A 115,343-nucleotide genomic window follows, 5' to 3' on the forward strand; every position below is an offset into this window, starting at 1 on the left:
GATTTCACGGCACGCCGTGGTGCTCTGTCGCGACGCGGGTTTCTCGGCTTGGCGGGCGCGGCCGCGGGCGCGGCGGCGCTGACCGCGTGCGCCGGGTCCGGCGGCGGCACGCAGGGCGGTGACTCGAAGACCATCACCTTCTGGTCCAACCACCCCGGCACCTCCAAGGACCAGGAAACCGAGCTCATCAACCGGTTCCAGGCCAAGCACCCGGACCTGAAGGTCAATCTGGTCGACGCGGGCAAGAACTACGAGGAGGTCGCGACCAAGTTCAACGCGGCCCTGTCCGGCGGCGAACTGCCGGACGTGGTGATCCTGTCCGACGTGTGGTGGTTCAACTACGCGCTCAACGGCACCATCGAGCCGCTGGACAGCCACTTCTCGTCCGCGGGCGTGAACGTGTCCGACTACGTGGACACCTTCGTCGGCGACTACAAGTTCAACGGCAAGACCTGGGCGCTGCCGTACTCGCGCTCGACACAGATCTTCTACTACAACAAGGACGTCTGGGCCAAGGCCGGACTGCCCGACCGCACGCCGAACAGCTGGGACGAGTTCGACGAGTGGGGCCCGAAGATCCAGAGCGTGATGGGCGACGGCAAGTGGGCGCACGGCTGGGGCGACGCCAAGAACTACCTGGCCTGGACCTTCCAGGGTCCGTGCTGGACCTTCGGCGGCGCGTACTCGGACGAGTGGAAGCTGAAGTTCGACGACCCGGCCACCATCAAGGCCGGAAACTACCTGCGCGACTCCATCAATACCAAGAAGTACGCCAGCATCCGGCCCACCTACGCCGTGGACTTCGGCAACGGCATCATCGCCTCGGCCATCGGCTCCACCGGAGACCTGAAGAGCATCAACACCAATGCCGCGGGCAAGACGCAGTTCGGCACCGGTTTTCTACCGCACCCGAACGGGCTCGCGGGCTGCACCACCGGCGGCGCCGGCCTGGCGATTCCGTCGCGGATCAGCGACGCCCGCAAGGAGAACGCGCTCGAGTTCATCGAGTTCATCACCAATGCGGCCAACACCTCGTACTTCTCGCAGGCCACCGGCTATGTGCCGGTGCGCAAGTCGGCGCAGCAGGATCCGGGCATGCAGGACTTCCTGACCAAGAACCCGAACTTCAAGACCGCGCTCGACCAGCTGCCGCTGACCAAGCCGCAGAACTACGCGCGCGTGTTCGTGCCGGGCGGCGACCAGATCATCGGCACCGGGCTCGAGCAGATCGGCCTGCAGAACCGGGACACCGCGGCGGCTTTCGGCGACATCGCCAACCAGCTCCAGACGATCATCGACCGGCAGATCACGCCCAAGCTGCCCAAGTAAGTCAAAACGAGGAGAGACGCCGGCATGGCGACTGTGCAGTTCGAGGGTGTTTCCCTCACCTATCCGGGTGCGTCCGGCCCTGCGGTCGACGACCTGCACCTGGACATCGCCGACGGCGAATTCCTGGTGCTGGTCGGGCCTTCGGGCTGCGGCAAGTCCACCAGTCTGCGCATGCTGGCGGGTCTCGAAGCGGTGACCGCCGGGCGCATTCGCATCGGCGGACTCGACGTGACCGGCCTGCCGCCGCGTTCGCGCGACGTGGCCATGGTGTTCCAGAGCTACGCGCTCTACCCGAACATGACCGTGGCCGAGAACATGGGGTTCGCGCTGCGCAATGCGGGTATGAGCAAGGCCGACACCAGGGTTCGCGTCACCGAGGCGGCGGCCATGCTGGAGCTGGAGGACCTGCTCGACCGCAAGCCCGCGCGACTGTCGGGCGGCCAGCGCCAGCGCGTCGCCATGGGCCGGGCCATCGTGCGGCGGCCGCAGGTGTTCTGCATGGACGAGCCGCTGTCGAATCTCGATGCCAAGCTGCGTGTTTCGACCCGCTCGCAGATCGCGGCCCTGCAGAAACGGCTGGGCACCACCACCGTGTACGTGACCCACGATCAGGTCGAGGCCATGACCATGGGACACCGGGTCGCGGTGATGAAGGACGGGAAGCTGCAGCAGATCGCCGCTCCCCGTGAGCTTTACGACGATCCGGTCAATACCTTCGTCGCCGGGTTCATCGGCTCGCCCGGCATGAACCTGCTGACCGCTCCGGTCCGCGAGGGCGCGGCCGTGCTCAACGACCTGCGAATTCCCCTGCCGCACACTATCGACGACAAGAACGTGATCGTCGGCATCCGCCCCGAATCCTGGAAGGTCACCACCGACCCGGGCAACGCACTCGCGGTCGAGGTGGAACTGCTCGAGGAGCTCGGCTCGGAATCGTTCGTCTACTCGCACGGCGTGGCGGACGAATGGTCCAGCCGCTCCGGCCGGGTGGTGGCGCGGGTGGATCGGCGCTTCCGGGTCGCGCTGGGCGACCGGCTGCTTCTGACACCCAAGCAGGACGAACTCTTCTTCTTCGACGCGGAAACCGAAGAGCGCCTGCGATAGCCGACCGGGGCCCCCGCCACATCGGAGAGGGCCCGGTCGGGACTACCAGATCTTCACGCGCTCAGCGGGATCCAGGTAGAGCTCGTCACCCGGCCGCACATCGAAGGCCTGATGGAAGCCGTCGAGGTTGCGGACCACGCCATTGCAACGGAACTCCGGCGGCGAGTGCGGGTCCACGGCGAGTCGGCGGATGGCCTCCTCGGTGCGCGCCTTGGTGCGCCACACCTGCGCCCAGCCGAAGAACACCCGCTGCAGGCCGGTGAGTTCGTCGAGAACGGGGGAGTCCTGGCCCTCGATGGCGATCCGGTACGCCTCCAGGGCGATCGAGAGACCACCCAGGTCACCGATGTTCTCACCGATGGTGAACTCGCCATTGACTTTGTGGTCCGCCGACAGGTCCTTGGGGGAGAACTGGTTGTACTGAGCGATCAAAGCCTTGGTGCGCTTGCCGAATTCGGTGCGGTCCGACTCGGTCCACCAGTCGACCATATTGCCGTCGCCGTCGTACTTGGAGCCCTGATCGTCGAAGCCGTGGCCGATCTCGTGCCCGATGACCGCGCCGATACCGCCGTAGTTGGCGGCGTCGTCGGCGTTCATGTCGAAGAACGGGGGCTGCAGAATGGCCGCCGGGAAGACGATCTCGTTCATGCCCGGGTTGTAGTAGGCGTTCACCGTCTGCGGGGTCATGAACCATTCGCCGCGGTCCACCGGGCCGCCCAGCTTGTTCAGATCGCGGTCGTGCTCGGCGGCGTAGCCGCTGCGGTAGTTGCCCACCACGTCGGCCGGATCCACGGTGACCGCGGCGTAGTCGCGCCACTTGTCCGGGTAGCCGATCTTGGGGGTGAACTTCGCCAGCTTGGCCAGCGCGGCCTGCCGGGTGTCCGGGCCCATCCACTCCAGCTCGGAGATATTGCGGCGGTAGGCCTCCTGCAGGTTCGCCACCAGCTCGACCATGCGGGCCTTGGCCTCCGGCGGGAAGTGCCGGGCCACATAGAGTTTGCCCACGGCCTCGCCCAGCAGGTCCTGCACCAGCGAGACGCCGCGCTTCCAGCGCTCCCGATTCTCCTGCGCGCCGGTCAGGGTGCGGCCGTAGAAATCGAAGTTGGCCTCCACCAGCTCTGCGGTCAGGTACGGCGCACGGGCCTTCACCACCCGCCAGGCCGCCCAGGCCTTCCAGTCCTCCAGCGATTCCGAGGCCCACAGCTGGGCGAAGGTGCGCACGTAATCGGGCTGGCGCACTACGAGTTCCGCGAACAGCTCCACGCCGGAGCGATCCAGGCTCGCGGCCAGCGCGGAAGTCCAGGCGGTCCAGTCGAATTCCGGGTTCTCGGCGGCCAGCGCGTCGAAAGTGGTGAGGTTGTAGCTCAATTCGGCATCGCGGCGACGCACCACGTCCCAGTGGCCCGCGGCCAGCTTGGTCTCCAGCTCGAAGACCCGCTGGGCGTCGTGGTCCAACCCGGCCAGCTCGAACATGTGGCGGATGTGGGCGACGTACTTCTCGCGGATCTCCGCGTATTCGTCCTTGTGGTAGTACGACTCGTCGGGCAGGCCGATGCCGGACTGGGTGGCGTGCACCAGGTACCGGGTGGAGTTCTTGTCGTCGGTGTCGACATAGAAGGCCAGCGCGCCACCCACGCCGGTGCGCTGCAGGCGGCCGATGAGCGCGGCGAAGTCCGAGCGGTCGGCGACGCCGGCCACGGCGGCCAGCTCCTCGGCGATCGGGGTCAGGCCCGCCGCCTCGATGGCCTCGGCGGCCATGAAGCTGTTGTAGAGATCGCCGATCTTGCGCTCTTCGGTGCCGGGTGCGGCATCGGCCGCCGAGGCGTCCTGGATGATCTTCTGCACATCCAGTTCCGCCTGGTCGTAGAGCGTGCGGAAGGCACCGTCCACCGCCCGGTCGGCCGGTATCTCGTAGCTCTCCAGCCATTTGCCGTTGACGTGCGCGAACAGGTCGTCCTGCACCCGTACGTCCGCGTCACGGAAGGACAGGTCGATACCGGAGGGAGGCGTCAGCTGCGAAGTCACGATCCCCAGTATGCACAGTTCCGCCGCCCCGCGACTTCCGCGCACGGCTGAGAGCCGTTACCACTCGTGCACGCGTGCCGGCGGTCGAGTGCCGAACCGATTTTGGACGTACCCGAGGAGTTACACCCATCGGCACGAAGTCAGTTGTCGCGTTCGGAACGAGGGCAGCTCAAGCGGACACTGGTATCCGGTCGAACTCTCCGTCGCGAGCCCCGGCGACGAAGGCGCGCCATTCGCCGGGGGTGTAGACCAGGGTGGTGTCGTGGTGCCGGAGGGTGGTGTGGCCGTCCGCACCGGTCTCCGCGCTGAGCGCGGCGCGGAGGGAGTGGCGGCCCAGTACAGCGGCCAGGAATGTCATCCATTCGGTCGCGGCGACGGTGATGATGGGCTCGTCTTCAGGGCGATGTTCCGGATTGCGCCGGTACTTGCTGTCGCGGATGAGCACCGCATCACCGTCGAATCGAACCTCCACGCACTGATTTCCGTTATTGGTACGGGACGACGTGAACCAGCCGCGGGATACCGGCCGATAGTTCGCGGTGTTTAGCATGGGCAGCATTTTACCGTTGCGCATGCGTATCCTACCCTTGCGAATAGCGTCTGATGAGCTCCAAAGATTCTGCGCGACCGAGAGATTGGTCGAGCGCACGCACGAATGCGAACCGCAGATCGCGAATCTGCGCCGAATCCTCTACCGCCCCACCGAAAACCGCGCTCTCCACCCAGGTGAAGGTGGGAAGATTTTCGGGAGCGAAATCCAGCAGATGGAAACTCGACCCGCCCAGCAGTGCGCCCCGGGTCGCGGTGAACGGAATCACCCGCACCGAAACGGAATCCAGCTCGTCCAGCAGTGTTGCCAGATGTTCCAGTTGCCCGCGCAATACTTTCGGGCCGCCGATCTGCTGCAGCAGCGTGGCTTCGCCGATCACCGCGGTGAGTTCCACCCGGTCGTCGCCGCGCAGCCGTTCCTGCCGCTTCAGCCGCACCGCCACCAGCTGTTCCACCTGGACGGGACGGATCATGACGTCGGCGCTGATGAGCGCCCGCGCGTATTCCTCGGTCTGCAACAGGCCGGGCACCACCAGGCTGTCGTAGCTGCGGATGCTCTCCGCGCCCAGCTCCATGCCGTAATACCGTTGCAGCTCCGGCCCGATGAGCGCCGAGGACCTGGCCCACCAGCCGCGCTCCTTGCTCAGCGCCAGCAGTTCCAGCAGTTCCGCGCGCTCCTCGCCCTCCACCTCGAGCAGCTCCAGCACCGGGCCGATGGTGGTGGCCGTGAGGACGCGCCGACCCTTCTCCACGTGCGACCAGTTGGCGGGGGTGAAGCCGACGCGCTTGGCGAAGGTCGCCGAATCGAAGCCGCACTGCTCACGCAGTTCGCGCAGTCGCAGGACCAGCTCCCACCGAGCGACGGTGGGCGAGACGGGTGCCATGAGCAGCGATGCTACGCCGGGGAACTCACTGGCGTGTGACTATTGTCATACCGATTGCCCGGACCTATGGTCGGTAGCAGGAGGTTCGCCATGAGCGCGCTGGACCCGTCCTCGTATACCGCCACCCAGGAAGCGCTGGCTCGGTGCCGGCGCTATCGCAAGGAGCATGGCCTCTACGGCGTGGTGGACTCGGCACTGAGCCGAATCATGTTGGAGGTCGGGGCCGTCGGAGCCGTGACCATGCCCGCCGACCTGGGCCGCCGGGTCCGCGACCACCTGGTCGCCCGGCACCGCTGCGGGCCCGTCATCGCCCACCCGCGCTCGGGCCGCTGGACCTTCCTGACCGGCCCCACGGACGAGTCGTATCACGACACCGCTTTGTTCTCAGACCTTTTCCGCGATTGCGCGTCCGTAGCGCAGCCGGGCAGCACCATCGTGCTGCCGTCTCCCGCGGACGAGCACAGTGCCTACCGCACGTGGATTCACCCACCGGAAGGGGACTTTCGCCCCGAACTGGCCGAGGTGCTGGCCGCCACCCGCGAGTGCCATCCGGTCAGCGGGTAGGCGCGGGCGTCAGCGTGACGCTGAACTTGTTCTCGACGCGCTTGTTGAATTCCTCCTGGCACTGCTGAACCTTGGAGCTGTCGTTGCCGGCCTTGTTCAGACAGTCGATCAGATCGGTGCCACCGGTGTCCTTGAAGACGGCCCACACCAGCACGCCGATCAGGATGCCGCCGATCAGGCTGATGGCGCCCATGATCGCGCCCGCCAGCGCCATTCCGAACCCGCCGGATGTGCCGCGGCGCGCCTTCGTCGCGGCGATCACGCCGAGAATGATCGCGAGCGCGCCGCACAAGACGCCGATGATGGTGAGCAGCACCGTCCAGAAGGTGAGCAGGCCCAGGATGCCGAAGACCATCGCGGTGATCGCCATGCCCCTGCGCTGCGGCGATTCCTGCCAGTACTGCGGTCCGCCGGGCGGCGGATAGTTTCCGGGCGGAGGCGCGGGGTACTGGCCGTACTGCCCCGGCGGCGGGTACTGGTTCATCCGTCGATGCTATTGCCCGCCGAGTCGGGCATGCATTTCCCACACCAGAATCTCCGACGGCATGTTCGCGGTGACACGCTGGCCTCCGCTGCGCGTCAACCGCACCGCGTCGCCCTCGTACAGGGTGCCGGCCCCCTCCATCTCCACCTCGCCGCGCGCGACGAAAACGTGCAGGTAGGGGGCCTCCGGTAGGCGGATCTCGGCGCCCTCGCCGGGCATCCGGGCCACGTGCAGGGCGGAGTGGCTGCTGGCGATGGCGATGGCGGTGCGGTCGCGGTAGCGGGGCAGGCCCGAGGCCACTGTGATCAGGCCGCCGCCGGCCAGCTCGTCGTCGATCTCCAGCTGCTGATAGCCGGGGGTCAGCCCGGAATCGTCGGGCACCACCCACATCTGGACGAAATGCACCGGCTCCCGATGTTCGGGCGCATTGCTGATCCGCCAGGAATCGTTCTTCTCCGAATGCAGGATGCCGGTGCCGGCGCTCATACGCTGGGCCAGGCCGGGATAGATGACCCCGCTGTGTCCCAGCGAATCCTGATGCACCAGGCTGCCGCTCAGCACCCAGGTGACGATTTCCATGTCCCGGTGCGGGTGGGTCTCGAAACCCTCGCCGGGCAGGACGATGTCCTCGTTGTTGACCAGCAGCAGGCCATGATGGGTGTTGTCGGGATCGTAGTGCTCCCCGAACGAGAACGAATGCTTCGAATCCAGCCACGACACACGGGTTTTCATGCGGTCGCCGCCACGATGGATATCGATGTGTGGTGTCGTGAGGGTGGACACCGCCGTACTCCTCTCACCGGCGAGCACCGATCGGATTCCAGGGTAGGGGCCGATACGGCGGCCCAACCTGAATTCCGGGTTAAATTCTAGCGTGAGAGCAGCGCTGCCCCGCACGCCGCCGACCAGGTACTACGCTCTCGGCAACCGGTACGGGCAAATGCCCGGCGATTTTGCGTGGGCGGCGGTGACGCCCGCCCGCATGCCGTCGTACCCGCCAGCGGGTTTCGGTCGGCGACCGTATCATGATGTGCCGCAAGCGAAACGGGAGGGAGAGCAGGGGGATGCGACCCGAGGCACTCGCGGGCATCGAACGCGAGCTCCGACAACAGGCCCAGAGCGAGGGGATCGCTCATTTCGTGGTGGGCGTGGCCGTATTCCGGGACGGCAAACTGCTGGTCGTACGGCGTGTCGCCGAAGGCTCGCACGGGGGGATGTGGGAACTGCCCGGCGGCGGCGTGGAATCCGGGGAGTCCTTCGCCGACTGCGTGGCCCGCGAACTGTTCGAGGAGACCGGGCTGAGCGTCGTGCGGATCACCGACGTCCTGGGCGGATTCGACTACGCCACCCGCACCAAATCCCGGGTGCGCAAGTACAGCTTCGTGGTCGAGGCCGAGGCCGCTGAGATCCGGCTGGACCCCCTCGAACACGACCGCTTCCAGTGGATCGACGCCGACACCGTCGACAACCTGCCCATGGCCGACGATATGCGCGCGGCCGTCTTCGCGCTGGTGACCACGCACCCGTCCCGGTGACCGCGCCGCCGCCGGCCACCCTGCGCGCCCGGCTGGCCGCGGCCGCGACCGCGCTCCGCGAGAATCCCGGCACCCTGCGGCTGACGCTGGTCCGGTTGTGCGGGCAGTTCGGCGACGGCATGTTCCAGGCCGCGCTCTCGGGCGCGATTCTGTTCAACCCCGAACGCCAGACCGATCCGCTGGCCATCGCCGGCGGCTTCGCGGCCCTGCTGCTGCCGTACTCGATCGTCGGCCCGTACGCGGGCGCGCTGCTCGACCGCTGGGATCGCCGCCGGGTGCTGCTCTACGCGAACGTGCTGCGCGCGCTGCTCATCGTGGCGACCGCGGCGGGCCTGCTGGCCGGGGTGCACGCCACCCCGCTACTGCTGGGCGCGCTGTCCGTGGTCGGGGTCAGCCGGTTCGTGGGCGCCGGGGTGTCCGCGTCGCTACCCAAGGTGCTGGCCCAGCGCTGGCTGGTCCCGATGAATTCGGTGCTGGCGACGGTGGCCTCGGGCTGCGCGATTCTGGGCGCGGGCCTGGCCTTCTCGGTCATCGGGCTGATCGGGGCGGGCGACTTCGCCTCGGCGGTGGCCGCGGCCGGCAGCGCCTCCGGTTCGATCGCCGGCGGGCTGGTGGTGGCCGGATTCCGGCCCCACGCACTGGGACCCGACCGCGGCGAGCACGCCGCGGCGCGGGGTGGGTGGAGCACGGTGCGGGCCATCGCCGCCGGACTGCGCGAGGGCGCCACCGCGGCCTGGCGGTCCCGGGAGGTGACCACGACCTTCCTCGGGATCGGTGCGCACCGCATCGTCTTCGGCGCGGACACCCTGCTGATGGTGCTGGTGCTGCGCCGCGGTGACGAGGCAGCGGTGGGGAGACACCTCGCGAAATTCAGCGCGGCCATCACCGCGACCGGGGCGGGCATGCTCACGGCGGCCGTGGTCGCGCCGGTGCTGATTCCCCGGCTCGGCCGGCCGCGGACGGTGGTGACCGGCCTGGTGACCGCGATCGCGGTACAGCTGGGCCTGGTCACGCCGATCACCGTCGCCACCGGGCACGGCGAGCGGCGGGCGGAGCTGCTGTTGCTGGCGGCGGCCTACCTGCTCGGGCTGGTGGGCCAGGTCATCAAGCTGACCGGGGACGCCGCCATGCAGATCAATATCGACGACGCGCACCGCGGGCAGGTCTTCGCCCTGCAGGACACGGTCTTCAACGTCACCTTCGTGCTGGCGCTGGCGAGTACCGCGGCGCTGATTCCGGCGGACGGTCGCTCACCAGCGGTGGTGGTGGCCGCGGCGGCGGTCTACGCGGGCGGCGTCCTGGCCATCGCGGCCAATTCACGCCGACGGGTCGGTCCCTGGCCGATGTAGGTATCGGCTCCACGCCCCTCCGGCGACACGGCGGCACAGCTCCGCAGATACGGCTCGGGGACGGCTACGGTGGGGTGGATCCGATCACGGACGAGGAGACGCACCACGGATGACTGCGCGGCGCTCCGAAGCACCTGCGGCCCTTGCACTGTCGAGCCTGGCCATGGCCGGGATCATGCTGCTGCCCGCCACACCCGCCTCCGCCGGCCCCCTGGCCCCCTGGGCCCCGTCGCCGTTGAATGCCTGCGGCGAAACGGGATTCGATCCGCTGGCCCGCGAACCCAACCCGGATGTGCCGCTGCCGCAACCACCGCGGCCCGACAACACCATCCACATTCCGGTCCCGGTCCCGCAGTTCACGCCGGTCCCCGTTCCGGGTCCGAGGCAGGACAACACCCGCATCCATCCCGCGCCGTTGCCCGCGAACCCGTGCGTCAATCCGTGCCCGGACCTGCGCAACGACAAGAGTCCCAAGCCGGAAAACCTTGCGCCCGGGAGTGATCCGGCCGATCCTCCGGGCGACCCGGCCGACGCCTCCGGTGATCCCGGCACCGGCGACGACCCGCCCGCCTCGGAACCGACCCCGGAGCCCACCCCCGCACCGCAGGCCGACAGCGGCTCCGGCGGCATTCAACTGCCACACATCCAGATAGACCAGATTCCGGAGACCGTCCCGATCCCGGTGCCCGGCGGCGATCCCCAGCCACCGCAGCCCCAGCCCGAGCCCGCCGTGCAGCCCTCGGCTCCCGCGCCGGTCGCCGCACCCGTGGCCCCGGCCGAGCTCGACTCGCTGGCGCTGGTGAACCAGGTGACCGGGCACGGCTCCACCAATCGCACCGATATGCGCTGGTCGGTGGACGGCACCGACCTGGGCATCATGTGGGAGTCCAAGCCCGGGCAGATCGCCGTCGCCTTCGGCGACACCTTCGGCAAGGGCTGGGGGCCGGTCGGCGCGGGCACCGGGGAGCAGGACTGGCGCAGCAATTCCATCGCGTTCAGTAGCAATCGCGATCTCTCCCGCGGCCTGCGGCTGGACACCTTCGCCCAGGACAGCCGCTGTCACGCCGCGGAGATCCTGAGCAGCCGCAAGATCGACAACTTCGAGATCACCACCATCCCGACCTCCGGCTTCGCACTGAAAGGGCGGCAGTACCTGACGTACATGTCGGTGGCCCGGTGGAGTCGCCACAAGCCTGGCATGTGGTGGACCAATCTGGGCGGGCTGGCCTGGTCCGACGACAACGGCTCGACCTGGACCAAATCCGAGTGGGCGCGCTGGGACAACTTCTTCGGGCAGGGACGGTTCCAGGTCATGGACATGGCGCCGCACAAGGGGTACGTGTACATGTTCGGCACGCCCAATGGCCGGTTCGGCACCATCGGGCTGGCCCGGGTGCCCACCGACCAGGTGCTCAACAAGTCTGCCTACCAGTACTGGATCGCCGATACCTGGGTGCCGGCGCTGGGGTCCGACGAACAGCTGGCCACGCCGATCCTGTCCGGGACCGCCGGTGAGGTGTCGGTGCGCTACGACAAGTCGACCAGGCAGTGGCAGATGATCTACCTCGATCTGGACCGCCACGCCATCGTGCTGCGCACCGCCGCGGAACCGCAGGGCGCCTGGACCGATCCGGTTACCCTGGTCGACACCGACGACTATCCGACGACCTACGGCGGGTACATCCATCCGTGGTCGAGCGGGAAGAACCTGTACTTCACCATGTCGGCGTGGAACAGCTACAACGTGTACCTCATGCACGCCGCCTTGAAGTAGTGAGCACCCGGCGTCCCGTCGGCGGTTCGGTATCGTGCGCACTGTGATCGACCTGAACACGCCCACCCGGAACGACCCGTCGCGATGACGGCCGCGACGACAGCCGGTCCGGACGGTACGGCACCCCGCTGGCAGTTCTGGATCGACCGCGGCGGCACGTTCACCGACGTGGTGGCCCGACGGCCCGACGGAGCGATCATCACACACAAGCTGCTGTCGGAGAATCCCGGCCGCTACCGCGATTCCGCGGTGGCCGGAATCCGCGAAATCCTGCGGGCCGAAGGGATTTCCGACCCGGCCGACCGGATCGACGCGGTACGGATGGGCACCACGGTCGCCACCAACGCGCTGCTGGAACGCAAGGGTGAACCCACCGCGCTGGTGATCACACGTGGATTTCGCGACGCCCTGCGCATCGCCTATCAGAATCGGCCCGCGATCTTCGCCCGCGAGATCGTGCTGCCGGAACTGTTGTACGAGCGGGTCGTCGAGGTGGACGAACGCGTCACCGCAGCCGGGAACGTCCTCGTACCACCGGACCTCGACAGCCTCGCCGATGCGCTGAAACAGGTGTACGACAACGGTATTCGCGCGCTCGCGGTGGTGTGCATGCACAGCCACCTGTATCCGGCACACGAACAGGCCATCGGCCGGGTAGCGGAGGCGATCGGCTTCCCGCAGGTCTCGCTGTCCAGCGAAGTCAGCCCGCTGATGAAACTGGTGCCCCGCGGCGACACCACCGTGGTGGACGCCTACCTGTCGCCGGTGCTGCAACGCTACGTGCGGCGGGTAGCCGACGAGCTCACCGGCGTGCGGCTGATGTTCATGCAGTCGAACGGTGGCCTCACCGAGGCCGGGCAGTTCCGGGGCAAGGACGCCATCCTGTCCGGGCCGGCCGGCGGCATCGTCGGCATGGTGCGCATGTCCCAGCTCGCCGGATACGACCGGGTCATCGGCTTCGACATGGGCGGAACATCCACCGACGTCTCGCATTTCGCGGGCGAATACGAGCGGGTTTTCAATACCCGGATCGCGGGCGTGCGACTGCGCGCGCCCATGCTCGACATCCACACCGTCGCCGCCGGGGGCGGTTCCATCCTGCACTTCGACGGCAGTCGGTACCGGGTGGGTCCCGATTCGGCGGGCGCGATGCCCGGACCGGCGTCTTATCGCGCGGGTGGGCCACTGACCATCACCGACGCCAATCTCATACTGGGACGCATCCAACCCGATTACTTCCCACACGTTTTCGGACCGGAGGGCGACCAGCCGCTCGACGCCGCGCTGGTGCGCGACCGCTTCGCCGAGCTGGCCGCCGAAATCCGTTCGCGCACCGGAGACGACCGCACGCCGGAACAGGTCGCCGAGGGCTATCTCCGGATCGCGGTCGCCAATATCGCGGCTGCGGTGAAACACATCTCCGTGCAGAAGGGGCACGACGTCACCCGGTACGCGCTGACCACCTTCGGCGGCGCGGGCGGCCAGCTGGCCTGCGCGGTCGCGGACTCGCTCGGCATTCGCACGGTGCTCGTACCGCCGCTGGCGGGCGTGCTGTCGGCGCTGGGCATCGGGCTCGCCGACACCACCGCCATGCGCGAGCAATCGGTGGAGCTGCCCCTGGAACCCGAGTCCATGCCCCGCGCCGAGGCCACCGCAACCGCATTGGAAGCCGACGCGCGCGCCGAGCTGCGCGCCGAGGACGTACCGGAACACCGCATCCGCGTGGTGCGCCGGGCGCAGCTGCGCTACGACGGCACCGACACCACTCTCACCGTGGAACTCTCCGATCCCGCGTGGATGACAACGGAATTCGTCGAACGCCACCGCGCCACCTACTCGTTCGTGCTGGACCGGCCGATCGTCATCGAGGCCCTCTCCGTCGAGGCGACCGGGCTCACCGAACCACCCGATCTGTCCGGACTGAACCGGACGGCGGCCGAGGCACCGAACCGGACGGCGGCAGGGGCCGCGACGACCACGCCGGTCCGCATGCACACCGGCGGTACCTGGCGCGACGTGTTCCTCTACCGCCGTGCGGAGCTGGGACCGGGCGTCACGGTGACCGGACCGGCCGTCATCACCGAGGACAACTCCACCACGGTTGTCGACGAGGGTTGGCGGGCCACCGTCGACGACATCGGGCATCTGATCATGGCCCAGGTCGCGACAGCGACCGGGCCGCGGGCGGGTACCGACGTGGATCCGGTACTGCTGGAGGTCTTCAACAATCTGTTCATGTCCATTGCCGAGCAGATGGGCGCACGGCTGGAGTCGACCTCGCAATCGGTCAATATCAAGGAGCGCCTGGACTTCTCGTGCGCGCTGTTCGATCCCGAGGGCAATCTGGTCGCCAACGCCCCGCACATTCCCGTGCACCTGGGCTCCATGGGAACCAGTGTCAAGGAGATCATCCGGCGGCGGCCCGACATGCGCCCCGGAGACACCTACGCGGTCAACGATCCCTACCACGGCGGCACCCACCTGCCCGATGTCACCGTCATCACCCCGGTCTTCGACATCACCGGCGAACACATCCTGTTCTATGTCGCGTCGCGCGGACACCACGCCGAAATCGGCGGCATCACACCGGGTTCCATGCCAGCGAACAGCCGCCGCATCGACGAGGAGGGCGTCGTCTTCGACAACTGGCTGCTGGTCGAGAACGGGCGCTTCCGGGAAGCCGAAACCCACCGGCTGCTGACCGAAGCTGCCTACCCGTCCCGCAATCCGGCCACCAACCTCGCCGACCTGCGCGCCCAGATCGCCGCCAATGCGAAGGGCGCGGAGGAGGTCGGCAAGATGATCGACCACTTCGGGCTCGATGTCGTGCAGGCGTACATGCGCCACGTTCAGGACAATGCCGAGGAGGCCGTGCGGCGCGTCATCGACACGCTCGAGGACGGCGACTACGCCTACGAGACCGACCTGGGCGCCACCATTCGAGTCCGTATTCACGTGGATCGCGAGAACCGTGGCGCCACCATCGATTTCGCCGGCACGTCGGCACAACTGGCGGGCAACTACAACGCGCCCTACGCGGTGGTCAACGCGGCAGTGCTGTACGTGTTCCGCACGCTGGTCGCCGACGACATCCCACTCAACGACGGCTGTCTGCGCCCGCTCACGATCAGCGTGCCGATCGGATCCATGCTGTCACCACGGCCTCCGGCGGCCGTCGTCGCGGGTAATGTCGAGACTTCGCAGGCGATCACCGGCGCTCTGTACGCCGCGCTGGGGGTGCAGGCCGAAGGGTCGGGCACCATGAACAATGTCACCTTCGGCAACAACCGCTGCCAGTACTACGAGACCATCGGTTCCGGTTCCGGTGCGGGCCAGGGCTTCGACGGCGCACCGGTCGTCCAGACCCATATGACCAACTCACGGCTCACCGATCCGGAAGTCCTGGAGTGGCGATTGCCGGCGCTGGTCGAGGAGTTCTCGATCCGCACCGGCAGCGGTGGCCACGGGCGCTGGCGCGGCGGCGACGGAGCCGTGCGGCGACTGCGCTTCACCGATGCGGTGACCGTCTCCACGCTGTCGAGCCACCGCCGCATCCCCCCGTACGGCATGGCGGGCGGCGCACCGGGAGCCCTGGGCGCCAATCGGATCGAGCGCGCCGACGGCACGACCACGCAACTGCGCGGCGCGGACTCGGCGCACCTCGAACCCGGTGATGTCCTGGTCGTGCACACGCCGGGCGGCGGCGGGTACGGCGAACCGGAGGAGTGAGACCGAAGCCGGCCGGGGCCCGGCGATGGCCGATCAATAGGGATAGACCTCGACCTCGGTCGCCTTCACCGCGAAGTACACCTCCATCCCGGGGACCACGCCGAGCTGGGCCACCGCGGCCGGAGTCAGATCCGCGGCCAGGCCCGCGGCCGCCCCCGGACCGTCCACCGCGCGCACCCGCACCAGACCGCCGCGATCCTCCAGCTCCGCCACCCGCACCCGGAACACATTGCGGGGACTTCCCTCCGGATGCTCCAGATGCACCGCCACGGCCACCGGCGAGAACACCGCCGCCGCCCGGCCGCCTTCCGTCCACTCGCCCTCGGACCTGCCGAAGACCTCGACCGTCCCGTCCGTGACGGCACCCAGCCCGGCGCTGCCGCCGCTCACCGCCGAACCCATGATCAAGTTGACTCCGGCGATCCGGGCGGCGAACCGGCTGCGGGGCCGCGCCAATACCGCAGCCACGGAACCGGACTCGATCACCCGCCCGGCCTCGATGACCGCGACCCGATCGGCCAGGGTCACCGCGTCGATGATGTCGTGTGTCACCAGAATCGTGGCGCTGGGCCGGGCATCCGGCAGCGTCACAGGATGCGCGGCGATGTCCCGTGCAGTGGCGATCAACTCGCCGTTTCCGTCGTCCGTGCCACCGGGCGCAGGTTCCCGCAGGACTCGGCGCAGCAGCGCCCGCATGACGGGCGCCGCGGTCACATCCAGCGCGGCCATCGGCTCGTCCAGCAGCAATACCCGCGGGTGCACGGCCAACGCGCGCGCCAGGGCCACGCGCTGCGCCTGACCGCCGGACAGTGACCCGGGCGACCGGTCCGCGAATTCCTCGGCGTCGACGGCCCGAAGCCATTCCCGTGCGAGAGCGGTGGCGGCCCGGCCGCGCACACCCCGGCTGCGCGGCCCGAAGGCCACATTCGCGGCCACCGACAGATGTGGGAAGAGCAAGGCGTCCTGCGCCAGCAGCGAGACGGCCCGCCGATGCGGCGCCACCGCAATGCCTTTCGCGACGTCCGTCAGCACGCGCTCGCCCAGCCGGACCTGCCCCTCGTCCGGAATCAACAGTCCGGCAACCACATCCAGCAGTGTGGACTTTCCCGCGCCGTTGGGGCCCAGCACGGCCAGCACTTCCCCGGCCGGAATGTCCAGCCGCACCTCGAAATCCCGGTCCGCCAGGCGCGCGGATACCGCCAGCCCGCTGGTCATCGAATCAGCTCCCGTCGATCCCGAGCAGCGTGCGCAGATGGCGCGGGGCGGGGGAGCCGTGGGACAGCATGGCGTCGTGCCAGTCGCGCAGCAGAGTGGCGGCCGGGCGCGCCGCGGCCACGGCGGCGACCTCGGTGTAACCGACGAAATAGGTCGAGAGCTGGGTCGAGCTGAGCAGGGTGCGGCGCCACTTGCCGGCGGCCTCGCCCTCTTCCTGGAGGCCGCGGTCCCGCATCAGCCACATGGCCTCGGCTTCGGTCATGCCGTCGCAGTGCACCGACTGGTCGAGGATGGCGTTGATGGTCATGCGCAGGTGGGACTTCAGCTGCTGCAACCGCACCGGCAGACCGCCGAAACCGTTGTCGGCCATGAGTTTCTCGGTGTAGACCGCCCAGCCCTCGATGAAGGTGCCGCTCCAGCACAGCGCACGCACGGGGGTGGAGCCGCGGAAGCGGCGCGACCGGGCGAGTTGCAGGTAGTGACCGGGCATGGCCTCGTGCACGGTCAGATTGCGCATCATGTGGTTGTTGTATTCGCGATAGAACGAGGTCACCCGCTCGGGCGACCAGGCCGCCGGGGTCGGTGCAATGGCGAAAAAGGTGGGCAGCTCGGCGGTTTCGAGTGGGCCGACGGGATCGCAGTACGCGACCGCCACCCCGCGCGCGAACTCCGGCATCTCCTGGATGACCAGCGGATCCTCGACCAGGGTGGCCAGGTCGTGGTCGCGGACGAAGGCTGTGGCCTCCGCCAGCGCCGCGGCCGCCACCGCGACCACCGTGTCATCGGCCGGGCGGTCCGCCGACAGCTGCGCCAGCGCCCGGCGAACGGTCTCCGCATCCGGATTCGGGACACCGAGCAGTTCGCCTGCCGCGGAGCGGATCTCGCCGGTCAGGTGGTCCAGGTGCCGGTACGCGCGGTCCAGGATCTCCCGCGCGCCCAGCTCGGTGTCCAGGGTGTGCCAGAGCTTGGCCTCCCACAGCCGGCGGCCCAGACGCGGATCGCGGTCCGCGCCCTCGACCCGGCCGGTCAGCCACGAGGTGAAGTCGGTCAGCGCCGACATCGCCGCGGTGGCAGCGGGTTCGATCTGGAAGCCGGGTACCTCGGCTGCCAGCGCGGGCACCTGGTCGCGCACCAGCGCGGTCACGCCGCCGAACTGCCCGATGGCGGTCTCGACGTGCACGCGCGGCATCTCGCCGAGCAGCACGCGGGCGGTGGCCAGCGCGTCGGGCAGCGCCGTCAGCCGATCGCGCAGCGCCGCCAGCCGTACCTCGGCGGGCGCGAACGGACGCGCCAGCAGGTGGTGGAGCAGCGGTCCGGGATTGTGCACCAGCGGATTCCACTCGTGCTCCCGGATTTCGGTGAACTCGAACAGCAGGCCGTCGACCCGCTGCTGCAGGAGCGCGAGATCGACGCCGTCCTCGGGGGCCAGGTCGTCCGGATCGACCTCGGCCAGGGTGTGCGAGGCCTCGCGTAGCAGTTCGCAGTGCCCCCGCACCGCCTCCGCCGACCAGTCGGGGAGCCGATGGTCGGCGCGGTGATCGCCGACCGAGGCGGCCAGCTGCGGGACGGCGGTCAGCAGCGCTTCGACGATGCGCTCGGCACGGGAGACGAATATCGGCGACATGGCAGCCACGCTAGCGCGCCTCCGGCCGCCGGTAGGCCACCAGCACGATCACCGCGGCGACCAGCACCAGCAGCAGCGAAAGCGCCACGGCGGCATCCGGATCGGACTCGCGCTGGAGATAGATCTCCAGCGGCAGCGTGCGGGTCTTCCCCTGCAGGCTGCCCGCGAAGGTGAGCGTCGCGCCGAACTCGCCCAGGGCGCGGGCGAAGGCCAGGATCGTGCCCGACACCAGTGCGGGGCGCAGCAGCGGCAGTGTCACCCGCCACCACACCAGCGACGGCCGCGCACCCAGGGTGGCCGCGATCCGTTCGTAGCGGTCGCCCGCGGTGCGCATCGCACCCTCCAGCGTGATCACCAGGAACGGCAGCGCCACGAAGGTCTGTGCCAGCACCACCGCGGTCGTGCTGAAGGCGATGCGGATGCCGAGCGACTCCAGCTGGTGGCCCACCAGCCCGTTCCGCCCGAACAGGTACAGCAGTGCCAAACCACCCACCACCGGTGGTAATACCAAGGGCAGCAACACCAGTGCGCGCAGCACCGGCAGCGCCCGCCAGTGCGAGCGGGCCAGCACCGCGGCCATCGGCACACCCAGCAGCACACACAGCAGCGCGGCCGCCACGGAGGTGCGCAGGCTCAGCAGCAGCGCCACCCGCGAGGACTCCGAGGTGATCAGAGCCAGGAAATGCGACCAGTCCACCGCCCCGGTCAGCGCCACCACCGGACCGGCCACCAGCACGAAGCCGATGGCCGCCGGCAGCAGCAGCCAGACCGGGGGCTTGATCACGGCCGCCCGAAACCGGCCTGCTGCAGCGTCTTCTGGCCATCGGGCCCGGTGACCAGCGTGACGAAGTCCTTGGCGGCCGCGGCATTCTTCGAATCCGCCACGGTGGCAATCGGATAGGTGTTCACGGCGGTCGCGGACTCGGGGAAGCTCACCGTCGTCACCTTGGTACCCGCGCCCGCCGCGTCGGTGACGTAGACCAGGCCCGCGTCGGCCTGCCCCGAGGTCACCTTGGCCAGCACGTCGGTCACCGAGGACTCCTCGCTGACCGGCGAAATCGACACGCCCGCACCGGAGGTCACCTTCTTGGTGGCCGAACCGCACGGCACCTGCGGCGCACACACCACCAGGCGCAGCCCGGACTTGGACAGATCCGCCAGCGAACCGATGTGCGCCGGATTGCCCGGCGGCGTCACGATGGTGAGGACATTGGTGGCGAAAGTCTGCGGCTTGTCGGTGATCCGGCCGCCCTTCACCGCCTTGTCCATGTTCGCCTGATCGGCGGAGGCGAAGACGTCGGCGGGCGCGCCCTGATTCAACTGCGCCACCAGATCCGAAGAACCGGCGAAGGAGAAGGTCACCTTCGTGCCGGGGTGCGCGCTCTCGTACCGGGTACCCAGCTGGGTGAACACCTGCTGGAGCGAGGCTGCCGCGAAGACCGTGATCGTCTTGGTGTCACTGTTGTCCGAGGAGGAACCGCAGCCCGACAGCAGACCCGCGCCCAGCACCGCGGTCGCGGCCAGAGCGGCTCCGGACCTGGAACCTAGGCCGCGCCACCGGTTTCCGTGGCGGTCTCCACCACCACCGTGGTGGCCTTCACACTCGCCCACGCCACGCTGCCCGGTTGCAGCCCCAGCTCGCGCACCGACTCGCTGCTCATCAACGACACGACTGTGAACGGTCCGCATTGCATCTCCACCTGTGCCATCACGGTATCGGCCACCACCCTGGTGACCAGTCCCGGAAAACGATTGCGTGCCGAACTGGCACTAGCCATCCGGGTCTGCGGAGTGCGAGCCTGCTCGACGGCCAGTTCCGCGAGCTCGCTGCCATCCACCACCAGGCGACCGGATTCGTCCTTGCGCGCCGACAGCACGCCACCGTCTATCCAGCGGCGCACGGTGTCGTCGCTGACACCCAGCAGCCGGGCGGCGTCACGAATCCGAATTTCGGGCATGACAAGCAGGATAGATCCGCAAATACGGAAGTACCAATCGAATCGATCCGTAGATGCGGATCACGTCGGTCCGTAAGGTGTTCCAGTTCACTTTTGCGCCGCTGGCGCCGTCACCGGCGGCCAGTACGCTCGAAGCAATCATGGCCACGTATTTCGATCCGAAGGCCTGGTCACCCCTGCGCGCGGTGGACCTGGGCATGGACCTCGGAAGACGCTTGTTCGACCAGAGCTGGCTGGACCAGTGGACCAGTTTCACCACCGCCTGGCTCGAACCAGCCGCCGACTTCGGGGCCGGGACAGTCACCGCGCTCATGCCAGATGTCCTCATGACGCTGCTGTCGGAGGGCATCCTCAGCCAGTTCGGCGGGCAGGAGGTCAGCGCCACCCTGCTCGGCCACGACCTGCGAGCCACCCTCCACACGCTCAAGGTGCGCCGGCGCGGGGCGCACTTCCAGACCAAAACCGTGCTCACCGGGCTGCTCTGGAACGCACACCCCATCGAGGAACTCACCGTCATCGCCCACGGCGTGCGACTGATACCCGGCGTCCCCACCAAACTGCGGACCTCACAGCTCGACCTCAACGGCGTGATAACCCTTGCGGCACTGCTGGAGTGGATCAACACCTGGCAGCCCGACTGGGAACTGGAGCCCGGCGACGAGGGGCTCATCCGGGCCCGCCACCGGCGCCGTCACATCCGGGCGCTGGCCGCGGCCGAGATCGCCGACAACGTCCTGTCCATCACCGTGCACCGCGCCCACTGGCGAAAGGTGCGCGCGCCCAGGCGATTCACGACACTCAACCCGATTCCGCTGTCGGGGCTGCCCAGCGAGGCGCGCATCAGCCGGGCCGAACACGTCGGGGAGCACGTGTTCTTCAGCGTCGACCTGCCCGCGATCACCGGCTCGTTCGATCTCGCGCAGATCCGCTCGGCCATCGTCGCGGGGACGACGCTGATCATCTTCTAGCCGGGGAACCGCCACTCCGGGCTATCGAACCTGCTGCGTCGGCCACCATTCGAGCAGGGCCGCCTCGGCCTCTTCACGGGTCATCGGACCACGGTCCAGGCGCAGTTCCTTCAGGAAACGCCACGCCTTGCCGACATCCGGTCCCGGCTTCAGGTCCAGCAACTCCATGATCGAATTGCCATCCAGATCCGGGCGCACCCGCTCCAGATCCTCCTGCTCCCGCAGGCGTTCGATCCGGGTCTCCAGCTCGTCGTAGGTCGAACGCAGGGCGGCGGCGCGGCGCTTGTTGCGGGTGGTGCAGTCGGCGCGGACCAGCTTGTGCAGACGGGAGAGCAGCTCCCCGCCGTCGGTCACGTAGCGGCGCACCGCCGAATCGGTCCACTGCCCCTTGCCGTAGCCGTGGAAACGCAGATGCAGGTACACCAGCCGCGCCACGTCCTCGGTGAACTGCTTCGGATACTTCAAGGCGCGCATGCGCTTTCGCACCATCTTCGCGCCCACCACCTCGTGATGGTGGAAGCTGACCCCGCCGCCGGGCTCATTGCGCTTGGTCGGCGGCTTGCCGATGTCATGCAGCAGGGCGGCCCAGCGCAACACCAGATCCGGATCGCCCTGCTCCTGGTCGATGGCCTGGCGCAGCACGGTCAGCGAGTGCTGGTAGACGTCCTTGTGCTGATGGTGCTCGTCGATCTCCAGCTGCATGGCCGGAACCTCCGGTAGCACCCGTTCGGCCAGGCCGGTCTCGACCATGATGTCGATGCCCTCGGTCGGGTATTCGCCGCCGATCAGCTTGTCCAGCTCCGCCCGTACCCGTTCGGCTGTGATGCGATCGATCTCCGGGGCCATCTCGACGATCGCCTCCCGAACCCGCGGCGCCAGCCGGAAACCCAGCTGCGAGACGAAGCGCGCGGCGCGCAGCATGCGCAGCGGGTCGTCCTGGAACGAATCATGCGGCAGCGCAGGCGTATCCAGCACCCCGGCCAGCAGCGCCTCGACGCCGTGCAGCGGATCCACGAACTCCAGCTCGCCCAGCGCGCCGATGCGCACCGCCATGGCGTTGACCGTGAAATCGCGGCGCACCAGATCACCCTCGAGGGTGTCGCCGAAGGTGACCTCCGGATTGCGAGATACGCGGTCGTAGGCGTCGCTGCGGAAGGTGGTGATCTCCAACTGCTGCCCGGACTTGGACGCGCTCACCGTGCCGAAGGCCAGACCGCCGGTGTCCCACAGGTGATCGGCCCAGCCGCGCATCAGCTCCTGCACCACCTCGGGGCGGGCGTCGGTGGTGAAGTCCAGATCGGTGCCCAGCCGGCCGAGCACCGCGTCACGCACACTGCCGCCGACCAGATACAGCTGATGACCGTGCGCGGCGAACAGTTCACCCAGCGGAGTCAGGACATCCGAGAGCCGTCCCAGCGTTATCGCGGCCGCCGCCAGCAGGCGAGTACGGCGATCCTCCACGGCTGCTTCCTCGGACTTCGGCGAAACCACGAAAAGGGAGCCTACCCAACTCTCGATAGCTCTCAGGGGCTCCGCCCCCCGAACCCCCGGGAAGCAGACCTCGGCGGCTTCGCCCCCGACCCCCCGGACGGGGCCGGCGTGCCGCCCGGCGAGCGGTATCTACCTGCTATGAGAGCTCTGTATATATAGGAGCTACCGCGCTGGGGCGGGTGCGGCCGCCTTCACCTATAGACTGACGCGGTGTCCCCGGCCGATCGCGCGAACAGTCGACGCCGCCAGCCCCGGCGGCGTGGTTCGGCCGGTAATGCGGCGAAATCCACCGGTGCGGCCAAGCCCCGCATGCGCACGGTCCGCGAAACCTCCGCGGGCGGACTGGTGGTGGACGGCCTCGACGGCCCCAGCGAGAAACGCTGCGCCGCCCTCATCGGACGCACCGACCGGCGCGGACGACTGCTCTGGTCGTTGCCCAAGGGCCACATCGAAGAGGGCGAGACCGCCGAGCAGACGGCCATTCGCGAGGTGCAGGAGGAGACCGGCATCCACGGCACCGTGGTCGCCGAACTCGGCAGCATCGATTACTGGTTCGTCACCGAGGGCCGGCGGGTACACAAGACCGTGCACCACTATCTGATGCGCTCACTCGGTGGTGAGCTCTCCGACGCCGACGTCGAGGTCACCAAGGTGGCCTGGGTTCCCTTGAGCGAACTGGACTCCCGGCTCGCCTACGCTGACGAACGCAGGCTGGCCGAGGTCGCCAACCGGCTGATCGACCGGATGGAGAACGGCAGACAATGACGCGTGCGGGATCGCAGCGCACGCTGCTTTCACTCGCCGCGGTAATGCTGGCGGTGCTCACGACGCTGGGAATCGGACCCGGAATCGGCACACCCATTGCCGCCGCCGAACCCACCGGCAGCGGCAGCGGACAGCCGAGCGGACCGAAATTCCTGAAGCTGTCCCTGGATTCGGTGACGCCCACCGCCATCACCGCCGCCAGCGACCCCTACTTCGTGGTGTCGGGCACCGTCACCAATATCGGCGACCGGCCGGTGGACGACGTCAGCATCCGCATCCAGCGCGGCGCGGCCGTCACCAACCCCAGCGGGCTGCGCTCCACCCTGCGCCTGGACCAGGTCAACTACGACATCAACGGCGAATTCCAGGACGTCTCGGACCAATTGACCCCGGGGCAGCGCAAACAGTTCAGCCTCACCGTCGCGCTGCACGCGGGAACCGATCTGCCCAGCGGCATCTCATCGCTCGACATCGCCGCGCCCGGCGTCTATCCGCTGCTGCTCAATGTGAACGGCCAGCCCGCGTACGGCGGGCAGGCCCGCCTCGACGACGCCCGCTTCCTGCTGCCAGTACTCGGCGTCCCCGGCACCGACCCCAAACGCGCGCTCGCACCGGCCGCTCCGCCCGCCGTCGACGCCCCACCGGTGGCCGCCACCATGCTGTGGCCGCTGGCCGACCGGCCCCGCCTGGTCGCCGGACGGCCCGGCACCCCCGACGGGCAGGCGCTGCTCACCGACGACGACCTGGCCGCCTCACTCGCGCAGGGCGGACGCCTCGACCAGTTGCTGTCGGCCCTGGAGAGCGTGGTCAAACCCGACAGCGGGCGCGACCGCAACCTCGTCAACGCGCTCTGCCTGGCCGTGGACCCGGACCTGCTCATCACCGTGTCCGACATGACGAGGGACTACCGGGTGCTCGCCAGCCCCTCGGATCCGGACGGGCCCACCCGCTCCGGCACCGGCAGCCACGCCGCCAAGGCGTGGCTGGAACGGCTGCGCGCCCTCGCACCCGGAATGTGTGTGGTGGCACTGCCGTTCGCGCAGGTCGACCCGAGCGCGCTGGCCGCCGCCGGCGATGTCACGCTGGCCGATCGCGCGCTCAACGCGCCCGCCGACCTGATCGACTCCCTGCTCGCGGTGAAATCGGTGCGCGGCGTGGCCATTCCGGACGCCGGGACCGTCGACACCGACGGCGCCACCCTGTTCGCGCACCACGGCTTCACCACCACCGTGCTCGCCGACAATGCCGTGACCACCGGCGACAACCGCGCCAACTTCACCGCCGCCAAGACCCCGCCGGGCGGCGCCGCCCCCGAACCCGGGACCCCCGACGTGGTGAACCTCGCCGACGTCGCCCTGCCGCCTGCCGCCGGCGCGACCCCGCCGCCCGTGCCCGCCACACTGCACGCCGCCACCTTCGACATCTGGGCCGCGACCGCCCTCGCCGCCATCGGATCCAATCCACCCACACCGCCTTTCACCCCCGACAAGGTCCGCTACGACGTCACCAACGACTCCCGCGCCGCCCGACTGCAGGACGCGCTCGGGGCCATGACCTGGACCGCGCTCAACCCGGAACCCGGCCGCCCGCGCTCGGCGCTGCTGATGCCGCCGCAGCAGTGGGGCGCCAACCGGGACGAGGCCTCCACCGTGCTGGGGCAACTGGACCTGCTGGTCAAGAACGGCCTGGCCACACCGCGGCCGTTCACCGATCTGGTTGCGCAGCAGCCGGATCCGCAGGGTTACGAGCTCGACTACCCGAGCGGGGCCACCGACGACGCGGTACCCGCACACTTCGCCGAACCGGTGCACCAGCAGGCCCAGCGCATCACCGAGCTGATGAGCGCGCTGGTGGACGTGCCGCAGCAGGAGCTCAGCCCGCGCGCCTTCCTCACCCCGCTGCGCGACGACCTGATCCGGGTGCTCTCGCTGTCCGACCGGCGGGCCGGGGCCGCCGCGGCGGACACCAACGCCCAGCGCCGGCTCGACCAGACCACCAAAACCATGGACAATCTCTACGGTTCGGTGACGGTGCTGCCGCCCGGCGGTGTCTACACCCTGGCCTCCGAGCAGAGTCCGCTGCTGCTGGTGGCCCGCAATGACCTGCCGGTGGCCATCCGGGTGCGCTTCAAGATCGACGCGCCGGCCGAGACGAACATCACTGATATCGGCGAACAGCAGCTGCCCGCCAAGGGGAATCGATCCTTCCAGATCCCCACCGAGGTGTCCGACAGCCGAAACCTGGTCATTCCCATCGCGCTTACCACATCCGACGGGGTGCCGCTCGGCAATGCCGTATCGGTATCGGTGCGGTCCAACGCCTACGGTCAGGTGTTGGCAATAATTACAGCGTGCGCCTGTGCGCTGCTGCTCCTGCTGGTCGGCCGCCGGCTCTGGCACCGCTTCCGCGGACAGTCCGACCCGGCCGACGAAGGGTTCGAACCCGAACCCAGAGGCGGGGACAACAGTGCGGGGCACGTGGGTAAGCGGGACAAGAAACGACAGGAGGCACGGTGAGCGAGTACGGCGGGCCGCGCTCATCCGGCCGACCAGAGGGACCCGACGGGCCGCCGCCGCGGCGCACACCATCGGCGCCGTGGGAACGCGGCGCTCCCCGCCCCGGCCCGCGCGGGCCGCAGGGCCCAGCCTCCGGACAGCAGCGGGCGGTTCCCGGTAATCCGCAGGGATATCCTGGCCAGCCGTATCCGGGACAGCCGTCCGGTCCACAGCGGCAGGTGCCGCGGCCCGGCGAATCCGGGCCCATCATGCACCGCCCCCGCCCCCAGCAGGGACGACCCGATCCCATGGCGGGCGGGCGCGTCCCGGCCGAAGAGCGCTACCACTGGGGACACCCCGGCGGCGAAGGCAACCGCCCGCAGGGCCCCGGCCCACAGCGATACCCGACACCGCCGATCTCGAACCCGCGCCCGAGTCCGTCGACCGGTCCACAGCGGCAGGCTCCGTCGACCGGTCCACAACGCCAGGCGATGCCGCGCACCGGGACCGTCGCACAGGTGGAGGAGAAGCCGGACAACTCGAACGCCAAACTGGTCCGGGACACCGGGTCCCTGGCCATCGCGACCCTGATCAGCCGCATCACCGGTTTCGCCAAGCAGGCACTACTGCTGACCGTGCTCGGCCCCGCCATCGCCAGTGCCTTCACCATCGCCAGCTCCATCCCGAACATGATCTCGGAGCTGCTACTCGGCGCGGTGCTGACCGCGATCGTGGTTCCCACCCTGGTCCGGGCCGAGCGCGAGGATGCGGATGGCGGAGCGGCCTTCGTGCGCCGCCTGTTCACCACGGCGCTCGCCGTCCTCGGCACCGGCACGGTACTCGCGCTGATCCTCACACCGGTCCTGACCAAGCACGTCTTCCTCGCCTCCGACAGCAAGGTCAATTCCGGGCTCACCACCGCGCTGACCTTCATGCTGGTCCCCGCGGTGCTGCTGTACGGAATGTCCGCACTGCTCATGGCGATCTTGAACACCCATCAGGTGTTCAAGCCCGGCGCCTGGGCGCCCGTCCTCAACAACTGCGTCGCTCTGGTGGTTCTGGGCCTGTATGCACTGACCCCGGGTGAGATCACTCTGGATCCGGTTCGAATGGGCGAACCGAAGCTGCTGCTACTCGGTATCGGCACCACGCTCGGCGTGGCGGTCCAGGTGGCGACGCTGCTGCCCGCGATCCGCAGGCAGGGCATCGATCTACGGCCGCTGTGGGGGATGGATGCGCGCCTCAAGCAGTTCGGCGGCATGGCCGCGGCCATCGTCCTCTATGTCCTGATCAGCCAGATCGGTTTCAGTTTCACGCTGCGCATCTCGTCGCACGCCGATGTCGCAGGTCCGACCATCTACCAGAACGCCTGGCTGCTACTGCAATTGCCATGGGGTGTGCTCGGCGTGACCCTACTGACCGCGATCATGCCGCGGCTGAGCCGCAACGCGGCCGCCGACGACACACCGGCGGTGGTGGACGATCTCGGCGCGGCAACCCGGCTGACCATGATCGCGCTGGTCCCCATCGTCACCTTCCTCACCTTCGCCGGACCCCAGATCGGCGAGGCGATCTATGGTTACGGTCGCTTCGGCGGCGACGCCGCGCGACTCGGCGAGGCGGTGTCCTGGTCGGCGTTCAACCTGATCCCGTACGCGCTGGTGCTGATTCACCTGCGCGTCTTCTATGCGCGTGAACAGGCGTGGACACCCACCTGGATCATTCTCGGCATCACCAGCGTGCAGATCACCCTGTCCGCGCTCGCACCGGTTCTCGTCTCACCGGACAATGTGGTCATCGCCCTCGGCGTGGCCCGCGGCCTCGGCTTCGTCACCGGCGCGGTCATCGGTGGCTGGCTGCTGCACCGCAGCCTCGGCGATCTGCGCATGGCGAATGTCGGCCAGACCATCACCCGCGTGGTGCTGGCTTCGCTGGCTGGTGGTGCGGTCCTGCTCATCGTGGACAAGGTGTTGGGCCTGCACCGGCTTTCGGACAGCTTCGGCGGATTCGGCTCGCTGGTGCGGGTCGGCCTCACCGCCATCGTCATGTTCGGCGTGGCATTCGGCCTGATGCGCCTGCTCGGCATTCCCGAGATCGTGGCCATCACCGTCGCGGTCTCACGCCGGCTCGGCATCACCCCGCCCGCACCGGATCTCGACCTCGACGGCACCCCGCTCGAGGACATCCACGAGACCACGCTGCTGCCCAAACCGGACCTGCGTAACGCACCGTACTACTACCGCTTCGATCCGTACCTCGACGCGCAGACCATGGTGCTGCCCGTCATCCGGCCCGATGCGGTTGAACTCACCGAAAAGACCGAGTTCCCGTACCCTGTTCGGCAGGCAAGCGCAACTGCCCAGACCAGCATGTCCGCGGACAGCCCCCGCGGCACGCCGGACAGTGCACGGACACCGGACGGCGGCTTCCGCACGACTTCGGATGCCGGCGCAGCGGTTCCGGCTCCGATACATCGGTCTTCGACATACCAGGGCGAAGGAGGAACGAGGGTGAGCGACGATGCGGCGGGCGGTGTCCCGGCCGCCGAATCCGCAACGGCCGCGGGCGGCGGGCTCTCCACGGACACCCCTCCCTCCGGCGCGGCCGGCGGAAAGCCCGGTGGCCGAGCCGAATCCGCGGCACGCTCCGGCGGACCCGGCGACCACGAGGAACCCGAGCACCTACCGGAGAAGGAGGACCACGCCGGTCCCGAAACCGGTGTGTACGAGGCCATCTCGCCGCAGATGCCGCCCATGCGGGTGGAATCGCCGAGCAAGCGCATCCAGCGCGGCCCCAAGCTGACGCCCGGCGCGTCCGTGGCGGGCGGCCGGTACCGGCTGCTGGCCAGCCACGGCGGCGCGCGCGGGCTGAAGTTCTGGCAGGCCCTCGATGTGAAACTGGACCGCGAGGTCGCGCTCACCTTCGTCGACGCCGATCAGCAGGCCACCGACAACTCCGGACACGATGGGCCGCAGGCCATCCTGTCGCGCACGCTGCGCCTGGGCCGGATCAACTCGCCCGGTCTGGCCCGCGTACTGGACGTGGTGCGCGGTTCGTCCGGCGGCATCGTGGTAGCCGAGTGGACCCCCGGCCGCTCGCTCAAGGAGATGGCCGAGACCGTGCCGTCGCCGATCGGCGCCGCGCGCGCCGTCCGGGCGCTGGCGGCCGCGGCCGAAATGGCGCACCGTGGTGGCGGTTCACTGTCCATCGACCATCCGGACCGGGTACGCATCAGCGCCGCCGGTGATGCCGTGCTGGCCTTCCCCGGCACGCTGTCCGATTCGGACGCCCAGTCCGACGTGCGGGGCCTGGGTGCCATGCTCTACGCGCTCATGACCGCGCACTGGCCGATCCGGGTCGGCGGCATCTCCGGCAGCGCGGCCACCGTCGGCGGCCTGCCGCTGGCCGACTTCGGCCCGGACGGAACGCCGGTGGAGCCCAGGACCATTCGGCCCGAGGTGCCCTTCGAGATCTCCGCGGTCGCGGTGCGGTCGCTGGAGTCCAACAAGGGCGTGCGCACCGCCGCCACCGTCCAGCACGTGCTGGAGCAGGCGTCGGTGGTGGACCAGAAGACCGACTTCATCCCGGTGCTGCGCCTGGGCCAGAAGCCGCCCAGCGCACCCGACGAGACCCTCGCCGATCCGGAACTGCTCGCCGCGGAGAAGGAACGTTCGCAGCGGATGATGTGGATCCTGGTCGGTCTGGGCGTGCTGGCCGCGCTGGTGGTCGGCGTCATCATCTGGTGGCTGCTGAGCGTCTTCGCGCCCGGCTCCTCCAACGCACCGCTCAACGAACAGCGCAATATCGGCCTCACCACCTCGGTGACGACGCCGCCCGGCCCCGGCGCGTCCCAGGCCCCGGCCAGTGCGCCCGCCACCGGCGGGGTGCCGGTGCCGGTCACGGGCGCCACGGTGTTCTCCCCGGAGGGCACCCCGGACAATGTCGGCAGCGTCGCGGCGGTGCTGGACAACAACCCGGCCACCACCTGGCGCACCGACGCCTACTTCCAGCAGTTCCCGGCCCTGAAGAAGGGCGTGGGCGTGCTGACCACCCTGGGCAGCCCCAGCAAGCTGACCAAGGTGGTCATCGAATCGCCCTCGCCCGGAACGCAGGTCGAGATCCGCACCTCGCCGACCGCCGCGCCGACCCTGGATCAGACCCAGCTGATCGGGTCGGCGGTGCTCGGCGACGGCACCACCGAGATTCCGGTGCGGGCCGATCAGCCGGCCCGCTACGTGCTGGTGTGGATCACCCAACTGGCCAACAACGGGGGCCAGTTCCAGTCTTCGATCGCCGAGATCCGGTTCGAAGCCACACCGTAGTCCGGGGGTTCGCGTTCCACTGCCGGTGACGACACCCGGCAGAGCTTCTGCTTCGATTCGTCACATTCCGACGGTCATCATCCGTCCGATTCGCCCGAACAGCCCGCCTACCAGGGCTTTTTTCGCGCAATCCACTGCTACCGAATCGTTATCTTGGATATGATCTTGCGTACTCTCGGCAAGGGGAGCTCCCGGGCGCCGGCTTCTACGGTCCCGGATGACAGCCGCACATCTCGGTGACGCCCGGCCCGTGAACAGGCCGCGCCCGCCGGTCTGAGGGGAAGCATTGTCGTCAGCGCACGAACTCGTGGAAGCACGGCAGGTCAGCGATCGCGACCTGCTCACCGCCCACGCCGGTGGGGCCCCCTACGCCTTCGCCGAACTGCTCCGCCGCCACCGCGACCATCTCTGGCAGACCGCACTACGCGCCTCCTACGGCCCCGAGGACGCCGCCGACTCGCTCCAGGACGCCCTGCTGTCCGTGCACAAGGCCGCGGGCGCCTTCCGGGGCGACTCCGAGGTGCGCAGCTGGCTGCATCGCATCGTGGTCAATGCCTGCCTGGACCGCATCCGCCGCAACAAGCTGCGCCGGACCGAACCCCTGTCCGAGGATACGGCCGACGAACCACGCTGCCCGCGAGACGATTTCGCGGCCCTGGAGGCCACCCTGATGGTCGACGCGGCGCTGTTCACCCTGCCCGCCGATCAGCGCACCGCCCTCGTCGCCGTCGAGCTCGAGGGCTACTCCATCGCGGATGCCGCTGCGCTGCTGGGCATTCCGGAAGGCACCGTCAAGAGCCGGTGCGCGCGCGGGCGGCGGCGACTCGCGGCGCACTTTCACGAAGCCGAAACCGGACATGCGATGAACACCTGAATTCCACTCGAACATCACGATATTGGGGGAACCTTGAACGGTTCCGCTGCGTCGGATACAAAGACAGGTCTGCGTTTCCTACTCGAGGCCCTGGAGGGGCAATGGAGGACACCGGAGGAGCAATGGCGGGTACCGCGGTACCTACGCCGCCCTTCTCCACCGAACTGCTCGCCGATCTACACGGCGGCAGTCTGCCGCCGGAAGAATCCGAGCGGCTCTGGCCCGCGGTCCGGCGTGACCCGGAGGCCATGCGCTATCTGCACTCACTCGACCGCGTCGACGATCGCCTGCACGACCTCGGCCGCGACGACCACATCGCCCACCCCATGCCCGCCGAGGTGGCCGCCCGTCTGGAACGCATGATCGAAGACCTCGCCACCGGCGACGAGGACCCGGCCCCGGCCACCGTGACCCGGCTGCCCGTCGCGCCGCCACTCGTCACCCGATCCACCCATTCGACCCCGCCGTCCACCACCCCCATGCCGGTGCTCGACGGCTCCATCTTCGACACCGGCCGGCTCGATCCCCGGGAGCTCGAGGATCCCGAACCCCGGGCCGCGCCCGAGGACGACACGGATCCCGGCGAGCCCATCCCGCTCGAGACCCCCTCCCGCCGCCTGCGCTGGCTCACCGTCGCCGCGGCCGCCGCGGCGGTGGTCGCGGGCGCCGTGGTGGCCGTGGACGCCGTCAGCACCCACACCGTGGCCCCGGCCGCCCAACCGGCCGCCGACGCCAACCTGGACCCGGGCATGGCGCCGACAGCCGTTCTCACCGCCATGGGCCGCCACGACATCACCGGCCCGCTGGCGGCCGGCAACGCGCTCGCCGCGTGCCTGCAGGCGGCCGGGCTGGACCGCCAGGTACTCGGCTCCCGCAGTGTCGTGTTCTCCGGCGCACCCGGAGTCCTGGTCCTCCTAGCCGGACCGAAACCCCCGCAAATCACCGCCGCCGTACTCGGAACAGGCTGCGGCCCAGGCAATCCCCAGGTCCTCGGACGAGCCGACATCGGCTAGAGGCAAACGATCCGCAAGAGCCGAGCCATCGTAGAGATCTACACAGGGCTCGCGGCCCGGCTCGATTCTGGACTGCACTTCGCCTCCCCGCGCTTGGAGCGGGGAGCGAAGCGGAGGAGCGGAGGAAGGAAGAATCGAGCCGGGCCGCGAACCGCGCGGAGCGAAGTGGAGGGCAATCAGACACGGGAACAACAGCGTTTAGGCTGTTGTTGACCGACACGCTCACGCTCGAGCGATCGAGATTCTGCACAACAGCTTCGGAGGGCCACCTTGAGCACGCCTGTTCGCGACCTGATCATCGTCGGTTCCGGTCCGGCCGGCTACACCGCCGCGGTGTATGCCGCCCGAGCGGAACTGGAACCGCTGCTCTTCGAGGGCACCCAGTTCGGCGGCGCGCTCATGACCACCACCGAGGTCGAGAACTTCCCGGGCTTTCGCGAGGGCATCATGGGCCCCGACCTCATGGAGGAGATGCGGGAGCAGGCCAAGCGCTTCGGTACCGACATCCGCACCGAGGACGTCGACGCCCTCGACCTGACCGGTCCCATCAAGAAGGTGACCGTCGGCGGCGAGGTCCACGAGGCCTACGCTGTGATCCTCGCCATGGGCTCCGCGGCGCGCTACCTGAACGTCCCGGGCGAGCAGGAGCTGCTCGGCCGCGGCGTCAGCGCCTGCGCCACCTGTGACGGCTTCTTCTTCAAGGGCCAGGACATCGTGGTGGTCGGCGGCGGCGACTCGGCCATGGAGGAGGCGACCTTCCTCACCAAGTTCGCCAGCTCGGTGACCATCATCCACCGCCGCGAGGAGTTCCGCGCCTCCCGCATCATGCTGGAGCGGGCCAAGAACAACGACAAGATCCGCTTCGTCCTGAACTCGGAAGTCGTTGCGGTGCACGGGGATACCGCGGTCACCAGCCTGACCCTGCGTGACACCCGCACCGGCGAGACCTCCGAGCTGGCCGCCACCGGCATGTTCGTCGCCATCGGCCACGACCCGCGCAGCGAACTGGTGCGCGGTCAGGTCGATCTGGACGGCGAGGGCTACGTGCTGGTCCAGGGCCAGAGCACCTACACCTCGCTGCCGGGCGTCTTCGCCGCCGGCGACCTGGTCGACCACACCTACCGGCAGGCCATCACCGCCGCCGGTACCGGCTGCCGCGCGGCCATCGACGCCGAGCGCTGGCTCGCCGAGCAGGGTGACATCACCACCAACACCCTCGATCACGCCGGTCAGCCGGTGGAAGTGAACAACTGAAGGAGCAGTACATGTCCGACGCCAAGACCAGTGCCACCAAGACGGTGACCGACGCCACCTTCGCCGACGAGGTATTGCTCAGCGAGAAGCCCGTGCTGGTGGACTTCTGGGCGGCCTGGTGCGGCCCGTGCAAGATGGTTGCTCCCGTGCTGGAGGAGATCGCCGCCGCCAACACGGACAAGATCACCATCGCCAAGGTGGACGCCGACAACAACCCCGAGACCGCGGCCCACTACGGCGTCATGTCGTTGCCTACCATGGTCCTGTTCCAAGGGGGCAAGGAAACCAAGCGGATCGTCGGCGCGAAGGGCAAAGCTGCCCTCTTGCGCGAACTGGAAGAAGTTCTTTAACGACGCTGGCTAGAATTTCGGCGCCAGCGGGTGCGTGGTTACGCAAGCTGCCTCCTTCGGCCCCTGACGCAGGCGCCAGGGTTAGGATGCCTGCACTCGACAGTTGCCGAAATTCGGTCCGGGTCTGAAACAATCGTTCGACGCTCCGGTCGTGCGTAGGTGTGAACCGCCGCATGAATGGGTACCCGGGTTGGCGGAAGGAAAGGGCTCTCACGCATGCACCGACTTCGTCACGGCGATACAGGACCAGCCGTAGCAGAGGTTCGGAGCACCCTGGCAAGCCTCGGATTCCTGCATTCCCACCCCAACAGCGACCCCTCGGGTCCGATCGGGGAGTACTGGAAGGACGCCGACGCGACCTTCGGCCATGATCTGGACTCCGCGGTGCGTGCCTTCCAGCAGCACCGCGGACTCCTGGTCGACGGCGTGGTCGGTCCGGCGACCTACCGCGCGCTGAAAGAGGCGTCCTACCGCCTCGGCGCGCGGACCCTCATCTACCAGCTGTCCGCACCGCTGTACGGCGACGATGTCGCCACCCTCCAGCGGCGACTGCAGGATCTGGGCTTCTATGTGCACCGGGTGGACGGCTACTTCGGCCCGCACACCCACGACGCGCTCACCTCGTTCCAGCGCGAGATCGGGCTGTCCTCGGACGGCATCTGCGGTCCGGACACGCTGCGCTCGCTGGATCTGCTGGGTGCCCGCGTCACCGGCGGCAATCCGCACCGCATCGCCGAGGAAGAGGTGGTGCACCGGGCCGGGCCGCAGCTCACCGGTAAGCGCATCGTCATCGATCCGGGTCTCGGTGGACCAGACAAGGGCTCGCCGGTGCCGACCGAATTCGGTGATGTCTACGAATCGGAGATCCTCTGGGATCTGGCCAGCCGGCTCGAAGGACGCATGGCCGCAACCGGTATGGAGACGTTCCTGTCCCGGCCGTGGGGGGCCAACCCCTCCGATGCCGAGCGGGCCGAGACCTCCAACACCTTCGACGCCGACCTGATGATCTCGCTGCGTTGCGCCAGCAATGACAGCGGTGCCGCCAGCGGCGTGGCCAGCTTCCACTTCGGCAACTCGCACGGCTCCACGTCCATGATCGGACAGGTGCTGGCCGGGTTCATCCAACGCGAGATCGTGGCGCGAACCTCGTTGCAGGACTGCCGGACCCACGCCCGCACCTGGGATCTGCTGCGGCTCACCAAGATGCCGACCGTCCAGGTCGACATCGGCTACCTGACCAGTGATTACGACTCCTCGGTGCTGACCAACCCGCGCATGCGCGATGTGATCGCCGAGGCCATCCTGATCTCCGTCAAGCGGCTGTACCTGCTGGGCCAGGACGACCAGCCCACGGGGACATACACATTCGCCGAACTGCTCGCCGAGGAACTGGCGGCCGCAGACCGGCTCTGATGTTTCACATGAAACAAACCCCTCCAGCCCGAATGGGCTGGAGGGGTTTTTCGTTGGGGGGTGGCAAACCCGCGCGGTCCATCGCGCCGCGATGCGGGTGGGCTACCGCGTGGCGATGCGGGTGGGCATGGTCAGCGCGGCCGCCGCGAGGAGCTGATCGAGCGCATGCTCGACGTCTTCCTTCCACAGGTGCTCGTGATCCAATTCCAGGCGCAGACGCGGGAATCGGTGATGCGAAGCGACCACCTTGAAACCGACGTCCTCCAGGAAGTCGGCCTCGATCATGCACTGCTCCGGCGAACACCCGGACGGGGCAGGCGCGGGGGAGCGGACCGGCGTGCCGATCCGCTCGCGCAGTGTCATGGAACCGATGGCCGGCATCGCGGTCGTCGGCGGATCCTTCCGAATGCCGAACGCCTCGATGGCCCGCACACCACGCCGCACCAGATCGCCCACCACGGCCTGAATCAGCTGAAGGGCTATGTCGGTGTCGCGGTAGGGCATTTCGGCGCTCAGCGTGGTCAGCAGCACCGCATCCGGGCTCACCGGGGACGTTGGGAATAAGCCAGCGCGCGGCACCGCGCTGGGCGGCGCATAGAGCGCGCAGCCCGCCGACCGGTCATCCACCACTGCGACCTGTCCGCACGACCCCCACTGCAACATGACGGTGGAGAGCCAGGCCTCCTTCTCGAAGGTCGGGTCGCTGAAGCTACGGGAATCCGCTGCCACGGCCGGATCGATCTCCCAGAACACGCACCGCCGCGCATGTGCCGGAAGTTTGTCGAGTCCGCCGAGGGTAAGTGCGGTCACGCTGGTCGACACCGCTCTGCTCAGCCTCCAGCTGTCTGATTCATCCACGCTCACGCCGCATCACACAGTGCTCGCCAGCAAGAATAAGCGATCAACGCTTTACGCCTCTCCAGGGCCATAAACCCGAACGTCACAGTGACGTTTCCACTGTGACCCTCGGGGTGGACCCACTCTAGGGCTTCGACTGCTCCATGAGACTGACAATTCGCTCGAGATCATCGATGGAGCCGAACTCGACCGTGATCTTGCCCTTGCGCTTGCCCAGACTGACCGTCACGCGGGTGTCGAAGGACTCCGACAACCGCTCCGCCACGTCCTGAAGACCCGGCATCTGAAGCGGCTTGCGTTTGGGCGCCGGGGGAGTGGCCGCATCCGGATTCCGGTTCGCCAGGGTGACGGCTTCCTCGGTGGCCCGGACCGACATGCCCTCCGCCACAATCCGCGCGGCCAGGGCCTCCTGCGCGTCGGACCCCGCCTCCAAGGCCAGTACGGCACGGGCATGCCCGGCCGACAGCACGCCGGCCGCCACCCGGCGCTGCACCGGAATCGGAAGCTTCAGCAGGCGAATCATATTGGTGACGACCGGACGCGAGCGGCCGATGCGCGAGGCCAGTTCCTCGTGGGTGACGCCGAACTCCTCCAGCAGCTGCTGATAGGCGGCCGCCTCTTCGAGCGGGTTCAGCTGCACCCGATGGATGTTCTCCAGCAACGCGTCCCGCAGCATGGAGTCGTCCGCGGTCTCACGCACGATGGCCGGGATGGCGGGCAGACCCGCCTCCTGGCTGGCCCGCCACCGCCGCTCGCCCATGATGAGCTGATAGCGGGGGACCGGTGCGGACTCGACCTGACGCACCACGATGGGCTGCATCAGACCGAATTCCTTGATGGAGTGCACCAGTTCGGCCAGCGCCTCATCTTCGAAGACGGTGCGCGGCTGCTTGGGATTCGGCTCGATCTGCTCCGGCGGGATCTCCCGGTAGACCGCACCCGCGTCCGTGGCGTCGACGACAGTCTCGACCGGATCGGGAACCCGATGCAGGTATGCCGACGCCGGCTGCGGACCGACCGGATCGAGACCGATGACAACATTGGCGGCGGCACTGCCGAGCCCACCGGGCGTGGTCGCCGGGCCGGTCGGGATCAGTGCCGCGAGGCCGCGCCCTAGTCCACCCTTCTTCGCCTGACTCATCGGCCTACCGACCCCTTCCGTTGTTCACCGTTCACCACCACCGAGATCTACCTACACACCGGATTGTGCGTCCGAAACGGGCGCCGCCGCAGTCTGCCGCGCCGAGTTGCGTGACGCGATCTCACGCCCGGCATCGAGGTAGCTCATCGCGCCCCGCGAGCCCGGATCGTAATCGAGGACGGTCATGCCGTAGCCGGGAGCCTCCGACACCTTCACGCTGCGGGGGATGACCGCGCGCAGCACCGCGTCGCCGAAGTGCGAGCGCACCTCCTCGGCCACCTGATCGGCGAGCTTGGTGCGACCGTCGTACATGGTGAGAACGACAGTGGAGACGTGCAATCCGGGATTCAGGTGTGCCTGCACCAGACCGATATTGCGGAGCAGCTGACCCACGCCCTCCAGTGCGTAGTACTCGCACTGGATGGGGATCAGTACCTCCTTGGCGGCGACCATCGCGTTGACGGTGAGCAGACCCAGCGACGGCGGGCAGTCGATCATGACGTAGTCGATGTCGTACCCGGCGAGGTTGGCCTCCTGGATGGCGGCCTTGAGCCGGCCCTCGCGGGCAACCATGGAGACGAGCTCGATCTCCGCGCCGGCCAGGTCGATGGTGGCCGGGATGCACAGCAGCCGTTCATTGTGCGGGCTCTGCTGGATGGCATCGCTGATCGAGCACTCGCCGATGAGGAGTTCGTAGCTGGAGGGGATACCCGAGTGGTGCGCGATGCCGAGAGCGGTGCTGGCATTGCCCTGCGGGTCGAGGTCGATGACCAGCACCCGCATGCCCTGAATGGCGAGTGCGGCAGCCAGATTCACGGCCGTGGTGGTCTTGCCCACGCCGCCCTTCTGGTTAGCGATGGTGATGACGCGCTGTTCTCTGGGACGCGGGATCTGGGCATTCGTGCCCGACAGCACCTGGCTCGCGCGTTGCGCCTCGGCGGCAATCGGGGTATCAGCGGAGATGTTCCCGAACGGGGTACGGCTGAACTCGTCGGTATCGAAGGGACCGCTATCGAGCATGCCGGGAACCCGGGACGTTGTTTCCCGTGAAACATTCGCCGGACCGTTGGACATACAGGCTCCTAACCCGAAGAACTCAAAGACACATGGCCGAGCAGAATTTCGCGCACCTGGCAGCAACGGCCGCGACGCTGCGTTGTCACCGAGGGCTGGCTCGAATCGGCTGGAAGTCGTTCACGCTCGACGTTCATTAGCTTGCCAGTAGTGGACACAATACGGAAGTTGAACGGACAGCTTCGCACCGCGACACACCTCGAGTCCGGGAAACTCACCCGTGAAACCACTCAAAGATCGCAACCGGCTTCATGTTTCACATGAAACATCGCGACCCCGGAGTCGCCCGAGCTTCGTCAGTGACGCTTCGGGCGACCGGTCCCGCGACCTCCGCCCTTGCGCTCCGCGCGGCGCTCGGCACGCGCCAAGCGCTCGGCACTGATGACATAGGTCGGCGTCTCGAGCACTCCCGCACCACATTCCAGAACCTCGGCGTGCCCCGCGCCCGCCTTGGTCAGGTCGTCGCGATCGCGCTCGAGTTCCTCCGCGGCGCTGATTCCCTTGAGCGCCAGCATCCGTCCGTGTTCGTGGACCAACGGCATGGACCACCCCGCAAGCTTCGCCAGGGGAGCGACCGCGCGGGAGGTGACGATATCCGCGCCGCCCGCCTCCTTCTTCACGCCGGCCTGCTCGGCCCGGCCGCGCACAATGAGGACATTGTCGAGTCCGGCCTCGGCCACGAACTCGGCCAGGAAGACGGTCCGGCGAAGCAGCGGCTCCACCAAGGTGATTCGGAGATCGGGCCGGGCAATGGCGAGCGGGATGCCGGGCAGGCCCGCCCCGCTGCCGATGTCGACCACCCGCACGCCGTGGGGGATCAGATCACCGATCACCGCGCAGTTGAGAATGTGACGATCCCACAGCCGGGGAACCTCACGCGGGCCGATCAGTCCGCGCTCCACGCCCGCGGTGGCGAGGGCGGTGTAGTAGAGCCGGGCCTTGTCGAGACGATCGCCGAAAACGACCGCGGCAGCGGCCGGGGGATCGACCGGACCCGGAGCGGTCATCTCGGTGTCAGGTTCCACGTGAAACATCCTTCCGAACGAACTTGCCCAACCCTGCGGGACTCTCGGGGATCGCGCCCCCGAACCCCCTCGCACGGTGGCGAATTGCGACGGGGGGACGACTTCAGATAAGCGTAGGGCCCCCGGGTCTCTGCAACCCGGGGGCCCTGCCGTACGTGTCCGCGTGTCAGGCGGGGAGCACCACCACGCGACGGTTCGGCTCCACGCCTTCACTCTCGCTCACCACACCGTCGAGAGCGGCCACGGCATCGTGGACGATCTTTCGCTCGAACGGGGTCATGGGGGCGAGGACTTCACGCTCACCGGTTTCCAGCACGCGCTTGGCGGCCTCGGTGCCGAGCGCGCTCAGCTCCGAACGACGATTGGCGCGCCAGCCCGCCACATCCAGCATGAGCCGGCTGCGCACGCCGGTCGCCTGCTGCACTGCCAGCCGGGTCAGCTCCTGGAGCGCATCCAGCACCTCACCCCGGCGACCTACCAGCTTCGCCAGATCCTTACCGCCGTCGATGCTCACGACGGCGCGGTCGCCCTCGACATCGAGGTCGATATCGCCGTCGAAGTCGAGCACGTCCAGCAGCTGCTCGAGGTAATCGCCGGCGATCTCACCCTCTTCGATGAGCGCTTCCTCGGCGTCGGTCGCGGCGTCCGGTGCCGCAGTCGCAGCCGTCACAGTGGGGTCCCCTCCGTCGGTTTCAACAGTCATGGTTGTTTCCTTCATCTGGAGTTGCAAGTCTCAGCGACGCCGCTTCTGGTTGGCGCGGCCACGATTACCGGAGCGCTTCTTGCCGGTGCTCGGCCGCGTGCCCGGCGCGGGCTTGGCACCGTTCTGGGACGCCTGCGGCGCGTCGGAGACAGCGTCCTCGACGGCACCCGCGGGGGCGTCCTCGACCTTGGCGGCCGCCTGCTTCTTGCGGACGTCGACCGGCTTGGCGCCCGGCTTCGGGGCGTTCTGCGCGCGACGTTCCAGGGCGGCCTGCTTCTTCGCTTTTTCTTCCTTGTCGATACCACCGAAGACGAGGTGCTGCTGCCCGTAGGTCCAGATGTTGTTGGAGACCCAGTAGATCAGGATGGCGACGGGGAGGAACGGACCACCGACGAGCACACCGAGCGGGAACACGTACAGCGCCAGCTTGTTCATCATGGCGGCCTGCGGGTTCTCCGCCGCCGCCTCCGACTGGCGGGCCACCGAGGCGCGGGCGTTCATGTGGGTCGCGATACCGGCGATCACCATGAGCGGAATGGAGACCGCCGCGATGGCCACCTTGCTCGGCACGCCGCCGTAGTCGGCGAAGGACTGCAGCACGGTGGCGGGCTCGGTGATGTAGGCCGACAGGGGAGCGCCGAAGAGCCGGGCGCTCAGGAAGGACTGGACGTCGCCCACACCGAAGATGTAGTTCGGGGTGTGCGCATTGTCGTAGGGCGACATACCCAGCTGCCCGATCCCATGACCGGTACGGTTGAACGACCGCAGCACGTGGAACAGACCCAGGAACACCGGAACCTGCAGCAGCACCGGCAGACAGCCCATGAGCGGGTTGAAGCCGTGTTCCTTCTGCAGCTTCTGCATCTGGACCGTCATCTCCTGACGGTCGTTCTTGTACTTCTTCTGCAGCTCCTTGATCTGGGGCTGCAACTCCTGCATCTGCCGGGTGGTGCGCACCTGCTTCACGAACGGCTTGTAGAGCACGAGCCGCAAAGTGAACACCAGGAACACCACGGCCAGTGCCCAGGCGAATCCGCTGTTCTTGCCCAGCACATACCCGAATGCCTGGTGCCAGAACCACAGAATGGCCGACACCGGGTAATAGATGAAGTCGAGCACGGCGCTATGCACTCCCGTCGTTCGTATCGCCGGTCACCGCGGGCGATGATCCTTCGTAAGCTGATGCCGCGTGCCGGTGCTTGCGCTCCGGTACGGGGTCCCACCCACCAGGGTGCCAGGGCGCACATTTCGCCAATCGGACGGCCGTCAGTACGAGCCCGACGAACAGTCCGCGGGTGCGCAGCGCTGTCACCGCGTACTCACTGCACGAAGGAGTGAATCGGCACACCGGCATGCGGGTGGGGGAGATATAGGTCCGATACAGCTCGATGAGGAATATCAGAGCTTTGGCCGGTATCCGGGCAGCGGCGCGCAGGGTGTTCATGAGAGAGCGCCGAGCTTGCGCAAACCGCTGTGCAACTGACGCAGCAGTTCGTCGGAGGGCGTGCCGGCGGCACCCGGCAGGGCGCGAATGACAATGTCTGCGCCGCCGGGCAATTCGGCCGTCAAGCTTGCGCAGATATGACGCAGGCGGCGGGCCACCCGGTGGCGTACCACCGCCGGACCCACCGCCTTGCTGACGATCAAGCCGAAACGCGGACCGCCCACCCGGATGACCGGGGTAGATCCGCTCGACTGATCGTCGTGTAGCAGTACGTGCACAACTAGGTCCCGTCTCCCGATCCGCCGGCCCTGGCGCACCGTCCGGGAAAAGTCGATGCGCCGGTGCAGCCGGTAGGGCTCAGGCAGCACCTGAGCATCCAGCGGAGTGCGGGCGGATGGGGGACCGGAGACCGGACGGCGAGTCGCACATACGACGCCGCATCCGGGGGTTACCGAATCAGGCCGTGAGCTTGGCGCGGCCCTTGCCACGGCGCGCCGAGACGATGGCACGACCCGCACGGGTCCGCATCCGAAGACGGAATCCGTGGACGCGCGCCCGACGACGGTTGTTCGGCTGGAACGTCCGCTTGCCCTTGGCCACGGTCAACACTCCTCTAGGTGGTGGGCATCCGGTGACGCCCGAAGCTTTGTCGGTGAAACAGTGCTCTCGAGGGACCTGGGTCTCTCGGTGCAATACCCTTGTAGGCACGGGCAGCAGACAGCCGCCACCGCACCATAGGGTGACTGTAGAAGGGTACTTACCCCCCGGACGAGGGTCAAACTCGGGGGTAGAGGCCCGATTTCCGCACTGGATCGATCGTTCCGCGTGGCGTTTGCTGGGGGTTCGTGTCGCGGCGTGGGCATCGTGTACGGTCCTTTCCAGTCCTTCGCTGCGACTGCGGTTGACTTTGCCAGCCGATTGCTGTGAACCCGCAGGTACGCCCCCGATTCGGGGAATCAGACACGCGGCTGCGTGTATCCCCAGGTTGTCCACATCTGTGGATAATTGTGTGGAAAGACCCCTGGAGTGGCATATTCGTAGGGCCGACGGTGACTCGCCGACGCCCGGTGACTGGGGGAGCCGAGCAGCGCAGACCGTCTGCTCCTATCGACCTACATCCGGGGAGGACTACGTTCGTGGACGACGAGCAGAATGTGCTGACGGCTGTCTGGCCCGAGGTGATCGCCGAGTTGGCGAGTGGTTCCGCGGATGGGGAGATCCAGCCGGTCAGCAAGGCTCATAAGGCGTGGCTCAACACTATCGAACCGATCACCTTCGCGCAGGGGTTCGCCCTGCTCTCGGTGCCGGGCACGATGGCGCAGGTGACGGTCGAGCGTGACCTGCGGGAGCTCATTCTGCGATCCCTGGCCCGTCGCGGTCTCCAGGTCGAGGGCCTGGGCGTGCGCATTCGCGCGCAGCAGCATCCGCCCGCCGGTCGCTCGGGGAGTGCTCCGCGGCACGCGCGCATGACCACCCGGCCCGAACGCCCGCGCGAACCCGAGCCGGCTCCTCCCGCGTATCCGGCCGAGCCGTCGATGGGCGAGCGTCCACAGCCCATGTATCAGAGTCCACAGGAGTACGCGGCGCCGCGCTACCTGCCTCCCCAGGACTACCCGGCCGAGTACGACGAGCACGATGCTTATCCACCTGTGGAATTCGGGCAGCCGCCGATGGCCGAAGAGTTGCCGATGTCGGCGCCGGACCGTCCGATGCCGGTCGGAGAGCCGCCCGTGCCGCCCCGGCGCCGCGACAACCATCGCAGCGTGCCCATGTCGCCCGGCCAGGAGTCGCTGTTCTCGCCGGACCCCGACGACGAACCCGTCCGTTCCACCTCGCAGCGGTATTCCGACGAACCTCAGCGCTATGCCGACGAACCCGCCCCGCAGCGGTACTCGGACGAGCCCGCGCCCCAGCGTTATTCGGACGAGCCCGCGCCGCGCTACTCGGAGGAACCGGCCGCACGCCGGCCGGTGGACGAGGCGCACGACGACGAGCCTGTGGTCAATGTCCGCAATTCGTGGCCGACCTACTTCAACCGGACGCCCGAACGCGAGCCCGCGCCCACGTCCTCGGCCAGCCTGAACGCGAAGTACACCTTCGATACCTTCGTGATCGGCGCCTCGAACCGCTTCGCGCACGCCGCGGCGGTGGCCATCGCGGAGGCGCCGGCGCGCGCCTACAATCCGCTGTTCGTCTGGGGCGCTTCGGGTTTGGGCAAGACGCACCTGCTACACGCGGCCGGCCACTACGCGCAGCGGCTGTTCCCGGGCATGCGGGTGAAGTACGTGTCCACCGAGGAATTCACCAACGACTTCATCAACTCGCTGCGTGACGACCGGAAGGTGGCGTTCAAGCGCCGCTACCGGGAGACCGACATCCTGCTGGTCGACGACATCCAGTTCATCGAGGGTAAGGAAGGCATCCAGGAGGAGTTCTTCCACACCTTCAACACCCTGCACAACGCCAACAAGCAGATCGTGGTGTCCTCCGACCGGCCGCCCAAGCAGCTGGCGACGCTGGAGGAGCGGCTACGCACTCGGTTCGAGTGGGGGCTCATCACCGATGTGCAGCCGCCGGAGCTCGAAACCCGCATCGCGATCCTGCGCAAGAAGGCCCGCATGGACCGCCTGGACGTGCCGCACGATGTGCTCGAACTGATCGCCAGCCGGGTGGAGCGCAATATTCGTGAGCTGGAGGGCGCGCTGATCCGCGTCACCGCGTTCGCGTCGCTGAACGGCCAGCCACTGGATCTGTCGCTGGCCGAGGTGGTGCTGCGGGATCTGATGCCGGACACCGCGACGCTGGAGATCACGGCGGCCACGATCATGGCCGTGACCGCGGAGTACTTCAACACCACGCTGGAGGAGCTGACCGGTCCCGGCAAGGCGCGGCCGCTGGCCCAGGCCCGGCAGATCGCCATGTATCTGTGCCGCGAGCTCACCGACCTGTCCCTGCCCAAGATCGGCCAGGCCTTCGGCCGCGACCACACCACGGTCATGTACGCGGAGAAGAAAGTACGCAAGGAGATGACCGAGCGGCGCCGCGTGTACGACCAGGTTCAAGAACTCACAGCCCGAATCAAACAGCGTTCGCGCTGATCCACAGTCCACAGGACCCCACGTCGTCTGACGTGGGGTTCTTTGTTTTCCGGGGTTGTGGATTCCTCGAGGATTCCTCGAGGAAGGTGTGTGGATTCCTCGAGGAATCCCACTGTTGTCCACCGGGTTGCCCCCAGGCCCTCATGCACAGGGGTGCACAACTTTTCGTGCACAGTTCCCACAGGTTGATTCATCCTCGAGGGCTGACCTGCCCGGATGCGCTCAGCGGCTTGTGGATTCCTCGAGGAATCCATGTCAGGTCCTCGAGGAATCCTCGAGTTGTCCCCGGTTTCGCTCAGATGTGCGCAGCATGGCCCGAAACGTGGGATCAACTCGAGGATGGCTCGAGGAGAACTGTGGAGTAGCGGGTCAACTCCACAGCCACGCGTTGTTCATCCTCGAGCCACCCCGACGACATCCACATGCCGCTGGATGCTCCGACCTGGGTGAATGGCCGAAGTCCACAGAACTAACAGGACCTACTACTACTTCGGTTCTTCTTCTAGGAGAGGTTCTTCTAAAACAGGGTGTGTGGAATCTCGGGTGGGGAGGGCACGGTCCGATGGGCAGTCCCTCCCCACCCGATCGGGCAGCAAGGAGAAGGCGGAGCAAGGGATCGGCGCCGAAAGGGGGTCAGGGGCAACGCCGTGAGAGTCCACGAGACTTCCGGTGGTGAGCCGGAGGGTCGGCGTAGGCACGTCGGTCTCGCGCAGGTACGGTTTGGTGTCGGCCCCGTGTGCGAGACTGCCGATTACTGATCCGAAGATCCGAACGACCGACAGTGGAGAGGACAGACCGGGCGATGGAGCTTGCAAGCATGAAGTTTCGGGTCGCCCGCGAGGACTTCGCCGAATCCGTAGCCTGGGTGGCCCGCAGCCTGCCGTCGCGGCCTCCGGTGCCTGTGCTCGGTGGCGTGCTTCTCGTGGCTGACGAGGACGGCCTGACGGTCTCCGGTTTCGATTACGAGGTCTCCGCGCAGATGCGGGTGGCCGCGGAGGTCGCCGGTCCGGGTCAGGTGCTGGTGTCGGGCCGCCTGCTGGCCGATATCACCAAGGCGCTCTCCAACAAGCCGGTGGACGTGTCGGTGGACGGCACCCGCGTGCTGATCGCCTGTGGCAGCGCCAAGTTCTCCCTGCCGACCATGCCCGTCGAGGACTATCCCCAGCTTCCCGAGCTGCCTCCGCAGACCGGTGAGCTCGCGGTGGACCTGTTCTCCGAGGCGGTCTCCCAGGTGGCCGTGGCCGCCGGCCGCGACGACACCCTCCCCATGCTCACCGGTATCCGCGTCGAGATCGAGGGCCCCAAGGTGGTCCTGGCCGCGACCGACCGCTTCCGTCTCGCCGTGCGCGAGCTGGAATGGCAGCCGGGTCGCGCCGATGTGGAGACCGCGGTGCTGGTCCCGGCCCGCACCCTGTCCGAGTCCGCGAAGACGCTCGGTGCGTCCGATCAGCCGGTGCAGCTGGCGTTCGGTACCGGCACCGACGGCCTGCTGGGCATCGTGAACGGCGGCCGCCGTACCACCACGCGCCTGCTCGACGCGGAATTCCCCAAGTTCCGGCAATTGCTCCCCAAGGAGCACACCTCCATCGCCACCCTCGCGGTGAACGCGCTGACCGAGGCCATCAAGCGTGTGGCCCTGGTGGCCGAGCGCGGCGCCCAGGTGCGGCTGGAGTTCTCCGAGGAGGGCCTGCTGCTCTCCGCCGGTGGCGACGACGCCGGCCGCGCCGAGGAGTGGCTGGAGGCCGAGTTCCACGGTGAGCCGCTGACCATCGCCTTCAACCCCGGCTACCTGCTCGACGGTCTCTCCGCCTCGCATTCGGACCGGGTGACCTTCGGCTTCACCACTCCCAGCCGCCCGGCCGTGTTCCTGCCGGCGCCGGAGGAGGAGCCCGCCCGGCTGGAGTCGGGCGCGTTCTCGGCCCTCAGCGGCAGCTACATCTACCTGCTGATGCCGGTGCGGTTGCCGGGCTGAGCCCGTTTGGCGATCCATCGACTCGGCGCGGACGACACACCTGTGCACAGTGTTGACAAACCTGTGAAAACTCGGCGTGCGTGGCGGATTCGCTGCGCACGTTCGAGTATCCCCAGCCGGGGCCGGACCCGGACCCGATCTCGGACATGGTGAACTAGCCGGATGCACGTGCGTGCGCTGTCACTACGCGATTTCCGCTCCTGGGAGGCCGTCGAACTCGAACTCGCGCCCGGTGGAACGGTCTTCCTGGGCTCCAACGGGAACGGCAAGACCAACCTGATCGAGGCTATCGGCTATCTGTCCACACTCGGCTCACACCGGGTGGCGGCCGACGCTCCGCTCATCCGCATCGGCGCGCAGAAGGCCCGGATCGGTGCGACGGTGGTCAATACCGGCCGCGAACTGCGGGTCGATATGGAGCTGAACCAGGGCACCGCCAATCGCGGCCAGATCAATCGCTCACCGGTGCGGCGGCCGCGGGAGATCCTGGGGATTCTGCAAACCGTGCTGTTCGCGCCCGAGGATCTGTCGCTGGTGCGCGGGGATCCGGGGGAGCGGCGGCGCTTCCTCGACGAACTGGCCACCGCGCGACTGCCGCGGCTGGCCGGGGTGCGCGCGGATTACGACAAGGTGCTGCGGCAGCGGTCGGCGCTGTTGAAAACGGCTGGGCGCAATGCCCGTTCGGGCGCGCGTTGCGCGGAGATGAGCACCCTCGATGTGTGGGACGGCCATCTGGCGGCGCACGGGGCGGTGCTGCTGGCGCAGCGGCTGCGGCTGGTGCACGACCTTTATCCACATCTTGCACAGGCTTATTCAGATATCGCGCCCGAATCCCGGCCCGCCGCAATCGGTTACCGCAGTGCGAGCCTGCCGCCGGAATTCCTGGATCCCGTCCGTGCGCCACAGACCGAGGACGAGGAGACACTGGAGGCGATCCTGCTGCGGGAGCTGGCCGCCGCGCGTCCCAAGGAGCTGGAGCGCGGGGTGTGCCTGGTCGGCCCACACCGTGACGATCTGGATCTGATGCTGGGTTCCGCGCCCGCGAAGGGTTTCGCGAGTCACGGCGAGTCCTGGTCCTTCGCCCTGGCGCTGCGGCTCGGGGCCTTCGAGCTGCTGCGTTCCGCCGGAACCGATCCGGTGCTGATCCTCGACGACGTGTTCGCCGAACTGGATCGCCGGCGCCGTACCGCCCTGGCCGCGGTCGCTGCCGGCGCCGAGCAGGTGCTGATCACCGCCGCGGTGCCCGAGGACGTGCCGCCGGAACTGGATGCCGCGCCGCTGCAGGTGGAGACCACGGGCGAGGCCGATCACCGGACGTCCCGGATAGCCGAGTCGGCGTCCATGTGACCTTGCGGCGGAATGGCGCGTTGTGCCGGTGATTCCGTCGGTGCGATGCGGCAGAATCACGTGACGAACCGCCGATGATCATCGGGATTCCCAGGTGTGGAAGGAGCTGTGGATGGTTGAGTCGACCGACGCCGACGACCGCACCTCGACCGGAGGCAACGACCGCACCCCGCCCGAGGCGAATCCCGTTGCTCCCCGCCAATCCAGCGACGCGACCGGTCCGGAACCGGAGTTGCGCGGCGTCGACCTGGCTCGGCGCGCTCTCGAAGAAGCACGTGCCGCGGCACGTGCGGCCGGTAAGTCGGTAGGTCAGGGCCGGGCCTCGCCGCGCAAAGGTGGCGTCCGTGCCCTGCGGCGGCGCAGCGGCTGGTCGGGCGCGCATCCGGACGAGCGCGATCCGCAGACCCTCTCCTCGCTGGCCATGCAGCTGGCCAAGGGGCGCGGCTGGTCGGCCAAGGTCGCCGAGGGCACGGTTTTCGGTCGCTGGGCCAGCGTGGTGGGGGAGGACATCGCGTCCCACGCCCAGCCCATCTCGCTGGAGAACGGCGTGCTGAGTATTCAGGCCGAGTCCACGGCCTGGGCGACTCAGTTGCGCATGTTCCAGTCCCAGATCCTCGCCAAGATCGCGGCCGCGGTCGGCAACGGCGTCGTCAAACAGCTCCGGATCAACGGTCCGACCGCGCCGAGTTGGCGCAAGGGCGAGCGGCACATCAAGGGCCGGGGCCCGCGCGACACCTACGGGTAGGTCGCGAATTCTCGCTCCGGCGCGTTTGTTTCACGTGGAACGAGAAGAGATCGTCACTCGGAGCGTCCGGAGATCACGGAGAACCCTCGCGCAAACCGCTCTGAGCCCGTGCTCACATCGCCCGCTGAGGCTTCCGGAACCCCCCGCACCCATAACGGGTCATGTCGCTGGTCGATTTCATGACCCTACGGCCCACCCAGGGGTGTCATAGGTGGGTTCTCTGTCGGTCGTACCAGTAGGATGGGGGAGTAACTAGCGGCGATACCTCCCGGCGCGTTCCGCAGCGCCCGCGCGTGAGCCCCCGTAATTCTCGAGCAGACAGTGTCTGGGTACTCGAGCAGACAGCGTCTGAGGGCTCCACGCGTGCCACGCATTGTGCCGGGGGGATCAGCAAGTAAGGAGAGCTACCCACCAGTGGCTGCCATGGACTCCAACGCAGAAGGCTCGACCAAGCAGGGCAATCAGTCGTACAGTGCGACCTCGATCACGGTGCTCGAGGGGCTGGAGGCGGTACGCAAGCGCCCCGGCATGTACATCGGCTCCACCGGTGAGCGCGGCCTGCACCACCTGATCTGGGAGGTCGTCGACAACTCGGTCGATGAGGCGATGGCCGGGTATGCCACGCGTGTCGATGTCACCCTGCTGGCCGACGGCGGTGTCGAGGTCGTCGACGACGGTCGTGGTATCCCCACCGATATGCACGCGCAGGGGGTGCCGACCATCGAGGTGGTCATGACCCAGCTGCACGCCGGCGGCAAGTTCGACGGAGAGTCCTATGCGGTGTCGGGTGGTCTGCACGGTGTCGGCATCTCCGTGGTGAACGCGCTGTCCACCCGCCTCGAGGCCGAGGTGGACTACGGCGGCTACCACTGGACCCAGGAGTACAAGGACGCCAAGCCGGGCAAGCTGATCCAGGGCGAGTCGACCAAGAAGACCGGCACCACCATCCGGTTCTTCCCGGACCCGGACATCTTCGAGACCACCACCTTCAGCTTCGAGACGGTCGCCCGCCGCCTGCAGGAGATGGCGTTCCTGAACAAGGGCCTCACCATCACGCTGACCGATCAGCGGATCCACGAGGGCGACATCACCGACGAGGTGGTGAGCGAAACCGCCGAGGCGCCCAAGCATCTGGACGAGAACGCGCCCGCCGCCGAGCCGAAGATGAAGACCCGCACCTATCACTACCCGGGCGGTCTCGAGGACTACGTCCGCCACATCAACCGGACCAAGACGCCGATTCACAACTCGATCGTCGGCTTCACCGGCAAGGGCACCGGCCACGAGGTCGAGGTCGCGATGCAGTGGAACTCGGGCTACTCCGAGTCCGTCCACACCTTCGCCAACACCATCAACACCCACGAGGGCGGCACCCACGAGGAGGGCTTCCGCGCGGCGCTCACCACGGTGGTGAACAAGTACGCGAAGGACAAGAAGCTTCTCAAGGAGAAGGAAGGCAACCTCACCGGTGACGACATCCGTGAGGGTCTTGCCGCCATCGTGAGCGTGAAGATCGCCGACCCGCAGTTCGAGGGCCAGACCAAGACCAAGCTCGGCAATACCGAGGTGAAGTCCTTCGTCCAGCGCACCTGCAACGAGCACATCTCGCACTGGTTCGAGGCGAACCCGGCCGATGCGAAGACGATTGTGCAGAAGGCGGTTTCGTCGGCGCAGGCGCGGGTGGCGGCCCGCAAGGCGCGCGAGTTGGTGCGCCGCAAGTCCGCCACCGATATCGGCGGCCTGCCGGGCAAGCTGGCCGACTGCCGCTCGAAGGATCCGAGCAAGTCCGAGATCTACATCGTGGAGGGTGACTCCGCCGGTGGTTCGGCCAAGTCCGGCCGCGATTCGATGTACCAGGCGATCCTGCCGCTGCGCGGCAAGATCATCAATGTGGAGAAGGCGCGCATCGACCGCGTGCTGAAGAACACCGAGGTGCAGTCGATCATCACGGCGTTCGGCACCGGTATCCACGACGAGTTCGACATCAACAAACTGCGCTATCACAAGATCGTGCTGATGGCCGACGCCGATGTGGACGGCCAGCACATCTCGACGCTGCTGCTCACCCTGCTGTTCCGCTTCATGCGCCCGCTGGTCGAGCACGGTCACGTCTTCCTGGCCATGCCGCCGCTGTACAAGCTGAAGTGGCAGCGGTCCGAGCCGGAGTTCGCCTACTCCGACCGGGAGCGGGACGGTCTGCTGGAGCGCGGTCTGGCGGCCGGCAAGAAGATCAACAAGGACGACGGCATCCAGCGCTACAAGGGTCTCGGTGAGATGAACCCGAAGGAGCTGTGGGAGACCACCATGGATCCGAGCGTGCGCGTGCTGCGTCTGGTCACTCTCGACGACGCGGCCGCTGCCGACGAGCTGTTCTCCATCCTCATGGGTGAGGACGTGGAGGCTCGCCGCAGCTTCATCACTCGGAACGCCAAGGACGTGCGGTTCCTGGACGTGTAGCGAAGTGGGGCCAGAGGAATCGAACCTCCGGCCCCTGCGTGCTTGCACTCGGACCCGCCCAAATGACTTCCTACGGAGATTAATTCATGACTGAGACTTCGCTTCCGCCTTCGGGTGGCGACCGCATCGAGCCGGTCGACATCCAGCAGGAGATGCAGAACTCCTACATCGACTACGCCATGAGCGTGATCGTGGGCCGCGCGCTGCCGGAGGTGCGCGACGGCATGAAGCCGGTGCACCGCCGCATCCTGTACGCGATGTACGACAACGGGTATCGGCCCGACCGCGGCTATGTGAAGTCCGCGCGCCCGGTTGCCGACACCATGGGTAACTACCACCCGCACGGTGACTCGGCCATCTACGACACCCTGGTGCGCATGGCGCAGCCGTGGGCGATGCGCTATCCGCTGGTCGACGGCCAGGGCAACTTCGGTTCCCGCGGCAATGACGGCGCGGCCGCCATGCGGTACACGGAGTGCCGCCTGACGCCGCTGGCGATGGAGATGCTGCGCGAAATCGACCACGAGACGGTCGATTTCATCCCGAACTACGACGGCAAGACCCAGGAACCGGTCGTGCTGCCGAGCCGGGTGCCGGCGCTGCTGATGAACGGCTCCAACGGCATCGCGGTCGGTATGGCCACGAATATCCCGCCGCACAACCTGACCGAGTTGGCCGAGGCCATCTACTGGGCGCTGGACAACCATGAGGCCGATGAGGAGGCCACCCTCGCGGCGTGCATGGAGCGGGTGAAGGGTCCGGACTTCCCGACCTCGGGCTTGATCGTGGGTACCCAGGGCATCCACGACGCCTATACGACCGGGCGCGGCTCGGTCCGCATGCGCGGTGTGGTGGAGATCGAGGAGGACAACCGGGGTCGCACCACGATCGTCATCACCGAGCTGCCGTACCAGGTCAATACGGACAACTTCATCAACGCGATCGCCGAGCAGGTGAAGGACGGCAAGATCGCGGGTGTCTCCGACATCCACGACGAGTCCTCGGATCGCGCGGGTCTGCGCATCGTGGTCACGGTGAAGCGGGACGCCATCGCCAAGGTGGTGCTGAACAACCTCTACAAGCACACCCAGCTGCAGACCTCGTTCGGCTGCAACATGCTCTCGATCGTCGACGGGGTGCCGCGCACGCTGCGCCTGGATCAGATGATCCGGCTGTATGTGAACCACCAGTTGGACGTGATCATCCGGCGCACCCGGTACCTGCTGCGCAAGGCGGAGGAGCGGGCCCACATTCTGCGCGGTCTGGTGAAGGCGCTGGATCAGCTGGACGCGGTGATCGCGTTGATCCGCCGTTCGGCCGATACCGAGACCGCGCGCAGCGGCCTGATGCAGTTGCTGGAGATCGACGAGATCCAGGCGACCGCCATCCTCGATATGCAGCTGCGCCGCCTGTCGGCTCTGGAACGCCAGAAGATCCTGGACGAGTTGGCCAGGATCGAGGCCGAGATCGCGGATCTGAACGACATCCTGGCCAAGCCGGAGCGACAGCGCGCCATCGTCCGTGACGAATTGGCGGAGATCGTCGACAAGTACGGCGACGACCGCCGCACCAAGATCATCGCGGCCGACGGCGATGTGCAGGACGAGGACCTGATCGCCCGCGAGGACGTGGTCGTGACGATCACCGAGACCGGCTACGCCAAGCGCACCAAGACCGACCTCTACCGTTCGCAGAAGCGCGGCGGCAAGGGCGTGCAGGGCGCGGGTCTCAAGCAGGACGACATCGTCAAGCACTTCTTCATCACCTCCACCCACGACTGGCTGCTGTTCTTCACCAACAAGGGCCGGGTGTACCGGGCCAAGGCGTACGAGCTGCCCGAGGCCAACCGCACCGCGCGCGGCCAGCACGTGGCGAACCTGCTCGCCTTCCAGCCGGACGAGAAGATCGCCCAGGTCATTCAGATCAAGTCCTACGAGGACGCGCCCTACCTGGTGCTGGCCACCCGCAAGGGTCTGGTCAAGAAGTCCAAGCTGACGGACTTCGATTCCAACCGGACCGGCGGCATCGTGGCGGTGAATCTGCGCGATGAGGACGAATTGGTCGGTGCGGCACTGTGTTCGGCGGACGACGATCTGCTGCTGGTGTCGGCGCACGGGCAGTCCATCCGCTTCAATGCCAATGACGAGGTGCTGCGCCCGATGGGCCGGGCTACCTCCGGCGTGCAGGGCATGCGCTTCAATGCCGACGATGAACTGTTGTCGCTCAACGTGGTTCGCGACGCGGAGGGCATCTATCTGCTTGTCGCGACGGCGGGCGGGTACTCCAAGCGCACGGCCATCGACGAGTACACGGCGCAGGGTCGCGGCGGCAAGGGTGTGCTGACGATCCAGTACGACCAGAAGCGTGGCAATCTGGTCGGTGCGCTCATCGTCAATGATGATGATGAGCTGTATGCGATCACCTCCGGTGGCGGTGTCATTCGCACCACGGCGAGGCAGGTTCGCAAGGCCGGTCGCCAAACCAAGGGCGTGCGGTTGATGAACCTGGGCGAGGGCGATATTTTGCTCGCGATCGCTCGGAACGCGGATGAGCCCGACCAGGTTGCCGAAGATGACACCAGCGGTTCGGCGAAGCAGTAGTTTCTCCACAGCAGCGGCGGCACAAACGGATCGAAGGATTCACCATTGACCACGAATCAGCCGAATGACCAGCGGGGTCACGCCAATGGCGTGACCGAGAGAATCGCCCCGTCCCCGATTCCGCCGCGGCCTATTCCGCGGACCGGCGGGAACGACGGCGGTGCGCCGCAATCACCCGAATTGTCGGACCAGTCCGGCGATTTCGGGCCGGAAGGTAACAATTCGGCAGAGGCCGCGGCACCGGAGGCCGCGGACGCCCAGGGCGGCTCGCCCTTCCAGGAAGGCTGGTCGCAGCTGCCGCAGCGAGAGCCGCAGTCCAACCTGTACCGCCCGGGCCAGGCCCCGACGCCGGGCAGCACCGCCAGCCTCAAGGGCGGCGGTCTGCAAGGCAGCGGTCTGCAGGGCGGCGGCCTCAACGCCGGCGTCTCCAATGCCCGCACCACCGCCGACCTGGCCGCCAAGGCGGCGCGCAAGGAGGCGGCCATGGTGAAGTCCGTCGGCATCGACGGACCGACCCGCAGCATCGCCCGCCCGGAACTGGTCAAGGATCTGCCGGATCTGTCCGAGCTGCGGCACCCGCTGCCGCCGCCGGAGCCGATCGCGCCGGCCGGTCCGGTCTCGCCGTCCGCCCCCGCGGCGATGGCGCAGGCCGCGGCCACCGGTGAACCGTTGCGAGCCACCGTGCAGCTGCGCCACATCGATCCGTGGTCCACGCTGAAGGTCTCGCTGGTGATCAGCGTGGCGATGTTCTTCGTGTGGATGCTGGCCGTCGGCCTGCTGTACCTGGTGCTCGAGGGCATGGGCGTCTGGGAGCGCCTGAACTCCACCGTCTCCACCTTCACCGACTCCAGTTCGGACAGCTCCTCGGCGCTCATCGACGCGGGTACGGTCTTCGGCTACGCCGGCGTCATCGGCCTCATCAATGTGGTTTTGCTGACGGCGCTGTCCACGGTGGGCGTGTTCGTCTACAACCAGTGCACCGATCTGGTCGGTGGCATCCAGGTCACCCTGGCCGATCCCGACTAGGAAACCGCTGTTTTCGATCCGCCGCTACGGCCGGTCCGGACTGCTCCCCGCAGGCCGCTGACCGGCCGTTTTGGTTATCGACGGTTGGGTGCGGTAATCTTCTGCCTCGTTCGAGTTGCACACTTCGAACACCCACTAAGGGCCTATAGCTCAGGCGGTTAGAGCGCTTCGCTGATAACGAAGAGGTCGGAGGTTCAAGTCCTCCTAGGCCCACTCAAAGGATCGAAAACGCCTTCCGGGAATCCCGGGAGGCTTTTTTCATTTCATGAATAGGCCACTGCCGCATCCGGATACGACGCGCACGGAATACGAAAAAGCCGCAGGCTGCGAGGCAACCTGCGGATTTCGTTTGTGGAGCCTAGGGGAATCGAACCCCTAACCCCTGCCTTGCAAAGGCAGTGCTCTGCCAATTGAGCTAAGGCCCCAGACCTGCACGAAGGTACATGTCGGAGTTGGCCCAGGTCAAACCCCGTGCTCAGTCGGCTGCCGGTTGGTGCTCGGGGCAGTTGACACGGAGGTCACACGGGGGGAGCGGCTGCTGGAGCAGCTCGCAGCGGGGCGTGCCCGCATCGCCCGGGCGGTAGAAGCGGCAGGTGGTGCAGGTGCGGGCCACCTGCACCACCCCGGCCCGGAGCAGCCCGGCTATCAGGTCGAGCAGGGTACGCAGGGTCTGATCCTGTTGTGCGCCGGGCAGATCCGCGACGCAGGCGCGCAGCACGTCGTCCGCGGCGCGGATCTCGGCAGCCAGTTCGGTGCCGTCGGGGGTGAGGACGATGGCGCTGCGCCGACGGTCGCCCGGGGCGGGCTGCCGGGCCACATGACCCTTGCGTTCCAGGGCCAGCAGCGAATCCGACACCGTGGGCTGGCTGACCCCGAGTTCGGCGGCCAGCAGCCCGGTGAGGGGCTCCGGTGGTGGGCCCTCGGCGAGGGTGCGCAGTAATTCGAGTTGCAGGGGCGTCAGGCCGGTGCGGGAGGCGATGGCCTGACGGTGAGCGCGGACGCCGCGGGCTATCCGGTCCAATGCCGCGACCACCTTGTCCGCGACCTCCGCTCCGACTCGGTCGACGCCGTTGTTGTCTCCCGCATTCACCACAGGTCAGGACTGTACGGCCTGGCCCACAGCACCGCCGACAGGGTGATCGCCTTGAACCAGGCGTGATACATGACATCGACGTCGGCGGCGGACGCGCCGGTCGCGCCGAGGAAGTCGTGGACCGTCACGGTGATCGGCACGATGAGCGCGAGCAGATGCCGCAGGGGAATGTGGGTGGCGGGCGAGTCCACCCCATCGGTGCGGTTCTTGCCGGAGGTGTGGTGCCGGCGCGCGATCTCTTCCTGGTAGGCCAGCCAGTTCGCGTCGTACTCGCGGGTGCACACATCGGCGATCCACTGCCCGAATCGGGCGCGTACGGCGGCCAGGTAGGCCGGATCGGGTTGCCCGTCGGCGCCGGCGAAGGTGGCGACCAGATGGCTGTTCGCGCCGACGAATCCGTACCAGACGTCGAGGATTCGATCGGTCTGCGGCACCAGGATTTCCCCGGCGCGCCGCAGGGCTGCGGCATCCTCGGCGCTCCACAGCAGCGATCGCTGGAGTTCGGCGAGCTCGTCCAGCGAGATCGGGGAGGCCGTGAGATTCGAGCTGTCGTAGGTGTATCCGGCGGGGGCTGGGATCGTCATGCCGAGAACAATAGGAGTCCTATGTTTGTTCGTCAAGACTCCGCCAAGTAGGGTGGGAGACATGAAATTCGTCCTCACCCTCGTTGTGATCGCCGCCGTTGTCTTCGGAATCAGCAAGCTGCGTCAGCGCAATGACGCCGACCTCTGGCACGAGGTCACCGCCCGCTGAAAACCGCTGACGGTGTGCCGATTTCGTGAACCCGATGCCGAATCGGCGCGCCGTTCGCCGGATGCGTCGCGCCGCCCACCGCCCACTACGGTGAGTCCGCGAGTGTCCGGCTGACCCTGCTTTCGAGTGTTTCGTTGCGCGACAGGAGATCACCGGGCCGCGCGTGCGGACGCGGCAGCGCTGGAGATCCACGCGGCGGCGGCCGAAAGACGATCCCGCGCAGGCGATCTGGCGCCAGCGATGACCAGCGGCAGCGTCATCGACGAGGAAGACGTCGTCGAGATCGGGTGTGTGGATGGATAATTCGGCCGCGTGCAGGCCGGTGGCGGGGAGCCGCCGCGGCGTCGAGGGTGCGCGGATCGGTGAAACGCAGGTTCACGTGACTGCCCGGCACCAGCCGCTCGAGTTCTTCCGGAGTACCCTCGGCGACCACCTCGCCGCCGTTCGGCAGGCGGCGGTATCACCGCGGTTTCACGCGGTGGCGGTGATGGAACCGATCGGGAAGTTCGGGGCTGTGACACGAAACAAGCGGGGGTTTTCCCGTCGATTCACGCCGTAAGGTCGAAGTATGGCGTCCACTGAGATCTCCGAACTGGTGCAGTCCGTGGTGGAGCCTTATCTGCTGAGCGGACCACGCAAGTACAACCGCAACCAGGTGGCGGACCTGACCGGGCTGCCCAACAGCGTCACCCGCCGGCTGTGGGTGGCCCTCGGTTTCCCGGCCGACCCGGACGACAAGGCCGAGGAGTACGGCGACTCCGATGTCGAGGCCGCCCGGACGTTCGCCAAACTGCACGTGCTGGCCTCCGCGGACGTGCACCGGCAGACCACCGCGGCGCGCACGCTGGGCCGGTCCATGGCCCGGCTCGCCGAGTGGCAGGTCGATCTGGTGACCGAGGAGATCCTGGATCGCATCGCCACCATCACCCGTGAGCGGCCGGACACCGATCCGACCGAGGCCGCCCGCATCGCCACCGACGAGGTGGTCACCGAGTTCGAGACGTTGCAGCGCTACGCCTTCCGCCGGCACCTGGACGCCGCGCTGGCGCGGTCGCTGGACGGGGGAGCGGTGGCCGGGGACACGGTGCGCGAGCTGGCCGTCGGTTTCGCCGACATGGTGGGTTACACCCGCCTGACCCGTCACCTGGAGGCCGATGAGCTGTCGGCGCTGCTGGAGGCCTTCGAGACGGCCACCAGCAATGCGATCGTGGCCAACGGCGGCTGGGTGATCAAGAACGTCGGTGACGAAGTCATGTTCGCGGCCAATACCGCCGCCGGGGGCGCGCGCATCGCACTGGCTGTGCAGGAGGCCGCCATCGCCTCGCACGGCGTCACCCAGGAACTCCGGGTGGGTCTGGCCTACGGCGAGGTCCTGCAACGCTTCGGCGACCTCTACGGCTCGGTGGTGAATACCGCCGCGCGGCTCACCGGTGTGGCCCGGCCGGGCACGGTGCTGGTCGACGACGGCGCTGCGGAGGCGATCGAGAACGACCCGGAATTCATGCTGCGGCATCTGGCCACGGTGCGGGTGAAGGGAATCAACCGGTTGTACGGGCATGTGCTGCGCCGCAATGTGATTCGGCCGTTGGTCTGAGCGATTCCGTTGCCGGACGAGGATTCCGCCGCCGGGCGAACCTGGTCCGGGAATAGGGGCGGGCCTCGGCGAAGGGGGGGAGTTAGCCGAGGCCCGCGTAAGGTCGGCCCGGGGGGGAGGGGCCGACGGGAACGATCCTACGCGACGAATTCGGATTGTGTGGCTATCGGGGGCCCGCGTTCCAAGATTTTTTCGCGGAAAAGAATGTCGTACCCGGGTGAGACCATGCCACTGTGACCGAAATACGCCCTTCGCCGAAATCGATTCGAGTAGTGCACTACTCGCGATCGTGGCCGGTGTGCGGGCGGATCATCGAATCGGCCGCATCCCGTACCGGCAACCCCGAGCACCGCCGGACCCCCAACGGGATGCGGCCTCTTTGGTGTAATGGCAGTTCAGAGCCGTTGCGGCAGACCAACCACGAAACACCAGGAGAATCATGCCCGACGCGATAGTCGCCGAGGGTCTGGTCAAGAGGTACGGCCCGTTGGTCGCCCTCGACGGCTTGGACCTGTCCGTCCCCGAAGGCACCGTGACCGCCTTGCTCGGCCCCAACGGCGCGGGCAAGACCACCGCCGTGCGGGTGCTCACCACCCTGCTGATCCCGGACGCGGGCCGCGCCACCGTCGCCGGCGTGGACGTGCTGAAGGATCCGCAACTGCTGCGTTCCCGCATCGGCACCTCCGGCCAGTACGCCGCCGTCGACGAATACCTCACCGGCTTCGAGAATTTGGAGATGGTCGGGCGGCTGTACCACATGGGCGTGCAGCGCAGTAAGGCGCGCGCCCGTGAGCTGCTGGATCGCTTCCGGCTCACCGATGCGGCCGACCGGCCGGTGAAGGGCTACTCCGGCGGCATGCGGCGGCGGCTCGACCTGGCCGGCGCGCTGGTGGCGAATCCGCCGGTGCTGTTCCTGGACGAACCCACCACGGGCCTGGATCCCCGTGCGCGCCTGGATCTCTGGGATGTCATCGAGGAGCTGGTGGCGGGCGGCACCACGCTGTTGCTGACCACCCAGTACCTGGAGGAGGCCGACCGGCTCGCCGATTCCATCGCCGTCATCGACCACGGCCGGGTCATCGCCGAGGGCACCTCCGACGAGCTCAAGGCCATGGTGGGCGGCGACCGCATCGAGCTCGTCGTCGACCATGCCGACAATCTGACCATCGCGCAGCAGGCGCTGAAAGGCCTGGCGCACGGGGAGATTCGCCTCGAACCCGGCCTGCGGCGCATCATCGTGCCGGTCGAGGACGGTTCGCAGGCTCTGGTGGACGCCATCGGGCAACTCACGAAACATGAAGTGCGCATTCATGATGTGGGTCTGCGCCGCCCCTCGCTCGATGACGTGTTCCTGTCGCTGACCGGGCACGAGGCGGAGGAGCTGGTCAACGGAAACCGTTCCGCCGACGAGAATGTGGCGGGTGGTGCCCGATGAGCGCCCTTCTCGCCGTCGCCGAGAAGCCTTCGCTCCCACAGCGACTCGCCGTGGTCGTCAGCGACAGCCTGACCATCACCAAGCGCAATGTCATCAAGATTCGACGCGTACCCGACGTGCTGGTCTTCTCGACCCTGTCGCCGATCATGTTCGTGCTGTTGTTCGCCTACGTCTTCGGCTCGGCCATCACCGTGCAGGGCACGTCCTACCGGGAATTCCTGATCGCCGGCATCTTCGCCCAGACCGTGGTGTTCGGATCCACCTATACCGGTCTGAGCCTGGCCGAGGACATGCAGAAGGGCATTATCGACCGCTTCCGCTCGCTGCCCATGGCGCCGTCCGCGGTGCTGATCGGCCGCACGGTGGCGGACATGGTGATGAATGTGGTGAGCCTGGTCGTCATGTCGCTGACCGGTCTGGTGGTGGGGTGGCGGATCCGCGGTTCGTTCCTCGACGCCGTGCTCGCCTATGTCCTGCTGCTGTTGTTCGCCTACGCGGTGTCGTGGATCCTGGCCTTGATCGGCCTGATCGTGCGGGCGCCGGAGGTCTACAACAATGCCAACTTCATGGTGATCTTCCCGCTCACCTTCATCGCCAACACCTTCGTGCCCACCGCCAACCTGCCCACGGTGCTCCGCATTGTGGCGGACTGGAATCCGGTGTCGGCGGTGACGCAGGCGACCCGCGACCTGTTCGGCAATACCAGCCCGATGGGGCCGAGCGCGGACGTCTGGCCCATGCGGCACCCGGTCGCGACCACCCTGATGTGGATCGTGGTGATTCTCGCGGTCTTCGTGCCACTGGCGCTGAATCAGTACAAACGGTCGGTGAGCCGCTGACCCGTCGGCCGATGTCGCCGACCCGTCAGTGGATCGGCGACAGGTCCGGAGTCGGCGCGGAGCCGTTGCGCGAATAGCCCAGGCGCGGCGGCTCCGCGGCCGGCGCCTGCGGCTGCGGGCGCTTGCTCACGAAGAACGCGATGACGCCGCCCGCAATCGCGACGAGGGCGGCCACAATGACCTTGTTACGAACGCTCCCCAGCTCCATCCGACCATGCTGGCACAGCAATGGAATTCGTGCACGAACGGGGGAGCGAACGCGGTTACTCGACGGTAACGCTCTTGGCCAGATTGCGGGGCTTGTCCACGTCCCGGCCCAGCGCCATGGCCGTGTGATAGGCCAGCAGCTGCAGCGGGATGGTCAGGATGATCGGGTCCAGTTCCGGGCACACCGCCGGGACCCGAATGACCGAGTCCGCCAAGCCATCCGGCAGATCGGTGTTGGTGACCGCGATGACCGGCCCGCCGCGCGCCTTGATCTGCTCGATGGTGGTGATGTTCTTGGCCAGCAGCTCGTCGCCGGGGACCAGCACGATGCTCGGCATCTCCGGGTCGATCAGCGCCAGCGGGCCGTGCTTGAGCTCGGAGCCCTGGTACGCCTCGGCGTGAATGTAGGAGATCTCCTTGAGCTTCTGCGCGCCCTCGCGCGCCACCGGCCAGGCGCGCACCCGGCCGATGAAGAACATGCTGCGCGCCTTGGCGAATCGGGACGCGATATCGGCGATCTCCTCGTCGGCGGCCAGCACCGTGTCGATCGCGTCGGGCAGCGCGCGCAGTCCGCTGACGATGCGCTCACCGCCGGCCGCGGACAGATCCCGCACCCGGCCCAGCAGCAGCGCCAGCATGGCGAACGACACCGTCATATTGGTGAGCGCCTTGGTGGAGGCCACCGACACCTCCGGGCCCGCGTGCAGGAACACGCCCGCACCGCACTCCCGGGCGATGGCGCTGCCGACCACGTTCACCGCGCCGATGACCCGGCCGCCCTTGCGCTGCAATTCCTGAACGGCCGCAAGGGTATCCAGGGTCTCGCCGGACTGGCTGATGGCCACGTACAGGGCGTCCGGGTCCACCACCGGATTGCGATAGCGGAACTCCGAGGCGGGCTCGGCGGTGGCCGGAATCCGGGCCAGCTCCTCGACCAGCTGCGCGCCCAGCTGGCCCGCGTAGTAGGCCGAGCCGCAGCCCAGGAACACCACCTTGCTGATGCCGCGCAGCTCGCGCGCGTCCATATTGAGGCCACCCAGGTGCGCGGTGGCGAATCGTTCGTCCAGGCGGCCGCGGAGCGCGCGGCGCACGGCGTGGGGCTGTTCGGCCATTTCCTTGCGCATGAAGTCGGGGTACCCGCCCAGCGCGTAGTCCTCGGCCGCCATATCGATGGTGGTGGGGATCTTGTCGGTGCGACGCGCCTCGAGACCCAGTGTGCTGGTGCGGAATTCGTCCGCGCGCACGGTGGCCAGCTCGCCGTCGTCGAGGAACACCACGCGCTGGGTGTGGTGCACCAGGGCGGCCACGTCGGAGGCCACGAACATCTCGCCGTCGCCGACGCCGAGCACGATGGGGGAGCCGTTGCGGGCCACCACCAGTTCGTCGGGGCGGCGGGCGTCGAGCACCAGCAGGCCATAGGTGCCCTCGACCCGGTGCAGTGCGGTGCGGACCGCGTCCTCGAGCGTCTCGGCCCCGTCCAGGGCGGCGGCCACCAGGTGCGCGATGGCCTCGGTGTCGGTGTCGGAGACGAATTCCACCCCGTCGGCGGTCAGCGCGGCACGCAGTTCCTCGGCGTTCTCCACAATGCCGTTGTGCACGACCGCGATCCGCCCGGAGTCGTCGGTGTGCGGGTGCGCGTTCGCGTCGGAGGGCTCGCCGTGGGTGGCCCAGCGGGTGTGCGCGATGCCCACATTGCCGCGCAGCCGGGCGCCCTCGGCGTCGGCCCGGTCGCGCAGGTCCTGGACCCGGCCTTGGGTCTTGGTGACCCGCAGCCGGCCGCGGTGCGGCACGGCCAGTCCCGCGGAGTCGTAGCCCCGGTACTCGAGCCGGTGCAGGCCCTCCAGCAGGACCGGGACGGCCTCACGGTGCCCGATGTAACCGACGATTCCACACATTGCGCGACGGACTCCTCACCCGTAGACGATGCGACGCAGTTGTCGCTCGGTGAAGTCGGGGGCGGCCACCGGGCGCTGCGCGAGCTCCGCCGCCAGGCGCTGCCAGATCTCGGCATTGCGGACCTGACGCCCCTGCAGTTCGGCATGTCTGCGGCGCACGAACTGCTCGGCGGTCTCGTCGAAGTATCCGACGATGTCGGCGACCACGCGGGCCGCGACGGCGGGCGGCAGGCCGGTGGAGGCCGCTACATGGCGCACCAGATCGACCGGAACCCCGTCATTCACCCGACAGAACTTGCCATGCCGACGCTGTTTTTGCCACTTTTGTGCCCGAAAACGGGCAGATTTGACCGTGACGACGGATTTCGCAAGTTTCGGGGGGGAACTCGCCGGGTATCCGCGGAATTGTTTCGGCGCCCAACCGCCGGCACGGGTGCGCTACGCCGACGGCTCTCAGCCGTTCGCTCGAGTCCCGGGGAGGCGGGGGAGTGTCCCGATTCCTGGTCCGTTCCGGCATTGCGCCTAGGCTGGCGGGCGTGACCTCACCGAATCAGACCGCCGTGGCGACGCTGCACACCAGCCACGGTGACATCAAGATCTCGCTCTTCGGTAACCACGCCCCCGCGACCGTCCGCAACTTCCTCGGCCTGGCCGACGGTTCCGCGCCGTACACCACGAAGAACGCGTCCGGCACCGACTCGGGACCGTTCTACGACGGCGCGATCTTCCACCGCGTGATCGATGGCTTCATGATTCAGGGCGGCGATCCCACCGGCACCGGCCGCGGCGGGCCGGGCTACGAATTCAAGGACGAATTCCACCCGGAACTACGGTTCACCCGCGGCTATCTGCTGGCCATGGCCAATGCCGGGCCGGGCACCAACGGCTCCCAGTTCTTCATCACCTTGGGCCCGCAGCCGCACCTGAACCGCAAGCACACCATCTTCGGCGAGGTCCTCGACCCCGAATCCCGCAAGGTGGTCGACGCCATCGCCGACCTGCCCACCGATCGCAACGACCGGCCCAAGGACGGCGACGTCGTGATCAACAGCATCACCATCTCCTGACACCGGCCGAATCTGGCCAGAGCCGAAGAGAATTCACATGCAACCCCAGCCGCTCGCACCGACCTGCTACCGCCATCCCGACCGGGCCACCGGTCTGGCCTGCACCCGGTGCGGGCGCTCGGCCTGTCCCGAATGCCTCACCCCGGCCGCGGTCGGCCAGCACTGCGTGGACTGCGTCCAGCAGGGCCGCAACGACGTCCGGCCGGTCCGCAATGCCGCCGGGACAGCGGTGTCGCGGATACCCAACCCGTATGTCACCTACTCGCTGATCGCGATCAATGTGATCGTCTACGCGGTCACCGCGCTCCAGGCCCACAGCGTCATGGACAACCAGCGGTCGCGGCTGTTCTACGACTGGGTGCTGGTGCCCGCCTTCGTCGGCGACGGCGGCTGGGTGCGGGTACTGGGTTCGGGCTTCCTGCACTACGGGCCGATTCACCTGCTGGCCAATATGTTCGCGCTCTACGTGCTCGGCCCCTACTGCGAAGTGGCGCTGGGCCGTGGGCGTTTCGTGGCCGTCTACCTGGCCTCGCTGCTCGGTGGTTCGGCGGCGGTGACCGCGCTGTCGGATCCGCTCACCGCCTCGGCGGGCGCGTCGGGCGCGATCTTCGGCATCTTCGGCGCGGTCGCCGTGATCATGCTGCGTACCCGGCAGAACCTCACCCAGATCGCGGTGCTGCTGGTGATCAACCTGATCATCACCTTCTCGGTGCCCGGCATCTCCATCTGGGCGCACCTGGGCGGACTGCTGGCGGGCACGGTCGCCACCACCGGCATCCTCTATGTGCCGCGCTGGCTGGGGATTCGGGAGACCCGCACCGCACTGAACATCGGCTGGGCGGTGGTGGCGGTGGTGGCGCTGATCGCGGTGCTGGCGACGGTGGTGGCCGCGCCGAGTCTCTAACGCACCAGGTGAATACGCAGCACCTCGAGAACATCCTCGGGGTGCGCGCCCAGATCCCAGCGGCCCAGGATCAGCAGCTTCTCCTCACCCTGGTGATCCACATCCATCTCCAGCATGGGCATCCGCCGGCCGAGTCGCCGGTAGTAAACCACGCGGACGCGCAGGATCTGCTGGGGCGTGTAGCGCTGCGGCCCGGTCAGGCCGCGCACCACGATGTGCACAGGGTCACCGGGCTCGATCGCCAGGCGCGGCCGCTGCCGCAACCCCATGCCGGTGAGGAAGAGCAGTCCCAGCGCGGCCACTCCGATGAGCAGGCGGCCGGGAGCGTCGTTCGTGACGAAGGCGGCCACGGTCAGCGCGATGCCGCCGACGCCGCAGGCCGCGAGCGCGGCCGGGGGCGTGGACCAGGCGAGACGGGAGGAGGGATCGGTGGATGTCACTGTCCCCACTCCCTCCTCGAGTTGTCCACAGGCTCATCCACAGGTGTGTATGAATAACAATGGTGTAAGCCACACATGTGCTGGGCTCAGCGCCAGCGCATGGTCATGATCAGGCCGACGACCATCAGGCCGAACCCGATCAGGAAATTCCACGCGCCCAGGTCGCTCATCCAGCCGATGTGCTCGTTCGCCAGGTAGTAGACGAGCAGCCAGGCCAGGCCGGCCAGCATGAAGCCCAGCATGATGGCGACGTACCAGACCGGCGACGGGCCCGCCGATTTCACGCGTACAGGCGTGCGGCTGGCCGGGTTGATCGTGTAGTCGGTCTTCTTCCGGACCTTAGACTTCGGCATGACGTCCTCGTTTTCGGCGTTCTGTCTGCATAGACATTATCCCGGCAACCCTGGGGAAAGCGTCGTTGGGGAGGGCCGGGGCGACTGTGGCGACACGGTTCGGCGGTATTGCGTGCGACGGCACGCGCCGCGCCAACTACTCTCGAATCATGCGTGTACTGGTCGTCGACAACTACGACAGCTTCGTGTTCAACCTGGTTCAGTATCTCGGACAGCTGGGTGTGGATGCCGAGGTCTGGCGCAACGACGATGATCGGCTCGCGGATGTGGACAAGGTTGTGGAGGACTACGACGGGGTGCTGATCAGCCCCGGGCCCGGCACCCCCGATCGCGCCGGCGCCAGCATCGCCCTGGTGCACGCCGCCGCCCGGCACGCCACTCCGCTGCTCGGCGTCTGCCTGGGTCATCAGGCCATCGGAGAAGCGTTCGGCGCCACCGTGACCCGCGCCCCCGAACTATTGCACGGCAAGACCAGCAAGGTCTTCCACATCGGCGCGGGCGTGCTGGCCGGTCTACCGGATCCGTTCATCGCCACCCGCTACCACTCGCTGACCGTCCTCGAGGAGACCATGCCGCCGGAGCTGGAGGTGCTGGGCCGCACCGAATCCGGCATCGTCATGGCCCTGCGGCATCGCGATCTGCCCATCCACGGTGTGCAGTTCCATCCCGAATCCGTGCTCACCCAGGGCGGGCACCGCATGCTCGCGAACTGGCTGGGCGTGTGCGGCGAGCGGCCGGCCGAGGGACTGGTGCAGACCCTGGAGGCTGAGGTCGCGGCACTGGCATGAGCGGTCAGGGCCCGGAGACGGCAGCCTGCGTAACCACGCAGGGCCCCCGCTCATGCGACATGGATACAGCGTCATGAGGCCGTACGTCATGCTGTCGGTGGCCGTCAGCATCGACGGCTATATCGACGACACCGGTCCCGACCGGCTGTTGCTGTCCAACACAGCCGATTTCGATCGGGTGGACGCGCTGCGCGCCGACTCCGACGCCATCCTGATCGGCGCGGAAACCCTGCGTCGCGACAATCCCCGGCTGCTGGTCAACAGTGCGGATCGGCGCCTGCATCGGGTCGCCGCGGGCAAGCCGGAGTATCCGGTGCGCGTGATCGTCACCGCCGGTGGCGATCTCGACCCGGAACTGCGGTTCTGGCACTGCGGCGGCGAAAGACTGGTCTACACCACCGATTCCGGGGCCACCCGCATCGGTGACCGTTTGGCCGGGCTGGCCGAAGTCATCTCCCTCGGCTCGTTGATCGAATTCGATGCCCTGCTCGACGACCTGGGTAAACGCGGCCTGGAGCGGCTCATGGTCGAGGGCGGCGGTGCCATCCACACCGGCTTCCTGTCCGCCGGTCTGGCCGACGAGATCTGGATGGCCGTGGCGCCGGTCGTGGTCGGAGATCCGGCCGCCCCGCGTTTTCTCGGGCCCGCCGCCTTCCCTGGCGGCCCCAATCACCGCATGCAGCTGGCCGATGTGGGCCGGATCGGCGATATCGCGCTGCTGCGCTATCTGCCGAAGGAGGATTCCGATGTCGGATGAGGCACGGCTGGATCGCGGGTGGATGCGGCACGCCATCGGCCTGGCGCGGTTGTGCCCGCACAGCGACACCGCCTTCGCGGTGGGTGCGGTGATCGTGGGCGCGGACGGGGTGGAGATCGAACACGGGTGGTCGCGGGAGACCGACGACAAGGTGCACGCCGAGGAGTCGGCGCTGAACAAGCTGGAGCCGGACGACCCGCGGCTGCGGTCGTCCACGCTCTACAGCACGCTGGAACCGTGCTCGCAGCGGGCGAGCCAGGATCGGCTGCCCTGCACGGATCGGATTCTCCGGGCCGGAATTCGGCGCGTGGTCATCGCCTGGCGGGAGCCCGGCACCTTCGTGGACAACTGTGTCGGGGTGGAGAAGCTGCGTGAGCACGGCGTCGAGGTGATCGAGCTGCCGGATCTGGCCGAGGAGGCCATGTCGATGAACCGTCATCTGCGGCTGTAGGTTTCGCGCGTCGACGGTTTCACATGAAACAAAGGGGGTTCGCGGACAGTCCGCGAACCCCCTGTTCTCACAGTGGAATCGGCATCACGGCGGGCCGAGCGAGAGCACGCCGGTCGTGATGGTCACCGTCTGGCTCTTGCTCAGCGGCGAGCCCGCGGTCGGCTGCTGAGCCAGGATGCGCCCGACCTCACCCGCGTTCAGGGTGCTCATGTTGTTCTGGCTGACCTGCCCGTTCCAGCCCTTCTGCCGCAGCATGTCCACGGCCTGGGCCGGGGTCATGCCGCGCAGGTCGGGCATGGTCAGCTGGTCGCCGCTGGAGACCTGCACGGTGATGCTGGAACCCTTGTCGGCCTGGGTGCCCGCGGGCGGATTGGTGGCGATGACCGTGCCCTTGGGCTGGTTGTTCGGCACCTCCTGCACGGTCACCTTGAAACCGGCGGTGTCCGACAGCGTCGACTGCGCGACGTCGATGGACTGGCCGACCACATCGGGCACCCGCACCTTGTCCGGGCCGGAACCCAGGGTGATGGTGACCTGCCCGTCGGAGTCGATCTTCTGCCCCGCGTCGGGGGTCTGCCCGACGATCTTGTCCTTGTCCTCGGTGCTGGACGCTTCCCGCTTCACATCCGGATTCAGCCGCAGCCCCTGGGAATTCAGCTGCTGTTCGGCCTGCTGCTGGGTGAGCCCGGCCAGTTTCGGTACCGGCACCTGCTGCGGACCGGCCGACACCTGCAGGGTGACGGTGCTGCCCTTGTCGACCCGCGACCCGCCCAGCGGCTGGGTGGCGATCACATTGCCCTGCGCCACCTTGGGATCGTTCTTCTGCTGGATGGCGACCGTGAAACCGGCTCGCTCCAGATCCCGTTGCGCCAATTGGTAGTTCTGATTGGCCACATCCGGCACCGCGACCTGATCCGGATGCGAGCCCGGTCCGATCAACATCCACAGCAGACCGCCGACCGCGGCGATCGCCGCCACCGCGAGCACGGCGATCAGCGCCGTGCGTCGGCGCGGGCTCGCCTCGACGATCTCCTGCTCGGTGGTGTCGTCGCGGCGCTCGACGGTGCGGTAGCTGCGCGGCGGCGGCAGTTCGTCGTCGAAGCTGCGGTCCTCGTCGGTCATGACCATGGGCGCGGTGGGCTTCTGCCCGCCCAGCACCCGGATCAGGTCGGCGCGCATCTCCGCGGCGGTCTGGTACCGGTTGGCCGGATTCTTGCTCATGGCCTTGAGCACGACCGAGTCGAGTTCGCGCGGTACGCCCGGATGCACCTGCGACGGCAGCCGCGGATCCTCCCGGACGTGCTGGTAGGCCACCGCGACCGGCGAGTCGCCGGTGAAAGGCGGTTCGCCGGTGAGGATCTCGTAGAGCACGCAGCCCACCGAGTACACGTCCGAGCGCGCGTCCACCTGTTCGCCGCGGGCCTGCTCGGGCGAGAGGTATTGGGCGGTGCCGATGACGGCGGCCGTCTGGGTCATGGGGTTGGAGCTGTCGGCGAGGGCCCGGGCGATGCCGAAGTCCATCACTTTCACCGCGCCGGCGCGGTTGATCATGATGTTGGCGGGCTTCATGTCCCGGTGCACGATGCCGTTGCGGTGCGAGAAGTCCAGCGCCGCGCACACATCCGCGATGACCTCCATGGCGCGCCGGGGCGGCAGCGGGCCCTTGCCGCGCACCAGGTCGCGCAGGGTGTCGCCGTCGACGTACTCCATGACGATGTAGGGCAGCGGGCCGCCGTCCACCTCGGCCTCGCCGGTGTCGTACACCGCCACGATGGCCGGATGGTTGAGCGCCGCCGCATTCTGTGCCTCACGCTTGAATCGCAGATAGAACGTGGGGTCGCGGGCGAGGTCGGCGCGCAGCACCTTGATCGCCACATCCCGGCCGAGCCGCAGATCCCGGGCCTTGTGGACCTCGGACATGCCACCGAACCCGATGATCTCGCCCAGCTCGTAGCGAGAGGAGAGGTTCTTCGGGGTCGTCATGGCAATCCTTGCTGCGGGACTGTGGATGAATAGGGGTCGGGCTCGTAGACAGGACCGCGATTACTGCCGGGGCTCACCGCGCCCGGGCTCACCCCGCCGGGACTCGCTCCGCCTGGATTCGCCGGGAATGATGGTATGTCGTTGTTCGGCCAGGGCCAGCGACCGGTCGTGGTCGGCCGTGCCGAGGTGGTGGTCTTCGGCGCGGTCGTGGTGGGTGGCGCGGTCGTGGTGGGCGGTGGCGTGGTCGTCGGCTCAGGTGTGGTGGTCGGGGGCGGCTCGTAGGTGGTCACCGGGGGCGGCGGCACCGGCCGTTCCCGCGTGGTCGTGGTCGGCGGTGGCGTGGTGGTGCTCGGCACGATCACCGGGGGCGCCACCACCGCGCTGGTGCGGGCGGGCGGCGTGGAGTCGTGCGAGGAGGAGCTGCTCATCAGCACGATGGCGGCGGCCGCGCCCAGAATGAGCACGCCCACGCCGAGCCCGGCGATGGCCTTCTGGCCGGCGGTGAATCGCCCGGTTCCGGGGTCTCCGGCGCCGGTGATGGTCATCGGGCCCATCGGGGTGCGCGGTCCGGGCATCACGGTGGTCGCGGCGGCGAGCGGCTCGGCGACGCCGCGCATGGGCTGCGGTGGCGGCGCGTAGCGGGTGGTGGCCTGGTCGGCCCGGGCACCCGGAATGATCATGGTCGGTCCGGGCGGCAGCACCCGGGTGGCGCCGGTCATCGGCGGCACGGCCGGAATACCGCCGGGCGGCGTGGGCCGGCGACCCGAGCGCACCGCAGCCACCGCGTCGGCGAACTCGCCGCCATTGGTGTAGCGCTGGCCCGGATCCTTGGCCATGGTGATCTCGATGAGCTCCCGCACATTCGGCGGCAGATCGGCGGGCAGCGGCGGCGGGGCCTCCCGCACGTGCTTCATGGCGACGGTCAGCGCGCCGTCACCGGTGAACGGCCGGGCGCCCGAGAGCGCCTCGTAGCCGACCACGCCCAGGGAGTACACGTCGGAGGCGGCGGTGGCGTCCTCGCCGGTGGCCTGCTCCGGCGCGATGTACTGGGCGGTGCCCATCACCATGCCGGTCTTGGTGACCGGGGAGGCGTCCACCGCCTTGGCGATGCCGAAGTCGGTGATCTTCACCTGACCGGTCGGGGTCACGAGGATATTGCCCGGCTTCACATCCCGGTGCACCACGCCCGCCAGGTGCGCGACCTGGAGCGCGCGCCCGGTCTGCTCGAGCATGTCCAGACCCTGCGCCACCGAGAGTCGGTTCAACCGCGACAGCACCGCGTTGAGCGGTTCACCCTGCACGTATTCCATGACCAGGTAGGCGATTTCGCCGCCCGACCCGTCCTGGGTCTCGCCGTAGTCATAGATGCTCGCGATGCCGGGGTGGTTCAGCTGCGCGGTGGTCCGCGCCTCGGTACGGAAGCGCTGCCGGAAGGTCGGATCGGCGGAGAACTCCGCCTTGAGCACCTTCACGGCGACCCGGCGGTCCAGCCGGGTGTCCAGCGCCTCCCAGACCTGACCCATGCCGCCGGTGGCGATCAGCCGCTGCAGCCGGTACCGGTCCGCGATCATCGCACCGTTGTTCAGCATTCGTGACCCTGTCTACCTTGCACCTTCATGTCGTTCAGCCCCCCAGTCCGGCATCCAGCACCGCTCGCGCGATCGGGGCGGCCACGGAGCCGCCGGTGGCCGCCAGCGCCCGGTCGCCGCCGTTCTCGACGATCACCGCGATCGCGATCTTCGGGTTCTGCGCCGGTGCGAAGGCGATGTACCAGGCGTGCGGCGGCGTGTTGCGCGGATCGTTGCCGTGCTCGGCCGTGCCGGTCTTCGACGCGATCTGATACGAGCGCGGCTGCGTCCCTCCCTGCGTGTTCTTCTCCGACTCCAGCATCAGATTGGTGATCTGGGTGGCCACCTGCGGTGTCACCGCCTGGCCCACCGAGGTCGGTTTGGTGGTCTCCAGCGTGCTCAGATCGGGCGCCTGCAGCTGGTCCACCAGGTACGGCTTCATCCGCACGCCGCCATTGGCGATGGTGGCCGCGACGACCGCGTTGTCCAGCGGGGTCATCGCGACATCGCGCTGGCCGATGCTGGACTGGGCCATGGCCGCATTGTCGGGAATCGTTCCGACGGTGCTGTCCGCCCACGGAATCGGAATATTGGGGTGCTGGGTTCCGATTCCGAACGCGCTGGCCTCGTCCTTGAGTTTCGCGGCTCCGACCTTCATACCGAGCTCGGCGAAGGCGGTGTTACAGGAGTACTTGAAAGCGTCGGTGAGAGAAGCGGTTTGGGCGTCGCCGGGACCGCAGTGGCTGCCGTTGTAGTTCTCCAGCGTAGTGGTGGTGTCGGGCAGCGTGATCCGCGGCGCCGCGGTGAACTGGTCGTCGGGCTTGGCGATGCCATTGGACAGCGCGGCCGCGGTCACGATCACCTTGAAGGTGGAGCCCGGCGGATAGGTCTGCGAGACAGCGCGATTCAGCATCGGCTGGCGCGGATCCTGTTGTAGCTGTTCCCAGGTCTTCTGGGTGGCGGCGCCGTCGTGCCCGGCCAGCAGGTTCGGGTCGTAGGACGGCGTGGACACCATGGTCAGGATGCGGCCGGTGCTGGGCTCGATGGCCACCACCGAGCCGGTCAGGTTCTTGGCGGTGAGCTGGTCGTAGGCGACCTTCTGCATGACCGGGTTGAGCGTGGTCACCACATTGCCGCCGCGCGGATCCCGGCCGGAGATCATGTCGATGAGCCGGCGCCCGAACAGGCTGTTGTCGGAGCCGTTGAGCACCGAGTCCTCGGCGTGCTCGAGCCCATTGCTGCCGTACTGCATCGAGTAGTAACCGGTGGCGGGCGCGTAGGCCAGCGGATCGGTCGGGTAGGTGCGCAGGTACTTGTAGCGGTCGTCGGTGGCGACCGACGAGGCCAGCACCGTGCCCGACGCGGAGATCTGGCCGCGCTGGCGCGCGTACTCGTCCAGCAGGACTCGCACATTGCGCGGATCGTTGCGCAGGCTGTCGGCCTTGAACACCTGCACATAGGTGGCATTGGCGAGCAGCGCGACGATCATCACCATGACCGCCAGCGCCACCCGGCGCAGAGGCGTGTTCACGCGGCACCCCCCTCGACCTTGCGCAGCAGTTGAGTCGGCGCGTCCGCGATCGGCTCCGCCCGCTTGCGGGTGGGGGCCGGCCGGCGGGCGGCGTCGGACACCTTGATCAGCAGGCCCAGCAGTACATAGTTGGCCAGCAGGGACGAACCGCCGTAGGACATGTACGGCGTGGTGAGACCGGTCAGCGGAATCAGCTTGGTGACACCGCCGACCACGACGAACACCTGGATGGCGATCGTGAAGGACAGGCCCGCGGCCAGCAGCTTGCCGAAGCTGTCGCGAATGGCCAGCGCGGTGCGGATCCCGCGAATGGTGAACACGCAGAACAGCATCAGGATGGCGGTCAGCCCGATCAGGCCGAGCTCCTCCCCGATGGCGGAGATGATGAAGTCGGTCTTGGCGAACGGCACCTGCGAGGGCCGCCCGCTGCCCAGCCCGGTCCCGGCCAGTCCGCCGGTGGCCAGCCCGAACAGCGACTGCGAGATCTGGTAGCCGGTGTTGGAATAGTCGGCGAAGGGGTGCAGCCAGGTCGAGAACCGCACCCGCACATGCCCGAAGGCGTTGTAGGCGAACACGACCCCGATGGTCAGCAGCACCAGCCCGACCGCCACCCAGCCGACGCGCTCGGTCGCGATGTAGAGCATGCACAGCACGGTGGCGAAGATGAGCAGCGAGGTGCCCAGATCCTTCTCCACCACCAGCACGCCCACCGACAGCACCCAGACCAGCAGGATCGGTCCCATGTCGCGCATGCGCGGCAGCTCCATGCCGAACACGTGCTTGCCCGCGCCGGTGAACAGGTCGCGCTTGGACACCAGCACGCCGGCGAAGAACACGATGAGCGCGATCTTGGCGAACTCACCGGGCTGAACACTGAAGCCCGGCAGGCGAATCCAGATCTTCGCGCCGTTCACCTGTGAGTACCGGTCCGGCAGCACCGCGGGCAGCGCCAGGGCGATGACCCCGATCAGGCCGAGGATATAGACGTAGCGGGCCAGGCTGCGGTAGTCACGCAGCGCGATCAACAACCCCGTGAACACCACCATCCCCAGCCCCGTCCACAGCACCTGCTGGTTGGCATCGGGGGAGGGGATGGGCAGGGAGGCGAACGCGGCGTCCTGGGCCTGCGCCAGATCGATGCGGTGGATCACCACCAGGCCCAACCCGTTCAGCAGCGCCGCGATCGGAAGTAGGAGCGGATCCGCGAAGGCCGCGAACCGCCGCACCGCCAGATGCGCGACGCCGAACAATGCGATGTACGCGGCACCGAGTTTGGCGATCTCCCAGGTGATCGCCTGCTCCTGACTGGCCTCCACCAGCACCAGCGACACCGTCGTGATGACGGCCGCCAGCCCGAGCAGCAGCAACTCGACATTGCGCCGGGTGGCGGGCGGCGGCGCAGGAGCGAATCCGCCCGGTGGACTGGGAAAAGCCCCAGTGGACGGCGGTGCCGGTGCGGACATCAGTCCGCCGTCCTGCAGTTCTGCCCCGGAGTCTGCGGTGCCGTGGTGGTGGTGACAGGAGCGGTCGGCTGGTCCGTCTTGCGGGGTTCCAGCGGGTGATTCTCGCCGGTGCGTTCACCGCCGGTGAGGCTGCCGGGCGCGGCCGGAACGACCGGGGTGGTGGTGACGGGTGTGCCGGGCTGGTTGGGGTCGGCGGGCGGCGGGACCGGCGTGGTCGCCGGGGTGACAGGCTGCTGCTTCTCGCACGGAGGCAGCAGTTCGCCCTGCACCAGGTTCCGGATCTGCTTGACGGCGTCGTCGCGGGAACCGGGCGGCAGGCCCTTGTCGACCGAATCGCGGCCGCTGGGGCGGAGATCGTTGCGGGTCAGCTGGGCGCAGCCGGAGGGAAACTTGTCGCCGGGCGCGGTCAGCGTCAATTCGCCGCCGCGTGTGACGCATCCGACCTGATCCACATCGCGGATGGAGTAGCCCAGCACCGAACCGGGCAGGCCGCGCAGCACGACCACCTTCTCGCCGTCCACACCGACGTAGTAGTTGCTGCGGATCATGTTGTAGCCCACGGTGAGCCCCGCGCCCACGGCCACCAGCAGGGCCAGCGACAGCGCCAGCCAGCGCAGTTTGTGGCTCTTCTTGGGCGGTTCGGGTTCGGGCTGCGGCACCGCGCGGCGTGGCGTGGCGCGCGGCGGGCGCATGGCGGCGGCCCGGCCGGCGGCGGTGTTCGGCGGGGGAGTGTCCTCGTCCTCGCCGGAGGCCGCGCCCGCCACGATCGGGTGGCTCTGGCCGTAGTCCAGATCGATGACGTCGGCGACCACCACGGTCACGTTGTCGGGACCGCCACTGCGCAATGCCAATTCGATGAGCCGGTCCGCCGACTCGTCTGTGGTGCCCTCGCGCAGCGTATTGGCGATGGTCTCGTCGCTCACCACGTCCGAGAGGCCGTCGGAGCAGAGCAGATAGCGGTCCCCGGCACGCGCTTCCCGGACCACCAGGGTGGGATCGATCTCGTTGCCGGTGAGCGCCCGCATGATCAGCGAGCGCTGGGGATGAGTGTGGGCCTGCTCCGGGGTGATCCGGCCCTCGTCCACCAGCGACTGCACGAAGGTGTCGTCGCGGGTGATCTGGGCCAGCTCACCGCCTCTGAGCATGTAGGCGCGGGAGTCGCCGATGTGCGCGAGGCCGAGTTTGCGGCCGGCGAACAGGATGGCGGTGAGCGTGGTGCCCATGCCGTCGAGTTCCGGCTCCTCCTCGACCTGATCGGCGATGGCCGCATTGCCTTCGTGCACAGCACGATTCAGCTTGCCGAGCAGGTCGTCGCCGGGCTCGTCGTCATCCAGATGCGCCAGGGCGGCGATCATCAGCTGCGAGGCGACCTCACCGGCGGCGTGGCCGCCCATGCCGTCCGCCAGCGCGAGCAGCCGCGCACCTGCGTAGACGGAATCCTCGTTGTTGGCTCGGACGAGACCACGGTCGCTGCGCGCTGCGTAGCGGAGAACAAGTGTCACGATCGCAGCTCGATCACTGTCTTGCCGACACGGACAGGGGTGCCGAGTGGAACTCGGACCGGAGTGGTGACCTTCGACCGGTCGAGGTAGGTCCCGTTGGTGGAACCGAGATCCTCGACGTACCAATCCTCACCGCGCGGAGACAGTCGCGCGTGGCGGGTGGAGGCGTAGTCGTCGGTGAGAACCAGTGTGGAGTCGTCGGCCCGCCCGATCAGGACCGGCTGTGTGCCGAGCGAGATGCGAGTGCCGGCGAGAGAACCCTGAGTCACCACGAGATATTTGGCGCCCTTCTGGCCCCGGCGAAATGATGGGAGCACCGCGGAACCGCCTGCGGCCCGAGGCGCGACCCGGAGGCCGGAAGCCGCGTAGATATCGCTGCGCAGGGTCCGGAGCACCGCCCACACGAACAGCCACAACAACAGCAGGAACCCCGCACGGGTCAATTGCAGGATCAATCCCTGCACGGTGCTCCACCTCCTGTTCGACCGTGTCGTAAGTACGGGGCAGTTACGGAGGTGTGGCTCCGTGACCCCCAACCGGTGTGTTGCTGGTCAGCGCGGCCAGAGTCCGCCGCGAGTATTGGCAGCATCATAGGGCCGTCGACCGGTTGCGATCACGATACGACCGAGGAATTCCCAGCCATATCGTGACCTGCACCGCGAGCTTACGGGATCAGACGATCCGGATCAGGATCTCGGAATGTCCGGCGCGGATGACATCCCCGTCGGCGAGCTGCCAATCCTGGACGGGAGACCCGTTGACCAGCGTGCCATTGGTCGAACCGAGGTCCGAGAGCATGGCGGTCTGGCCGTCCCAGCGAACCTCGATGTGCCGCCGGGAAACTCCCGTATCCGGCAACCGGAAGTGCGCGTCCTGCCCGCGGCCGATGATGTTGCTGCCCTCGCGCAACTGGTAGGTGCGGCCGGAGCCGTCGTCCAGCTGCAGCGTGGCCGAGTAGCCCGAGCCGCCGCGTGCCGGCGCCGCGCCGTAGCCGGCCTGCTGCTGGCCGTAGCCCTGCTGCTGGCCGTACCCCTGCTCGTCGCCGTAGCCGGCCTGCTCCTGGTACTGGTCGTAGCCCTGCTGACCGTAGCCCTGCTGCTGGCCGTACCCCTGGTCGGCATAGCCCTGCTGGCCGTAGCCGCCCTGCTCGTAGCCCTGCTGCTGGCCGTAGCCCTGCTGCTGGCCGTACCCCTGGTCGGCGTAGCCCTGCTGCTGGCCGTAGCCGGCCTGTTCGCTGTAGGCCTGGTCGTAGCCGTGCTGCTGCTGGCCGTACCCCTGGTCGGCGTAGCCCTGCTGCTGGCCGTAGGCCTGCTCGGACTGGCCGTAGCCTTGCTGCTGGCCGTAGCCCTGCTCGGCGTAGCCGCCCTGCTGGCCGTAACCGCCGCCCTGCTGCTGGTTGTAGTCGTAGCCGTTCTGGTAGTCGCCGTAGCCCTGCTCGGACTGGCCGTAGCCGCCCTGCTCGTAGCCCTGCTGACCACCGTGGCCGTATTCGCCGTAACCCTGCTGACCTTGACGGCCCGCAGGCGGGGGCGCGTACCCGCGGTTCCGCGGATCGGACTCCGCGGGCTCACGGCTTGGGTCGTAGCCTGAGTTCTGCGTCATGGGGCCAGCTCCTGGTTGCGGGTTGGGTCGTTGTGGGCGTTCAGGTCCCGGTGACGGGCCTGCCCGCCTCCCCGCGTCCGGATCCACCCGGCCGCGTGTCCTGAACTGTCCGGTGTGCAGCGTAGGGGATGCCTCGAACTCCACGTGCACTTCACCGTAGGTCTGCCATCCTTGCTCGCGGATGTAGTCCTGCAGATGTTTGGCGAAAGCACGCTTGGTGAGCTCGTAATCCTGCGTGGCGAGATCGCGATCCGGCTGTCCCTCGCCCTGGACGAGCTGCCGTAGATCCGACTCGTTGACGGTGATGGCATAGCTGTTCGGAGCCAGCAGATGCCCACCACCGAGATCCTGGATATGGTCGGCGGCCTCGCGCTGCAGTGCGGCCTCGACCTCCTGGGGCACGACACTCCCGCCGAAGGCGCGGGCGAAGACATCGCCGACAGCCCCCTGGAGACGGCGCTCGAATCGGGAAACAATTCCCATGGCCCCCTCCCTTCTCGGGTCCTGCCGCTCCCGTGCGGGAGCGAGCGTCGTGTCGTGTCCGACCAGCCGTGACGTGCGCGAAGCGTCCTTGAATAGCAACACGCGGACATGGCGTGTCGCCGCAAGGACACGGTGATTGCATGATATCCACGATCGTCCACACCTGTAACTCTTGGCGGCGAGCCGAGGTTCCCGGGTCGAACGCGGATCGTGATCACCCGTCCACACCCCCGATAACCAGGCGATTTCGTTTTGGTGCAGACCCCGTGATACGTTTCTTCACGTCGCTCCGGGCGAGTGGCGGAATGGCAGACGCGCTGGCTTCAGGTGCCAGTGTCCGTAAGGACGTGGGGGTTCAAGTCCCCCTTCGCCCACCATGAGGAAGGCCCTCGATCCCAATCGGATCGGGGGCCTTTCTCTATGTCCGGGGTTCTTCCATGTCCGGGGTTCTTCTGTATCCAGGGTTCGGCTGTGTCCGGGATCGGTGCCCTGCTGTCCGGGTTCGGTGTCCGGGCCCGGAGTGCGATGTCGGATCGGCATGAGTGTGGCGCCCGGGCCGGCCCGCGCGGGCGGGCCCGCAGCGCGAGTCCGCACGGTATCGGTTCCGCTCAGCGAGACTCGAAAAGTCGCTGGTCACAACGGATGTGACGAAGATCGCACACCCTCTTCGGGGTTGCCTGCCGGAGGCGTTGCCAGGGGGCGTTTCAGGGCCTTCTCGGGGGCGAAAATCGTTTGCCGGAAGATGCCGACTTGGGTATGCGCCCGATTACTGTCCAGCAATGCCTGATGATCATTTAGTGAAAGGCATTCTAAACAAACTTGAGGTTTGTTTGACCTTGGGTGATCGGTGGGCAATCGACCTGAGCTGGGATGAAATGCCAGCTTAACGGGGTTTGAACCGATGGTGAGCGGAAAATTTGCGAGTTTTTGGCAAACCAACCGACGGGGTTCGGAACGCATCACTCGCAAGGGTTCGAAAGGGGTCTGGAAACGCGACCGCGGGGATAGTTTCGGACCCCTCCGCAGACCGCCCGCAAAGCGTATGCCGGGAATTAGCGATCTTGTCGGGTTCCCTACTGGGAAAGGGTATTTCACCTGGTCGCGTTATACGTCCGGCGGGCAAGTCGGAGGTTGCGTAGCCATAACGATTGTGTAGAGTCGTCGGCAACGCTGGCCGCAGCTGAGCCGGACTCGCTGCGGCCAGTGGAACTCAATCCGAACGGTACTGCGACTACGAAGTCGCCACTCCCACAACCGGTTCCGGACCCTTCTCGATCGAATAGCCCGTGATGTGCTCCGGGCGATCACCCGCTTCCCGCCCCGACCGCAGGCGCTCCTGCTCCCGCACCGCACCGCGGCCGCGCCGGAATATATAAGCCAGGAAACCGAGTTCGGCCAGCGCACCGATGCCGACCCGGACCGTCGTGGGCAGTCCACTGGGTGTGACGAAGCCCTCGAGGAAACCCGACACCAGCAGCACGCCCACCAGCCCGAGCGCGATGACCGCGGTCGCCCGGCCCTGCCGCGCCAGCGCCTGCGGGCGGCTCTCCCGGCCCGGATCGATCAGCGTCCAGCCCAGCTTCAGACCAGCCCCGCCGGCTACGAAAATGGCTGTGAGCTCCAGCATTCCGTGCGGCAGGATCCAGCCGAAGAACGGGCCCAGCCGCCCCGCCCCCGCCATCAGCCCGGCACTGATACCGAGGTTCAAGGCGTTCATGAACAACAGATAGACGGCGGGCAGGATGAGCACTCCGAGGAAGAGCGCCATGGCCGACACCCACGCGTTGTTGGTCCACACCTTGGCGGCGAAGGCGTCGTGCGAGTGCTCGTAGTAGTAGGTCTCGAATTCGCCACCGGGCCGCGTCAAGGCATCTGTATCCGTGTCCAGGCCGAGATGTCGACGCGCGGCCTCCGACCGGGCCACCCACGCGGCCAGCCCCGTCGACCCGAGCAGGAACACCGTCGCCACCGACAGCCACCAGGGCCAAGCCCGGTACACGGCGGCCGGGAACCGGTGCGTGAAGAAGTAGGCGATCTCCCGCGGCGTGTCGATGCGGGCGCTCAGTATCCGGCCCCGGGCCCGGGTCAGCACCGCCGAGAGCCCGGCAATGAGCTCCGGATCCGCCTCGCGCGACTGCAGCCGGGCCAGCTGTTGCGACGCCAGCCGGTAGAGCCGCACCAACTCGTCGGACTCGGAACCCGTGAGCCGTTTGCCGCGGGAGGCCAACTGATCCAGCCGCTCCCAGGAAGGCCTGTGAACGAAAATGTAGGCGTCCAGATCCATCGGTACCCCTCCTGCGCTACGGCTGACAGAATGTTATCCATCGTGTTTCCGCCTGGCTGAGCAAGCCGAGGAGGTTCGCGGCCCGTCTCGTTCTGGACCGAGCGGAGCGGGGGAGCGAAGCGGAGGGCCATTGGACACAGCACTGTTCACCACCGGCGAAGCCGTGGCCGTCGAGTTGCCGATCGCGCGGATCCCCACGCGGGCGGCGGCCTTCCTGCTCGACCTGCTGCTGCAGACGGTGATCGGAACAGTGCTGGTGCTGCTGTTCGAGGCGCTGCTGGTGTGGATCGGCGCCGACCCCGCCTGGCGGGACGCCGCCGTGCTGGTGGCCATGGTGAGCGCGCTGATCGGGTATCCGGTGCTGTTCGAGACGTTCTCGCGGGGGCGCTCGGTGGGCAAGATGGCGGTCGGGCTGCGGGTGGTGCGCGCCGACGGCGGGCCCATCGACTTCCGGCACGCGGTCACCCGCGGACTGGCGGGGATCGTCGACTTCTGGATTCTGGGCACCGGGCTGATCGCCGTCGTGGTGTCGCTGTGCTCACCCCGGGCCCGGCGGGTCGGGGACGTGCTGGCGGGCACCGTCGTGGTGCACGACCGCAGCCGGCTGCCCTTCGCCGCGCTGGCCGCGCCGCCGCCCTGGCTGGCGGGTTGGGCGCGGCAGCTCGATTTGTCCGGTCTCTCCGATGAATTGGCGCTGTCGACGCGTCAGTACCTGTTGCGGTTCCGCACCCTGACCCCGGAGGTCCAGGATCGGTTGGGCCGCATGCTGGTCATCGCGGTGTGCATGAGCCTGCGCACACCGCCGCCGAACGGCTATCCGCCGCTACAGATCCTGGGCGCGGTGCTGGCCGAGCGGCAGCGGCGAGCCATCCCGCCGCCGCCCTTCGTGCGGCAACACCCGACGGCCGTGCCGGTTACAGCGCTCCGGTCCGCTTGAGTTCCAGGTATTCGTCGGCCAGCGCCTCTGGCAGCCGGTCGGGCGCATCGGCGATGACACGGACGCCCATGCGGCGCAGCGTCTCCCGGGCCACCGCGTGCTCGGCGATGACATTCTCGGCGGCGGCCGTGGCATAGAGGTCGTCCAGGCCCGAGCGGCGGGTAGCGGCGGCTGCCACCTCCGGATCGGTCACCGCGACCACCAGCACTCGATGCCGCTCGGTCAGCACCGGCAACACCGGTAGCAGACCCTCCTGCACGGTGGCGGCGTCGAGATGGGTGAACCACACCACCAGGCTGCGGCGGCGGGCACGCCGCAGCGTCGCGCGCAGCACGCCCTGATAGTCGGTGTCGACCAGTTCGGGGGTGAGCCCGGCGAGCGCGTGCATCAGCTTGATCTGCAAGCGCTTTCCGCCGATGCCACGCACCTCGGTGCGCAGTCGGCGGTCGTAGGCCAGCAGATCCACCGAGTCGCCGCCCGAGGCGGCCAGTCCGCCCAGCAGCAGGGCCGCCTCGATGGTGGCGTCCAGGCGGGTGCCGTCGCCAACCCGGCCGGCGCTCACCCGCCCGGTGTCCAGCAGCATGACCACGTGCCGGTTGCGTTCCGGCCGCCAGGTGCGGACCAGCACGTCATTGGCGCGGGCGGTGGCGCGCCAGTCGATGGTGCGCACATCGTCGCCCGCGACATACTCACGGAACGAATCGAATTCGGTGCCCTGCCCGCGAATCGTGCTGGTGTTGCGGCCCTCCAGATGCTGCAGCTGCCGGACCTTGGAGGCCAGCAGCCGCTCACTGCGGAACGGCGGCAGCGCGCGCAGCCGGGCCGGGACCTCGCGCCGTACCTGGCGGCCGGCCATGCCGAGCGGGCCCAGCAGGCGCAGCGTCACCGGACCGGCCACCCGGTCGCCGTGATAGTCCGGCGTCAGCTCGGTGCGTAGCCGAATCCTGGTGTTGGGGGGCAGGTTCAGGGCGTGGGTGCGATGGCGGGCATGCGCGCTGGGCGGCCAGTCGTCCCACAGGATGCCGCGCACCGGCCGGGCCCCGCCGTTGAGCACCGCCAGCTCCACGTCGACGCTGCGGCCGGTGCGCACCGTCGTGATGGGGGCCCGCGAAAGCTCCAGCGCGCCCGGCGATCCCAGCAACAGCAGGTCGGCCGCGATCAGCGCGACCAGCGCCAGCGTGGCGAGCAGCACACCGAGCCACGAGGGCAGCGCCAGCGTGACGAACAGGGCCGCGAGCACCGCCGCGGCGGCCAGCCGGCCGGTGACGACCACGGCCTACACCGGGACGGGGACGGACATCAGCAGCGAGGCCAGCACGCCCTCGGCGGTGACGCCCTCCACCTCGTGTTCGGGCCGCAGGTGCAGCCGGTGCCGGAGCACCGTCGTCGCAACGGCTTTCACATCGTCGGGCGTCACGTAGGCGCGCGCGTTCAGCCAGGCGAAGGCCCGCGCGGCCGCCATCAGCGCGGTCGCGCCGCGGGTGGACGCGCCGTGCGCCACGGCCGGGGAGGTGCGGGTGGCCCGGCACAGGTCCACGGTGTACGCCAGCACCTCGGGGCTGATGGCCACCTGCGCGACGGCGGCGCGGGCGGCCGCGATGTGCGCGGGACCGGCGACCGGGCGCAGTCCCGCGGCGTTCAGATCCCGCGGGTCGAAACCCGCCGCGTGCCGCTGCAGGATGCGGAATTCGTCATCGCGCCCGGGCAATTGGACATCCACCTTGAACAGGAACCGGTCCAGCTGCGCCTCCGGCAGCGGATAGGTGCCCTCCTGCTCGATCGGATTCTGGGTGGCGACCACCACGAACGGATCCGGCAGCGGCTGCGGCACGCCGTCCACCGAAACCTGGCGCTCCTCCATGGACTCCAGCAGCGCCGACTGCGTCTTCGGCGGGGTGCGGTTGATCTCGTCGGCCAGCAGCAGGTTGGTGAACACCGGGCCGCGGCGGAAGGTGAACTCGGCCGAGTGCGGATCGTAGATCTGCGAGCCGGTTACATCGCCCGGCATCAGGTCGGGGGTGAACTGGATGCGGGCGTGCTCCAGATCCAGCGCCGTGGCCAGGGCACGCACCAGCAGCGTCTTGGCCACGCCCGGAACGCCTTCCAGCAGCACGTGGCCGCGGCACAGCAGCGCCAGCACCAGGAACATGACGGCGTGGTCGTTGCCGACCACCGCCTTGCCGATCTCGGCGCGCAGCGCCAGCAGCGCCTGCTGGGCGTCCTGGGCGGTGGGCGTGTGGTTGGTGTCCACGACATCCTGGGAGAGTTCGGTCACAAGACCTCCGCTTCGATCCATTCGAGTTGTGCGGCCACGAGTTCCAGGGCGACCCGATCGGCGACCGGGTCGTACAGGGCGGCACGGATGACGGCCGGGTCCGCGCCGGTGCGGGCGCCGATGGACCCGACCACCAGCTCCGCCGGGGTGTCGGCGGTGACGCCGAGTGCGGGCCGCAGCCGGCGCAGCGACGCCGCCCGCAGTTTGGCGGCCACGTGCTCGTGATCGCGGGATTTCCGGTACAGCCCGGCCTGTCCGGCGAGCAGCTCGTGGGCCGGGGCCTCCACCGGTAGCGGTTCGCGCACGATGGCGCCGCGGCGGCGGCCACGCCACCACAGCACGGCGACCCAGGCGATGAGGAACTGCAGGCCGCCGAAGGCCAGCCGGCCCGGCAGCTGCTGGAAGATGGAGTCGCTGCCCGCGCCGAAGTTCGGCGGCGGCACGTCCGGCCGGTTGGGCGGCGGGCTCGGCGCATTCGACGGTGGCGACGGCGCGTGGGTCGGCGGCGGGGTCGACGGCCCGGACCCGGCATGGGTGAGCACGTACACCAGCACCGCGACCGCCAGCACGGCCACGACCGTGGCCCAGAAGCGCCAATCCTTCAGCAGCTGCGGCAGTTCCGCGCGTTCGCGGTCCTTCTTCTCCTTGGGGGCCTTGGCCTTGCGGGTCCGGCGCCGCTCGGTGATCTCGGCCGGGCCGGCCTTGGGCGGCGGCGCGATCGAGTACCGGTCGGCCTGTTCGAGCTGCCGGTACTCCGCCTCTGTGGCGTATCGACCGCCGTAGACGACCTCGTCGAAACTGTGTGCCGCCGATGGCAGTTCACCGGCGTCCGGGACCACCGCGGTGGCGGCCCGCGCGGTTTCCCGCGCCGTGCGCGCCCGCTCCTCGTCGAGGATGCCGCGCTGCTCCAGCCCGCGGGTGACGGCGCGGTACCGCTCGCGCAGCGCGGAACCGAAATCGCCCCGCCGCGCGGCGTCCTCGGCAGCGGCCAGGTGCGTGGCGGCCGGACCCAGCGTGGGTTCGGGTGGAGCCACGCCGACGAGATTCGGTGCGGCACCGGTTATCTCCGGCCCGGGCCCGCGGTCGGTTCCGGTCATCGGCCGCTCCCGCCGGGCACCCGGATGTCCCACGCTTCGCGGCGGCAGCGCCGGTCGACGTAGGTGACGACCTGCGTCGAGGACTCGACCAGCTCCGCGACCGCCACTATGAGCAGGGTGACGGTGATGATCAGCACCGTCACCGTCCAGCGCCGGGTGCCGGAGAATTCGGCGGTGAACTGCGGCAGCGCCAGCAGCGGCACCACCAGCACGAGCAGCAGCCCGCGCAGGTACAGCCACAGCCCGACCAGCTGCCATTCCGTCCCGCCCGCAAGCAGTTTCGCGCGCCGGGCCGCCACACTGTAGGTGGCCGACTGATCGAAGATGGTGGGCACCAGCGTGAATCGCCGCCCGCGCAGCCAGGCCAGCCAGATCACCGCGGGCGGCACGGTGAACAGCAGGGGAGTGCCGACGGCCAGTACGCCGATACCGATGAGCGTGTACATCACCTGATAGCCCAGCAGCGGACCGGCTTCCGCGGCCAGCCGCCGCAGTGCCCCGCGCCAGGTCGCCGGCCTGCGGTACACGACCGACAATCCGATCGGCACGGTCACCCCGCGGACGAACAAGCGGACCGACCAGGCGCACAGCAGGGTGACCAGCACCGCGCCCCAGAGGGTGCCGCGGTCGGAATTCCCGGTGGCGACGGCCGCCAGCACCGTGCCCGCGACGGCCACCACCGAGGCGACCAGCACGGCGACGCCGAGCAGGCCCGCCAGGATCTTGATCCGCGCCTGGATCAGCGCGAACGGGAGGTCCAGCAGTTCGCGGAACTGCATCGGGCGAATCGGCACAACCACCGGTTCGGTAGAAGTCGGTTCCCCCACCGAGCCGGTCGGCGAACCGACGGAGTCGGCGGCGGTCGGCAACACGCGGCCGAGTCTATCCGGACCAGCGTCTTCGGTCGCCCGATGCGCGTCCGGGCGGGGAACTTCGCACCCCGGGGTCAGGCGGGGGGTGTGCCGGTCTCCAGCAGCCGGGCCACGACGCGGCGATAGAGCTCGGGTTCGATCGGTGGCAGGCCCAGCAGCGCGCGCAGGTAGACGCCGTCGCCGACCAGCCGCACGATCTCGGCCCGCACCGGATCCTCGATCTCGTTGTCCAGAGCCGTCTTCCAGGACCCCATCACCTCGGTGAGGGCCCGGTCGGTCTCCGCCCGCGCGGCGTCCTGCGGCGCGTCGACGCTGCGCATGGCGGCCAGCATCGATCGGTACAGGGCGAGCTCGACGGCGTCGGCGTCGTCCTCGGGATGCGGGGCCTGCAGGTACCACTCGGCCACCGAACGCCCCTGCGCCACCGCGGCTCGCACCTGCTGGTCGGCCCGGTCGGTGACGCGGCGGAGCAGTCCGGCGAGCAGTGCGTCCTTGCTCTTGAAGTGATAGAGCAGCCCGCCCTTGGAGACACCCGCGGTGGCGGCCACGTTGTCCAGGGTCACCTGGGACAGGCCCTTGTCGAGCAGCAGGGTTTCGAGCGCGTCGAGGATCCGGTCGCGGGTGCCGGCGGGATCGCGTGTGGTCACGACGGTTGACTGTACCGTCTGGACGGTTCAGAATGCTACTGTACCGTCTGGACGGTTCACCACCGAGAGAGAAAGCTCATGAGCACCCACGCGACCGCACGTTCCGGAACTCCCGTGACCATCGACCGGCACCCCACCACGGCACCGCCGAAGGCCCGGCCCAGGGATTGGGCCGGGCTCGGCGTCCTCGCGCTCGCACTGCTGCTGATCTCCGTCGACGCCACCGTGCTCGACCTCGCGGTCCCGTCCATCAGCGCGCACCTCGCGCCCACCACGCCGCAGCTGCTGTGGATCATCGACGTCTACTCGTTCGTGCTCGCCGGCCTGCTGGTCACCATGGGCACCCTCGGCGACCGCATCGGCCGCCGCCGCCTGCTGCTCATCGGCGCGGCCGGATTCGCCCTCGCCTCGGCCATCGCGGCCTGGGCGGTCAACCCCGAGATGCTCATTGCCGCACGCGTTCTGCAGGGTGTCGCCGGTGCGACCCTGATGCCCGCCACGCTGGGCCTGATCCGGTCCATGTTCGAAGACGCCCGCCAGCGCACCCTCGCCATCTCGGTCTGGGGCGCCATGGCCGCCTCCGGCGCGGCCTTCGGGCCGCTGCTGGGCGGCTGGATGCTCGAGCACTTCTGGTGGGGCTCGGTCTTCCTGGTGAACCTGCCGGTCATGGCGCTGCTGCTGGTCCTGGCCCCGGTCCTGGTACCGGAGTCGCGCGACCCCGACCCAGGCCGCTTCGACCTGATCAGCGCCGGCCTGTCCATGCTGGCCCTGATCCCGATCGTGTACGCGGTCAAGGAGTTCGCGGCCCGCGGCCCCAACCTGAACCTGCTGATCAGCGCCGGTGTCGGCGTGGTCGCGGGCGTGGTGTTCGTGCGCCGGCAGCGCGGCCTGTCCGCCCCGCTCATCGACCTGGACCTGTTCCGGCTGCCCGCCTTCCGGGCCGCGGTCTTCACCAACCTGCTGTCGGTGTTCGCGCTGGCCGGCGTGCTGTTCTTCGGTTCGCAGTACCTGCAGCTGGTGCTGGGCAAGTCGCCGCTGGAGGCCGGCCTGCTGCTCATCCCGGGCACCATCGGCTCCATGCTGGGTGCGCTGGCCGCGGCCTGGCTGGTCCGCTACTGGCGTCCGGCGACGGTGCTCGCGGGCTCGCTGGTGACCGTCGCGATCGGTGCGGGCCTCTACTGGTTGCTGCCCACCGATCCCTCGGGCTCGGTGACCCCGTTCATCGTCGGCTTCCTGCTGATCGGCCTGGGTGAGGGCGTGGCCCTGACCGTCTCGGCCGACATGATCGTCAGCACCGCTCCCGAGGCGCGCGCCGGCAATGCCGCCGCCATCTCGGAAACGGCCATGGAAATGGGCATCGCCCTCGGCGTCGCCGTGCTGGGCAGCGCCGTCATGGCAGCCTTCCGCCACGGTCTGGACCTGACGCACGTCCCGTCCGGCCAGGCGGACGCGGCCCGCGAGTCGCTGGGCGGCGCAATCGAAACCGCCCGCGCCCTACCGCAACCCGCGGCCGGGGAACTGCTGAACTCGGCGCACTCCGCCTTCGTCAGCGGCATTCACCTGGCGGCCACCTCCACGGCGGCCATCCTGGTCCTGACCGCCTTCGTCGCCTACCGCTCGGCGACACGGAAGTCGTCGGCGGCGTGATCGAAATGGCTGTGGCCCGGATGTTTCCGTGTTCAACGTGAAACATTCCGGGCCACAGTGGGTTTCGGAAGGCTACTCCCGGCCCCTGCCCGGGGGCAGTTCGCGCGGGCTGCGGTAGTCGAGTTCGGGGTTGCGGCGTGCTGCCAGCGCATCGTGCTGCGGACCCGCGGGCAGGGGATAGCCGGGGTCCACCACCTGGCCCTGGGGTAGGGCGGAGTAGGAGGGGTACTGGGCGTAGGGCTGATCCACCACGCTCGAGGCCACGCGCTGGGCGTGCACCTGCTGCGGGGCGCCCTGCGGGAGGTAGCCGTACTGCGGCTGGGCGTAGGCCTGCTGGTGCTGCGGCTCCGCCGAATCCTGGGAATCCACGGTCACCTTGCGCGTGCGGCGCAGCGTGAAGGTGATCTCCTCCGCCTCCTCGAACGCCTGGCGTACGGTGCGCAGCGGGTGGGTGGCGGTGTCGATGGCATTGGCCACGAAGGACGGCACCAGCGGACGGATCCAGCGGGCGGCGGTGTCGGTGAACGGCACCGTCCCGATGATCGGAAGTTCCAGCCCCCCACCCTTGTTGGCGGGCTGCGCGACCGGCACGGCGGGGACGAGCGCCCCACCCTGCGGTGCGGGGGCCAGAGCCCCGGAGGTGAGCTGGGCGGGCAGGTTCGGCGACTGTGTCACGATCCCCTCCTGGGACACGGTGCTGTCCTTTCGATCCCCGGCCGGGCCGGCGGGGAGTTCATGTCTGGTGGCATTGTCGAATTCGGCGACCGCGCGCTGGGCGGGCTCGGTGATGCCGATCTCGAAACCGCCGATGGCGGCGATGATGCGGGTGCGCTGCCGTTCCCGGTCGATGGCGGTGTCGGCATGTACGGCCAGCCGCGCGGCGGTGAGTTGTTGTTCGGCGCGCAGGCTCTCGGTCTCCACGCGCACCTCGGCCTGTTTGACGGCGATGGCGGTGGCGGCAGCCTGGTCGATGCGGTCGGTGGCGGTACGGACCGCGACGGTGCGGTCGAACGCCGTCTCACCCCGCCACAACCGCAGCAGCAGTGGCAGCAGGGCCAGCACGATCATGACCACGGACACCGCGAGCCGCAACACGAACGGCCCGAAATGTCCGGTGGTGTAGTCGTTCATGGCCACCCAGCGCGCCCCGAGCCCGCGGTCGCCGTCGGTATAGGCGGCCTTGCGGGCCGTCGCGAGGGCCTTGTCCTTCTCGGTGACCTTGGCGTCGAGCCCGTCGACCTTGCCCTGCGCCGTGCTGAGCTGGGTGCGAGCGTCGTCGAGCATCTGGTTGGCGGTGCGCTCCTCGGGGCCGCGCCCGGGCACGCGGGTGATCATGTTCTGCGGGCAGTCCGCCGCCGGGTTGAATTCGCAGCGCGCGATGATCAGCGCATTGGTGACGTCGTTCTGCGCCTTGGTGATCTGCTGGTCCAGCGCGGTGCGATCGGCCCTGGCCTGCTCCAGCTCGGTGCGCGCGGTGACCACGGCGGGCGCGGATTCCACTGCGTGCTGGGCGGATTCGTCGAGCAGCCGGTTCACGGTGCCGGAGAACAGGATGGTGCAGGCCAATTCGGCGATCATCACCCCGGCGAGCACTGCCACCGCGATGCGGCCACCGAATTCGGCTATCGCCCGGCGATTCTCCCGGCGATCGGGCGTGGCGGCGGTGGCCAGTGCCCGGGCGACGGCCCCCATCAGCACGGTTGCGATGAGCGCGACCGCCACGATGGCGATGACCGGCCAGCGCGCCGCTCCTGTGGCGGCGGCCGTGACGGCGCCCGCGGTGGCCGCGAACAGCGCCACCACGGCGCCGGTGACGGTGTAGCCGCCGCGCTCGGGCTCGTCGGTGAGCTGCGGTTGCGCGCCGCCCAGCCAGACCAGCAAGGCGCCGAGCCCGGCGGACCTGGGGACATGGTGAACGGTCATGGGAGTTCACATCCTCTGAGTCCCGGGTGATTCGGCTTCTCGAAACCGTCGCTGATTCGTTGTCACAGCGTGACAGGCGTACGGCTGTTCCATCGACCGCGGCGGCTGGGATGTGGCCAGGCTCACAGTGGCACGTTTCGGGCATGTGACGTGGTGTTGATCACGCGCCGACCGGCTCTGATAGCACAGAAAACCTGGACAGGAGACGGATTTACGGTTTGCTGAATGTGTGCTGAATCCCACATTCAGGAAAAATTCCGTACGGTCCGCAGGTTACCTGCCCATGTCTCCCGGACGGCCGCCGCGACGACGGAACTTGTCCGGAAAGTTAGCCGGCTCGTGCCCGGTTTGCCGGATCCCTCTGTGGGGAAATCTGATTCATTGCAGGTGAGAGGCAGTCTGGAGCTGCGCTGGACCGCTCGGCCGGAGCCCTCGCGTGCGTGCGATGCAGTGGTGAACTCAACTGAAACGCACGTGCACCCCTGCTTTACACTGGAGAACGCGCGTGTGTTGGAGGACCGATGAAGAAGCCCAGCTAGAAGCTGGAATTAGTGCAACCTAAGTTGGTTGGGCTCAAGTCCTGACTTATCGTTTGCTCTTACGCCGAACTACACAATTCGGCATATCTCCCCATACGGTCAGAGGCCCGATCGGTGCTCAGCCTAGCGGGCGAGAACTGCGCGGTGTGTAGCGAAGACGTAAGGGTTCCGTTACCACCGAGCACCCGACTAGGTAATCGAAGCGGGTGGACAACTGCAAAGTTGACTGCACGGAATGACCATCAGCGCCGCTGGTCTCCGAAACGTCCGGACGCAGTCCAGACCGGAGGCGTTCGACGAAGGCCGCATTCTTCGAAGGCCTGTTTTTTGTGAAGGCAGAGGCATGACGCAACTTCCTGGCCACAGGTCCCCTGGACCCATCGGGCTCTATGACCCGGCGAATGAACACGACGCCTGTGGTGTCGCATTCGTCGTCGACATGCACGGCCGCCGCAGCCGCGACATCGTCGACAAGGCTATTACGGCATTGCTGAACCTGGAGCACCGTGGTGCCGCCGGTGCCGAACCCAACTCGGGTGACGGCGCGGGCATCCTGATCCAGCTCCCGGACAAGTTCTTCCGCGCTGTCGTCGACTTCGAGCTCCCCGCCGAAGGTTCGTACGCCACCGGTATCGCTTTCCTGCCGCAGGCCCGCCGCGAGGCCGCCCGCGCCGGGTACGGCGTCGAGAAGATCGTGCGCGAGGAGGGCCTCGAGGTCCTCGGCTGGCGCGAGGTCCCGATCGACGAGTCGTCGCTGGGCGCGCTGTCGCGCGACGCCATGCCGACCTTCCGGCAGATCTTCATCGCCTCGCCCAAGAGTGGCGCCGAGCAGCTGTCCGGCATGGACCTGGAGCGTCGCGCCTACGTCATCCGCAAGCGCATCGAGCACGAGCTCGGCAAGTCGGGCGCCGGCGAGGGCGCGACCGGCAAGGAGTCGGTCTACTTCCCGAGCCTGTCCGGCGAGACCTTCGTCTACAAGGGCATGTTCACCACCCCGCAGCTGCGGGCGTTCTACCTGGACCTGCAGGACGACCGGGTCGAGTCGGCGCTGGGCATCGTGCACTCGCGCTTCTCCACCAACACCTTCCCGTCGTGGCCGCTGGCGCACCCGTTCCGGCGCGTCGCCCACAACGGTGAGATCAACACCGTCTCCGGCAACGAGAACTGGATGCGGGCCCGTGAGGCGCTGCTGAACTCCAACGTGTTCGGCACCGATCACGAGGGCAACAACCGCCTGGAGAAGATCTTCCCGGTCTGCACCCCCGGCGCCTCGGACACCGCGCGCTTCGACGAGGTGCTCGAACTGCTGCACCTGGGCGGCCGCAGCCTGCCGCACGCCGTGCTCATGATGATTCCGGAGGCGTGGGAGCGCCACGAGTCCATGACCCCGGAGCAGCGCGCCTTCTACCGCTACCACTCCTTCCTCATGGAGCCCTGGGACGGCCCGGCCTCGGTGTGCTTCACCGACGGCACGGTCGTCGGCGCGGTGCTGGACCGCAACGGTCTACGCCCCGGCCGCATCTGGGTCACCGAGGACGGTCTGGTCGTGCTGGCCTCCGAGGTCGGCGTGCTCGACATCGACCCGGCCAAGGTCATCTACAAGAAGCGCCTGCAGCCCGGCCACATGTTCCTGGTCGACACCTCGCAGGGCCGCATCATCAGCGACGACGAGGTCAAGTCCTCGCTGGCCGCCGAGTTCCCGTACCAGCAGTGGCTGGACGAGGGCCCGGCCAAGCTGAGCGACCTGCCCGACCGCCCGCACGTGCACATGTCGCACGACCGCGTGCTGATCCGTCAGCAGATCTTCGGCTACACCACCGAGGAACTGAACCTGCTGGTCTCGCCGATGGCGCAGACCGGTGGCGAGGCGCTCGGCTCGATGGGCACCGACACCCCGATCGCGGTGCTGTCGGCGCGGCCGCGCCTGCTGTTCGACTACTTCTCGCAGCTGTTCGCGCAGGTCACCAACCCGCCGCTGGACGCCATCCGCGAAGAGGTCGTCACCTCGCTGCGCAGCATGGTCGGCCCGGAGGCCGACCTGCTGAACCCGGGACCGGAGTCCTGTCGCCAGATCACCCTGACCCAGCCGATCCTGGACAACGACGAGCTCAACAAGCTCATCCACATCAATGACGACGGCTCCCGTCCCGACCTGCGGTCCGTGGTGGTCCACGGCCTGTACCCGGTCAAGAAGGGCGGCAAGGGGCTGCGCAAGTCCATCGAGGCCGTGCAGCGTCAGGTCTCGGCGGCCATCGACGGCGGGGCGCGCATCATCGTGCTGTCCGACCGCGAGTCCAACGAGAAGCTGGCCCCGATCCCGTCGCTGCTGCTGACCGCCGCGGTGCACCACCACCTGGTCCGGGAACGCACCCGCACCAAGGTCGGCCTGGTCATCGAGGCCGGTGACGCCCGCGAGGTGCACCACATGGCCATGCTGGTCGGCTTCGGCGCGGCGGCCATCAACCCGTACATGGCCTTCGAGTCCATCGAGGACATGCTCGAGCGCGGCGCGCTGCGGATGCCGGGCAGCACCGGCGATCTCGCGGCCGACTACAAGAAGGCCGTCTACAACTACAACAAGGCGGCCGGCAAGGGCGTACTGAAGGTGATGTCCAAGATGGGCATCTCCACCATCGCCTCCTACCGTGGCGCGCAGCTGTTCCAGGTCGTCGGCCTGGGGCAGGAGCTGGTGGACGAGTACTTCACCGGTCTGAAGTCGCCGCTGGACGGCATCGGCCTGGACGACATCGCGGACGAGGTCGCGCAGCGGCACCGGATCGCCTTCCTGGAGAACCGCAACGAGCGCGCGCACCGCGAGCTCGAGGTCGGCGGCGAGTACCAGTGGCGGCGCGAGGGCGAGTACCACCTGTTCAACCCGGACACGGTGTTCAAGCTGCAGCACGCCACCCGCTCGGGCCAGTACAAGGTCTTCAAGGAGTACACGAAGCTGGTCGACGACCAGTCCGAGCGTCTCGCCTCGCTGCGTGGTCTGTTCAAGTTCAAGTCCGAGCACCGCCACCCGATCTCGATCGACGAGGTCGAGCCGGCGTCGGAGATCGTGAAGCGCTTCTCGACGGGTGCGATGAGCTACGGCTCCATCTCCGCCGAGGCCCACGAGACCCTGGCCATCGCCATGAACCGCCTCGGCGGCCGCTCCAACTCCGGTGAGGGCGGCGAGCACCCGGCGCGCTTCGAGCCGGAGGAGAGCGGCGACTGGCGCCGGTCCGCGATCAAGCAGGTGGCCTCGGGCCGCTTCGGTGTGACCGCGCACTACCTGACCAACTGCACCGACATCCAGATCAAGATGGCGCAGGGCGCGAAGCCCGGTGAGGGCGGCCAGCTGCCGGCCCACAAGGTGTACCCGTGGGTCGCCGAGGTCCGGCACTCGACGCCGGGCGTCGGCCTGATCTCGCCGCCGCCGCACCACGACATCTACTCGATCGAGGATCTGGCGCAGCTGATCCATGACCTGAAGAACGCGAACCCGCAGGCTCGGATTCACGTGAAACTGGTCGCGGAGCCGGGCGTCGGCACCGTCGCCGCGGGTGTCTCCAAGGCACACGCGGACGTGGTGCTCATCTCGGGCCACGACGGTGGCACCGGCGCCTCGCCGCTGACCTCGCTGAAGCACGCGGGTGGACCCTGGGAGCTCGGCCTGGCCGAGACCCAGCAGACGCTGCTGCTCAACGGTCTGCGCGACCGCATCGTGGTGCAGGTGGACGGTCAGATGAAGACCGGCCGCGACGTCATGATCGCCGCCCTGCTGGGCGCCGAGGAGTACGGTTTCGCGACCGCTCCGCTGGTGGTCTCGGGCTGCATCATGATGCGCGTCTGCCACCTCGACACCTGCCCGGTCGGCGTCGCCACCCAGAACCCTGTTCTCCGTGAGCGTTTCACCGGCAAGCCGGAGTTCGTCGAGAACTTCATGCTCTACATCGCCGAAGAGGTGCGGGAGCTGCTGGCGTCGCTGGGTCTGCGGACCCTGGACGAGGCCATCGGCCGGGTCGACCTGCTCGACACCACCGCCGCCAAGGCGCACTGGAAGGCCGCCAAGCTCGACCTGTCGCCGATCCTGGACGACGTCGAGACCGCGTTCATGTTCCAGGACCGCCGCCGCACCAAGGACCAGGACCACGGCCTGGACAAGGCGCTGGACAACGAGCTCATCGCGCAGTCCGCGGACGCGCTGGAGCGCGGCAAGCCGGTCAAGTTCGAATCCAAGATCACGAACGTGAACCGGACCGTCGGCACCATGCTCGGCCACGAGGTCACCAAGCTCTACGGCGGAGTCGGCCTGCCGGACAACACCATCGACATCACGTTCACCGGTTCCGCCGGTAACTCGTTCGGTGCGTTCGTCCCGGCCGGCATCACCCTGCGGGTGGTCGGCGACGCCAACGACTATGTCGGCAAGGGCCTTTCGGGTGGTCGCATCACGGTGCGCCCGTCCGATGACGCGCCGGAGGCGTTCGTCGCGGAGCAGAACATCATCGCGGGCAACGTGATCCTGTTCGGCGCCACCAGCGGCCAGGCGTTCCTGCGCGGTGTGGCCGGCGAGCGCTTCGCGGTCCGCAACTCGGGTGCCACCGCGGTCGTCGAGGGTGTGGGCGACCACGCCTGCGAGTACATGACCGGTGGCCGTGTGGTCATCCTCGGCGAGACCGGCCGCAACTTCGGCGCCGGCATGTCGGGTGGTATCGCCTACGTCTACAACCCGAACGGCACCTTCGAGGCCAACCTCAACACCGAGCTGGTCGACCTCGAGCAGCTGTCGGCCGAGGACGCGCAGATCGTGCACGACATCGTGGTCCAGCATCGCGACGAGACCGGATCCGCTGTCGCCGACAAGATCCTGGGCGACTGGTCGCAGCAGGTGATCAAGTTCGCGAAGGTCATGCCGCGCGACTACAAGAAGGTCCTGCTCGCCATCTCCGAGGCCGAGAAGGCCGGCCGGAATGTCGACGAGGCGATCATGGAGGCGGCCCGTGGCTGACCTCATTCTGGCGGTGCAACGCAGCACCACTGTCGTTGTTCCGTGCGCGCTGCGCATTAGTCAGGAGTTCGTAAATGGGTGACGCACAAGGCTTCCTGAAGCACACATCCCGGGAACTGCCCAAGCGCCGTCCGGTTCCGCTGCGACTGCTGGACTGGAAAGAGGTCTACGAGGAGAAGTTCTCCCACGAGACCCTGCAGAAGCAGGCCAGCCGCTGCATGGACTGCGGTATCCCGTTCTGCCACAACGGCTGTCCGCTCGGGAACCTGATTCCCGAGTGGAACGACCTGGTGTACAAGGGCGCGTGGAAGGAGTCGTTCGATCGGCTGCACGCGACCAACAACTTCCCGGAGTTCACCGGCCGCCTGTGCCCGGCTCCGTGCGAGGCGTCCTGCGTCCTGGGCATCAACCAGGATCCGGTGACCATCAAGCAGGTCGAGGTCGAGATCATCGAGAACGGTTTCGACGAGGGCTGGGTGACCCCGGTCTACCCGACCCGCCTGACCGGCAAGCGCATCGCGGTCGTCGGCTCCGGGCCCGCGGGCCTGGCCGCCGCCCAGCAGCTGACCCGGGCCGGCCACACCGTGACCGTGTTCGAGCGCGACGACCGCATCGGCGGCCTGCTGCGTTACGGCATCCCGGAATTCAAGATGGAGAAGCGCTTCATCGACCGCCGCATCGCGCAGATGGAGGCCGAGGGCACCATCTTCAAGACCGGCGTGAACGTGGGCGTGGACATCACCGCCGCGCAGCTGCGCGAGCAGTTCGACGCGGTCGTGCTCGCCGGTGGCGCCACCATCGCGCGTGACCTGCCGATCCCGGGCCGCGACCTGGACGGCATCCACCAGGCCATGGAGTTCCTGCCGCTGGCCAACCGGGTGCAGCTGGGCGACCAGATCACCGACGAGGACGGCCTGCCGCGCATCAACGCGCGTGGCAAGAAGGTTGTCATCATCGGTGGCGGTGACACCGGCGCGGACTGCCTGGGCACCTCGCACCGTCAGGGCGCGGAGTCGATCCACCAGTTCGAGATCATGCCGCGTCCGCCGGAGCAGCGGGCCGCCTCGACCCCGTGGCCGACCTACCCGCTGATGTACCGCGTTTCCTCGGCTCACGAGGAGGGCGGCGAGCGCGTGTTCTCCGTCAACACCGAGCGTTTCGTCGGCGCCGACGGCAAGGTCACCGGGCTGCAGGCGCACGAGGTGTCGATGGTCAACGGCCGCTTCGAGAAGGTCGAGGGCACCGACTTCACCCTCGAGGCCGACCTGGTGCTGCTGGCCATGGGCTTCGTCGGACCGCAGAAGAACGGTCTGCTCGAGGGCCTGGGCGTGGGCTACGACCAGCGCGGAAATGTCATGCGCGACAAGGAGTGGGCCACCACCGTGCCCGGCGTGTTCGTCGCCGGTGACATGGGCCGCGGTCAGTCGCTGATCGTGTGGGCCATCGCCGAGGGCCGCGCGTGCGCGTCCGCGGTGGACAAGTACCTGGAGGGTGAGACGGCGCTGCCGTCCCCGATCACCCCGACCATGGTCGCCCAGCGCTGAGCTGAAACCCTGAAGGGCGCTCCCGGACTTCGGTCCGGGAGCGCCTTTTGTTATGCAGGGAAACGATCTGAAATGTGTACTAGTCAGTAACTGGGAGCAGTTTTCTCAAACCCTGGACAGGGGACCAGTTACACCTGTTTACTTACTCCCCGTGTGGAGTCCACCCTCCGAGTCGTCCGCAGCGCTCGGTAAGTATGGATCGGTCCCGGAGGATCTCGGGACACTTGGAGGAAAATATGTTCCGTAATCGCCGTGCGGCCGCGATCGCGACCTCTGCCGCAATGGTTTTCGCGGGCCTGAGCATGACCACGCTGGAGACGGGCGCCGCGTCAGCGGATACGACCTGTGCCCTGAGCTCGCATGCCACCAAGAATGACATCAGCACCCTCGGTATCACCATGACGTACGACAAGGGCGCCAACCTCGACTCCATCGGCGTCGGCACCACGGTGACCTACACGATCGTCATCGGCACCACGGGCATCGGAAACCCGTACGTCAACACCATCACCGATTACCCGCCGGCCGGATTCGGTGCGCCGACCAGCGCCACCATCACCGCGTATCACGCCGCGCTCGGTGAGCGCACCGAGAGCGTCACCCCGGAGCCGAACGCCGGTGGCTGGAAGGTGACCAACACGGGCTGGTTCGTGAACTCCGGTAACCCGGTGACCTACACCATCACCTACCCGGTGCCCACCAACCTCTCGGCCGGTCAGCAGGTCACCAGCGGTGGCATCGGGGTCGCGGGCACGGTCGGCGTCAGCAACGAGCTGCCCAACCTGACCTCCTGCTTCACCGCCCGGGCCAACACCGTCGGCGAGGACGCGCTGGGCAGCCTGAACAACAACGGCCTCGGCTCGGCCGGCGGTCAGCTCAGCTCGACCGGTTCGCTCAGCACCATCCTGTCGGACGCGATCCGCAAGTACATCGGCAGCTGATTCCCCTCCGGGCCGATTCGATCGATAGGAAAACCGTACCGATGTTCACCGGTAAGCACTCGGCGCTCGCCGCGATCTCGGCAATTGCGCTCTCCCTCGCATTGTCGTCCGCGCCCGGGAGCACCGGTACGGCCACGGCGGATGATTCCACCGGATCACATCTGGTTTCGATCGATCGGCCCGGCCAGCGGCAAGAGGAGATCTCGGTCTATTCGGCCGCGATGGACAGGGTGATCACGCTTCAGGTGATTACCCCGCTGGACAACAGTGTGCCGCGGCCCACGCTATATCTGCTGAATGGCGCGGGCGGTGGCGAGGATGCCGCCACCTGGTATCGCCAAACCGATGTCGTGCAATTCTTCGCGGACAAGAACGTGAATGTTGTTTCCCCGATCGGTGGCAAATTCTCCTATTACACCGACTGGCAGAAAGACGACCCGAGTCTGGGCCGTCAGAAATGGGAGACATTCCTGACCGCGGAACTGCCGCCGATCCTGGATTCGGCCCTGCACGCGTCGGGCGCGAACGCGGTTGCGGGCGTGTCGATGTCGGCGACCTCCGCGCTGAATCTGGCCATCGCGGCCCCCGATCGGTACCGGGCGGTCGCCTCCTACAGTGGCTGCGCCTCCACCTCCGACCAGAACAGCCGCCGGTACATCCAGTTGGTCCTCGATCGCGGTGATGCCGATTCCCGCAATATGTGGGGCGACCCCGGCGACCCGGACTGGCAGCAGCACGACGCGGTACTCAATGCCGGCGCCCTGCGCGGGAAGGCGCTGTTCATCTCGAGCTCGAGCGGGCTGCCCGGGCCCATGGACACCCTCGACTCGCCCTCGATCGGCGGGCGTCCGGCGACGCTGGCCAATCAGATCGTGCTGGGCGGGGTGATCGAGGCCGCGACGAACGCGTGCACACATCAGCTCGCAGATCGCCTCGGCCAGTTGGGGATCCCCGCGCAGGTCGAATTCAGCCCTGCCGGAACGCATTCCTGGCGGTACTGGCAGGACGCGCTGCATCGGTCGTGGCCGCTGCTCGAGGCGGCATTACAGGGTTGAGGTCCGAAATGTGGCTTCCGGCACAACTTTCGGCCGGAAATCGGACGTCTTAGCCGACTCGCCTGGCATGGCCGAATAGGCCCCTTTATGCTTGGCGGCGGTGTGTCGCCGATCTCGTCATGCAGTCTGTTTCAGTCAGCTCATACGGGGCGGTTACCTGGGTTAACCCTCAGTGCACCGGACTGTCATCCGGCGACCGCACCATGATCGGGAATCGGGACGCGCAACCTGTCCCGGCACAAGCGGGAACTGGAGCAGTATGCGGTTGAAGAATGTTGTCGCGGCTGCGGGGGCAGCGGCGAGCGTGCTCATGTCGGGAATCGTCCTGGGCAGCGGTCCCGCTACGGCCGACCCCGGCGCGGGCTGCCCGAGTCTCTACACGGTCGCCGTTCCCGGCACCTGGGAGACCGGCCACGACAAGGACCCCAAGCCCGGCATGCTGGCCGGGGTGACCGACGGATTGCCCGGCGAGGTCGACTATGTGACCTACGCGGCCACCGCCTTCCCCTGGGAGGGGGACGTCTACGCCGCCTCCAAGAAGGAAGCCGTCGACAATGCCCGCGGTCTGGTGCAGGACATGGGCGCGCGCTGCCCGGGCACCAAGATCGCCATCACCGGCTACAGCCAGGGCGCCGACGCGGCCGGCGACCTCGCCGCCGAGATCGGCAGCGGCCACGGTGTGGTGCCGCCGGATCGCATCGCGGCGGTCGCGCTGATCTCTGATCCGCGCCGCTCGGCCACCGACGCCCAGATCGGCCCGCTCGCTCCCGGTGCGGGTGCGGGCGGGGTGCGGGTCGGCGGCTTCGGCTGGGTCAGCGACAAGGTGCGTACCGTGTGCGCCATCGGCGACCTGTACTGCTCCACCGAGGAGACCGACTTCCTCACCCGCTTCGCGGGTTTCCTGGCGCAGTCGTCCAACCCGAACAACTTCAACCCGTGGCAGACCCAGCTCGAACTCGGGTCCATCCTCAACGACCTGATGGCGCAGGGCGGTCTGCCGACGCTGCAGGCCCAGCTGGCCGACGGTCCGGACAGTGAGTACGCCCACCAGCTCGAGCAGTTCTACCGCAGCGGCAAGCACACCAGCTACGGCAGCTACGGCGTCGGCGGCGGCCAGACCGCACTGACCTGGATGCACAACTGGATCGCGACCAACGCCTAGCGGACGGCCCGGCGGTGAGCCGGCCCCGCGAAGCCTGAAAAGGCCGCTCCCACACTGGGAGCGGCCTTTTCGGTGTCCGAGCCGATGAGGTCGTCGCCGGCCGGGCTACATACCGAAGGAGCCGGTGGGCGGCAGCCAGGGGGCCGGGGCGGGGTTGTTGTTCCAGCCGTTGTCGCCGTCGTTGTTCCAACCATTGTTCCAGCCGTTGTTCCAGCCGTTGTCGCCGTTGTTCCAGCCGCCGTCGTTGTCGTGGTCGTGGCGGTGGTGGTCACGGTCGTGATCCCAGGGGCCGTGGTCGTCGATCTGCTGGGCGACGACCGGGGCGGAGGCGTCGTCGGGGGTCGTGGCATTCGCGGGAAGGGCGACGACGGCGAGCGGGATGGCGGCCAGGGCACCGGCCGCGGCGAGGCGCAGGGCGAGACGGCGGCGGGGCTTGATGGTGGACATCGTGGTGCCTTTCTGTCGGGAAGATCATGCGCCGCGAGGGGAGCGGCTTACGAGTTCCCATCGAAGGCTCCTGCCCTTGGAGCGGTTTGGGATCGAGCTGGGAGTCCGCTGAGCGTCTAGGGGCGCGGACGCTGCGTGCGCGGCAACAGGTCCCAGACGTGGCCGTTCTCGTTGACGGTGGCCACCGTGCGGCCGCCGGTGCGCGAGTACAGGATCCGGGTGATCGAGCAGTAGTCGATGGGGAAGGTGAGCGGGCGGGCCAAGCCCAGCACGTCCTGCAGCAGCACATTGATCACGCCGCCGTGGGCGAAGACGACCACGGTGTCGGTGTGCTCGGCGGCCGCGACGATGCTCGCGATGCTGTCGCGCACGCGGCTGACGAAGGCGTCGCCGTCGATCTGCTCGGGCAGGTGCCCGGCCTTGATGCGCGCGTAGGTTTCCCGGAATTCCTGCTGGGCGTCCTCGATCGGGATGTACATCGGCAGGTCGCGGTCGTACTCGGCGAGCCCGTCGAGGACGTCGATGTCGAGTCCGACCTTCTCGGCGGTGGGCCGGGCGGTTTCGCGGGCCCGCAGTTGCGGGCTGCTGATCACACGGGCGATGCGGTGGTGGGCGAGTGCGGCCGGGATCCGGCCCGCCTGTTCGAGGCCGATCGCGGTGAGATCCGGGTCGGCGTGGCCGGATTCGGCCAGGACTCGTTGCGGCTGGGCGTGGCGGACGAGGATCAACTGCACGCCCACCACTCTGCCGCACCCCCCACGCGGTTCGCCGCGGGGGCTAGCGGTTCTTGCGGCGGCTCATCAGGTAGACGATGCCGAGCACCAGCACCACGATGCCGATGCAGCAGACCGCGAGGAATCCCCAGAAGCCGGTGCCGCGTCGGCTGCTGGTGCGGCGGGCGGCGGTGTTCTCGAGGGCGGTGTTCCAGGTATCCGGATGCGTCCACACGTGGTGGTCCAGCAGGGTCGCCTGGGTCAGGAGATCTAGGTAGTGCATGGGTACCCCAATCCGTGTGGCCGGTGGGCCCGCCCCGGGCCGAATCCCAGATTAACCGGCGATCCGGCCCGGGGAATCAGGGTTTTCCCTGGTCCCAATGGACGCTGTCGGCGTAGCCGTCCTCAGCCTCGCGCATGGCCGGAGCGAATGCGGAGGTACGCCTACCGGGATTCGCTCTGTGCGGTACGGGGTTTCACGAGCGGGAACGGCAGCGTTTCGCGGATGCTGCGGCCGATCAGCAGCATGACCACCCGGTCGACGCCGACGCCGAGACCGCCGGTGGGCGGCATGGCGTGCTCGAGGGCCTGCAGGAAGTCCTCGTCGAGTTCCATGGCTTCCGGGTCGCCGCCGGCGGCCAGCATGGACTGTTCGGTGAGGCGGCGGCGCTGTTCCACCGGATCGGTCAATTCGCTGTAGGCGGTGGCCAGTTCGACGCCCCAGGCCACCAGGTCCCAGCGTTCGGTGACGCCCGGAATGTGCCGGTGGGCGCGGGTGAGCGGGGAGACGGAGGTGGGGAAGTCGATGTAGAAGGTCGGTTCCTCGGTGGACGATTCCACCAGGTGCTCGTACATCTCGAGTACGAGTTGCCCGGCGTCCCAGCCCAATTGGAAGGACACGCCCGCCTTCTCGCAGAGCAGCCGCAGCCGCTCCGCGTCGGTGTCCGGGCCGATGGTCTCGCCGATCGCCTCGGAGACGGCCCCGTGCACGGTCTTGACCGGCCAGTCGCCGGAGATGTCCACCTCGGTGACGGTGCCGTCGGGTCCGGGGCGCAGCGCGACCATCGCGCCGTTGGCGGCCACCGCGGCCTCCTGGATGAGCTGGCGGCAGGCGTGCATCATACGTTCGTAATCGCTGTGCGCCTCATAGGCTTCCAGGATGGTGAACTCGGGGTTGTGGCTGTAGTCCACGCCCTCGTTGCGGAAGACGCGGCCGAGTTCGAACACCTTTTCCATGCCGCCCACGCACAGCCGCTTGAGGTACAGCTCGGGGGCGATGCGCAGGTACAGGCCGAGGTCGTAGGCGTTGATGTGGGTGGTGAACGGGGTGGCGTTGGCGCCGCCGTGCACCTGCTGCAGGACGGGGGTCTCGACTTCGAGGAATCCCCAGCCGTGCAGGGTGTCTCGCAGCGACCGCACCACCGCGCTGCGTTTGGCCATCACCTCACGGATATCGGTGTTGATGGCCATGTCGACATAGCGTTGCCGCACTCGGGCTTCCGGGTCGGACAGGCCCTTCCACTTGTCCGGCAGCGGGTGCAGGCATTTGCCGATCATCCGCCAGTCCTGGGCGAGCAGAGAGAGTTCGCCGCGGCGGCTGCGGCCGATCTGCCCGCTCACCTCGACCAGGTCGCCCAGGTCGAAGAATTCGGTGAACGATTCGCTGCGGTCGGCGCCCACCCGGCCGCGGTCGATGAGCAGCTGGATGTCGCCGGACCAGTCGCGCAGCACGGCGAAGATGACGCCGCCGTAGTCGCGAATCCGCAACAGCCGCCCGCAGACTCGCACCGTGGTGCCCTGCGGGCAGCCGCGGGCGGCGGACACGGTGTGGGTGGGCGGGTAGGCGACCGGATAGGCCTCGACGCCGGATTCCTGGAGCTTCTCCAGCTTGTCCATGCGGACCCGCACCTGTTCGGGGCGGCGCGGGCCCTGTTCCTCGAGTTCCTCCGGCGGCAGGTCGGGCGGGCTGCCGTCGGCGTGCAGGCCGGTCATGGCGGGCGGTACCGAGGGCCGCAGACCGGTGTGCGTGGAGGCGTCGTGTTCGCGGCCGACGCGGGGCAGGAAGCCTTCGGCGAGGGCGCTGGCAATGGCGACGCGCAGCAGGTGTCGGCGTTCCTCGAACAGCGAGAACCGGGGCACCCATTCCGGCTGGTACTTCACATTGGAGCGGTAGAGGGCCTCCAGCTGGTACCAGCGGGAGAAGAACATGAGCACGCCGCGCCACAGGCGCAGCACCGGGCCGGCGCCGATGCGGCCGCCCTCCTCGAAGACCGCGCGGAAGACCGCGAAGTTCAACGAGATTCGGGTGATGCCGTACTGCTCGGAGGTGAGGGCGAGCCGCGAGATCATGAGTTCCATCAGCCCGTTGGGGCCGGAGCGGTCGCGGCGCATGAGGTCGAGGGAGATGCCGGTGCGGCCCCACGGCACGAACGAGAGCATGCCGAGCACCTGGCCGTTGGGGGCGACGGACTCGACCAGCAGGCAGTCGCCGTCCAGCGGATCCCCGAGCCGGTCGAGGGCCATGGAGAAGCCGCGTTCGGTCTCGGTGTCGCGCCAGTCGTCGGCGCGCCGCATGACGTCGACCATCTCCTCGAGCGGGACCTCCTTGTGCCGCCGCACCCGCACCGTGATGCCCTGCTTGGCAAGACGATTGGCGGCCTGGCGGACCGGCTTCATATCGGGTCCGGCGAGGGAGAAATTGCGGGTCTCGAGGATGGCCTCGTCCCCCAGGCGCAGCGCGGACAGTCCGGCCCGCCGGTAGGCGGTCGCGCCGATCTCGCTGGCGCCCATGACCGCCGGGGCCCACCCGTACTGGTCGGCCAGCCGCAGCCAGGCGTCGATGGCGTGGCCCCAGGACTCCTTCTGCCCGATGGGGTCGCCCGAGGCCAGGCACACGCCCAGTTCGACGCGGTAGGTGACGGCGGCCTTGCCGCTGGGCGCGAAGACGACGGCCTTGTCGCGGCGGGTGGCGAAGTAGCCGAGCGAGTCCTCGACGTCGGAGCGTTCGATGAGCCCGCGGATGGCGGATTCGTCCAGCCCGGTGAGCGCGTTGGAGGAGCGCTGCGACCGGAACAGGGTGATGACGGCGGCCAGCAGCGCGATGGCGCCGAACAGGCCGAGCAGCAGGTTGACCAGGTGCGGTGGGTGCCCGTCGAAGTCCTCGCTGGAGACCAGGATCGCGCCGGTGACCCGGGACACCGCCCACAGGGCGCGTTCGGTGTGGTCGGGCAGGCTGCCGGGGAACAGTTCGACCAGCCCCCAGCCGACCAGGCAGCCCAGCGCGAGCCCGCCGGCCAGTACGCCGAGCGCGCGCCAGACCGCGCCGCGCTGCACGTGCGTGTAGAACTCGGACCACGAGGCGATGAGCACGCCGATGACCACGACGTGAATGATCAGCGCCACCAGGGCATTGACGTCGCCCTCGGCGGCGAAGTCGAGGGCGTTGGCGAGCGCGAAGGCCGCCATGTACCCGACCAGCAGCCACCAGGCGATCCGTTTGCGGCTGGCGGTGGCGCCCGCCAGCAGGCCGACCACCAGCGCCCACACCAGTGAGGTGTCGGGGGCGTCGAAGTAGTAGGTGTCGACGAAGTGGCGTAGGTGCGAGGTCAGGAACCGCAGCCCGGGCGAGATGCTCCAGGCGAAGCAGAGAATCGAGAAGACGCCGAGCGCGGTGCCCGCGATGTGCGGCACCTCGCGCAGCCGGCCGTGCCCGCGGTGTGGCACCTCCAGCGACCGCGGCTCCGGTCTCGGGTCGGAGTCGTGGGTCGGCCGATCCTGCGTCGAAGTCACTGCACCAGTGTGAATGTTGCCCATGCCCATGTGCACTCAGAACCCGGTTCGTGTCTCGTGGCCGCCGCGTGGCGGCTGGTGGTGGGGGCGGCGTTTGGTGTTGAGGCGGCCGCGGGTGAGGATGTACCCCATGTCGGATCCAGTCGATGTCCCGATCGAGGACGATGTCATTCGACTCGGCCAGTTCCTGAAGCTGGCGAACCTCATCGATTCCGGTTCGGAAGCCAAAATGGTTATCGCCCAGGGCCTGGTCCGTGTCAACGACGAGGTGGAGCTGCGACGGGGTCGCCAGCTACATGCGGGCGATGTGGTGGCACTGGCCGGGCACAAGGCCCGGGTCACCGGCGGCTGAGCGCGCTTCGCGGGCACGGTACTCCCGGATCCGTAGGGGTTCGGTCTGCGCCCCGCGCGGCCGGGCTCACCGCGTTCCCTGCGGGTTGCCGGCGGCGTCACTCCCGCGGGGGCTCGGGGGCTGGGCCCCGGCTCCCCATTCTCGGGGGTGCGGGGGCCGTTACCCCTGAGAGCTTCCCGAGAGTTGGATCAACCCTCGCTGCGAACGACGACGCCGTCGTGGTCGCTGTAGAGCATGTCGCCGGGAACGAAGGTGACGCCGCCGAATTCGACGGTGACATCCTTCTCGGCGTTCGCTCCGGTCTGGGTGCTCTTGCGCGGGTTGGTGCCCAGCGCCTTGATGCCGATGGGCAGGGTGCGCAGGATTGCGGAGTCCCGGACCGCGCCGTTGACGACGACCCCGGCCCAGCCGTTGTCGACGCCGCGGCCCGCGATGATGTCGCCGACCAGCGCGGTGTGCACGCTCGCGCCGCCGTCCACGACGAGCACGCGGCCCTCGCCGGGTTCGCCGAGGGTCTGCTTGACGAGCAGGTTGTCCTGGAAGGTCCGGATGGTCACGATGCGGCCGGCGAAGACCTCGTGGCCGCCGAACTGGATGAACTGGGTGTCGCAGCTGCGGATCTCGGGGCCGATCTCGTCGGCGAGGTCGGCGGTGGCAATGGAGTTCGCTGATTCGGTCACGGGAACTATCTTGTCAGGGCGAAAATGCGCAAGTCGCGAGCGGTGCGATTGCGGTAGGCGGTGTACGCCTGCGTGGTCTCCTCGAAGCGTTCGAAGATCGCCTGCTTGCGGTCTTCGTCGGTGACCAGCATGGCGGCGACCGGAATGTGCTGCCCGGCGATGGCGACCTCGGCGGCCGGACTGGCGAGCAGGTTGGCGGTCCACGCCGGGTGGTGGGCCTGGCCGAAGTTGGATCCGATCACGTAGAGCGTGTCGCCCTCGTGTACGTAGAGCAGGGGCGTGGTGCGTGGCTGCCCGGATTTGCGGCCGACGGTGGTGAGCAGAATGACGGGCGCGCCGATCGGGCCGAGCACGGTGTACTTGCCGCCGGTGCGTTCGAGCACCTTGCGATCCAGCGGCGTGAGTTTGCGGATGACCAGCGAGCCGACCGTGGTGGCGGCGAACGGACTGGCCAGGCGGGACAGCAGATTGGTGCGGGAACCCCAGATCCGCTCGGGAAACTGCTCACTCATACCGCGACTCTAGTGGCCCGCGACCGGGGGTGTTGTGCCATTGCGATGCGCTCTGCGGCTGCTGAGCGATCTATCCACAAGAGTTAATCAACCGTGCAGTCGGATTCTTGGGCGCATACTGGCGACACCCGATGAGTCCAGGTCGGGAGAGGCATGAACGTAGAACCGGCGATCGACGCGGGTGCCGTCGACGAGACCCGCTCCCTGCTGGGGTCCGTGCTCGCCGGCTTCCAAGCCGCCTGGGAGGCGGCCGCGGCGCCGCCCCGCCTGGCCGAGTTCCTGCCCCGCACCCCGCACCTGCGCCGCCTGGTGCTGATCGAACTGATCAAGGTGGATCTGGAATACCGCTGGATCCGCTACGACTTCCCCAAGCGCCTGGCCGACTACCGGGCCGAATTCGACGAATTGTTGTCCGGCCCACTGCCGCCCGATCTGGCCTACGAGGAGTTCCACGCGCTGCGGCGCTCCGGGATTTCCGGAAATGGGCACCGGGCGGCGGTGGATATCGGCTGCCATCCGACCGAGGCCGCCGCCACCGAATGGGCCGAGCACGACTACCGCAGCACCCTGATCGCCCGGCCGCAGGCCCAGCACGCCCTGGAGGGCATCGAGGTCGGCGATCGGCTGGACGATTTCGACCTGCTGGTGGAATTGGGCAGCGGCGCCTTCGCCCGGGTCTTCCTGGCCCGGCAGCGGTCCATGCAGCGGCTGGTGGCGGTGAAGGTCTCGCAGAACCACGGCACCGAATCCGAGACCCTGGCGCGGCTGGATCACGAGCACATCGTGCGCGTCTTCGACCAGCGGCTGCTGGCCGACCGGGAGCTGAAACTGCTGTACATGCAGTATCTTCCGGGCGGCACGCTGTCGAAGGTGCTGGCGCTGGTGCGTTCTCGCGAGCCGGGGGATCGGGACGGCGGGCTGCTGCTGGAGGCGGTGGACGCGGCCATGCAGGACCGGGGCGGCCTGGTACCCGGCGAATCACCTACTCGCGCAGCGATGCTGGAGCGCAGCTGGCCGGAAACCGTTGCCTGGCTGGGCAGCCGGTTGGCCCGTGCACTCGATCACGCGGCCCGGAACGGGGTGCTGCACCGCGATATCAAGCCCGCGAATGTACTGCTCACCGCCGATGGCAGCCCGAAACTGGCGGATTTCAATATCAGTTTCAGCGTGCATGTGGCGGGGGCCAGCCCGCTGGCCTACTTCGGCGGCTCGCTGGCGTACATGTCGCCCGAGCAGCTGGCGGCCTGCCACCCGCAGCTGCCCGAGACCGCCGCGGATCTGGACGGCCGCAGCGACATCTACGCGCTGGGGGTGATGCTGTGGGAGCTGCTCACCGGCCGCCGCCCCTTCGACGACGAAACCGGCGCGGGCGATTCGGAATCCTCGCTCGAACGCATGCTCCGGCTGCGCCGCCACCAGATCGATCCCGGCCACCTCGACGACCTGCCGCCGGACTGCCCGGCCACGCTGCGGCGGGTGCTGCTCAAATGCCTGGCCCCCGATCGCGAGGACCGCTGGGCCACCGGTGCGGCGCTGGCCCAGCAGCTGGACCTGTGCCTGGATCAGCGGTCCCGGGAGCTGGTGGATCCGCCGGCCAGCAGCTGGCGGTCCGGGGTCGGCCCGTGGTCGCTGATCGCGCTGATCACGGCGGCGAGCATGTTCGGTGACGGGCTCGGCATCGCCTACGCCAACCTGCACAATCATCCGCTGTTCCAGCTCTGGTTCTCGCCGGAGGAGCAGGCGCGGCTGCGGCTGGTCGGCAATGGGCTGTTTCTGCTCACCACGCCGGCCGCCATCGTGCTCACCAATTATCTGTGCCGCCGGGCGTTCATCGTGTGGCGCGGACTGCGGCGGCGCCGTACCTACGATCCGGTGACCCTGGCCCGGGCGCGGCGCGACACCCTGATCGACGGCGACCGGGTGGCGCTGCTGGCCTTCGGCTGGTGGGTGCTGTCGGCCGCGTTGTCGGCCATCGCGCTGGTCGTCTTCACCGGTCTGCCGCCGGGGCGCATTGTGAATCTGGTTGCGACGATGGTGGTTTCGGGTGCGATCGCGGTCGCGTACCCGTTCTTCGTGGTGACGTTCTTCGTGGTGCGCTGCTTCTATCCGCGGCTGCTCACCCACGGTGAGACGGCGCGGGACAACGATGCCCTGCGCGCCCTGAGCCGTCGTTGCACCCGGTATCTCGCGGTGGCGGTGGCGATTCCGTTGATCGGAGTGATCGCGAGTCTGATGTTCCTGACCGCCGAGGAGGTTTCGCTGGAGCTGATCTCCATCTACGCGCTGTGCGCGGTGGGTGTCCTCGGGTTCCTCGGCGACTACTGGCTGTTTCGCCGGACCGAGGCCGATCTGCGGGCCTTCGCGGGGGTCGGCGGCTCTGGCGACCCCGGGTGACTAGGCGGACGTGCGGGTGGTGTGGAACGCGGTGACCTGGGTGACCAGATTGTGGGTGGAGCTCTTCACGGCGAGCTTCACGAACGGCTCGATGGTCTTGCCCAGGATCTTGCCCGCGATGCCGCCGGGGACCCGGTAGTCGACGATGGCGTCGATGGTGCAGGATTCCTCGCCCTTGTCATGGAAGAGGAAGGTGGATTCGATCTCGAAGCCCTTGATGGATTTCACCGCGATCGCGTAGCCGGGCTCGTGCCGGACGATCTTGATGGTGGAGTGCAGGGCGATCGGGCCCAGTTGGATGGTGCCATCGAAGGTGGCGTCCACGCCTTCGACCTTGTCGGTCAGCGGGGTGAAGGCACTGATCTCATTGATGAATTTCGGCAGGTGCCGGTAATCGTTGACGTAGGCGAAGGCCGATTCGGCCGAGGCGGCGCAGTCCGCGACGATCTTGACTTCGGTCATGGGGGCAACCGTAACGTGTTCTAGTTTTCCCTGCAGGTCTTGTGATGCATGCCATCTATGAGCCGGCGCACCCGAATATGAGACAGCGCACCCGAATTCGAGAACCGCGGACCACGTCACGCGGTGACGGCCAGCGTACCGGCCAGCCCGAACACCAGCGCCATCACCAGCACTTCGGCAATCGCGCGCCGCAGCGAGCCGTCCGCCGTCATGCGGTGATCGGCGACCTTCGGCACCCAGCTGCGCCGCCACCACCAGCCCAGCCCGAGCAGCATCGCCAGCAGCACCGTCTTCGCCAGCAGGATCCGCCCGTACCCGCTGGTGACCAGCGGGCTCACCCCGCCGATCCGAACCAGCCCGTTGATCACCCCGGTCACCATCACCGTCACCACCAGCGGCAGCGCCCATGCCGAGTACCGCGGCAGCAGCACCGCCCACTCGCCCCGGGTGCGCACGGTCAGTGCCAGCGCCAGCAGCAGGCCGAACCAGGCGCCGGCCGCCAGCGCGTGCAGCGCCGCCACCACCGAACCGAACGGCTGCTGTGACATGTGCCCGGTGATCGGCCGCAATGCCAGCGTGACGGCGGTGAACACCAGCACCAGATCACCGGTGGCCCGGTCGGGCTGCCGGAATCCGAAGGCGCTGTAGATCGCCACCGTGCCGCTGCCGATGAGCAGCGCGATCCCGATCTGCCCGCCGCTCAGGTGCGCGAGATAGTCGCCGAACTGGGCGGCGCTCAGCTGCCGCGCCGGAATGCCCTGCACCTCCGCGGCTTCCAGCGCCAGCATGGCGAATTCCATTGCCGCCCAGAGCGCGGCGAGCACGGTGAGCGGCCGCCACTGCGGCGTCAGCCGGTCCGAGAGCCGCGGCAGCGCGGCCAGACCCAGCACTGTCGCCCCCGCGCAGTCGGCGAGGACCCGAACGGGGGCCTCGGCCTGCACGGGTTCGGCGGCGGCCAGTGCCCAGGCCAGGGCCGCACCGGCCAGGGCGATCGGGATGACCAGCGCCAGTAGCCATCTCGGTGAGCTGCTACCGCCGGTCGTCCCGCGCTCCCGGCGACGATCGGTGCGGTCGGTCCGATTCACCTGCGCTGCTTGCCCCGTCCGCCGAGCAGGGCGAAGGCCAGGCCGCCGCCGAACAGCACCACCGCGCCCACGATGAAGATCCACAGCGGCACGCCGCCGCCGTCGGAGCCGCCGGACTTGGCGGCACTGTCGGCCCTGGGGCCCGGAGTTCCATTGCCGGGCTTGGTCAGGGTGAACGTCCGCTTGCCGCTGACGGGGTGCCCGTCCGCGGAGGTGACCCGGTACGCGATCGTGTACTCGCCGACCGGTCCCAGCTCACCGACCTCGATGCTGACGGTCGGTCCCTCCACCTTGGGCTGGCCCTTCGACCACAGGTTGTGGTCCGGCCCGGTGACCGTCATGGACGGGTAGGCCGACTGCAGGTTTTCGTTGAAGGTGATGCTCACCGACGCCGGTGAGGTGTCGATCTGCGCGCCGTTGTCCGGACTGGAGGAGACGGGGGTGGAGTGCGCGTCGGCGACACCGCCCCCCAGCAGTGCGAATCCGGTGACCAGCAGTCCGGTGATCAGCCCCGCCAGCACCTTGCGGTTCACGACCGCCGTCCCCGGATGACGCTGCCGAGACCGAGGGCCGCGCCCAGCGCGCCCAGCGCCAGGCCGATGCCGCCGAGCCAGCGGGCGGTGTTGTCGCTGCTGCTCTTGTCGCTCGTGCCGGCATCCGTGGCGGCCGGGGCATCGTCATCGCCGCCGGTGCTCTTGGTCAGGGTGAGGCTGGGGGCCGGGTGGTCGGGCTCGCTGCCGTCGGCGTTCATGGGCTGGTTCCAGTCGACGACCTTGCCGTCGCTGTAGGTCTGGGACGTGTTGAAACTGACCTTCTCCTGCTTGGGCAGCGGGCCCACGGAGAGCGCGAAGCGCTGGAACTGGCCGGGGGCGACGCCCGGGTTGCCCGGATCGGCGGTCCAGGTGACCGCTACGGCCTCGCCCTGGGCGTTCTTGTCGACCTTGGCGGTCCAGCCCGCGATGGGCTCGGTGCGGGCGCTCTTCAGATTCGGCAGCGCCACGGTGAGTTTGGTGGTGGAGGCCGTGTCGGACTCGGTCGGCACCCGGAAGGTGGCGACGGCGTAGCCGCCCTGGCTGGCGCCGGGGGCGTCCACGACCACGTGCGCGGCGGCGATGCCGGCGCCGGACAGCAGCAGGCCGGCGGCCGCCACCGACGTGACGAGGGCGCGCGAAAGGGAGGTGTGCATGACTGTATTGCCTTCTCTGACAATGGTTACGGGTAGGTAGGGACAGGGGTTACGCCGTAACCGGTGGCGCGCGTGGACCGCTCGCGCCCAGGGCGAGAAGGGGTTTCGGGGTCGGGACCGAACGCGGGCGGCGCGACCGTGGGGCCCGCGCCGGACGTGCGGCGGGCCGGGTGAGGATCACCCGGACGGCGCGCGAGATCAGCCCGTAGAGCCGCTCGGCGACCAGGATCAGGACCGCGCAGCCGGCCGCCGCCACCGCGTGTGTGAGCAGCATCGGCCCGTGCGCGGCGAATTCCATTGCCTCCGCGGCATGCCCGTGATGCACGAGGCCGCTGAGGGCGAGGTGGCAGACGGGCTGGCCGGCCACCATGAGAATCGGCAGCGCGGCGGGGGGCCGCAGCGCGGCGGCGAGCGCACCGATGACGGCCGCCGCAAGGATCAGCAGCATGAGCCCGGAGGAGCCGGGGTAGCCGCCGCCCGCGAACCCGTGCGCGCCGACCGCCAGGGCCGCCATGGCGACACCTGCCAGTCCACCGCGCACCGGGCTCATGGGTGTCTCAGTTCACGCCGAGGCGGGCGAGCACGTCGGCCTCGATGCCGGAGAGCTCGTTGGAGATGGAGGCGTGCACGGCGCGACGGCGCGGCACCGGCATCTGGGCGGCGGTGCGCACGGCCGCGGACAGGCTGTCGAGCCGATCGCGGCTGGCGGTCACGAACTTCTTGGTCTCGGTGTCGGTGTTCTTGGACTCGATCTCCGACAGCGTGGACTCCACGCCCGCGATGCGCGCCTGCAGCTTCGCGCCCGGGCCGGAGAACTCGCTCAGCTGATCCAGCCCGATGCCGAGCTGCTGGGCGCGGCGGGTGTCGAGCTGCCCGCGCACGAAGGTCGCGCCGCGGTAGGCGAGCGGCGCCAGCACCGGCACCAGTACCCGGGCCACGCCCAGGTACTTGCGGATCGAGGCCGCGCTGAACAAATCCCGTTCGGCCCGGGCGGCGATCTTCTGCGCGGCCTTCTCCTCGGCCTGCAGCTTGGCGATCTCCGCCTTGGCGACCTGCTTCTGCGTGCGCGCTTCCGCCCGGTTCTTCTTGCGCTCGTTGCGCGCGCCGAGCTTGGCCTCCATACCGGCCTTGTGTTTGAGGGCTTTCGCCTCGGCCCGGCGGCTGACCCGCTTCTTGCGCTTGCCGAACAACCCCATTGATGGCCTCCGTCATGCTGGTTCGCCATGGCAGCACAGGGCCGGGGGAATGCCTGTCCGCCCATGAAACACAGTTTGCGAATCACCCTAACGGGTGGGTTCGCCGCGCAGCGAGCGCCTTGCAGTTTCGGTGCCAGTTCGCAGGGATGTCGGGGGTTGAGGCCATACTGACTGGCGTGTATTCGGGCATCGGTGACCATGGTGAGCGCGCGGCATTCCTGGATGCGCGTGCGCTGATCGGCTGTCGGCACCGGCTGCATCTGGACGCGAGTAATCCGGGCGTGTTGACCGGGGTCGCCGAGGACGCGGGCGTGCAGCAGCGACGAGAAGCCGCTGCGGCGCACCGATCTCACGTGCGGGACACGCTGGTCGCCGCCGCGCCCGGCAGCTGGACCGTCATCGATCCGAAGCAGCCCGCGCCGCAGCGGGCCGCGGCCACCCTGGCCGCCATGGCGGCGGGGGCGGACCGCATCTGGGGCGGGCTGCTGCCACAGGAGCCCGACACCGGGCGCCGCGGCGGCTGCGAAATCCTCTGGCGCGACAGCGATCGCGGCGGATACATCCCGGTCATCGTGGTGAACCACAAGGTGACCGATCCGCGGCAGCCGGACCCGGCCGACCACCACCCGACGACCAGCGATCTGTACCAATGGAACCCGCAGCCGGACCGGCACGTCCGCACCCGGCCGCAGCCGCGGGACGTGCAGCGCCTCGCGCACCTCTACCGCATGTTGCAGCGGCACGGGCTGGCCAGCCCCGCCCTGGTCGGCGGCGCCATCGGCTATCACTTCGACCGGGTCCTGGTCCACGACCTGGGCCCCGTCCTGGCCGATTACGACATCCGCTATGCCGACCGCATCGCGGTGGTGCGCGGCGAACTCCCCACCGTCCCTTCGAAAGTCCCCGAGTGCCGCCAGTGCCCCTGGTGGAGCCGGTCGCCCGAAGAGGGCGGGCAAAGCTGTGAGCAGTGGCTGTCCGAGCATCGCGATGTGAGCCTGGTGGCGCCGGGCTCGCGCGCCGAGGTGCTGCGCCGCCACGGCGTCGAGACCATCGACGATCTGGCGTCCTGGAGCGGCGACGATCCCGACGACTGGCAGTACGAGCCGTTCACCGAGGCCGTGGTCACCGCCCGCGCCTGGGCCACCGGCGCGCCCCTGGTCCGCCGGGTCGACCGGGTGCGGGTCACCCGCGCCGATGTCGAGGTGGATGTCGACCTGGAGAGCTTCCAGGAGCACGGCGCCTACCTGTGGGGCACCCTGCTGGACGGCGCGTACCGCCCGTTCGTCACCTGGGATCCGCTGCCCACCGAGGACGAGGGCCGCTCCTTCGCCGAGTTCTGGACCTGGCTCATGGAGGTGCGCGCCCAGGCCGCCGCGGACGGCAAATCCTTTGCCGCCTACTGCTATTCGCGCACCGCCGAGGACAAGTGGCTGTACGAGTCGGCCCGCCGGTTCGCCGGCCGCCCCGGCGTCCCCACCGAGCGGGAGGTGCAGCGGTTCGTGGACGGCCCGCAGTGGGTGGACATGTTCCAGGCCGTGTCCGAGCAGTTCATCTGCCCGAACGGCAAGGGCCTCAAGAAGATCGCGCCGGTCGCGGGCTTCCACTGGCGTGACGCGGAGGCGGGGGGAGAGGCGTCGATGGCCTGGTACCGCCTGGCCGTCGCGTACGAGGGCGGCGAGCCGGATCTGTCCCAGCGCACCCGCATCCTGGAATACAACGAGGACGACGTGCAGGCCACGAAGGTGCTGCGGGACTGGATGACGGATCGGGCCGACGCCGAGGTTCCGGCCATCGCCGACTTCGCCCGACGTAATATCGCGTCGTGACCGAACACGTCGAACAGCTGGAGTTTCAGGCCGAGACCCATCAGCTGCTGGAGCTGATGATCCACTCGGTGTATTCGAACAAGGACACCTTTTTACGGGAGCTCGTCTCCAATGCCTCCGACGCGCTGGACAAGCTGCGCCTGGAGACCTTCCGCGACAAGGACCTGCACGCCGACACCTCCGACCTCCACATCGAGCTCGAGGTGGATCGCGACGACCGGGTACTGACCGTCCGCGACAATGGCATCGGCATGTCCCGTGCCGAGGTCGTGGACCTGATCGGCACCCTCGCCAAATCCGGCACCGCGCAGCTGCGCAAGCAGCTGCTCGAGGCCAAGGCCGGTGACCAGCAGGCCGAGGAGCTGATCGGCCAGTTCGGCATCGGCTTCTACTCGACCTTCATGGTGGCCGACAAGGTCACCCTGACCACCCGTAAGGCGGGCGAGAACACCGGCACCCGTTGGGAATCCGCGGCGGGCAGCTCCACCTACTCGATCGAGGAGCTGGACGACGCCCCGCAGGGCACCACGGTGTCGCTGCACCTGAAGCCGGCCGACGAGGACGATCACCTCTTCGACTACACCCAGGAGTGGAAGCTCCGCGAGATCGTCAAGAAGTACTCGGATTTCATCGCCTGGCCCATCCGCATGGATGTAGAGCGCACCGTGCTCGACGGCGAGGGCGAGGACAAGACCGAGAAGACCCTGGTCGAGACCCAGACCCTGAACTCCCAGAAGGCGCTGTGGACCCGCCCGCGCAGCGAGGTCTCCGACGAGGAGTACACGGAGTTCTACAAGCACGTCGCGCACGCCTGGGACGATCCGCTCGAGATCATCCCCATGCGGGCCGAGGGCACCTTCGAATATCAAGCGCTGCTGTTCATTCCCTCGCATGCGCCGTTCGATCTGTTCACCCGCGAGCACAAGCGCGGCGTGCAGCTCTATGTGCGCCGGGTGTTCATCATGGACAACTGCGAAGAGCTGATGCCGGAGTATCTGCGCTTCGTCAAGGGCGTGGTGGACGCGCAGGACCTGTCGCTCAATGTGTCCCGCGAGATCCTGCAGCAGGACCGGCAGATCCAGATGATCCGCAAGCGCCTGGTGAAGAAGGTGCTGTCCACGGTCAAGGATCTGAAGAACGCCGAGGACCAGGCCAAGTACCAGGAGTTCTGGCGTGAGTTCGGCCGGGTGCTCAAGGAGGGCCTGCTCTCCGACCACGACAATCGCGAAACCATCCTGGGTGTCTCGTCTTTCGCGTCCACGCATTCGGACAGCGAGCTGACCTCGCTGGCGCAGTACGTCGAGCGCATGCCGGAGACCCAGTCGGCCATCTACTACATGACCGGCGAGACCCGCCAGCAGATCGAGAACTCCCCGCACATGGAGGCCTTCCGGGCCAAGGGTCTCGAGGTGCTGGTGCTGACCGATCCGGTTGACGAGATGTGGGTCGGCTCGGTCACCGAGTTCGAGGGCAAGCCGATCGTCTCCATCGCCAAGGGTGAGGTCGATCTGGAGACCGA

96 protein-coding genes and 3 tRNA genes (1 of these 99 running past the window's edge) are annotated in these 115,343 nt (G+C 68.2%); 45 read left to right on the plus strand and 54 right to left on the minus strand.

From position 1 onward, the window contains the following. The first annotated feature begins 48 nt into the window (after positions 1-48). Together ABZ909_RS03920 and ugpC are read left to right on the plus strand one after the other, a co-directional pair. Positions 49-1,329 (plus strand): ABC transporter substrate-binding protein, encoded by a 1,281-nt coding sequence (locus ABZ909_RS03920; protein ID WP_356996098.1) that lies wholly within the window; start codon positions 49-51, stop codon positions 1,327-1,329. 24 nt (positions 1,330-1,353) lie between these two features. Next, entirely contained in the window at positions 1,354-2,433 is a 1,080-nt protein-coding gene (gene ugpC, locus ABZ909_RS03925; protein WP_356996099.1) for a sn-glycerol-3-phosphate ABC transporter ATP-binding protein UgpC, read from the plus strand. A 42-nt stretch (positions 2,434-2,475) separates the two neighbouring features. Here the strand turns inward: ugpC and ABZ909_RS03930 are convergent, their stop codons facing one another. The 3 genes from ABZ909_RS03930 to ABZ909_RS03940 form a co-directional block, all read right to left on the minus strand. Beyond that, positions 2,476-4,458, minus strand: a complete 1,983-nt coding sequence (locus tag ABZ909_RS03930) for a M13 family metallopeptidase (RefSeq protein WP_356996100.1) — start codon at positions 4,456-4,458, stop codon at positions 2,476-2,478. A gap of 169 nt (positions 4,459-4,627) precedes the next feature. Next, positions 4,628-5,008, minus strand: coding sequence for a DUF397 domain-containing protein (locus tag ABZ909_RS03935; protein WP_356996101.1), 381 nt, complete (start codon positions 5,006-5,008; stop codon positions 4,628-4,630). A gap of 31 nt (positions 5,009-5,039) precedes the next feature. Then, positions 5,040-5,891, minus strand: coding sequence for a Scr1 family TA system antitoxin-like transcriptional regulator (locus tag ABZ909_RS03940; protein ID WP_356996102.1), 852 nt, complete (start codon positions 5,889-5,891; stop codon positions 5,040-5,042). A 90-nt stretch (positions 5,892-5,981) separates the two neighbouring features. Here ABZ909_RS03940 and ABZ909_RS03945 point away from each other — a divergent pair, with 90 nt between their 5' ends. Then, complete coding sequence (locus ABZ909_RS03945; protein WP_356996103.1) at positions 5,982-6,455, plus strand: hypothetical protein; 474 nt, start codon at positions 5,982-5,984, stop codon at positions 6,453-6,455. On the opposite strand, the gene ABZ909_RS03950 is transcribed toward ABZ909_RS03945, so the two are convergent. Then, entirely contained in the window at positions 6,445-6,939 is a 495-nt protein-coding gene (locus ABZ909_RS03950; RefSeq protein ID WP_356996104.1) for a DUF4190 domain-containing protein, read from the minus strand. The genes ABZ909_RS03945 and ABZ909_RS03950 overlap by 11 nt on opposite strands. A 9-nt stretch (positions 6,940-6,948) precedes the next feature. Continuing rightward, positions 6,949-7,722: a pirin family protein gene (locus ABZ909_RS03955; protein WP_356996105.1), complete on the minus strand. Its 774-nt coding sequence runs from the start codon at positions 7,720-7,722 to the stop codon at positions 6,949-6,951. A gap of 281 nt (positions 7,723-8,003) precedes the next feature. Between ABZ909_RS03955 and ABZ909_RS03960 the strand changes: the two genes are divergently transcribed. From ABZ909_RS03960 to ABZ909_RS03975, 4 genes are all read left to right on the plus strand, one after another. Further along, complete coding sequence (locus ABZ909_RS03960) at positions 8,004-8,474, plus strand: NUDIX domain-containing protein (RefSeq protein ID WP_356996106.1); 471 nt, start codon at positions 8,004-8,006, stop codon at positions 8,472-8,474. Next, positions 8,471-9,823 (plus strand): MFS transporter, encoded by a 1,353-nt coding sequence (locus ABZ909_RS03965; protein WP_356996107.1) that lies wholly within the window; start codon positions 8,471-8,473, stop codon positions 9,821-9,823. The genes ABZ909_RS03960 and ABZ909_RS03965 overlap by 4 nt, the downstream gene beginning before the upstream one ends. A 109-nt stretch (positions 9,824-9,932) precedes the next feature. After that, positions 9,933-11,597 (plus strand): DUF4185 domain-containing protein, encoded by a 1,665-nt coding sequence (locus tag ABZ909_RS03970; RefSeq protein WP_356996108.1) that lies wholly within the window; start codon positions 9,933-9,935, stop codon positions 11,595-11,597. 84 nt (positions 11,598-11,681) lie between these two features. After that, positions 11,682-15,326: a hydantoinase B/oxoprolinase family protein gene (locus ABZ909_RS03975; RefSeq protein WP_356996109.1), complete on the plus strand. Its 3,645-nt coding sequence runs from the start codon at positions 11,682-11,684 to the stop codon at positions 15,324-15,326. A 33-nt stretch (positions 15,327-15,359) separates the two neighbouring features. Here the strand turns inward: ABZ909_RS03975 and ABZ909_RS03980 are convergent, their stop codons facing one another. Genes ABZ909_RS03980 through ABZ909_RS04000 form a run of 5 tightly spaced genes read right to left on the minus strand, consistent with a single transcriptional unit; the run spans position 15,360 to position 20,123 of the window. Next, positions 15,360-16,541: an ATP-binding cassette domain-containing protein gene (locus ABZ909_RS03980; RefSeq protein ID WP_356996110.1), complete on the minus strand. Its 1,182-nt coding sequence runs from the start codon at positions 16,539-16,541 to the stop codon at positions 15,360-15,362. 4 nt (positions 16,542-16,545) lie between these two features. Then, positions 16,546-18,165 (minus strand): DUF885 domain-containing protein, encoded by a 1,620-nt coding sequence (locus ABZ909_RS03985; protein WP_356996111.1) that lies wholly within the window; start codon positions 18,163-18,165, stop codon positions 16,546-16,548. Between the two features lie 10 nt (positions 18,166-18,175). Continuing rightward, complete coding sequence (locus ABZ909_RS03990; RefSeq protein WP_356996112.1) at positions 18,176-18,949, minus strand: ABC transporter permease; 774 nt, start codon at positions 18,947-18,949, stop codon at positions 18,176-18,178. Further along, entirely contained in the window at positions 18,946-19,671 is a 726-nt protein-coding gene (modA, locus tag ABZ909_RS03995; RefSeq protein WP_356996315.1) for a molybdate ABC transporter substrate-binding protein, read from the minus strand. The genes ABZ909_RS03990 and modA overlap by 4 nt, the downstream gene beginning before the upstream one ends. A 38-nt stretch (positions 19,672-19,709) precedes the next feature. Beyond that, entirely contained in the window at positions 19,710-20,123 is a 414-nt protein-coding gene (locus ABZ909_RS04000) for a TOBE domain-containing protein (protein ID WP_356996113.1), read from the minus strand. 140 nt (positions 20,124-20,263) lie between these two features. On the opposite strand from ABZ909_RS04000, the gene ABZ909_RS04005 reads away from it, so the two are divergent. Then, positions 20,264-21,091: a hypothetical protein gene (locus tag ABZ909_RS04005; RefSeq protein WP_356996114.1), complete on the plus strand. Its 828-nt coding sequence runs from the start codon at positions 20,264-20,266 to the stop codon at positions 21,089-21,091. Between the two features lie 21 nt (positions 21,092-21,112). Here the strand turns inward: ABZ909_RS04005 and ABZ909_RS04010 are convergent, their stop codons facing one another. Further along, positions 21,113-22,582, minus strand: coding sequence for a CCA tRNA nucleotidyltransferase (locus ABZ909_RS04010; RefSeq protein ID WP_356996115.1), 1,470 nt, complete (start codon positions 22,580-22,582; stop codon positions 21,113-21,115). A gap of 210 nt (positions 22,583-22,792) precedes the next feature. Between ABZ909_RS04010 and ABZ909_RS04015 the strand changes: the two genes are divergently transcribed. The 8 genes from ABZ909_RS04015 to ABZ909_RS04050 all read left to right on the plus strand — a co-directional run bounded on the left by ABZ909_RS04015 (position 22,793) and on the right by ABZ909_RS04050 (position 35,068). Then, positions 22,793-23,347 (plus strand): NUDIX hydrolase, encoded by a 555-nt coding sequence (locus ABZ909_RS04015; RefSeq protein WP_356996116.1) that lies wholly within the window; start codon positions 22,793-22,795, stop codon positions 23,345-23,347. Beyond that, positions 23,344-25,863, plus strand: a complete 2,520-nt coding sequence (locus tag ABZ909_RS04020; protein WP_356996117.1) for a DUF6049 family protein — start codon at positions 23,344-23,346, stop codon at positions 25,861-25,863. The genes ABZ909_RS04015 and ABZ909_RS04020 overlap by 4 nt, the downstream gene beginning before the upstream one ends. Before the next feature lie 470 nt (positions 25,864-26,333). Further along, positions 26,334-30,164: a murein biosynthesis integral membrane protein MurJ gene (locus ABZ909_RS04025; RefSeq protein ID WP_356996118.1), complete on the plus strand. Its 3,831-nt coding sequence runs from the start codon at positions 26,334-26,336 to the stop codon at positions 30,162-30,164. 286 nt (positions 30,165-30,450) lie between these two features. Beyond that, the gene (gene sigM, locus ABZ909_RS04030) at positions 30,451-31,038 is read left to right on the plus strand and encodes an RNA polymerase sigma factor SigM (protein ID WP_356996119.1); all 588 of its coding nucleotides are present in this window, start codon (positions 30,451-30,453) and stop codon (positions 31,036-31,038) included. 101 nt (positions 31,039-31,139) lie between these two features. Then, a complete protein-coding gene (locus tag ABZ909_RS04035) occupies positions 31,140-32,051 on the plus strand; it encodes a hypothetical protein (RefSeq protein ID WP_356996120.1) in 912 nt (303 codons plus the stop codon). Positions 32,052-32,321: 270 nt separating this feature from the next. Further along, on the plus strand, positions 32,322-33,305 hold the full coding sequence (gene trxB, locus ABZ909_RS04040; RefSeq protein ID WP_356996121.1) for a thioredoxin-disulfide reductase: 984 nt from the start codon (positions 32,322-32,324) through the stop codon (positions 33,303-33,305). Between the two features lie 11 nt (positions 33,306-33,316). Continuing rightward, entirely contained in the window at positions 33,317-33,655 is a 339-nt protein-coding gene (gene trxA / locus ABZ909_RS04045) for a thioredoxin (RefSeq protein WP_356996122.1), read from the plus strand. A 216-nt stretch (positions 33,656-33,871) separates the two neighbouring features. Then, positions 33,872-35,068, plus strand: coding sequence for an N-acetylmuramoyl-L-alanine amidase (locus tag ABZ909_RS04050; RefSeq protein WP_356996123.1), 1,197 nt, complete (start codon positions 33,872-33,874; stop codon positions 35,066-35,068). Between the two features lie 102 nt (positions 35,069-35,170). On the opposite strand, the gene ABZ909_RS04055 is transcribed toward ABZ909_RS04050, so the two are convergent. The 9 genes from ABZ909_RS04055 to rpmH form a co-directional block, all read right to left on the minus strand. After that, positions 35,171-35,890, minus strand: a complete 720-nt coding sequence (locus ABZ909_RS04055; protein ID WP_356996124.1) for a GNAT family N-acetyltransferase — start codon at positions 35,888-35,890, stop codon at positions 35,171-35,173. Between the two features lie 160 nt (positions 35,891-36,050). After that, entirely contained in the window at positions 36,051-37,067 is a 1,017-nt protein-coding gene (locus ABZ909_RS04060) for a ParB/RepB/Spo0J family partition protein (protein WP_356996125.1), read from the minus strand. Positions 37,068-37,118: 51 nt separating this feature from the next. Continuing rightward, positions 37,119-38,141, minus strand: coding sequence for a ParA family protein (locus ABZ909_RS04065; protein WP_356996126.1), 1,023 nt, complete (start codon positions 38,139-38,141; stop codon positions 37,119-37,121). Between the two features lie 296 nt (positions 38,142-38,437). Further along, positions 38,438-39,175, minus strand: a complete 738-nt coding sequence (gene rsmG, locus ABZ909_RS04070) for a 16S rRNA (guanine(527)-N(7))-methyltransferase RsmG (protein WP_356996127.1) — start codon at positions 39,173-39,175, stop codon at positions 38,438-38,440. A gap of 157 nt (positions 39,176-39,332) precedes the next feature. Beyond that, positions 39,333-39,869, minus strand: coding sequence for a protein jag (locus ABZ909_RS04075; protein ID WP_356996128.1), 537 nt, complete (start codon positions 39,867-39,869; stop codon positions 39,333-39,335). Between the two features lie 30 nt (positions 39,870-39,899). Further along, positions 39,900-40,988: a membrane protein insertase YidC gene (gene yidC / locus ABZ909_RS04080; protein ID WP_356996316.1), complete on the minus strand. Its 1,089-nt coding sequence runs from the start codon at positions 40,986-40,988 to the stop codon at positions 39,900-39,902. Positions 40,989-40,992: 4 nt separating this feature from the next. Beyond that, positions 40,993-41,313 (minus strand): membrane protein insertion efficiency factor YidD, encoded by a 321-nt coding sequence (gene yidD / locus ABZ909_RS04085; RefSeq protein WP_356996129.1) that lies wholly within the window; start codon positions 41,311-41,313, stop codon positions 40,993-40,995. Further along, complete coding sequence (rnpA, locus tag ABZ909_RS04090; protein ID WP_356996130.1) at positions 41,310-41,681, minus strand: ribonuclease P protein component; 372 nt, start codon at positions 41,679-41,681, stop codon at positions 41,310-41,312. Before rnpA ends, yidD begins: the two co-directional genes overlap by 4 nt. Positions 41,682-41,769: 88 nt before the next feature. After that, the gene (gene rpmH / locus ABZ909_RS04095) at positions 41,770-41,913 is read right to left on the minus strand and encodes a 50S ribosomal protein L34 (protein WP_033085250.1); all 144 of its coding nucleotides are present in this window, start codon (positions 41,911-41,913) and stop codon (positions 41,770-41,772) included. A gap of 536 nt (positions 41,914-42,449) precedes the next feature. On the opposite strand from rpmH, the gene dnaA reads away from it, so the two are divergent. The 8 genes from dnaA to ABZ909_RS04135 all read left to right on the plus strand — a co-directional run bounded on the left by dnaA (position 42,450) and on the right by ABZ909_RS04135 (position 54,771). Beyond that, positions 42,450-44,411 carry a chromosomal replication initiator protein DnaA gene (gene dnaA, locus ABZ909_RS04100; RefSeq protein WP_356996131.1) on the plus strand — a complete coding sequence of 654 codons (1,962 nt, stop codon included), beginning with the start codon at positions 42,450-42,452 and terminating at the stop codon, positions 44,409-44,411. An 802-nt stretch (positions 44,412-45,213) separates the two neighbouring features. Beyond that, entirely contained in the window at positions 45,214-46,383 is a 1,170-nt protein-coding gene (gene dnaN, locus ABZ909_RS04105) for a DNA polymerase III subunit beta (protein WP_356996132.1), read from the plus strand. Positions 46,384-46,545: 162 nt separating this feature from the next. Then, positions 46,546-47,730, plus strand: coding sequence for a DNA replication/repair protein RecF (gene recF, locus ABZ909_RS04110; protein WP_356996133.1), 1,185 nt, complete (start codon positions 46,546-46,548; stop codon positions 47,728-47,730). Between the two features lie 112 nt (positions 47,731-47,842). Then, positions 47,843-48,475: a DUF721 family protein gene (locus ABZ909_RS04115; protein ID WP_356996134.1), complete on the plus strand. Its 633-nt coding sequence runs from the start codon at positions 47,843-47,845 to the stop codon at positions 48,473-48,475. A 423-nt stretch (positions 48,476-48,898) separates the two neighbouring features. Further along, positions 48,899-50,932, plus strand: coding sequence for a DNA topoisomerase (ATP-hydrolyzing) subunit B (gyrB, locus tag ABZ909_RS04120; RefSeq protein ID WP_356996135.1), 2,034 nt, complete (start codon positions 48,899-48,901; stop codon positions 50,930-50,932). An 86-nt stretch (positions 50,933-51,018) separates the two neighbouring features. Further along, positions 51,019-53,532, plus strand: a complete 2,514-nt coding sequence (gene gyrA / locus ABZ909_RS04125) for a DNA gyrase subunit A (protein ID WP_356996136.1) — start codon at positions 51,019-51,021, stop codon at positions 53,530-53,532. A gap of 45 nt (positions 53,533-53,577) precedes the next feature. Continuing rightward, positions 53,578-54,558 (plus strand): DUF3566 domain-containing protein, encoded by a 981-nt coding sequence (locus tag ABZ909_RS04130; protein ID WP_356996137.1) that lies wholly within the window; start codon positions 53,578-53,580, stop codon positions 54,556-54,558. A gap of 139 nt (positions 54,559-54,697) precedes the next feature. Beyond that, a tRNA-Ile gene (locus ABZ909_RS04135) sits at positions 54,698-54,771 on the plus strand. 139 nt (positions 54,772-54,910) lie between these two features. On the opposite strand, the gene ABZ909_RS04140 is transcribed toward ABZ909_RS04135, so the two are convergent. From ABZ909_RS04140 to ABZ909_RS04150, 3 genes are all read right to left on the minus strand, one after another. Next, positions 54,911-54,983 (minus strand) — tRNA-Ala (locus ABZ909_RS04140). A 50-nt stretch (positions 54,984-55,033) separates the two neighbouring features. Then, complete coding sequence (locus tag ABZ909_RS04145) at positions 55,034-55,651, minus strand: MarR family winged helix-turn-helix transcriptional regulator (protein WP_356996138.1); 618 nt, start codon at positions 55,649-55,651, stop codon at positions 55,034-55,036. Further along, positions 55,645-56,235, minus strand: coding sequence for a protoglobin domain-containing protein (locus ABZ909_RS04150; protein WP_356996139.1), 591 nt, complete (start codon positions 56,233-56,235; stop codon positions 55,645-55,647). The genes ABZ909_RS04145 and ABZ909_RS04150 overlap by 7 nt, the downstream gene beginning before the upstream one ends. A gap of 61 nt (positions 56,236-56,296) precedes the next feature. Here ABZ909_RS04150 and ABZ909_RS04155 point away from each other — a divergent pair, with 61 nt between their 5' ends. The 4 genes from ABZ909_RS04155 (at position 56,297) to ABZ909_RS04170 (ending at position 60,272) form a co-directional block, all read left to right on the plus strand. Next, positions 56,297-56,404, plus strand: coding sequence for a DLW-39 family protein (locus ABZ909_RS04155; RefSeq protein WP_356996140.1), 108 nt, complete (start codon positions 56,297-56,299; stop codon positions 56,402-56,404). A 568-nt stretch (positions 56,405-56,972) separates the two neighbouring features. After that, positions 56,973-57,998 (plus strand): adenylate/guanylate cyclase domain-containing protein, encoded by a 1,026-nt coding sequence (locus ABZ909_RS04160; protein WP_356996141.1) that lies wholly within the window; start codon positions 56,973-56,975, stop codon positions 57,996-57,998. 439 nt (positions 57,999-58,437) lie between these two features. Beyond that, the gene (locus ABZ909_RS04165; protein WP_356996142.1) at positions 58,438-59,433 is read left to right on the plus strand and encodes an ATP-binding cassette domain-containing protein; all 996 of its coding nucleotides are present in this window, start codon (positions 58,438-58,440) and stop codon (positions 59,431-59,433) included. Continuing rightward, a complete protein-coding gene (locus ABZ909_RS04170) occupies positions 59,430-60,272 on the plus strand; it encodes an ABC transporter permease (protein WP_356996143.1) in 843 nt (280 codons plus the stop codon). The genes ABZ909_RS04165 and ABZ909_RS04170 overlap by 4 nt, the downstream gene beginning before the upstream one ends. Positions 60,273-60,297: 25 nt before the next feature. Here the strand turns inward: ABZ909_RS04170 and ABZ909_RS04175 are convergent, their stop codons facing one another. The 3 genes from ABZ909_RS04175 to ABZ909_RS04185 are packed head-to-tail and all read right to left on the minus strand — an operon-like array spanning position 60,298 to position 62,659. Further along, positions 60,298-60,480 carry a hypothetical protein gene (locus tag ABZ909_RS04175; RefSeq protein WP_356996144.1) on the minus strand — a complete coding sequence of 61 codons (183 nt, stop codon included), beginning with the start codon at positions 60,478-60,480 and terminating at the stop codon, positions 60,298-60,300. A 55-nt stretch (positions 60,481-60,535) separates the two neighbouring features. Beyond that, positions 60,536-62,374, minus strand: a complete 1,839-nt coding sequence (gene glmS, locus ABZ909_RS04180) for a glutamine--fructose-6-phosphate transaminase (isomerizing) (RefSeq protein WP_356996145.1) — start codon at positions 62,372-62,374, stop codon at positions 60,536-60,538. A 15-nt stretch (positions 62,375-62,389) separates the two neighbouring features. Beyond that, positions 62,390-62,659, minus strand: coding sequence for a hypothetical protein (locus ABZ909_RS04185; RefSeq protein ID WP_356996146.1), 270 nt, complete (start codon positions 62,657-62,659; stop codon positions 62,390-62,392). A gap of 242 nt (positions 62,660-62,901) precedes the next feature. On the opposite strand from ABZ909_RS04185, the gene ABZ909_RS04190 reads away from it, so the two are divergent. After that, positions 62,902-63,441, plus strand: a complete 540-nt coding sequence (locus tag ABZ909_RS04190; protein ID WP_356996317.1) for a peptidylprolyl isomerase — start codon at positions 62,902-62,904, stop codon at positions 63,439-63,441. A gap of 37 nt (positions 63,442-63,478) precedes the next feature. Next, a complete protein-coding gene (locus ABZ909_RS04195; protein WP_356996147.1) occupies positions 63,479-64,345 on the plus strand; it encodes a rhomboid family intramembrane serine protease in 867 nt (288 codons plus the stop codon). Here ABZ909_RS04195 and ABZ909_RS04200 read toward each other — a convergent pair. Both ABZ909_RS04200 and crgA read right to left on the minus strand, forming a co-directional pair. Continuing rightward, on the minus strand, positions 64,342-64,785 hold the full coding sequence (locus ABZ909_RS04200) for a PH domain-containing protein (protein ID WP_356996148.1): 444 nt from the start codon (positions 64,783-64,785) through the stop codon (positions 64,342-64,344). The genes ABZ909_RS04195 and ABZ909_RS04200 overlap by 4 nt on opposite strands. 86 nt (positions 64,786-64,871) lie before the next feature. After that, positions 64,872-65,138: a cell division protein CrgA gene (crgA, locus tag ABZ909_RS04205; protein ID WP_040862582.1), complete on the minus strand. Its 267-nt coding sequence runs from the start codon at positions 65,136-65,138 to the stop codon at positions 64,872-64,874. 149 nt (positions 65,139-65,287) lie between these two features. On the opposite strand from crgA, the gene ABZ909_RS04210 reads away from it, so the two are divergent. The 3 genes from ABZ909_RS04210 (at position 65,288) to ABZ909_RS04220 (ending at position 67,134) form a co-directional block, all read left to right on the plus strand. Further along, positions 65,288-65,926 (plus strand): aminodeoxychorismate/anthranilate synthase component II, encoded by a 639-nt coding sequence (locus tag ABZ909_RS04210; RefSeq protein WP_356996149.1) that lies wholly within the window; start codon positions 65,288-65,290, stop codon positions 65,924-65,926. Between the two features lie 73 nt (positions 65,927-65,999). Further along, positions 66,000-66,683 (plus strand): dihydrofolate reductase family protein, encoded by a 684-nt coding sequence (locus ABZ909_RS04215; RefSeq protein ID WP_356996150.1) that lies wholly within the window; start codon positions 66,000-66,002, stop codon positions 66,681-66,683. Further along, the gene (locus ABZ909_RS04220) at positions 66,673-67,134 is read left to right on the plus strand and encodes a dCMP deaminase (protein ID WP_356996151.1); all 462 of its coding nucleotides are present in this window, start codon (positions 66,673-66,675) and stop codon (positions 67,132-67,134) included. The genes ABZ909_RS04215 and ABZ909_RS04220 overlap by 11 nt, the downstream gene beginning before the upstream one ends. 84 nt (positions 67,135-67,218) lie before the next feature. Here the strand turns inward: ABZ909_RS04220 and pknB are convergent, their stop codons facing one another. From pknB to ABZ909_RS04255, 7 genes are all read right to left on the minus strand, one after another. Beyond that, positions 67,219-69,117, minus strand: a complete 1,899-nt coding sequence (pknB, locus tag ABZ909_RS04225) for a Stk1 family PASTA domain-containing Ser/Thr kinase (RefSeq protein WP_356996152.1) — start codon at positions 69,115-69,117, stop codon at positions 67,219-67,221. Further along, entirely contained in the window at positions 69,114-70,706 is a 1,593-nt protein-coding gene (locus ABZ909_RS04230; RefSeq protein ID WP_356996153.1) for a protein kinase, read from the minus strand. The genes pknB and ABZ909_RS04230 overlap by 4 nt, the downstream gene beginning before the upstream one ends. A 34-nt stretch (positions 70,707-70,740) precedes the next feature. Next, positions 70,741-72,216 carry a penicillin-binding protein 2 gene (locus ABZ909_RS04235; RefSeq protein WP_356996154.1) on the minus strand — a complete coding sequence of 492 codons (1,476 nt, stop codon included), beginning with the start codon at positions 72,214-72,216 and terminating at the stop codon, positions 70,741-70,743. Beyond that, the gene (locus tag ABZ909_RS04240) at positions 72,213-73,679 is read right to left on the minus strand and encodes an FtsW/RodA/SpoVE family cell cycle protein (RefSeq protein ID WP_356996155.1); all 1,467 of its coding nucleotides are present in this window, start codon (positions 73,677-73,679) and stop codon (positions 72,213-72,215) included. The genes ABZ909_RS04235 and ABZ909_RS04240 overlap by 4 nt, the downstream gene beginning before the upstream one ends. Further along, positions 73,679-75,181 (minus strand): PP2C family serine/threonine-protein phosphatase, encoded by a 1,503-nt coding sequence (locus ABZ909_RS04245; protein ID WP_356996156.1) that lies wholly within the window; start codon positions 75,179-75,181, stop codon positions 73,679-73,681. Before ABZ909_RS04245 ends, ABZ909_RS04240 begins: the two co-directional genes overlap by 1 nt. Then, entirely contained in the window at positions 75,178-75,645 is a 468-nt protein-coding gene (locus tag ABZ909_RS04250; RefSeq protein WP_040862589.1) for an FHA domain-containing protein, read from the minus strand. The genes ABZ909_RS04245 and ABZ909_RS04250 overlap by 4 nt, the downstream gene beginning before the upstream one ends. Before the next feature lie 208 nt (positions 75,646-75,853). After that, positions 75,854-77,266: a DUF3662 and FHA domain-containing protein gene (locus ABZ909_RS04255; RefSeq protein WP_356996157.1), complete on the minus strand. Its 1,413-nt coding sequence runs from the start codon at positions 77,264-77,266 to the stop codon at positions 75,854-75,856. Positions 77,267-77,557: 291 nt separating this feature from the next. Here ABZ909_RS04255 and ABZ909_RS04260 point away from each other — a divergent pair. After that, positions 77,558-77,643 (plus strand) — tRNA-Leu (locus tag ABZ909_RS04260). An 854-nt stretch (positions 77,644-78,497) separates the two neighbouring features. On the opposite strand, the gene ABZ909_RS04265 is transcribed toward ABZ909_RS04260, so the two are convergent. Beyond that, on the minus strand, positions 78,498-79,550 hold the full coding sequence (locus tag ABZ909_RS04265) for a stage II sporulation protein M (protein ID WP_356996158.1): 1,053 nt from the start codon (positions 79,548-79,550) through the stop codon (positions 78,498-78,500). 130 nt (positions 79,551-79,680) lie between these two features. On the opposite strand from ABZ909_RS04265, the gene ABZ909_RS04270 reads away from it, so the two are divergent. Further along, entirely contained in the window at positions 79,681-80,487 is an 807-nt protein-coding gene (locus tag ABZ909_RS04270) for an RDD family protein (RefSeq protein ID WP_356996159.1), read from the plus strand. On the opposite strand, the gene ABZ909_RS04275 is transcribed toward ABZ909_RS04270, so the two are convergent. The 5 genes from ABZ909_RS04275 to ABZ909_RS04295 form a co-directional block, all read right to left on the minus strand. Further along, positions 80,465-81,760 carry a DUF58 domain-containing protein gene (locus ABZ909_RS04275; protein WP_356996160.1) on the minus strand — a complete coding sequence of 432 codons (1,296 nt, stop codon included), beginning with the start codon at positions 81,758-81,760 and terminating at the stop codon, positions 80,465-80,467. The genes ABZ909_RS04270 and ABZ909_RS04275 overlap by 23 nt on opposite strands. 3 nt (positions 81,761-81,763) lie before the next feature. Then, positions 81,764-82,762, minus strand: coding sequence for an AAA family ATPase (locus ABZ909_RS04280; protein ID WP_356996161.1), 999 nt, complete (start codon positions 82,760-82,762; stop codon positions 81,764-81,766). Further along, complete coding sequence (locus ABZ909_RS04285) at positions 82,759-83,859, minus strand: DUF4129 domain-containing protein (protein WP_356996162.1); 1,101 nt, start codon at positions 83,857-83,859, stop codon at positions 82,759-82,761. The genes ABZ909_RS04280 and ABZ909_RS04285 overlap by 4 nt, the downstream gene beginning before the upstream one ends. Further along, positions 83,856-84,731 carry a hypothetical protein gene (locus ABZ909_RS04290; RefSeq protein ID WP_356996163.1) on the minus strand — a complete coding sequence of 292 codons (876 nt, stop codon included), beginning with the start codon at positions 84,729-84,731 and terminating at the stop codon, positions 83,856-83,858. Before ABZ909_RS04290 ends, ABZ909_RS04285 begins: the two co-directional genes overlap by 4 nt. A gap of 74 nt (positions 84,732-84,805) precedes the next feature. Next, on the minus strand, positions 84,806-85,378 hold the full coding sequence (locus ABZ909_RS04295; protein ID WP_356996164.1) for a TetR/AcrR family transcriptional regulator: 573 nt from the start codon (positions 85,376-85,378) through the stop codon (positions 84,806-84,808). A 78-nt stretch (positions 85,379-85,456) separates the two neighbouring features. Here ABZ909_RS04295 and ABZ909_RS04300 point away from each other — a divergent pair, with 78 nt between their 5' ends. Then, positions 85,457-87,025, plus strand: a complete 1,569-nt coding sequence (locus ABZ909_RS04300) for an MFS transporter (protein ID WP_356996165.1) — start codon at positions 85,457-85,459, stop codon at positions 87,023-87,025. Between the two features lie 72 nt (positions 87,026-87,097). On the opposite strand, the gene ABZ909_RS04305 is transcribed toward ABZ909_RS04300, so the two are convergent. Further along, entirely contained in the window at positions 87,098-88,948 is a 1,851-nt protein-coding gene (locus ABZ909_RS04305; protein WP_356996166.1) for a DUF4407 domain-containing protein, read from the minus strand. An 882-nt stretch (positions 88,949-89,830) separates the two neighbouring features. Between ABZ909_RS04305 and gltB the strand changes: the two genes are divergently transcribed. The 5 genes from gltB (at position 89,831) to ABZ909_RS04330 (ending at position 99,182) form a co-directional block, all read left to right on the plus strand. After that, positions 89,831-94,480 carry a glutamate synthase large subunit gene (gene gltB / locus ABZ909_RS04310; RefSeq protein ID WP_356996167.1) on the plus strand — a complete coding sequence of 1,550 codons (4,650 nt, stop codon included), beginning with the start codon at positions 89,831-89,833 and terminating at the stop codon, positions 94,478-94,480. A gap of 74 nt (positions 94,481-94,554) precedes the next feature. Further along, positions 94,555-96,024 (plus strand): glutamate synthase subunit beta, encoded by a 1,470-nt coding sequence (locus tag ABZ909_RS04315; RefSeq protein WP_356996168.1) that lies wholly within the window; start codon positions 94,555-94,557, stop codon positions 96,022-96,024. Between the two features lie 236 nt (positions 96,025-96,260). Then, on the plus strand, positions 96,261-96,965 hold the full coding sequence (locus tag ABZ909_RS04320) for a hypothetical protein (protein WP_356996169.1): 705 nt from the start codon (positions 96,261-96,263) through the stop codon (positions 96,963-96,965). A 41-nt stretch (positions 96,966-97,006) separates the two neighbouring features. After that, positions 97,007-98,020 carry an alpha/beta hydrolase family protein gene (locus ABZ909_RS04325; protein ID WP_356996170.1) on the plus strand — a complete coding sequence of 338 codons (1,014 nt, stop codon included), beginning with the start codon at positions 97,007-97,009 and terminating at the stop codon, positions 98,018-98,020. A gap of 259 nt (positions 98,021-98,279) precedes the next feature. Continuing rightward, the gene (locus ABZ909_RS04330; protein WP_356996171.1) at positions 98,280-99,182 is read left to right on the plus strand and encodes a cutinase family protein; all 903 of its coding nucleotides are present in this window, start codon (positions 98,280-98,282) and stop codon (positions 99,180-99,182) included. Positions 99,183-99,287: 105 nt separating this feature from the next. Here the strand turns inward: ABZ909_RS04330 and ABZ909_RS04335 are convergent, their stop codons facing one another. The 4 genes from ABZ909_RS04335 to lysX all read right to left on the minus strand — a co-directional run bounded on the left by ABZ909_RS04335 (position 99,288) and on the right by lysX (position 104,071). Next, positions 99,288-99,629 (minus strand): hypothetical protein, encoded by a 342-nt coding sequence (locus ABZ909_RS04335; protein WP_356996172.1) that lies wholly within the window; start codon positions 99,627-99,629, stop codon positions 99,288-99,290. Between the two features lie 116 nt (positions 99,630-99,745). Continuing rightward, on the minus strand, positions 99,746-100,363 hold the full coding sequence (locus tag ABZ909_RS04340) for a histidine phosphatase family protein (protein ID WP_356996173.1): 618 nt from the start codon (positions 100,361-100,363) through the stop codon (positions 99,746-99,748). Between the two features lie 43 nt (positions 100,364-100,406). Beyond that, positions 100,407-100,625 (minus strand): hypothetical protein, encoded by a 219-nt coding sequence (locus ABZ909_RS04345; protein WP_356996174.1) that lies wholly within the window; start codon positions 100,623-100,625, stop codon positions 100,407-100,409. 161 nt (positions 100,626-100,786) lie between these two features. After that, complete coding sequence (lysX, locus tag ABZ909_RS04350) at positions 100,787-104,071, minus strand: bifunctional lysylphosphatidylglycerol synthetase/lysine--tRNA ligase LysX (protein ID WP_356996318.1); 3,285 nt, start codon at positions 104,069-104,071, stop codon at positions 100,787-100,789. A 190-nt stretch (positions 104,072-104,261) separates the two neighbouring features. Between lysX and ABZ909_RS04355 the strand changes: the two genes are divergently transcribed. Continuing rightward, on the plus strand, positions 104,262-104,483 hold the full coding sequence (locus ABZ909_RS04355) for an RNA-binding S4 domain-containing protein (RefSeq protein WP_356996175.1): 222 nt from the start codon (positions 104,262-104,264) through the stop codon (positions 104,481-104,483). 188 nt (positions 104,484-104,671) lie between these two features. Here the strand turns inward: ABZ909_RS04355 and rraA are convergent, their stop codons facing one another. Further along, positions 104,672-105,163, minus strand: coding sequence for a ribonuclease E activity regulator RraA (rraA, locus tag ABZ909_RS04360; protein WP_356996176.1), 492 nt, complete (start codon positions 105,161-105,163; stop codon positions 104,672-104,674). 5 nt (positions 105,164-105,168) lie between these two features. Then, the gene (locus tag ABZ909_RS04365; RefSeq protein ID WP_356996177.1) at positions 105,169-105,675 is read right to left on the minus strand and encodes a nitroreductase/quinone reductase family protein; all 507 of its coding nucleotides are present in this window, start codon (positions 105,673-105,675) and stop codon (positions 105,169-105,171) included. A gap of 153 nt (positions 105,676-105,828) precedes the next feature. Between ABZ909_RS04365 and ABZ909_RS04370 the strand changes: the two genes are divergently transcribed. Further along, the gene (locus tag ABZ909_RS04370) at positions 105,829-108,069 is read left to right on the plus strand and encodes a serine/threonine-protein kinase (protein ID WP_356996178.1); all 2,241 of its coding nucleotides are present in this window, start codon (positions 105,829-105,831) and stop codon (positions 108,067-108,069) included. On the opposite strand, the gene ABZ909_RS04375 is transcribed toward ABZ909_RS04370, so the two are convergent. From ABZ909_RS04375 to ABZ909_RS04400, 6 genes are all read right to left on the minus strand, one after another. Further along, the gene (locus ABZ909_RS04375) at positions 108,070-108,531 is read right to left on the minus strand and encodes an SRPBCC family protein (protein ID WP_356996179.1); all 462 of its coding nucleotides are present in this window, start codon (positions 108,529-108,531) and stop codon (positions 108,070-108,072) included. 116 nt (positions 108,532-108,647) lie between these two features. Further along, positions 108,648-109,616 carry a CopD family protein gene (locus ABZ909_RS04380; RefSeq protein WP_356996180.1) on the minus strand — a complete coding sequence of 323 codons (969 nt, stop codon included), beginning with the start codon at positions 109,614-109,616 and terminating at the stop codon, positions 108,648-108,650. Further along, on the minus strand, positions 109,613-110,149 hold the full coding sequence (locus tag ABZ909_RS04385) for a copper resistance CopC family protein (RefSeq protein WP_356996181.1): 537 nt from the start codon (positions 110,147-110,149) through the stop codon (positions 109,613-109,615). The genes ABZ909_RS04380 and ABZ909_RS04385 overlap by 4 nt, the downstream gene beginning before the upstream one ends. Next, the gene (locus ABZ909_RS04390; protein WP_356996182.1) at positions 110,146-110,802 is read right to left on the minus strand and encodes a YcnI family protein; all 657 of its coding nucleotides are present in this window, start codon (positions 110,800-110,802) and stop codon (positions 110,146-110,148) included. The genes ABZ909_RS04385 and ABZ909_RS04390 overlap by 4 nt, the downstream gene beginning before the upstream one ends. A 49-nt stretch (positions 110,803-110,851) precedes the next feature. Beyond that, positions 110,852-111,352 (minus strand): hypothetical protein, encoded by a 501-nt coding sequence (locus tag ABZ909_RS04395; protein WP_356996183.1) that lies wholly within the window; start codon positions 111,350-111,352, stop codon positions 110,852-110,854. Between the two features lie 7 nt (positions 111,353-111,359). Next, positions 111,360-111,998, minus strand: a complete 639-nt coding sequence (locus tag ABZ909_RS04400) for a DUF6474 family protein (RefSeq protein WP_356996184.1) — start codon at positions 111,996-111,998, stop codon at positions 111,360-111,362. A 146-nt stretch (positions 111,999-112,144) separates the two neighbouring features. Here ABZ909_RS04400 and ABZ909_RS04405 point away from each other — a divergent pair, with 146 nt between their 5' ends. Both ABZ909_RS04405 and htpG read left to right on the plus strand, forming a co-directional pair. Beyond that, positions 112,145-113,824 (plus strand): TM0106 family RecB-like putative nuclease, encoded by a 1,680-nt coding sequence (locus tag ABZ909_RS04405; RefSeq protein WP_356996185.1) that lies wholly within the window; start codon positions 112,145-112,147, stop codon positions 113,822-113,824. Continuing rightward, a protein-coding gene (gene htpG, locus ABZ909_RS04410) for a molecular chaperone HtpG (protein ID WP_356996186.1) crosses the window boundary here: on the plus strand, positions 113,821-115,343 show its 5' portion. It continues 433 nt past the right edge of the window; 1,523 of the gene's 1,956 nt are visible here — the first part of the coding sequence; it begins with the start codon at positions 113,821-113,823; its stop codon lies beyond the right edge, outside the window. The genes ABZ909_RS04405 and htpG overlap by 4 nt, the downstream gene beginning before the upstream one ends.

The sequence above is a fragment of the Nocardia sp. NPDC046763 genome (genome assembly GCF_040645495.1).
In the GTDB taxonomy this organism is placed as follows: Bacteria; Actinomycetota; Actinomycetes; order Mycobacteriales; family Mycobacteriaceae; genus Nocardia.

Coding starts and splice junctions, on each gene's coding strand:
- ABZ909_RS04160 (WP_356996141.1), top strand. CDS start 56,973: ATGGCGTCCACTGAGATCTCCGAACTGGTGCAGTCCGTGGTGGAGCCT.
- ABZ909_RS04175 (WP_356996144.1), bottom strand. CDS start 60,480: ATGGAGCTGGGGAGCGTTCGTAACAAGGTCATTGTGGCCGCCCTCGTC.
- ABZ909_RS04210 (WP_356996149.1), top strand. CDS start 65,288: ATGCGTGTACTGGTCGTCGACAACTACGACAGCTTCGTGTTCAACCTG.
- ABZ909_RS04035 (WP_356996120.1), top strand. CDS start 31,140: ATGGAGGACACCGGAGGAGCAATGGCGGGTACCGCGGTACCTACGCCG.
- ABZ909_RS04325 (WP_356996170.1), top strand. CDS start 97,007: ATGTTCACCGGTAAGCACTCGGCGCTCGCCGCGATCTCGGCAATTGCG.
- pknB (WP_356996152.1), bottom strand. CDS start 69,117: ATGACGACCCCGAAGAACCTCTCCTCTCGCTACGAGCTGGGCGAGATC.
- ugpC (WP_356996099.1), top strand. CDS start 1,354: ATGGCGACTGTGCAGTTCGAGGGTGTTTCCCTCACCTATCCGGGTGCG.
- ABZ909_RS03985 (WP_356996111.1), bottom strand. CDS start 18,165: ATGTCGCCGATATTCGTCTCCCGTGCCGAGCGCATCGTCGAAGCGCTG.
- ABZ909_RS04230 (WP_356996153.1), bottom strand. CDS start 70,706: ATGCTGAACAACGGTGCGATGATCGCGGACCGGTACCGGCTGCAGCGG.
- ABZ909_RS04395 (WP_356996183.1), bottom strand. CDS start 111,352: ATGAGCCCGGTGCGCGGTGGACTGGCAGGTGTCGCCATGGCGGCCCTG.
- glmS (WP_356996145.1), bottom strand. CDS start 62,374: ATGTGTGGAATCGTCGGTTACATCGGGCACCGTGAGGCCGTCCCGGTC.
- ABZ909_RS03940 (WP_356996102.1), bottom strand. CDS start 5,891: ATGGCACCCGTCTCGCCCACCGTCGCTCGGTGGGAGCTGGTCCTGCGA.
- crgA (WP_040862582.1), bottom strand. CDS start 65,138: ATGCCGAAGTCTAAGGTCCGGAAGAAGACCGACTACACGATCAACCCG.
- ABZ909_RS03960 (WP_356996106.1), top strand. CDS start 8,004: ATGCGACCCGAGGCACTCGCGGGCATCGAACGCGAGCTCCGACAACAG.
- ABZ909_RS04170 (WP_356996143.1), top strand. CDS start 59,430: ATGAGCGCCCTTCTCGCCGTCGCCGAGAAGCCTTCGCTCCCACAGCGA.
- ABZ909_RS04240 (WP_356996155.1), bottom strand. CDS start 73,679: ATGTCCGCACCGGCACCGCCGTCCACTGGGGCTTTTCCCAGTCCACCG.
- ABZ909_RS04265 (WP_356996158.1), bottom strand. CDS start 79,550: ATGGATCTGGACGCCTACATTTTCGTTCACAGGCCTTCCTGGGAGCGG.
- ABZ909_RS04155 (WP_356996140.1), top strand. CDS start 56,297: ATGAAATTCGTCCTCACCCTCGTTGTGATCGCCGCCGTTGTCTTCGGA.
- ABZ909_RS04075 (WP_356996128.1), bottom strand. CDS start 39,869: ATGACTGTTGAAACCGACGGAGGGGACCCCACTGTGACGGCTGCGACT.
- ABZ909_RS04065 (WP_356996126.1), bottom strand. CDS start 38,141: ATGTCCAACGGTCCGGCGAATGTTTCACGGGAAACAACGTCCCGGGTT.
- ABZ909_RS03970 (WP_356996108.1), top strand. CDS start 9,933: ATGACTGCGCGGCGCTCCGAAGCACCTGCGGCCCTTGCACTGTCGAGC.
- ABZ909_RS04335 (WP_356996172.1), bottom strand. CDS start 99,629: ATGTCCACCATCAAGCCCCGCCGCCGTCTCGCCCTGCGCCTCGCCGCG.
- yidD (WP_356996129.1), bottom strand. CDS start 41,313: ATGAACACCCTGCGCGCCGCTGCCCGGATACCGGCCAAAGCTCTGATA.
- ABZ909_RS04050 (WP_356996123.1), top strand. CDS start 33,872: ATGCACCGACTTCGTCACGGCGATACAGGACCAGCCGTAGCAGAGGTT.
- ABZ909_RS04025 (WP_356996118.1), top strand. CDS start 26,334: ATGCCGCGCACCGGGACCGTCGCACAGGTGGAGGAGAAGCCGGACAAC.
- ABZ909_RS04115 (WP_356996134.1), top strand. CDS start 47,843: ATGGTTGAGTCGACCGACGCCGACGACCGCACCTCGACCGGAGGCAAC.
- ABZ909_RS04005 (WP_356996114.1), top strand. CDS start 20,264: ATGGCCACGTATTTCGATCCGAAGGCCTGGTCACCCCTGCGCGCGGTG.
- ABZ909_RS03935 (WP_356996101.1), bottom strand. CDS start 5,008: ATGCTAAACACCGCGAACTATCGGCCGGTATCCCGCGGCTGGTTCACG.
- ABZ909_RS04405 (WP_356996185.1), top strand. CDS start 112,145: ATGTCGGGGGTTGAGGCCATACTGACTGGCGTGTATTCGGGCATCGGT.
- gyrA (WP_356996136.1), top strand. CDS start 51,019: ATGACTGAGACTTCGCTTCCGCCTTCGGGTGGCGACCGCATCGAGCCG.
- ABZ909_RS04400 (WP_356996184.1), bottom strand. CDS start 111,998: ATGGGGTTGTTCGGCAAGCGCAAGAAGCGGGTCAGCCGCCGGGCCGAG.
- dnaN (WP_356996132.1), top strand. CDS start 45,214: ATGGAGCTTGCAAGCATGAAGTTTCGGGTCGCCCGCGAGGACTTCGCC.
- trxA (WP_356996122.1), top strand. CDS start 33,317: ATGTCCGACGCCAAGACCAGTGCCACCAAGACGGTGACCGACGCCACC.
- ABZ909_RS04150 (WP_356996139.1), bottom strand. CDS start 56,235: ATGACGATCCCAGCCCCCGCCGGATACACCTACGACAGCTCGAATCTC.
- ABZ909_RS04285 (WP_356996162.1), bottom strand. CDS start 83,859: ATGACCGGAACCGACCGCGGGCCCGGGCCGGAGATAACCGGTGCCGCA.
- ABZ909_RS04355 (WP_356996175.1), top strand. CDS start 104,262: ATGTCGGATCCAGTCGATGTCCCGATCGAGGACGATGTCATTCGACTC.
- rsmG (WP_356996127.1), bottom strand. CDS start 39,175: ATGTTTCACGTGGAACCTGACACCGAGATGACCGCTCCGGGTCCGGTC.
- recF (WP_356996133.1), top strand. CDS start 46,546: ATGCACGTGCGTGCGCTGTCACTACGCGATTTCCGCTCCTGGGAGGCC.
- ABZ909_RS04255 (WP_356996157.1), bottom strand. CDS start 77,266: ATGGGAATTGTTTCCCGATTCGAGCGCCGTCTCCAGGGGGCTGTCGGC.
- ABZ909_RS04020 (WP_356996117.1), top strand. CDS start 23,344: ATGACGCGTGCGGGATCGCAGCGCACGCTGCTTTCACTCGCCGCGGTA.
- ABZ909_RS04305 (WP_356996166.1), bottom strand. CDS start 88,948: ATGACCGTTCACCATGTCCCCAGGTCCGCCGGGCTCGGCGCCTTGCTG.
- gltB (WP_356996167.1), top strand. CDS start 89,831: ATGACGCAACTTCCTGGCCACAGGTCCCCTGGACCCATCGGGCTCTAT.
- ABZ909_RS04215 (WP_356996150.1), top strand. CDS start 66,000: ATGAGGCCGTACGTCATGCTGTCGGTGGCCGTCAGCATCGACGGCTAT.
- ABZ909_RS03975 (WP_356996109.1), top strand. CDS start 11,682: ATGACGGCCGCGACGACAGCCGGTCCGGACGGTACGGCACCCCGCTGG.
- gyrB (WP_356996135.1), top strand. CDS start 48,899: ATGGACTCCAACGCAGAAGGCTCGACCAAGCAGGGCAATCAGTCGTAC.
- ABZ909_RS04390 (WP_356996182.1), bottom strand. CDS start 110,802: ATGCACACCTCCCTTTCGCGCGCCCTCGTCACGTCGGTGGCGGCCGCC.
- ABZ909_RS04165 (WP_356996142.1), top strand. CDS start 58,438: ATGCCCGACGCGATAGTCGCCGAGGGTCTGGTCAAGAGGTACGGCCCG.
- ABZ909_RS04195 (WP_356996147.1), top strand. CDS start 63,479: ATGCAACCCCAGCCGCTCGCACCGACCTGCTACCGCCATCCCGACCGG.
- ABZ909_RS04375 (WP_356996179.1), bottom strand. CDS start 108,531: ATGACCGAAGTCAAGATCGTCGCGGACTGCGCCGCCTCGGCCGAATCG.
- ABZ909_RS03945 (WP_356996103.1), top strand. CDS start 5,982: ATGAGCGCGCTGGACCCGTCCTCGTATACCGCCACCCAGGAAGCGCTG.
- ABZ909_RS04345 (WP_356996174.1), bottom strand. CDS start 100,625: ATGCACTACCTAGATCTCCTGACCCAGGCGACCCTGCTGGACCACCAC.
- ABZ909_RS03950 (WP_356996104.1), bottom strand. CDS start 6,939: ATGAACCAGTACCCGCCGCCGGGGCAGTACGGCCAGTACCCCGCGCCT.
- ABZ909_RS04220 (WP_356996151.1), top strand. CDS start 66,673: ATGTCGGATGAGGCACGGCTGGATCGCGGGTGGATGCGGCACGCCATC.
- ABZ909_RS04060 (WP_356996125.1), bottom strand. CDS start 37,067: ATGAGTCAGGCGAAGAAGGGTGGACTAGGGCGCGGCCTCGCGGCACTG.
- ABZ909_RS04300 (WP_356996165.1), top strand. CDS start 85,457: ATGAGCACCCACGCGACCGCACGTTCCGGAACTCCCGTGACCATCGAC.
- ABZ909_RS04320 (WP_356996169.1), top strand. CDS start 96,261: ATGTTCCGTAATCGCCGTGCGGCCGCGATCGCGACCTCTGCCGCAATG.
- ABZ909_RS04370 (WP_356996178.1), top strand. CDS start 105,829: ATGAACGTAGAACCGGCGATCGACGCGGGTGCCGTCGACGAGACCCGC.
- ABZ909_RS04330 (WP_356996171.1), top strand. CDS start 98,280: ATGCGGTTGAAGAATGTTGTCGCGGCTGCGGGGGCAGCGGCGAGCGTG.
- ABZ909_RS04315 (WP_356996168.1), top strand. CDS start 94,555: ATGGGTGACGCACAAGGCTTCCTGAAGCACACATCCCGGGAACTGCCC.
- ABZ909_RS04000 (WP_356996113.1), bottom strand. CDS start 20,123: ATGCCCGAAATTCGGATTCGTGACGCCGCCCGGCTGCTGGGTGTCAGC.
- ABZ909_RS03980 (WP_356996110.1), bottom strand. CDS start 16,541: ATGACCAGCGGGCTGGCGGTATCCGCGCGCCTGGCGGACCGGGATTTC.
- ABZ909_RS04365 (WP_356996177.1), bottom strand. CDS start 105,675: ATGAGTGAGCAGTTTCCCGAGCGGATCTGGGGTTCCCGCACCAATCTG.